The following is an 89,741-nucleotide window of genomic DNA, read 5'->3' as shown; positions in this document are numbered from 1 at the left end:
GAAGGCGACATAGCCAAGGCCAGGAGCGCGGGAATCCCAGCCCTCAAACGCCGGACGGGCTGGAGGGGCGGGCGGCGCTGGAAGGGGTGTCCGTCGCCCGTTTGGGCGGCGTTCGGGTGTGTGGGGGGTGGGGTGTGCATCTGTTCGCCCTCCCTGTGGGGGTGTTCGCGCTGGGAGAGTGGGGCCATGGCGACGGTGATTTCTGTGAAGGTCGAGGGGCCGCTCGGGCTGGATGAGCCTCAGGAGTTGGGGGAGGAGCTGGGGCGGGAGACCGGTGTGGACTGGCGGCCGGAGGTGGGTGGGGCGGATGGGACGCTTGATGTGGGCGTCAGTGTTCTGGTGGCCGTGCTCACCGGGGTGCTCACGCCTGTGGTGCAGGCCGGTGTGGAGAAGGTGATCGAGAACTGGCGGGGGCGGAGGCTGGATCCGCCGGTTGTCACCATCGTTGTCGTTCAGCCGCCGGGCGTCGTTCCGGAGGAGTCCGGGGGCGCGTCGCTTTCCGAGGGGAGCTGAGTCTCGTGGTGTCCCGGGCGTTGGTGATCGGGGTCGGGGTCTATGACGACGGCTCCCACATTCCTGGGTATCCGACGATCGAGGCGAGTGCCCGCGCGTACGGGGCCGCTCTGGCCCTGGATCCCCGGTGGGGTGCCTCGGCCCGGTCCACTGTGCTGGAGCGGGACGAGGTGCGTACCGCGGACAGTGTGATGCGCGCGCTCCATGAAGCGGCTGCGGCGGCCGAGAGTGCGGAGGACACCCTGCTCGTGGTGTACGTCGGGCACGGGAACTACTGGCCCGACGTGCCGGGCGGTCAGGTCCACTTCGCGTTGGGCTCCTCGCGGAGCAACGAGCCGTGGACCTGGCTGTCCGCCTGGTACGTGTACCGGGCGATCAGGAAGAGCAGGGCCGGACTCAAGATCCTTATCGCGGACTGCTGTTACTCGAACATACTGCCGTATCTGGGTCCTGAGTCTGCTCTCCCGGGAGCCCTCGGCACCCGGAGCCAGGGCACGTGCGTACTCACCGCCGTCAGCGGCCAGGTGCACAGCGCGTGGGCCCTCGCCTGCCCGAACCTGCCCTCGCCGCTCGACACCTGCACGCCGTTCAGCGGGCATCTGCTGAACGTGCTGGATCAGGGCATGCCCACCCACTCCGACGACCTCACGCTCGGCGCGCTCCGTGCGGGCATCGGTGCCCGGATGGGGGACTGCGGCGACCACCCCAGGCCCCGGATGCTGCTGAACGACGCCCCGGAGTCGGCCTCGCTGTTCACCAACCGGGCCAGGGGCCGGGAGCCGCAGCGGCCCGCGCCGACCACGGTGGCCGCCTGGGTGAGCGAACTCCTCCTCAACGGCACGCACAGGCTGAGCGAACTGATGGACCGTCCCGCCCTCGCGGGCGGTGCCGCCGCGCAGTTGAGGCTGGGGGACGACCAGAGCCGCGAGCTGGCCCGGAGCATCGGCAGGAAGGCGGGCGAGTCGCTGTCCGACCCGCATGACTTCGTTGCGTACTGGGACGAGTTCGAGCGCACGACGCTGGGCCGCGTATGACCGGCGGTGGCGGGGGTGGCGGCGACCGTGGCGGTGGTGGCCGTGACTCCGGGGGCACTGGGGATATCGGGGGCGTCTTTCAGGTGGGGGCCTCCGGCTCGCTCGACGACGAGGACTACGACTGGGTGGCGCGGGGGTCCGTCCCGGTGTTCGTGGGGCGGCTGCGCCACATGCGGGAGTCGCGGCGGGAGGCGATGGCCATGCGTGCCCTGCGCGCCTTCGCCATGCACCGTCCGGTCGACGAACTCGTCCAGCTCGCCCACCACTTCGATCAACGGGACGCCTTCATGCTGATGGCGACCGTGGCCCTCTCCCGGCCGGTCCGGGAGGCCGCCCAGCTGGCGCTGCTGCAGTGCAGGAAAGAGGCGGGCGGCAAGCGCGCCCCGATCACGCCGAGCATCGTGCACGACGTGGTCTGTCAGCGCACGGCGTTCGACGTGGCGGTGTTCGTGCGGGTGCTCAAGGCGGAGCGGGTGGATCTCGCGGAGGACGCCGTGCGGTTGTTCGCGAGTCCCGGCTCCGGTCGCACCAACCTCGACAAGGCGCTGCTGCACATCGCGCTGGTCGACGAGGGCTGCCGGAGCGAGGCCGACCAGTTGCTCAAGCTGACCTTGCGGGCCATCACCGACAGATCGCCGGACGCCGTCGCGCGGGGCGAGCAGAGCGAGGAGATCGCCGATCTCGCGGGCGCGTTCCAGCATCTCAGCCCCGGCGGGAAGGCTCTGGAGAATTGGGTGAAGGAGAGACTGCGGGCTTCCGCGCCGGCCAAGGTGGAGCAGACCCGGCAGCTTGTGGCGACCCTGATCGCACAGAGCGGTGCCGACCACGACGCCCTCGCCGCGTACATCGGCGGCACCGCGCACCCTTTGCACACGGCGAAGATCTGCGCCCTGCTCGCCCGGGGGAAGGACGAGTCCCCCACCAAGCTCGACCGGGTGCGGCGCCACGCGCTGGGGCGCGAGAACATGAAGGAGCTGGCCAAGTTCGTGTCGTACTGGCACAAGGAACCGGCTCTGACCCGTACGACACGACAGTTGCTGGCCGACATCGTGGCGGGCGTCCGCGCGGGTGACACGGTCCCACGCTCCCTGGGCGACCTGAACCTGCTGGCCGGCTGGCTCGGCGGTGACTACGCGTCCCCGGCCTGCTCCCGGGCACTGCGCAATCTCGCCGTCGAACGGGTCGAGGGGTGCGCCGCCGCTGATCTGACCAATCTGCTGGACGGCGTCGAAGGCAGTCGGGAGCGAGGCAGGGCCGCGCACAAGGCGGGGCGGCGGCTGGCCGTGGCCGTCATGGGCGCGGGTGCGGACCGGGGCTGGTTCGTGAGCTGTCTGCTGGCGCTGCACGACGCGAAGCACCCGATCGCCGTACGCGCCGCGTGTCGTGAACTCGCCGATCCGTCCCGGGAGCGGCGGGTCGACGCGGGGCTGGTCGCCGATGTCGCGGGGCGGCTGCACGGGGTCGGGCTGGGCAAGGTGGCCTGGGATCTGCTCGAACGGTTCCTGGAGAACGAGCAGTTGGTGACTCCGGCCGATGTCGTCGAGGTCGTGCGCCGGGTGCCGTGTCTGCCCACGGAGGACGCGAGGCTGCTGCTGCGGGCCACGGTCGGCCGCTGGTCGGACATGGGCCACCGCGACAACGCGGTGGCCCGGCTGCGGGCGGACGGGCAGGACGAGGCGGCGGGCTGGGTCGTCAACTCCCTTCGGTGACAGACGACTTGACCGGCAGTTCGTGGCGGGGGGAGGGCAGGAGGGGCGGTACCTGCGCCATGTGGTCGCGCGCGCTCAGTACGAGGAGGGGGAAGACGAGGGTCGCGGAGAGGACGGTGGCCCACATCGTCCAGTCCGCCTTCCCGGGGTCCCCCAGCCCGGTGCAGACCAGCAGCACCTCCAGGTGCGCGAGGAACAGCAGCAGTGGTGGTAGGGCACCGTCGTCGAGGTTGGTGCGGAAGAGGTGGTCCCGGGCGTCGTAGCGGCGCAACAGGTGTCCTACGAACGGCAGGTGGCTTCTTGCCAGGGCCGGCAGTACGAGCAGCAGTACCGAGCCCGTGCCCAGGGCGGCCATACCGGGCCACACCTTGTCCCAGCCCGCCTGATGGATCACCACGGTCGTTGCGATGAACGCCGCGTAGGAGAGCAGCAGTTGTGCCTTTCGACGCGTTCCCGGCGGCGTTGTCGACGGGAGTGCCGCCAGGACGACGCCCGCCATGGCGTACACCGTAAGTGTCAGCCCGCTGTTGAGGGCGGCCAGCGTCTTCCAGTTGCCCTTCACCACGGCGAGCAACGTCAGGCTGACGGCGAAGTTGACCAGCAGGATCATCCAGTACGTGTCGATCTCGGCGCCCCGGATCCGGATCGAGGCCCGGCGGGCCCGTTGCAGTCCCCGGTGGGTGAGGTGGGCGCGGCTCAGGGCGGCGACCTCGCGGGTCAGGGCGTAGGTGAAGACGATGCCGGAGCCCAGCGGTGCCAGTACCGCGTTGAACTGGACGAGCCGGGCCAGCCAGCCCAGATGTGCCTGGCCGGCGAACTTGGCGTATGGGTCGGGGTCCCACGCGCCGGGCACGTGGGAGTGCTTGATGTACACGTACTGCAGGGCCGTGTACAGCAGGAACGCGCCGACGATGCTGCCGTACACCGCCCAGCGCAGCCGTGCGGCCTCGCTCATGCCGCGCCGCTTGACGTTGCCGGCGCAGTCGAGCGGCGCCTGGAATCCGATGTACGCGTAGATGACGGCGCCTCCCAGCACCGTCGGCAGCAGTTGTGCCGGATCCGTCTTCGGGTCCTTGAGGCACACGGCGTTCCCCGGGTGCGGGACGAACCGGTCCAACCAGTCGACCGACAGGAAGGCGACGATCAGTACCAGGATCAGGATCTTCACCGCGGTGATCACGAGGTTCAGCCTGAGCAGTTGACGCGTTGGCAGCAGGTTGACTCCCACGATCAGCGCCAGGAGTACGACGGCGTACAGCTGGCCGATGGCCGAGAGGTGGTCCCCGAGGACCTCCTCGCCGGGCAGCAGGTCCTTCAGTCCGTGCACCACCGCCGCTGCCGCCTGGCTCGCCGGGTTGGCCGCGTACGCGATCCACAGGGCCGCGGCCACGACCGTGGCCAGGAGCGGTCCGGCGGCCTGCAGGGGCAGGAAGATCAGGCCGCCCGTCTTGGGGGCGGCGATGCCCAGCTCGACCATGACGACGGCGATCAGCAGCATCAGGGCACCGCCGATCACCCATGCCCAGTACGCGTTGTCGCCGGCTGTCTCGTACGTCTTGCTGGCGGACATCAACCACCCGGACCCCACCACACCCCCGGCCGCGAGGCCAACGAGGTCGAGCGTGGACAGTCGCCGTCGCTCGTCCGCGTCCTCCGCCGAGCCCTTGTGCGCGTTCTGCATCGTCACAGGTTACGCACGCAAAGGCACGCTGAGTGAGGGGAATTGGTGAGGTTGACGGGCCTGGAGAGGCCTTCAGGGGTACGTTCGTCGCCGACGGGCCGTCGTTAAAAGGGGTGCCGGGACGGGCGTAGCGTTGGGGTATGTCGAAGTACGGATCCTTTCCCGGTACGCGGCCCCGGCGGCTGCGTACCTCGCCCGTCATGCGCCGCATGGTCGCCGAGACCCGACTGCACCCCGCCGACTTCATCCTCCCCGCGTTCGTGCGGGAAGGTGTGAGCGAGCCCGTGCCGATCTCCGCGATGCCCGGTGTCGTCCAGCACACCCGGGACAGTCTGAAGAAGGCCGCCGCGGAGGCCGTCGAGGCCGGGGTCTCCGGGATCATGCTTTTCGGGGTGCCGGAGGAGGGGAAGAAGGACGCCCTCGGGACTCCCGGTACCGATCCGGACGGGATTCTGCAGGTCGCCATCCGTGATGTGCGCGCCGAGGTCGGCGACGAGCTGCTCGTCATGTCCGACCTCTGTCTCGACGAGACCACCGATCACGGGCACTGCGGGGTGCTGGACGCGGAGGGGCGCGTCGACAACGACGCCACCCTTGAGCGGTACGCCGAGATGGCCCAGGTGCAGGCCGATGCCGGTGCTCATGTCGTGGGCCCCAGCGGGATGATGGACGGGCAGATCGGGGTCGTCCGGGATGCCCTCGACCAGATCGGGCGCGAGGACGTCGCCATCCTCGCCTACACCGCCAAGTACTCGTCCGCCTTCTACGGGCCCTTCCGGGAAGCCGTCGGCTCCTCGCTGAAGGGGGACCGCAAGACGTACCAGCAGGACCCCGCCAATGTCAGGGAGTCGCTGCGGGAGCTGGCGCTCGACCTGGAGGAGGGCGCCGACATCGTGATGGTCAAGCCGGCGGGTCCCTACCTCGACATCCTCGCCCGGGTCGCCGACGCCGTGGACGTGCCCGTTGCCGCCTACCAGATCTCCGGCGAGTACTCGATGATCGAGGCCGCCGCCGAGAAGGGCTGGGTCGACCGGGAGCGGGCCATCCTGGAGACCCTGACCGGCATCAAGCGGGCCGGCGCGCAGAACATCCTCACCTACTGGGCCACCGAGGCCGCCCGTATGTTGTGAGTCCCAGTCCTACCGGGTTCGGGTTCGTGGTGCGCTGACGTCGTCGACGGGCCCTCGTCCCGTACGCCCTGGCCGTCCTCGCACGCCGTGAGGGTGGTGAGCGCGACGAGCGCGATCGCCGTGGCGGCGAACAGGCGCGTACGGGAGGTGCGTACGGACATGGGAGCGCCCTTTCCGGGGGGAGGGGGAGGGGAGGGTGGCCGGTGCGGTGCCGCCCGGTCCGTCGGTCGGCAACAGCTTGTGCCGTGATCCCGTCCCAGCGCCATGTCTCGCGGGGAATCTGGGACGCCTCTCGGTCCATCAGTGCGCTGACCTGTGCGAACGGCGTCCCGTTCAGGGGCGGTCCGGGACGGTCCGCGTTCGGTTTTCGATTCTCGAACATCAACTCCGGTCGGCGGCTAGGTTGTTGTTCGTTGAAGTTACTGCTCTCCAGAAGAGGCCTCATGAGCGGCGATGCTCTCAGTCAGGACCCCGCCGAGCTGAGAAGGCGGATCGACACCACCAAGGCCCACCCGGCCCGGGTGTACGACGTCTTCCTCGGCGGCAAGGACAACTACCCGGCCGACCGCAACGCGGCGGCTGCGGCGCTCGCCGCCAACCCGCGCGGTTACCTGGACGTACGGCACAACCGCGACTTCATGCGCCGCGCGGTGACCACGCTGGCGGCGGACGAGGGCATCCGGCAGTTCCTGGACATCGGCACCGGTCTGCCGACGCAGGACAACGTCCACCAGATCGCGCAGCGCATCTCCCCGGACTCCCGGGTCGTGTACGTCGACAACGACCCGATCGTCCTCGCGCATGCGCGCGCCCTGCTCACCAGCGGGCCCGAGGGGCGTACTGACTACATCGACGCCGACTTCAACGACCCGGCGCAGATCCTCGAACAGGCCCGCAAGACCCTCGACTTCGATCAGCCGATCGCGCTCGTGCTCGCGGCGATCCTGCACTTCGTGGCGGAGCCGGAGGCGTACGACATCGTGCGCGAGCTGGTCGACGCGTTGCCGTCGGGCAGCCGGCTCGTCCTCAGTCACCTCACCGAGGATCTGAACCCCGAGAACATCCGCGCGGTGCAGCGGACGTACACCGAGCGCGGGTTCACCTTCGTGCTCCGGTCCAGGGCGGAGGTGGAGCGCTTCTTCGAGGAGAACGGGCTCGCCCTTGACGAGCCGGGTGTCGTCCCCGCCCACCGCTGGCGTCCCGACGGTGGCGCGCCGGCTCCGGAGGAGGTCGAGGCCTCGTACTTCGACTCGCTCGACGACATCGAGAAGGTTCGGTATCGCGACATCAATGACGTCACGGATGCGGACATCAATGTGTACGGGGCTAGTGGGCGTAAGGCCTGATTCGGTCCGGGGGTGCGTAGTTCGTTGGCTGCGGGCCGGTGGGGGCTTGTCGCGCAGTTCCCCGCGCCCCTAAAGGGGCGCTGCTAGCTCGGTCAGTCCCACCAGAAGGTCCAGGTTCTGGTGTTCAGGAGTTCGTGTTCGGCGTATGCGTGCAGGGTGTTGTGGGGGCCCTGGGTGATGTTGTCCGGGCAGAACGCGAAGTGTTCGGCGGCCACCGCCTCCGCCTCGGTGAGGGTGGTCGGCGGGGCCGCCACGGACAGCGTCAGCTGGTTGAAGGTGAGTGCGAGGACGCGTATGCCGAAGCGGTCCTCCCAGGAGCGCAGTACCGCGCAGAGGCGGGCCGTGTCGCTCTCGTAGTTCGCGGGGCCGGACCAGCCGATGGCGGCGGGGACGTCGGCGGAGCGGCGGGCGGGGACCAGGGCGAGGCGTGGTTCCTTGAGGGAGGAGCCGGGGGCCAGGAGTGAGTCGGCGAGCTGGGCTGCCAGTTCGTCGGCGTCGGTCTGCCCGGCTTCGGTGTTGGTGGTCGCGGGGGACAGGCCCGGCCATACGTCCTCCTCCGCCGCGTACTCCTCCCAGAACTCGGTGAGGACCTCTTCGGCGTCGTGGTCCCCGGGGTACGAGGTGTCGCCGGGCATCAACTCCCAGTCCTGCGGCCCGCCCTGGCCGCCGCCCACCTCTATGACCACCGGGACGAGCCCGGCAGCCCGGTACGCGTCGTGGTGTGCGGCCCAGTCGCCGGGGGCGGAGGGCGCGTCGGCGTGCCAGAGGAGGGGCTCGTGCCACGGGCCCTCGTCCGTCGTGTCGATCAGCCTCCCGGCGGGGAGCGCGAGGCCGAGCGTGCCGCCGGTCGGATCGGTCGTGAGGTGGGGCAGCGGATTGGGAAGTGTCGCCATGCCGGTGACTCTAGGTCCTGCCACTGACAACCCGCCTGAGCAGGCATGTTGGGCGGATGGCGGGCAACGGTTCGAGATCGGTCCGGTGTCGGCGCGGCCTCGAAGTTGCGACGGACTGGCAATGGAACGGCCATGGTTCGGCAGCCAGTTGGTGTCGGTGCTGTGTGCAGTCGGTGATCTTGCGTTGATCTGTCCTGAAATCGATGTACGTCGACTGCTGGCGGGGCTGCTTGGTGGGCACGTCATGCCCAATGACCTGCAACGAGCAACCGGATTGACGAGTTCCCGCCAGGCTCCGTAGCTTCTGCCCCTGGCCTGATCCACTCGGTTGGCCCACTTCGTTCCCTGGGGGGAAGCAATGAACTACTACGTCGAAATGCTCAAGAAGTACGCGGTGTTCAGCGGGCGCGCGCGCCGCAAGGAATACTGGATGGCCGCGCTGTTCTCCGTCATCATCAGCATCGTGCTGGCGATCGTCGACGCCGTCATCGGCGTGCAGATCCTCAGCACCCTGTACACCCTGGCGGTCCTCGTGCCCGGCCTGGCCATCACCGTGCGCCGACTGCACGACACGGGCCGCTCGGGCTGGTGGCTCCTCTTCGCGCTCGTCCCGCTCGTCGGTGGCATCACGCTGCTGGTCTTCGTCTGCCTCGACGGTGAGGCGGGGGAGAACAAGTACGGCCACAACCCGAAGGCCGTCCCCGCCTTCGCCTGATCACTCGCATCGAGGGCACAGTCCCCGTGCCCTGGCCGCCCGGTTCGTTCCGGGCGGCCTTTGCTGTGGTGTGTCAGAGGCGTTCGGGTGTCCTGATGCCCAGCAGGGCCATGCCCTGGTGGAGCGTCTTCGCCGTCATGTCGGACAGGAACAGGCGGTTCTCGGCGATGTTCTGCGGCGGTGCCGGCTTGATCACCGGGCACTTGTCGTAGAACGTCGTGAACAGGGACGCCAACTGGTACAGGTACGCCGCCAGTTTGTGCGGGGCGTACTCCGTCGCCGAGTCCGCCACCGTCTCCGCGAACCCGTCCACGTGCAGGGCCAACGCCCGCTCCGCGTCGGCCAGTTCGAGTTCCGGGTGCGGCTTCGGGCGTACCTCGCCGGCCTTGCGCAGGATCGACTGGATACGGGCGTACGCGTACTGGAGGTACACGCTCGTGTCGCCGTTCAGCGAGACCATCTGGTCCAGGTCGAACTTGTAGTCCCGGTTCGCCGACGTCGACAGGTCCGCGTACTTCACCGCGCCGATGCCCACCTGGGCGCCGCGCTCGGCGACCTCGTCGTCGGAGAGCTGGGCCTGGGTGTCCTTCTCCCGTACGACCGTCGTCGCGCGGTCCACCGCCTCGTCCAGGAGGTCGACCAGCTTGACCGTCTCGCCCTCACGCGTCTTGAACGGCTTGCCGTCCTTGCCGAGGACCGTGCCGAACGCCAGCTGGTACGCCTTCACGTCCTCGTCGTTCAGCCAGCCCGCCCTGCGTGCCGTCTCGAAGACCATCTTGAAGTGCAGGGACTGACGGGCGTCGACCACGTAGATCAGGCTGTTCGCCTTGAGGTTGAAGACGCGGTCGCGGATCGCCGAGAGGTCCGTCGCCGCGTAGCCGTAGCCGCCGTCGGTCTTACGGACGATCAGCGGGACCGGGTTGCCCTCCGGGCCCTTGATGTCGTCGAAGAACACGCACAGCGCGCCCTCCGAGCGGACCGCCACCCCGGACTCCTCCAGGAGGCGGCACGTCTCGTCCAGCATGTCGTTGTAGCCCGACTCGCCGACGATGTCCGCGTCCTGGATGACCATGTCCAGCTTCTCGAAGACCGAGAAGAAGTAGATCTTCGACTCGTCCACGAACCTCTGCCAGATGGCGAGCGTCGCGGGGTCGCCGGCCTGGAGGTCGACCACCCGCAGGCGCGCCCTCGTCTTGAACTCCTCGTCGGAGTCGAAGAGTTTGCGTGCCGCCTTGTAGAGGCGGTCCAGGTTCGACATCGCCTCCTCGCCGGTCGTTTCGGTGGCTTTTGTTTTGTGGTCCAGTTCGTGCGGGTGCTCTTCCAGGTACTGGATGAGCATGCCGAACTGCGTTCCCCAGTCGCCGATGTGGTGCCTGCGGATCACGTTCTCGCCCGTGAACTCCAGGAGGTGGGCCACCGCGTCGCCGATCACCGCCGAGCGGAGGTGGCCTACGTGCATCTCCTTCGCCACGTTCGGCTGGGCGTAGTCGATGACCGTCGTGCCGGGGTGGGCGGCGAGCGGCACACCCAGGCGGGCGTCCGGGTCCGCGGCCCTCGCCGCGAGGTTCTCGACGATCGCCTTGTCGGTGAGGGTGATGTTCAGGAAGCCGGGGCCGGAGACCTCGATGTCCTTGATCACGTCGCCGGACACGACGTTGGCGACGACCTGGGTCGCCAGGTCGCGGGGGTTGGCCTTGGTCTTCTTGGCGAGGGCGAGGATGCCGTTCGCCTGGAAGTCCGCACGGTCGCTGCGTCGCAGCAGCGGGTCCGCGGGGGCCTCCGGCAGGGTTGCCGTGAGGGCGTCCGCGAGGCGCTGGTGGACGGTGGCGGTGAGGGACTTGACCGGGGCCATGGGAGTGGGTGCCGTTCTCCTGGGGGGTACGGGTGGATGGGGCCAGTATCCCATGGGGGGTAAAGGGGTTTTCCTGCGTGCGGGTGCGTGGGCTGTTGTTCTTCGCCCCCGCCGCCCCTACCCGTCCCATCCTTCTGGGGGCTGCGCCCCCAGGCCCCGCTATCGGCCTGAACGGCCTCGTCCTCAAACGCCGGACGGGCTGGAAATGCGGGCCGGGGCTGGAAGGGGTGCCTGGGGTTGGAAGTGGTGGCTGGGGGCTGTAGTGGAGGTGCGGTGGGGGTGGGTGGGCAAAAGGGTGGGCTGAACGGGCTTGTCCTCGGGCGCCGGGCAGGCTGGATGGTGCCGATCGGCGCTTGAGGGGTGCCGGCCGGGCCGCCTCGGTGGCTTCGCGGAAAGGCGTTTTCGTGGTTCTGGGGGTACCTGGGAGAATGGGGCGGTCAGCCGTCCGACCGTACCGGCTGGCCTTGAGGAACTCTCAGAAAAAGAGGACGTGCCGATCGTGGCTCAGAGCACCGAGACCACCGACTGGGTCTCCCGTTTCGCGGATGAGGTCATCGAGGAGTCGGAGCGTCGAGCCCCCGGCAAACCCGTCGTCGTCGCCTCGGGACTCTCCCCCTCGGGACCCATTCACCTGGGGAACCTCCGCGAGGTCATGACCCCGCATCTGGTCGCCGACGAGATCCGGCGGCGGGGGCGCGAAGTCCGGCATCTCATCTCCTGGGACGACTACGACCGCTACCGCAAGGTGCCCAACGGGGTGGAGGGGGTCGATGGTTCTTGGGCTGAGCACATCGGGCGGCCTCTGACCTCCGTGCCCGCTCCCCACGGGTCCGCTTACCCCAACTGGGCCGAGCACTTCAAGGCCGCCATGGTCGATGCGCTCGCCCAGCTCGGTGTCGAGTTCGACGGGATCAGTCAGACCGCCCAGTACACCTCCGGTGTTTATCGCGCGCAGATTCTGCATGCCATGAAGCACCGGGCGGATATCGACGCCATCCTCGATCAGTACCGGACGAAGAAGGCCCCGGCGGGCAAGAAGCCCCAGCAGGGGCAGAAGGCTGTCGACGACGCCGAGATCGAGGCCGCCGAAGGGTCCGGGGCCGCCGCCGAGGACGACGGGAGTTCCGGGTCCGCCGGGTATTTCCCGTACAAGCCCTTCTGTGGTGGGTGCGGCAAGGACCTCACCACCGTCACCGCCTATGACGACGACACCACCGAGCTGACCTACATCTGCACGGCCTGTGGGTTCTCCGAGACCGTTCTGCTGAGCGAGTTCAACCGCGGCAAGCTCGTCTGGAAGGTCGACTGGCCCATGCGGTGGGCTTACGAAGGGGTTGTCTTTGAGCCCTCCGGTGTCGATCACTCGTCCCCGGGATCCAGCTTCCAGGTCGGCGGGCAGATCGTCGGGAGCGTCTTCGGCGGCAAGCAGCCGATCGGGCCCATGTATGCCTTCGTCGGTATTAGTGGCATGGCCAAGATGTCCAGCAGCAAGGGCGGCGTACCCACGCCCGGGGACGCGCTGAAGATCATGGAGCCGCAGATCCTGCGGTGGCTGTACGCCCGGCGGCGGCCCAACCAGTCGTTCAAGATCGCCTTCGACCAGGAGATCCAGCGGCTGTACGACGAGTGGGACAAGCTCGACGCCAAGGTCGCCGACGGCTCCGCGCTGCCGGCCGACGTCGCCGCGCACGCGCGTGCGGTGCGGACCGCCGAGGGTGAACTGCCGCGTACGGAGCGGGCGTTGCCGTACCGGACGCTGGCCTCCGTCGCCGACATCACCGCCGGTGCCGAGGACCAGACGCTGCGGATCCTGAGTGAGCTTGATCCTGCCGATCCGCTCACCTCCCTGGATGAGGTTCGGCCTCGGCTCGACAAGGCCGAAGCCTGGATCAATACGCAGGTTCCGGCTGATCAGCGGACCATCGTGCGGGACGAGCCCGACATCGAGTTGATCAAGTCCCTCGACGAGCAGGGGCGACAGTCGCTGCGGCTCCTCGTGGACGGGCTTGCCGACAACTGGTCGCTCGATGGGCTCACGCACCTTGTCTACGGCGTGCCCAAGGTTCAGGCCGGGTTCCCCGCCGATGCCACGGCCAAGGAACTCCCGGCCGAGATCAAGGTCGCCCAGCGTACGTTCTTCGCGCTGCTGTACCACCTGCTGGTCGGGCGGGACACCGGTCCCCGCCTGCCCACGCTGCTGCTCGCGGTGGGGCAGGAGCGGGTGCGGGTGCTGCTCGGGGAGTAGCCGAGTCTAGGTGTGGAGGAGGGGGCGTCCCGGTTTTGCCGGGGCGTCCCCTTCGTCGTGCCTCCATTCGCATCCGGGGATTTCGGAATGGCTCCGGAAGGTTTTTGGAGAGGGGATGGGAAATAAGGTGTTACCTGTCTGAAATCTTTCCTTTTCCATACCTTCACCAGCCTCCGCACAACCCTTCTTCGAGGTGATGCAGGTCACGGAGTGCGTTTCGGATCTGTACAGTTTGCGAGGTTCTTTCCTGTGGACAAACTTTGCGTGAACGGTTTTGTATGCATGGAGCTGCGGAAATGAGCGGGGGGTGATTCCGTTGGCATGCACTTTTTTTGTCGTGCTGAAATTTTTGGAGAAATTGCGGACCTTGACGCGCCGCAGCTTTCACGCCCGTTTTTTATTCCGTTCCGGGCCAGGTCCGGAACCGACTACGAGGACTGCGATGAAGGCAATCGGCACCACCGCGTCAAGAACCAGACGCCTTGTGACACGCACGCTGGCCGCCTCCGTGGCCGCCGGGGCGCTCGCCTGGCTGTCGATCGCCGGCAGCCAGGGCAGCAGCACCGCCGCCGCCCCCGAAGCCGTCGCCGACGAGGCACCCGGGTACGCGGTCGAGAACTTCAACTACCCCAACGCGGACAAGATCCTGGCCGAGCAGAACATCGTCCTGAAGCGCGGCGACGGCCACATCACGCTGGCCGACTGTGCGAGCGGCACCGGCCTGCTGGAGGTCTGGGCCCGCGAGAAGACCGACAAGATCTGTTTCGCCGTGAAGGGCGCCTCCGGCTGGCTGACTCTGGAGATCCCCTCGGTCTATGCCATCAAGGGCAACGACTACGCGACCGAGGTCGACATGACCGTGGGCACGGAGGAGAAGTCCTTCGACGTGGAGAAGAACACCTGGACCGCGGTCGGCGAGGCCGCGGACGAGGAAGGCCGTGAGCACATGCTCGTGGAGATCCGGACTGCCAAGTAGTCCCCTCCTCGCTGCCTCTCCCCGCTTTCTCGGCTTCCCCGGCTTCTTCGCCTTCTTCGGGTTGTCCGGCTTCTTCGGCTTCTTCGGTATTTCTAAGGACTGACTCCATGCGACACACCAGACCCGTGCGCCTCGCCGCACTGGCCGCCACCCTGACCCTGGGCTCCGCCGCACTCGCCGCCGGTTCCGCCGCCGCCGTCACCGGCCCGGCCGCCCCCGCCGCCGACACCACCTACGCCTACACCGCGCACGTCATCGTCGGCGACAACGACCGCGGCTGCTCCGGCGTCCTCGTCGACCGCGAGTGGCTGCTCACCGCCGCCAGCTGCTTCGTCGACAACCCGGCCGCCGGCCTCACCGTGCCCGCCGGAAAGCCCGCCCTCAAGACCACCGCGACCATCGGCCGCGCCGACCTCACCGGCACCGGCGGCGCCGTCCGCACGATCGTCGAACTGGTCCCCCGTACCGACCGCGACGCGGTGCTGGCCCGGCTGAACCGCCCGGTCACGGGCGTCAACCCGATCGCCCTGGCCACCGCCGCGCCCACCGCGGGCGAGGAGCTGACGCTGGCCGGGTTCGGCCGCAGCACGACCGAGTGGGCGCCGCTCAACCTGCACACCGGCGCCTTCAACGTGGACTCCGCCACCGCCACCAACGCCACCGTCACCGGCAAGAACGGCGCGGCGGCCTGCATGGGCGACACCGGCGGCCCGCTCGTACGCACCGTCAACGGCACGCCCCAACTGGCCGCCCTCAGCAGCCAGTCGTACCAGGGCGGCTGCTTCGGCATCGACCCGACCGTGACCAGCACCGGCGGCATCGCCACCCGCGTCGACGACCTCGCCTCCTGGGTCGGCTCCAAGACCGGCGCCGTACGCATCACCGACTTCAACTGCGACGCCGTCGAGGACATCGCGATCTCCGACCCGCGCGCCACCGTCGGCGCCGACGCGGCAGCGGGCGTCGTACGCATCGTCTACGGCGGCGGCAAGGGCACCGCCGAGATCAACCAGGACCTCGACTGGGTGCCCGGCGGCGCCGAGGCCAGCGACTGGTTCGGCGAGGCCCTCGCCACCGTCGACTACGACGAGGACGGCTGCACCGACCTGGTCGTCGGCACCCCCGCCGACGACCTCGGCACCGTCGCCGACGCAGGCATGATCGACATCCTGCACGGCGCCCCCGGCGGCCTCGGCACCGGCACCAAGAAGAACACCCACTTCGAGGAGGGCTCCGGCACCGGCGCCATCGCCACCGCCGCCGCCCAGGCCGGCGACCGCCTCGGCGACTCCGTCGCCGCCGGCGTCACCGCCAACGGCGAGCCCTTCGTCGTGGCCGGCGCGCCCGGCGAGACCGTCAGCGGCGCCGCCAAGGCCGGCCAGGCCTTCTACATCCATGGCAGCACCAACATCGTCTTCCACCAGGACAGCACCGACGTCCCCGGAGCGGCTGAGGCCAACGACGGCTTCGGCGGCGCGGTCGCGGCCGACACCAACTTCTTCGCCGTCGGCGCGCCCGGCGAGGCCATCGGCGAGGACGCGGGCGCCGGCAACCTGGCCGTCTTCTCCCACACCCTGACCTCGGCGGGCCTGCCCACCCCGAAGTTCGGCCTCGACCAGGACCTCGACACCGTCTCCGGCGGCGCCGAGGCGGCCGACCAGTTCGGCTACTCCCTGGCCCTCGCCCCGTACCGCCCGTCCGGCGCGGCCAGTGCCACCGAGTCGATCCTCGCGGTCGGCGCCCCCGGTGAGGACCTCGACATCGACGGCGTCGCCAAGGCCGACACCGGCACCGTCCTGACCTTCCGGATCGCCGCCGCCGGGACCTACACCCAGCTCCAGGGCATCTCCCAGGGCACCGGTGACGACGACGTCTCCGGCACCTCCGAGGCCGGCGACCGCATGGGCGTCGCCCTGTCCGCCATCAACACCGCCCCGCGTGCCCTCAGCACCACGGCCACGATGAAGCTGGCCGTCGGCACGCCCAACGAGGTCGTCGGTACGGCGACCACCGCGGGCGCGGTCCACACCTTCTCGCTGCTCGGCACCCCCGGCGCCAACGACCGCTGGCTCGAGGCGGGCGACGGCGACGGCATCCCCGGCACCCCCGGGGCCGGCCAGCAGCTCGGCACGAGCATCCACTACACCGGCACCAAGCTGTACGTGGGCATGCCTCTCGGCCCCAACACCTACGGCACGCTGTACGCCCTGCCCCACTCCAACGTGACGGCGGGCGGCGCCGTCGCCGCGGTGACGACGTACCAGCCCGGCACCGGTGGCCTCCCGGCCGCGGGCGACCGCTTCGGGTACGCGGCCCGGTAAGGCTCGCTGGTACCTCGCCGCCTGTCTCGCTGGTACCTCGCTGATACGAGGACAGGGCGCCCGGTGAACTCCGGGCGCCCCGTTCCGTCGTACCCCTGGGGTACTAGGTCCGTCGTAACACTGGGGTATTACGCGATGTGGTCGTCCTGAAGCTCCGCCGTGTGGCGGTTGGTGAAGCGGTTGACCATCCGGTCGGCCTCGCGCTGCGGGAGCATCGTGCCGTACGTCGCTTCCACATCACCCCTGAACTGGCCCGAGGTCGGGTAGCTGCCGTCTATCGACTTCTTGAAGACCTGGTAGTAGTCCTCCTCCGTCGGCTCCGGGGGACCACCGCCCGCACCCATCTCACGGGTACGGCCAGGGCCCGCCGGGATCGGGAAGGTACCGGTGTCCTCCGGGGACGGCTCCGGGGCCTCCAGGGTCTCCTGGGCGACGGCCGGCGGCTCCTCGAACTGCTGCGGGAACGTCCCCTGCTCGAACCGCAGTCGCTCCTCGAACTGCCGCTGCTGTGCCTCGTACTGCTGCTGCGCGTCGAACTGCCGCTGGGCCTCGTACTGCTCGGCCTGCTGCTGTTCCTCCATCCACTGGATGTACGCGGGGTCGTTGGCCGGGTCGTAGGACGGGTCGTAGCCGCCCTGATACGCGATGGCCCGGGGATCCCGCATCTGGAGCCACGGATTCTGCGGCTCGGCGTAGTCCAACTCCCCGGGGAGTTCGCCGCCTTGGGGAGCGGGGCGCTGCTGCTCCTGCGCGGGCGCCGCGCCGTTCTGCGCAGAGTTGTTCTGTACGGCGGGAGGCGCGACCGCCTTCGCGGCGGCGGGCTCCAGTTCCGGCTGCGGCGCCGGGGCCGGTGGCAGCAGCGCCGGTTCGATGCCCGCCGCGGCGAGGCCCGAGGGGGCCGTTTCCGCGAGGGGGACGCCGTAGCGGGCCAGGCGCAGGGGCATCAGGGACTCCACCGGGGCCTTGCGACGCCAGGCCCGGCCGAAGCGGGCGTGCAGACGGGCCTGGTAGACGAGACGTTCCTGCTCCAGCTTGATGACCTGGTCGTAGGAGCGCAGCTCCCACAGCTTCATCCGCCGCCAGAGAAGGAACGTCGGCAGCGGGGAGAGAAGCCAGCGGGTCAGGCGGACGCCCTCCATGTGCTTGTCCGCCGTGATGTCCGCCATGCGGCCGATGGCGTGCCGGGCCGCCTCCACCGCGACCACGAACAGCACCGGGATCACGGCGTGCATACCGACGCCCAGCGGGTCCGGCCAGGCCGCCGCGCCGTTGAACGCGATCGTCGCCATCGTCAGCAGCCACGCCGTCTGGCGCAGCAGCGGGAACGGGATCCTGATCCAGGTGAGGAGAAGGTCGAGGGCGAGCAGGACGCAGATACCCGCGTCGATGCCGATCGGGAAGACGTAGCTGAAGTTCCCGAAGCCCTTCTGGAGGGCCAGTTCACGGACGGCCGCGTACGACCCCGCGAAGCCGATCGCGGCGATGATCACGGCGCCGAACACGACCACTCCGATGAGCACCCGGTGCGTTCGTGTCAGCTGTAGTGGCGCGGCCACCCGTACTCCCCTCCCTGTGCGTGTTGTTGCGCGCAACAGGGTGGCACAAGTGTGCGGCGTACGTATTGCGGAGACAAAGTCAGTTCTTCTTCGTTGCCGAAGGGGAAGGTGACTTGGACGTCGACTTCGACGGGGACGCGCTCGGCTTCGCCGACGAACTCGCCGAGGAGGAAGGCGAGTTGGAGGGGGCCGGGGTCGCAGCGCCACCCTCCCCGTTCGTCGACGACACCTTCGCGACGGCTTCCTTGACCGCCTTCACCGCGGCCTTCGACAGGCTCTCCGCGCTCGGCGTCTTCTCGCCCGCGAGCCCGGCGCCGTTGTAGTCGAGGGTCACGACGACGTTCTCGACCCGGACGACGACCGTCTGCTGCCGGAACGACCCTTCCTTCTTCTTCAGGTCGTAGCGCACCGACGTCGCGTCGTCGCCCGTCCCGGTCACCGGCTCCGAGGCGACGTTCTTCGCCCCCGACACCGACTGGGCGTCCTGCACCTGGGTCTCGTAGTACGCCTGCGCCAGCTCGTCGCCGGAACCGCGCGTCGCGGTCGACTCGAAGCGCAGCAGGGACACGTTCAGCCAGCGGAACTGGGACCCCTTCACACCGTTGTTGGCCAGGCTCGTCCAGGAGCAACTGCCGCGCGTCGACGTGTCGTTGGAGGAACCCTCCTTGCCCGACTTCACACCCTTCGGGACAAGTTCCTTCAGCGTCTTCGTCGTCAGCGCCGCACACGGCTCCGGAATCTTCTGGTACGCCGCCGCCTGTACGGTCGGAGCCGCGCTCACCGTCTCGCCCGCACCGGTGGCGTCCGTGTCCTTCGCCGCGTTGTCGGCCGAGCCGGCCGACCCGGAGTCGGATCCCGAGTCGGAGGAGCAGCCGACGGCTACCAGGAGGAGGACGGGGACAGTGGCCAGAGCGGTGAGGGCGCGGTGCAGCCGCTTCGGCGTCACGGTGGCGGTCCGGCTGAGCTGGTCGTCTCGCTTGTCTCGCTGTGCGGGTCGGTGCATGGTTCCTTCACTCATCGCGCTGTGGTTCCTGCGGCTCTCGGTTCCTGCGGTCGGATCGGGTCCGAGGGGCCACGGTACGCGGTGAGGGGCGCGCGGTGCCTGGCTTCACTCCCTTTGCGGAGGGCGGCGGCGAGGGCACCCGGGGCACCTCTCAGTCGAACGCGCCGGCGAGCTGCGAGGCCAGTTTCCGCGCCCTGTCCTGCATTTCCTTGCTGTCCGGCACGGTGCCGAGCGTCGCCGGCTGCTCGACGTACTCGATGGTCACGATCACGTTGGACGTGCGGAACGCCACAGTCACCGTGCGCTGCTGGGCGGTTGAACCGGCGCTGCTCAGCTCGTCGTCGAGGAACGCCTCGTCGCCGAGGCCGTCGAGGAGACGGGGCTGGAGGGCGGCGGCGGACTCGGCGTCCGCGCTGGCGTCCGGGGAAGCGGAGGTGGAGGTCGAGGTGGAGGCGGAAGCGGAGGCCGCGTCAGTGGAGGTGGCGGAGGGGGAGGCGGAGTCGGACGGGGACTCGGACGCGGACGGGGACTCCGTGGCGGAGGCGACGGGCTCCGGCAGATCGGCGTCCACCACCTTGGTCGCGAAGAGATCCGTCGCCTGGCTGTCGTCGCTCACGGAGTTGTCGTACGACACGACCCGCTCGAAATCGACGAGGAGATGGTCGGTGGCGTCCGTGGACTCCACCTTCCAGCGGCAGCCGACCTTGCGGTCCGTGTTGTACGTGAGAGTCGACTCGCCCTCGTACGCCTGCTCCCGCTGCTCCTCGTCCGTGAGTTGTGTGATGCCGGGCAGCAGCGAGTCGAGGGTGTCGTGACTCACCGCGCCACAGGGCTCGGGGAGCGTGTCGTACCGGCCGGGCTGGGCCGCCGCGGTCGTGGTGCCCGCGTCGCCGGGCTTGGCGTCCTCGGCGGTGTCATCGCTGCCCGAGCCGCCGGTGCAGCCGGCCAGCAGCGCCGCGAGGAGCACGGCGACACCGGGTACGTACGCCTTCCGCTGCACGGTCAGGTTTCCTCTCGACGATGTGAACTGTGGGAACGATGCGGACGATCTTTGCGGGGCGGTGCCGGTACCAGTGTCCCCGCTGGTTAATCGCTTGCCGCACAGGGGCGTCACCGGCAGACAATGTGTATCGCACGCACCACCGTGAACGCCGGTCCGGCATCCCTTTCGTTGACCTTGGCGCCGGTTTTGCGTTTCGAGACTTCTGTTGGGTTTTCTGGGGGATGAGGACGTTATGTCGTACGTAGAAGTGCCGGGTGCGAAGGTTCCCATCCGCATGTGGGCCGACCCGGCGTCGGTCGAGGACGGCGCGATGCAGCAGCTGCGAAACGTGGCGACCCTGCCGTGGATCAAGGGCCTGGCGGTCATGCCGGACGTGCACTACGGGAAGGGCGCGACGGTCGGGTCGGTCATCGCGATGCGGGGGGCTGTGTGCCCGGCGGCGGTGGGGGTCGATATCGGGTGCGGGATGTCCGCGGTCAAGACCTCACTGACGGCGAACGATCTGCCGGGGGATCTGTCCCGGCTGCGGTCGAAGGTCGAGCAGGCTATTCCGGTGGGGCGGGGGATGCATGACAGTCCTGTTGATCCGGGGCGGCTGCATGGGTTCGCTACCGGGGGGTGGGGGGAGTTCTGGGGGCGGTTTGATGGGGTCGCCGAAGCGGTCAAGTTCCGTCAGGAACGTGCCACAAAGCAGATCGGAACGCTCGGAAGTGGCAACCACTTTGTCGAGGTCTGCACGGATACGACCGGTTCTGTCTGGCTGATGCTCCACTCCGGTTCCCGGAACATCGGCAAGGAGCTGGCTGACCATCACATCGGCGTGGCCCAGAAGCTCCCGCACAACCAGGGACTGGTCGACCGCGACCTCGCCGTCTTCATCGCGGACACCCCGCAGATGGCGGCCTACCGCAACGACCTCTTCTGGGCGCAGGAGTACGCGAGGTACAACCGCTCGATCATGATGGCGCTCCTGAAGGACGTGATCCGCAAGGAGTTCCGGAAGGCGAAGCCGACCTTCGAGCCGGAGATCAGTGCTCACCACAACTATGTCTCCGAGGAGCGGTACGACGGCATGGACCTCCTCGTCACCCGAAAGGGCGCGATCCGGGCCGGCTCCGGCGAGTTCGGGATCATCCCGGGCTCGATGGGCACCGGTTCGTACATCGTGAAAGGTCTCGGCAACGAGAAGGCCTTCAACTCGGCGTCCCACGGCGCCGGTCGGCGTATGAGCCGCAACGCGGCGAAGCGGCGCTTCTCGACGAAGGACCTGGAGGAGCAGACGCGTGGCGTGGAGTGCCGTAAGGACTCCGGCGTCGTGGACGAGATCCCGGGTGCGTACAAGCCGATCGAGCAGGTCATCGACCAGCAGCGGGACTTGGTGGAGGTCGTGGCGAAGCTGAAGCAGGTTGTCTGCGTGAAGGGTTGAGCGTCACGGGCGGTTGTCCGGGTGCGGTGGGAGGCGGGGGCGGGCAGGGCCCTGTTCGGCGTGACGTCAGTGTGACCTCGGTCATGTGACGCATGCCGTCAGGTTCCTGTCCGGGAATTGTCAGGAAGGCGCGATTCCATGGCGGCGCACGTCCTTGTCCCCCCACCGCGAGGAGCGTCTGCGTCGTGACGACCCCTTTAACTCCCCTTGCAGGTCCGCCGGTTGAGGAAATCGCCGAGTTCCCCATGCCCCGCGATTCCGCCTGTCCCTTCGATCCGCCCCCGGCGCTGCGGCAGCGTGATGCCGAGGAGCCGGTGTCCAAAGTTCGGCTGTGGGACGGGAGTACGCACTGGCTTGTCACTCGGTACGAGGATCAGCGGGCCCTCTACGGCGATCAGCGGCTCAGTGTTGATACGACCCGGCCCGGGTTTCCGTATCTCAACGAGGCGTTCCGGGAGGTTGCGGCCAAGACGCCGCCGTCGTTCCTGAACATGGACGACCCCGACCATGCCCGCATCCGGCGCATGGTGACCGCCCCGTTCGCCATCAAGCGGATCGAGGCGCTGCGGCCCGCTATTCAGCGGATGACGGACGACCTCATCGACAAGATGCTGGCCGGGCCGAAGCCCGTCGACCTCGTCGAGGCGTTGGCGCTTCCGCTGCCTTCGCTCGTGATCTGTGAGCTGCTCGGTGTGCCGTACGAAGACCATGACTTCTTCCAGAGCAACAGCAAAGTCGGTCTGCGTCGGGACGTGACAGTGGAGGCTGTGCGGGCCGCCAGTGGGGCTCTTTTCCAGTATCTGGACCGGCAGTTGGACCGGAAGATCGCCGAGCCCGCCGACGACATGCTCTCCGAGTTGGGCGCGCGGTTCCAGGCGGGCGATCTCACCCGGCAGGAAGCGGTCATGCTGGGGCAGTTGCTGCTCGGCGCCGGGCATGAGACCAGCGCCAACATGATCGCGCTGGGTGTGCTTGCCTTTCTGGAGCATCCTGATCAGCTTGCGATCGTGCGGGATTCCGACGATCCGAAGGTTCTCGCCGGTGCGGCCGAGGAGATGCTGCGGTATCTGACGGTCGTTCACAGCGGGCAGCGGCGGCTGGCGCTGGAGGATCTGGAGATCGGTGGGCAGGTCGTTCGGGCCGGGGAAGGTGTCATCATCCCTGGTGCTACCGGGAATTGGGACGCCGGTCTCTTTCCCGAACCCGAGAAGCTGGACATCACCCGTGACGCCCGTCGGCACATGGCCTTCGGGTTCGGTATTCATCAGTGCCTGGGGCAGCCGCTCGCCCGGCTCGAACTCCAGGTGGTCTACGGCACGTTGTTCCGCCGGGTTCCCGAACTGCGCCTGGCCACCGAGCTGGAGAAGATTCCGTTCAAGGACGACGGCATCGTGTACGGGGTGTATGAGCTGCCCGTCACCTGGTAACCGGCGGCTCCCGCAGGGGAGTTACTTCGCGTGCTTCACGGCGTAGATCATCACGAACGCCACCAGGTGGATGCCGAAGAGGAAGTACGCGAGGTAGTACCAGACGTAGCGTTCGCGTTTCTTCTCCAGGGCCAGGAGCTGTTGTTCCTGCTCCCGGTCCCGGTCCTGCTCCCGGTCGCGGGCGCTCGTCTCCTCCGCCTTCTCGGTCTCGTCGTCCGTCATCACACGTCCCGGTGGATCTTCGTGTTGGACGCCTGCGCGCGGGGGCGCAGGACCAGCAGGTCGACGTTGACGTGGCTCGGGCGGGTCACCGTCCAGGTGATCGTGTCCGCCACGTCGTCCGCCGTGAGCGGTTCGGCCACGCCCTCGTAGACCTTCGACGCCTTCTCGGAGTCGCCGGAGAAACGGGTCAGGGCGAACTCGTCCGTCTTGACCATGCCCGGTGCGATCTCGATCACCCGGACCGGCGTGCCGACGATCTCCAGCCGCAGCGTCTCCGCGAGGACGTGGGCGCCGTGCTTGGCGGCGACATAGCCCCCGCCGCCCTCGTACGTGCCGTGCCCCGCGGTGGAGGAGACGACCACGATCGTGCCGTCGCCGCTCGCTGTCAGGGCGGGGAGGAGGGCCTGGGTGAGGTTGAGGGTGCCGATGACGTTCGTCTCGTACATCTGGCGCCAGTCGGCCGGGTCGCCGGTGGCCACCGGGTCCGCGCCCAGTGCGCCGCCCGCGTTGTTGATGAGGACGCCGATCGTCTTGAACGCGCTCGCGAACTCGTCCACCGCCGTGCGGTCGGTGACGTCCAGCGGGTACGCCGTCGCCTGGCCGCCGGTCGCGTTGATCTCCTCGGCAAGTGCCTCGATCCGGTCCTTGCGGCGGGCCGTCAGGACGACCCGGTAGCCGGCCGCGGCGAGCCGGCGGGCCGTCGCGGCACCGATTCCGCTGCTCGCGCCGGTGACCACGGCGATGCGGGAGGCGGCGGACGGGGCGGCGGTGGCCATGGACTGCTCCTCGGGGAGTTCTGGGAAGAGGGTGCGCTGTCGGTCGTACGGCTGACGTACGGCTGAACTGCTGCCCAGGATAGGCAGGCGGGCGGAACGGGCGGCGGGGTGTCCGGAGGGTGGGCCGGTGCGGGGTGCCCGGACCGGCCTGCGGTGGGAAAATGGGGTGGGTGATCCGCGGCAGTGGAGGTGGATCATGGGAGAAGCACGTGACGTCATGGACCGGCTCACGGAGGCGCTCACCTCGGCGCCCGATCTCAAGACCGTCGCCGAGCTGTACGCGCCCGACGCGGTCGCCGTCACCCCCGACGGCGGGGAGATCCACGGGCGCGACAACATCGTCGAGTACTGGCGGCAGATGACCGACGCGATGCCCGAGTCGACGTACGAGCCCGTGCACTCGTACGAGATCGGTGACACGGCCGTCGACGAGGGCTACTTCAGCGGGCGGAACACCGGGCCGATCCAGCTGCCCTCCGGCGAGCAGCTGCCCGCGACGCAGAAGGCGGTCCGGGTCCGGGGGATCGACATCGCGACGGTCCGGGACGGTCACATCGTCGACTACCGGCTCTACTTCGACCAGATGGAGTTCCTGGGGCAGCTCGGGCTGCTGCCGCCCGACCCGCTCGGCTGAGCCCCGGCTTCAGTTGCCGCCTCGCGGGGCGTACATGATCACGGCCATGCCCGCGAGGCAGATCAGCGCGCCCGTCACGTCCCAGCGGTCCGGGCGGTAGCCGTCCGCCACCATGCCCCAGGCCAGTGAACCGGCGACGAAGACACCGCCGTACGCGGCCAGGATGCGGCCGAACTCCGCGTCGGGCTGGAGGGTGGCGACGAACCCGTACGCGCCCAGGGCCAGCACGCCCGCGCCGATCCACACCCAGCCGCGGTGCTCCCGTACGCCCTGCCAGACGAGCCAGGCGCCCCCGATCTCGAACAGGGCGGCGACGACGAACAGGGCCACGGAGCGCAGGACGGACATGCGGGCAGCTTTGCATCTCCGCTCACCGTCACCTGTTGGAGGGCGCCTGCGGGGCGCGTCAGGTGGGATACATCGCTTCGACGAGAGTGACGGTCTTCTGGGCGAGGAGTGGGCATGGGTATGCGGGTTTGGGTGTGTGGGCTGGTGGCGGGCTTTACGGCAATCGGTGTGGTCGGGGCGGGGGGATTCGCCGGGGCCGACAGTGGTGGGCCCGAGGCCGATCTCGCCTATCACGGGTCCGTCTCGCTGGACCGTGGGCGGATCGATCTGCGCGTGACCCCGCGCAATCACGGGCCCTCCGCCGTCGCCGACGCGACCGTGCGGCTGACCTGGTCGGCCCCGCTGGCCGCCCGGCAGCAGCTGCCGGACGGGTGCGCGCGGCTCGGGGCGCGGGTGGTGGTGTGCCGTACGGGGGCGCTGGCCGCCGACGGTGTGGGCGAGCAGCTCGGGCTGAGGATGCGGCTCCAGGGCATGCCCGCCGAGGTGACGCTGGAGATCGGTACGGTCTGGAGCGGCGGTGTCGTGGACCGCAACCGGGGCAACGACCAGCAGCGTGTCCTCGTGCTCGACACCGGTGACGCCTATTACTTCTGATGACTTCTGGCGACTTCTGACGGTCATGGTTTCCGGCTCGCGCGCGGTGTCACCGTCACCTCCGGGATGGTGCCGCCGCAGCGCAGTACGGCGTCCAGGGTGCGCAGGAACTCGGACACGTCGAGCAGGTCGCCGGTGAGATAGCCGCGCTGCCGCCAGACCGGGACGACCTCGGCGGCGTACGTCATGTCCCAGCCGTTGTTGAACTCGGTGCGGGAGTCTCCCTCACCGCCGCCGCAGTCCCTGACCACGAACCGGGTGAAGCCGACCTCGGGGTGTTCGACGCGGTACGCCTCCACCAGTTTCTCCAGGGCCGCCTTGCTGACGTGGTAGCCCGCGAACCCCGGCCAGGCGGGGGTGATCGAGGCGCCGACCGTGGAGAGGTAGACGGCGGTGCCGGCGGACGCCGTGAGGTGGGGGAGCGCGGCGTTGGTGATCAGGGCCGCGCCGATGACGTTGGTGTCCATCACGCTGCGCCAGGTGTCGGCGTTCGTCTGCTCTATGGGGGCCAGGGGGCCGACGCCGGTGGTGTAGACGAGGGCGTCGATGCCGCCGAGTCCGTCCGCGGCCTCCTCTATCGCCGCCCGGCAGGACTCCTCGTCGGTCACGTCACAGGCGATGGCGAGTGCGTCCGGGCCCGCCTCCTTCGCCGCGTCGACCAGGCGGTCGTGCCTGCGGGCGAGCAGGGCGACCCGGTTTCCCCGGCCGCCGAGGTCGATCCCCGCGCAACGGCCCAGCCCGCTGGACGCGCCGACCACCACGACTCTCATCCCGGTCAGCTCAGCTGCCATCGCTCTGCCATTGAATCCGTCATCGCGAGAACCTCATTCTCTCGATATGGAAACCTTCCTCCGTCGAGTTCTAGCACGGGGTGGAATGCCTGCGGAATACCTCGGGAAGGGGTGCGGTTGACGCATCCGGACGCTATAGTTGAACAGTAAACAACTTGGAGGATGAGCGACCATGCAGTTCGGGATCTTCAGCGTCGGCGATGTCACACCGGACCCGACCACGGGACGTACGCCGACCGAACGCGAGCGCATCAAGGCCATGGTCGCCATCGCGCTGAAGGCCGAGGAGGTCGGCCTCGACGTCTTCGCCACCGGCGAGCACCACAACCCGCCCTTCGTGCCCTCGTCCCCGACCACGATGCTCGGGTACATCGCGGCGCAGACCGAGAAGCTGATCCTCTCCACCTCCACCACCCTCATCACCACCAACGACCCGGTGAAGATCGCGGAGGACTTCGCGATGCTCCAGCACCTGGCCGACGGGCGCGTCGACCTGATGATGGGGCGCGGCAACACCGGCCCGGTGTACCCGTGGTTCGGGCAGGACATCCGGCAGGGCATCAACCTCGCCGTCGAGAACTACGCCCTGCTGCGCCGGCTGTGGCGCGAGGACGTCGTGAACTGGGAGGGGAAGTTCCGTACGCCGCTGCAGGGGTTCACATCGACACCCCGGCCTCTGGACGACGTACCGCCGTTCGTCTGGCACGGTTCGATCCGCTCGCCCGAGATCGCCGAGCAGGCGGCCTACTACGGCGACGGCTTCTTCCACAACAACATCTTCTGGCCGGCCGACCACACCAAGAAGATGATCGAGCTGTACCGCTCCCGGTACGCCCACTACGGCCACGGGACGGCCGAGCAGGCCATCGTCGGGCTTGGCGGTCAGGTGTTCATGCGGAAGAACTCGCAGGACGCGGTACGGGAGTTCCGGCCGTACTTCAACGAGGCGCCGGTGTACGGGCACGGGCCCTCCCTGGAGGACTTCACCGACCAGACCCCGCTGACCGTCGGGTCCCCGCAGCAGGTCATCGAGAAGACGCTGGCCTTCCGGGAGTACGCCGGTGACTACCAGCGCCAGCTGTTCCTGCTCGACCACGCCGGGCTGCCGCTCAAGACGGTCCTCGAGCAGCTCGACCTGCTCGGCGAGGAGGTCGTGCCGGTGCTGCGCGCGGAGTTCGCGAAGGGGCGGGCGGCGGACGTGCCGGACGCGCCCACGCACGCTTCCCTGCTGGCCGCCGCGCAGAAGGAGCAGCAGGAGAAGAAGGAGGCTGCCGTATGAAGCTCGTCGTCGTTTCGGCGGGGCTGAGTGTGCCGTCGTCCACCCGGCTGCTGGCCGACCGGCTGGCCGCCGCGGTGGACCGGCAGGCGGACGTCGACATCCAGGTCGTGGAGCTGCGCGACCTCGCCGTGGAGATCGCGCACAACTTCACCAGCGGGTTTCCGGGGCGGAAGCTGGCGGACGCGCTGGACGCGGTGACGGGGGCGGACGGGCTGATCGTCGTCACCCCGGTGTTCTCCGCCTCGTACAGCGGGCTGTTCAAGTCGTTCTTCGATGTGCTGGAGAAGGACGCGCTGGTGGGGAAGCCGGTGCTCGTCGCGGCGACGGGTGGGTCGGCCCGGCACTCGCTGGTGCTGGAGCACGCGATGCGGCCGTTGTTCGCGTATCTGCGGGCCGTGGTGGTGCCGACGGGCGTGTACGCCGCCTCCGAGGACTGGGGTGCGGAGGGATTGCCCGAGCGGATCGAGCGGGCTGCGGGGGAGCTGACGGCTCTGATGTCGGGGCTGTCGGCCCAGCGGCGGGTGCCGAAGCCCGCCGCGCCGGGCGGGTTCGAGGTGATCCCGTTCGAGCAGCAGTTGAACGCGCTGCGGCCGTGACGGTGAGGGGGACGGTGAGGGCGAGAGTGAGAGGCGAGTAAGAGCCCCCCTTGGCACACTGGGCGGGTGTCCCAAACTGTGCTGCTCGCCGAGGACGACCGTGCCATCCGCCACGCCCTGGAGCGGGCCCTGACCCTGGAGGGCTACCGGGTCACCGCGGTCGCCGACGGGGTCGAGGCGCTCGCGCAGGCGCATCGCACCCCGCCGGACGTTCTCGTCCTGGACGTGATGATGCCCGGCATCGACGGGCTCCAGGTGTGCCGGGTGCTGCGCGCCGAGGGGGACCGTACGCCGATCCTCATGCTCACGGCGCTCGTGGAGACCGCCGACCGGATCGCGGGCCTTGACGCGGGCGCCGACGACTACGTCGTCAAGCCGTTCGACGTCGAGGAGGTCTTCGCCCGGCTCCGGGCGCTGCTGCGGCGCACGGGTACGGGCACCGGCGAGAGCCTTCCCCGGGGCGTCGCTCCCGTCGGCGTACGCGCCTCGCACGTGTCGCACGTACCGAAGGAACCCGCTCTTCCCGAGCGGCAGCTCGCCGCCGCCGGGCTGCGGATGGATCTCCAGGCGCGGCGGGTGTGGCGCGGGGCGCGGGAGCTGGAGCTGACCCGGACCGAGTTCGAGCTGCTGGAACTGCTCGTGCGCAACGCCGGGATCGTGCTCGACCACTCCACGATCTACGACCGTATCTGGGGCTACGACTTCGGTCCGGGGTCCAAGAACCTCGCCGTGTACGTCGGTTATCTGCGCCGCAAGCTCGACGAGCCGGGTGCGTCGCAGCTGATCCACACGGTGCGAGGCGTGGGTTACGTCCTCCGGGAGGACTGAGTGACCTTGCGGAGGGCGGGACTGGCCTCGCTCCGGACCACCTTCGCCGTGTCGTTCGCCGCGGTCGCGGCCGGGGTGACGGTCCTCGTCGGGTTCCTGTCGTACGACGCCGCCGCGCGACTGGTCAGGGTGGACCAGCAGTCCGCCTTCGCCGAGGTCGTGCAGGACCTCCAGGACGAGGTGCGGCACAACACGATGACTCCGCAGGACTTCTCGTCGTCCGAACCGGGGCACGACATCGTCCGGCCCAGCCGTACCGATGTGCAGGTGCTCGGGGCGGGGGGTGAGGTGGTCGACAGCGGCAGTCCGGTGCTGCCGGTCACCGCCGAGGACCGGCGGATCGCCGCCTCGCCCGTTGCCGGGCTGGCCGTGCAGCACAAGGACGTCGACGTCGGCCAGGACGTCTACCGCATCGCGACCGTCGCGCTCGGTGGCGAGCGGGGCGAGGGGCGGGGCGCGGTGCAGGTCGCGCAGGAGTTCAGCGATACGGAGGATCTGCTGCGGGAGCTTCAGCAGCGGACGATTCTGATGGTCGTCGCGGTCGTCGTCGCGGCCGGGCTGTTCGGGTGGTGGCTGGCCCGGCGGATCACGCACCGGCTGCGCATCCTGGCGTCCGCCGCCGAGGATGTCGCCCGCACGCGTCGGCTCGGCATCCAGGTGCCGGTCACCGGGGCCGACGAGGTGGGGCGGCTGGGCCGGTCCTTCGACCGCATGCTGGGGCGGCTCGCGCAGTCGGAGGAGGATCAGCGCAGGCTGGTCCAGGACGCGGGGCACGAGCTGCGTACCCCGCTCACCTCCCTCCGTACGAATATCTCGCTGCTGCGCCGCATCGACGAACTGCCGCCCGCGACCCGGGCGGAACTGGTCGCCGACCTCGCCCAGGAGGCACGCGAACTCACCGATCTGGTCAACGAGTTGGTGGACCTGGCGGCCGGGCAGTCGGACACCGAGCCCAAGCAGCGGATCGATCTCGCCGACATCGCGGACGAGGTGGCGGTGGTCGCGCGGCGGCGTACCGGGCGGGAGGTTGTTGTGCGCGTGAGCGGCGACACGGTCGCCGACGCGCGGCCGGCGGCGCTTCAGCGGGCGATCTCCAACCTTGTCGAGAACGCGGCCAAGTTCGACCGGGGTGGGGCGGCTCCGATCGAGATCGCGGTCACTGGGCCGGAGCGGGTGCGGCAGGGGGCGATTCGGGTGGAGGTGCTGGATCGGGGGCCGGGGGTTGCGGAGGGGGATCTGTTGCGGGTGTTCGACCGGTTTTATCGGGCCGCTGATGCGCGGAGCCTGCCGGGTTCGGGGCTTGGGCTGTCGATCGTGCGGGAGGTGGCTATCGCGCATGGTGGGGCGCCGTTTGCCAATCGGCGGGAGGGGGGTGGGGCGGTTATTGGGTTCACGGTGGGGGGTGGGGGGTGAGGGGGGTGGTTCTCGGGGTTTGTGGGCGGGTGCGGGTGCGGGTGCGGGTGCGGGTGCGTTGGGGCTGGTCGCGCCCACGCGGCGGAGCCGCATATAGACACAGCCCCGCGCCCCTAGGTGGGTGGGGCTGGCCTCTGTTGAGCGGACCGGGCGGCCGGGTGGTGCGGCCGACCGGTCCTACGGTTACCCCGTCAGTTCTTGTCGAGGAGCTTGTTCATCTCGGTGATCTCGGCGTTCTGGGTGCGGATGACGTCGTCGGCCATGGCGGTGGCGGGGCCGTACTCGCCCTTGGCCTTCTCGGTCGTGGCCATCTTCACGGCACCCTTGTGGTGCTCGATCATCATGGCGAGGAACGCCTTGTCGAAGTCCTCGGCTGCCGAACCGTGGTTCATCTCCGGCATCGCCTCCATCGATTCCATGGACTCCATGCCGGGCATCGACTCCGTCGACGTCGGGACGTCCTCGCCCCATGTCTTCAGCCAACCGGACATGGTCCCGATCTCCGCCGTCTGGGCCTTCTCGATGCGCGCGGCGAGGGCCTTGACCTCGGCCGACGAGGCCTTGTCCGTCGCCTCCTCCGCCATCTCCAGGGCGCCCTTGTGGTGGGGGATCATGCCCTGCGCGAAGGTGACGTCCTGGGCGTTGTGGTTCTCGGTCTTGCTTGCGCTGTCGGCGGCGGCACCGCTGCTGCTGCCGTCGTCGCTGCCGCAGGCGGTGAGCGTGATGGCGAGCGCGGCGGTGGCGGCCATGGCGACGAGGGTCTTGCGGGTTTTGCGCATGCTGGAACTCCTGCTGTGGGGAAGGGAATTGAGGTCGAGGGCACGCGTGAGGCGTGCGGTGGCCTCTAGGGCCTGTCGTTTGGATCACGTCGCTTCGAGCGACGGTCCTTGGAAGCGCCGGTGAGCGGGGCGTGCCACACCCCGCGGCCCAGGCGTGATCCAAACGACAGGCCCTAGATCCGCAGGAGTTGGAGTTCGGCCAGGGACGGTGGCGCTCGGGCGCCCTCGGGGGACCGGGGCAGCGAACGGCTGACACCGCCGGCCAGGGCCGGGGCGCCTGCCGGGTCGGGCGTCAGGGCGGGGAACGTGTGCCCCGCCGGGACGGCACCGGACGCGCAGGTCGCGTCGGCGTGGTGGGCGTGGCCACCGGGGGAGCCGGAGCCGTGGCAGACGGTCTCGTCGGCGGGCCCTGCCTGCATGCTCATCGGCTGGGCCTGGTGGTGGCCGCCGTGCTGGGCGCCGCTCGTCATCCCGCCGCCGGGCGCCAGGCCGTGCATCGCGACCACGCCCGCCAGCAGTCCGAGCACGACGAACGCACGCGCCCACCAGGAGGGTGGGTGCGCGCGCCGTAGTCGTCGCGATCGCTGTGCGCGGGCTGTCACGCGGCCATGCTAGCCCCAGTCGCGCATACGGATACCGGGTACCCGTATTTCCGTATGTCCCGCCGTACCTCAGGAAGTACGGCCGAAGCAGCGCTCCAGCTCATCCAGGTCGTAGAACTTGCTGCCCTTCGACACCGGACGGCAGCCCGTCTTGAAGGCGGTCTCCTTCTCGTTGTAGAGCATGCGTACGAGCGTGGTGTCGCCCTTGCGGAACACGTCCCACTGGATGTTCGAGGCCATCGGCGCCACGGCCGCGCCCCGCCACGGGTTGCTGGCGTACGTGTACGGCTTGGCGGCGGTCACCCCCTGCGTACTGCCCGGCAGGCCCATCAGCGCGGCCAGCGGGATGATCTCCTCGGCGTGCGTGAAGCGCAGTTCCGCGCCCAGGGTGTTGGTGGCGCTCTCGGCTCCCTCGGCCTTCTTGAAGAAGTCGTCGAGCAGGACGTCCGCCATCTTGTACGTGATGTCGCTGTCGGCGAAGCCGGGACCCTTCTCGTAGAAGTCCTCGGCGTCGCTCAGGTACCCGAACCAGGCGGCGTCGTGCTGCGAGATGTACCGGTTCATCTGCCAGCCCTTGCCGTCGGGGCTCTCCGCGCTCATGGCGGGGGCGATGCCGTACAGGTTGTACACCGCCTCGGCCGCGTCCACCGCGCTGCCGACGGAGGAGAACTCGCCGTCGACGATCCGCTGCGTGAACGACCTCGTGAAGATCTTCCGCAGTACGTCCGACGCCGCGCGGTGGGTCGTAGGCTGGTCGGTGATCGACTTCAGGGTGGCCGCGAGGCGCGTGTCGTTCGCGATGTAGTCGCGGTAGGCGGCGCCGCCGTCGGCCTTGTGGAAGTAGAGCAGGTCCTTGTCGGTGCGGGCCGCGCCGATGAGCGGCTTGAGCGCCGGGTCGGTGGCCGCGAGGGTGTCCGCGAAGAGCTGCCCGCTGTCGACGGCGCGGCCCTGTCCGGAGCTGACGACGTCGATCTTCTCGCCGCTCCTGGCGATGCCGGCGAAGAGGCCCGGCAGTCGCTGTTCCATCCGGACGGCCGTGCCCGCGATCTCGCTCTTGCCGCGCCCGCTGAGGTTGCCGTAGCCGACCTTGGACATGGCGGCGAGCAGGGCCCGTACCTTCGGGCCGAACTCCTTGCCGCGCGCGGTGAGCTGCCCCTCGCTCGCCGCCTGGTCCCACAGCTTGAGGATCAGATCGCCGTCAGAGCTGTCGGTCGCGGCCCGGGAGCCGTGCCGGGAGACGTTCTCCGTGAACACCGGGACGAAGCCCTTCGGCGGCTTCTGGTAGGTCCGGAGGCTCTGCTGGGGGGCGTACGAGCCCTTGGTGCCGTAGCTGTCGGCGGTGGTGGAGGCGGAACGGTCCGCCGCGTGGGCGGGCAGCGCGGTGGCTGCCAGCAGGGCGCACAGGGGTGCGGCGAGGGCGAGGGTGGCGCGTTTCATGCGCGCATCGTGGGCGGCGCGGGTGAACCCGGGGGGTATGCGGCATGGCGGGCGCGGGGCGTATTGGGCATGCGCGGGGCAAATGAGCACGGAGAGTTTTGGTTGATTGATTCACCTTGTGCTGGAGAATTGGTGACTTCTATCATCTAAGTCCTGTCCGCGAGACCCCAGAGGCACCCGATGCAGCAGCCCGAGCACCGCCTGCCCGTCGACCTCGACGAAGCCGTCCACCGGTGTCTCGTCGCCGGTTTCGACGGCACCGCCGGCGTCCCGCACACCCTCAAGCGGCTCATCGACCGGGGCCTCGGCGGAGTCATCCTCTTCACCCGCAACGTGCGCGACGCGGACCAGCTCCGCGCTCTCACCGACGAGCTGCGTGCCCTGCGCCCCGATCTCCTCGTCGCCATCGACAACGAGGGCGGCGGAATCGGCCACCTCGTCGCCGCGGGCGCCCCCGAGGTCCCCGGCTCGTACGCCCTCGGCGTCGTCGACGACCCGGACCTCACCGCCCGCTGCGCCGACGCCCTCGCCGGTCACCTCGTCTCGCTCGGCATCACCGTCTCGTACGCCCCCGTGGCCGACCTCCAGCACCACCCCGACAACCCGATCGTCCGCACCCGCTCCTTCGGCGCCGAGCCGGAACTCGCCGCCCGTCATCTGCGCGCCTGGATCACGGCCACCGACGCACGCGGTGTCGCCTCCTGCGCCAAGCACTTCCCCGGCCACGGCGGCACGGTGACCGACAGCCACCACGAGATGGCGGTCGACCCGCGGTCGTACGACGAGATCCGCGCCGATGTCGAGCCGTTCCGGGCCGCCGTGGCCGCGGGCGTGCCGATGCTGATGAGCGCGCACGTGGTGTACCCGGCGCTGGATCCGGAGCGGCCCGCGACGCTCAGCCGCCGCATCCTGAACGACCTGCTCCGCCTCGACCTCGGCTTCGACGGCGTCCTGGTCAGCGACGCCCTGGAGATGAAGGCGATAGCCGACCGGTACGGCGAGGCGGCCGGCGCCCGGCTCGCCCTCGCCGCGGGCGCCGACCAGGTGATCGTGGCCGTACCGGACCTGGCGACCACCCTGGCCTGCCGGGACGCCGTGATCGACGCGCTGCGGGACGGGCTGCTCGCGGAGGAGCGGGTACGGGAGGCCGCCGGGCGGGTGCGGAAGCTGGCGGAGCGGTACGCGGGGGCGGTGGCGGAAGGCGCCGGCGAGCCGTGGGACGCGGCGGCCGGGCTCGACGCGGCCCGGCGGGCCGTGCGGGGTGCGGGAGCCGGTGGCTTTCCCGAGTTGCCCGGCGCCTATGTCGTCGACCTGTTTCCGCCGCCGCATCCCGCGCTGAACTGGGGCGGCGAGGATCTGCTCAGCGAGGTGCGCGCGCTCGACCCCGCGGCGGTGGGCGTGGCGCTGAACGAGGCGCCGGTGGATCAGGCTGCCCTGGTCGAGGGCGTGCTGCGGCGGGCGGCCGGATCGCCGCTGGTGGTCGCCACGTCGGACGCCGGGCTGTATCCCTGGCAGGCGGAGCTGCGGGCGGCGCTGGTGGCCGGGCGCGGGGACGCGGTGCGCGTCGACACGGGACTGCCGGAAGGCGGCGCCCTGTGTTCGTACGGGCGCGGGAAGGTCAATCTGCGGGCGCTGGCCGAGGTGCTGGCGGGGAGCGGAGCAGCCTGAAGCTGTTGTCGTTCCTTTCGGTACCGGCGCCGGCACCGAAAGGAACAACAACAGGGAGCCGTCCGGTCGCCGGTGTCTCCCGGGGCAACGCGCCCGACCAGGTGGCGACGAAGCCCGGGAAGTCCAGCTCCGCGAACTCGGCCCGGGCTGGGTCATAGACAGCCGATGGGCCGGGTCAAAGGGTCGGCAGAGCCGTCTCCTTGATGCCCCGAGCCGCCAGGTACCCCTCGTCCTCGGCCCGTTCCGCCAGCACCACCGCCGGGCGCACGCCCTCCGCCCGCAGCCGCATCCACGCCTCGAAGTACGCGCCTCCGGGACCCGAGATCGAACGGTTCCCCGGGGTGCAGTCCAGGACCAGGGCGGTCGTACGGGGTTCAGCCGGGCGGGGTTCGGCGCGCAGCTCGGCGACCGTCTCCGCGAGGGCCTCGGCGATGGGCTTCGGGCGGCCCGAGGAGTCGAACAGGCCGAGCGTGTACTCCAGTTCGGGGAAGTCCGCGAGCGAACGGTCCACGTCGTGGGAGCACCACCAGGTGACCCCGTACAGGTCGGCGCACCCGGCGGCGTTGCGTAGGGTCGCGCGGGCGAAGTCGGGGGCGTCGGCCGCCGGGATGTGCGGTTCGGGGGCGCCGGTCTCCTGGACCCAGACGGGCCGGGCGGGGTCGTCGGCGTACGCCTTGGCCAGCTCCACCCCGTACTCCGCGAGGTGCTGGACCTGCGGGGAGCGGGGGCCGTAGCGGCCGGCGCAGTTGGCCGAGAACACCCAGGGGTGGACGGTCGTCAGGTCGCCCTTGTGGGCCGAGGCCTCCGGGGTGAAGGGGTGGTCGTCGCTGTACCAGGCGGCGTCGTACGCGGAGTGCGTGACCAGGGCCGCAGTGCCTGTTGGACCCGCCGGGCCCAGTCCGGTGCGCGCGGCGGCGAGCAGGGTGTCCAGGTAGTGGTCGATGTCGGCCACGGTCACAGGGTTGTGTTCGACCAGGTTGTTCAGCTCGTTGCCGAGCTGGAGGCCGAGGAGGTTCGGGCGCCCGGTGAGCGCGCGGCCCAGGGTCCGCAGCAGCTCGGCCTGTGCCTCGATGGCGTCCGGGTCCGTGAACACGTTGCGGTGGTGCCAGCTGCGGGTCCACTCCGGGTAGAAGTCGAAGCTGGAGAGGTGGCCCTGCACGCCGTCCACCATCACGTCGAGGCCGGCCTGAGCCGCCACGTCCACGAGCTGCGCCACCTGGTCGACGGCGGACGCGCGGATGAGCGTGCGGTTCGGCTGGAGCAGCGGCCAGAGCGGGAAGATCCGTACGTGGTCCAGGCCCAGCCCGGCGATCTGGTCCAGGTCCTCGCGGGCGCGGGCCGGGTCGAAGTCGTACCAGGAGTGGAACCAGCCCCGGCGCGGCGTGTAGTTGACGCCGAAGCGGGGGGCGGAACTGGGGGCGGGGGGAGTGCTCACGGGTCCTCCTCGGACGTGCGTGACTGCGCCGGGCCGCGAGTCGGGTCTTGTCCTCGGCGAATGTATGAACCACCATAGTGCGCGATGAGCAATGAATTGAACCAGGATTCGGGTCGGGATTCCGGCCGGGCCGAGGACGGTCCCTCCGCCCACGGCGCCCTCGTCGTCGGCCTCGACGCCGGCGGCACCCGTACGCGCGCGGTGCTGGCGTCCGCCGCCGACGGCCGCCCCCTCGGCGAGGGCGTCGCCGGGCCGGGCAACGCCCTCACCGTGCCCGTACCGCAGCTCACCGAGCACCTCGTCGAGGCCCTCGCCCTGGCGGTGCCGGTGGCTGCCCGGCCCCGGGTCACCGCCGTCGCGGGCGGCTTCGCGGGCGCCGCCGGCACGGCCGACGAACCCGGCCGCGTCAACGCGCTCACGGCACTGACGGAGGCCCTGCGGCGGCTCGGCATCCCCGCGCGCGAGATCCGGATCTGCAGCGACATCGAGGCCGCCTTCGCCGCCGCCCCGGACACCCCGGCGGACGGCCTGGCCCTCGTCGCCGGTACGGGCGCCGTCGCGATGCGCATCACCGCCCGCCACTGCGAGAAGACGGTCGGCGGCGACGGCTGGCTCCTCGGCGACGACGGCGGCGGCTTCTGGATCGGCCGGGAAGCGGTCCGCGCCGCCCTCCGCATGGCGGACCACCGCGGCCCCGACACGGCTCTGGCGGCACTGGTGGGACGGGAGCTGGGGGTGCCGGAGGTGGTTCTCTCGTTCGAGGGCGGGGCGTTGGGGTCCGGGGGGCGTGAGGCGTTGCCGTACAGGGACGGGGCCTTGGTGTCCGAGGGCCGCGAGGATTCGCCGTACGGGGACAAGGCACCGGCGTCCCAGAGCAAGGCACCGCCGTCCGAGACCAAGGCATCCGCGTACGAGGGTGAGGGCGGCGCCCGCCAGCCCTGGCCCCGGGGCGCCCGTGAGGCCTACCGGCGGTATGTCCTGCCCGCTGTCATGGGCGAACCGCCGGTGCGGCTGGCCCGGTTGGCTCCGCTGGTCGCCGAGGCGGCCCGGGCGGGGGACGCCCTCGCGCGGGCGATCCTCGACGAGGCGGCCGGTCATCTCGCCGACTGCGTACGGGCGTTGGAGCCGACGCCGGGCGAGTCGCTGGTCGCGACGGGCGGCCTGCTCGGCCCGGGCGGCCCGCTGACCGCCCCCCTGGACCGGCGGCTGACCGCCCTCGGCCTGACAGCCCACTGGGTCCCCGACGGCAGCCGGGGCGCGGTCGCCCTGGCCCGACTCGCACAGGGCCCCACCCCGCACCCGGAGAAGAACCAGTGACCCCTCCCCGCCCCCTCTACCGCGACCCCGCCGCCCCGGTCGACGCCCGCGTCGCCGACCTCCTGGCCCGGATGACCCTGCGCGAGAAGGTCGGCCAGCTCAACCAGCGGATGTACGGCTGGGACGCCTACCGCCGCCGCCCGGACGGCGAGTTCGAGCTGACCCAGGCCCTGTACGACGAGACCGACCGCTTCGAAGGCCTCGGCGCCCTGTACGGACTCCTCCGCGCCGACGCCTGGTCCGGCGTCGACCACGCCACGGGCGCCGGCGCGGAGGCGGGCCCGGTACTGGCCGACCTCGTCCAGCGCCACGTCCTCGAACGCAGCCGCCTGGGCATCCCCGCCCTGTTCGTCGAAGAGGTACCGCACGGCCTCATGGCCCTCGACGGCACGGTCCTCCCCGTCAACCTGGCGGTGGGCGCCACCTGGGACCCGGACCTGTACGAACGGGCGGCCTCCCACGCCGCCGCCGAACTCCGCGCCCGTGGCGGCCACTTGGCCCTGGTCTCGGCGCTGGACATCGCCCGCGACCCACGCTGGGGCCGTACGGAGGAATGCTTCGGGGAGGACCCGTACCTCGCCGCCCGCCTGACCGAGGCGCTGGTGCGGGGCATGCAGGGTGAACTCTCCGGAGCGGCAGGGGAGTTCGCGCCGGACAAGGCCCCTGTCGTCCTCAAGCACTTCGCGGGCCAGGGCGCCACCGTCGGCGGCCGGAACTCCGCCGAGTCGGAGCTGGGCCCCCGGGAACTCCACGAGATCCACCTCCCCGCGGCCCGGGCGGGCGTAGGGGCGGGCGCCGCCGCGGTGATGGCCGCGTACAACGAGGTGGACGGCGTGCCGTGTTCGGCCAACGGCCCCTTGCTGAACGGGTTGCTGCGCGACCGCTGGGGGTTCCAGGGACTGGTCATGGCGGACGGTCTTGCGGTGGACCGCCTGGCCCGTATCACCGGCGACAGGGTCTCGGCGGGCGCGCTGGCCCTCAACTCCGGTATCGACCTGAGTCTTTGGGACGAGGGCTTCACCCACCTGGAGGAGGCGGCGGAGCGCGGCCTGGTGAAGGAGTCGGTGGTCGACGCGGCCGTGTCCCGGATCCTGACCCTGAAATTCCGCCTGGGTCTCTTCGAACACCCGTATGCGGCAAGGGAGTTGGCTTCCCCCTCGCCCGAGGCCGGCCGTTCGTTGAGCACGGCTCTGGCGCGCTCGGCCGTCACCCTCCTCCACAACAAGGCGGGCGCCCTGCCCATCGACCCGGCGCGGGTCTCCCGCCTGGCCGTCGTCGGCCCGCACTCCGCCACCACCGCCCACCAGCTCGGCGACTACACGGCCCCCCAACGCCCCGGCACAGGAACCAGCGTCCTGGCCGCCCTCCGCCAACTGGCCCTTCCGGGCACGGAGATACGCCACGCCCAGGGCTGTTCCCTCACCGGCGACGACCTGTCCCGCATCCCCGAGGCGGTGGCGGCGGCAGCGGCCTCAGACCTGGCCGTACTGGTCCTGGGCGGCAGCAGCGCCCGTACCCCGGACACGGAGTTCGACGCCAACGGCGCGGCGCGCACGGCGGTGTCGGAGATGACCTGCGGCGAGGGCGTCGACCTGGCCGACCTGCGCCTGGGCCGCGCCCAGCACGCCCTGCTGGACGCGGTGACGGCGACGGGCACACCCACGGTCGTCGTCCTGATCCAGGGCCGCCCGCACGCGGTCCCGGAGGCGGCGGAGCACGCGGCTGCCCTCCTGACGGCCTGGTATCCGGGCCCCTGGGGCGGCGAGGCGATCGCCGAGGTCCTCCTCGGCCACACCGCCCCGACCGGCCGCCTCCCCGTCTCCGTCCCGCGCTCGGCGGCCCAACTCCCCGTCTACTACAACCACAAGGACACCGAGTACGGGTCGTACGTGGACGAGGACGCCGAGCCGCTCTACTCCTTCGGCCACGGCCTGACGTACACGACCTTCGAGTACGGCGTCCCGAACATGGCCCGGGACGGCGCCAGTTGCACGGTCGAGGTCACCAACACCGGGGAACGGGCGGGGCGTTCGGTCGTCCAGCTGTACGTCCGACGGCTGCGGACGACCGTATGGCCGCGCACCCTCGAACTCCGCGCCTTCGAGGCCGTGGACCTGGCCCCCGGGGAGTGCCGTACGGTCACGTTCCCCCTCGGCGACGACCAACTCGCGCAGGTCGGGCCCGACTTGGAGACGGCGGTGCTGCCCGGGAGCGTGGAGATCCGGGTGGCGGGGTCGGCGCGGGGCGCGCTGGACGCCGTACCCCTCGTCCGCAACCTGTAACAGGAACCGGCGATTCATCTTGGGTGTGCAACAGGACCGGCGATGAGTGAACCGGCCTGCCCCGTACGGCATTTAACAGGTTGAGATCCACAAGGAACGACGCCGAGAGGGCAACCTGACATGTCTTTCAACCGCACCCGCCGCGCCAGCAACCGCACGCTCGCCGCCGCCGGTCTGTTGGCCGCCACTGCCCTCTTCCTCACCGCGTGCAGCCCCGACAGCCCCGCCAAGAGCCCCAGCGCCGCGTCCGGTTCGAGCACCGCGTCCGAGACCAGCGCCGACTCCGGTACGGGTGCCACCCCGGGTGCCGGCGGCGATGCCACCACCGACTCCAGCGGTGACTCCGATGCGAGCACTCCCGGCTCGTCCGACACGTCCACCGAAACCCCTGCCGCCACTCCCGAGGCCACCACCGACACCAGCGGCACGAACACCGGCACCGGCTCCACGAAGGCCACCGTCGACAACCGTGTGGACGGTACGGTCACCGGCACGCTGACCTTCCTGGCGCCGGGCAAGCTGGAGGTCGGCGGCCGTCCCTTCTACGTCGCCGTGGACACGGACATCCGGGGCGGCGACATCTGCGGCGACCCCGAGAGCCAGTCGGCGGAGAAGTGCACCGCCGACGAGCTGGACGCGGCGGCGAAGGGCGGCAACCTGACGGTCGAGGTGACGATCAAGAAGGGCATAGCCGAGCGAGTCGCCCAGGCCTAGGGGTGGATGCAGGTGTAGGCGTGGCGCGCTTACCCCCCATGCGGGGATGAGTACCCGTACTCATGTCTGAGCGCGCCCCCCGGTCCACCGTGGAGAACACCACCCATGCACCACCCATGCACCACCCACGCACCGACCCGAAGGGCCCCGCGATGCCGAATGCCTCCCGTCCGCGCCGCCTCCCGCGACTGCGACGGCTCCTCGCGCTCGCCACGGACAGCCGGCCTGCCCGGGGCTATCTGGCCGTCTTCGCAGCCTCGGTCGCGGTCATGCTCCTCTTCCCGGACAGCGGCTTCGCCGGGAGCCCCGTGCTGTTCACGGCACCCCTCTCCTTCCTGAGCGTGGTCCTCCCCTTCGGTCCCGGTACCCAGGGCGGTGGAGCGGTCGAGGCGCTGGCCGTCGGCTACTGGGTCGGGTGGCTGTTTCTGTGCGCGCTCGTGAACGCCGCCGTGATCGGCGCCCTCGCCGCGAGGTCCACGACCGCCGCGGCGCCCGGCACGAGTGAGCCCCTCTCGCGCGTCCCGGACCACTCCGCGCAGAAGGGAACGGATACGGCTGATTCCGCACACCCCCGGCTGCAAGGGATTCGGACCCTGTTGGCGCCCGCGGTGGACAACTGGCTCGCGCGCGGGTACCTCGCCGTGGTCGCGGCGGCGGTGGGGTTCTTCCTGTACGCCGCGTACGTGTTGCCGGACCCGGGGTTCGCCGGGATCTGGCCGTTCATGGCCACGGCGCCGGGCAGCATCCTCGCCGTCCTCGTCTCGCTGGTGGTGTCACCCGAGTGGAACCCCGCGCGCGCCTGGCTGAGCCCGTTGGCCTTCTCCGCGGGTGCGGTCCTGTCCGGCCTGGTCAACGCCGTGCTGCTCGGCCGGCTCGCCCACAGGCTGGGGACGCCGGAACCGCGCCCCGCGGCCTGAGGGAGGCGCCGGGTCAGCCGGCCGGATGCGGGGCGTGGTGGTGGTCGCGGACGTGGTCGTGGACGCGGGCGGCGATGGTCCGCGCACACTCCAGGGACTCGGTGCGCGTCGTATCGACCTCCAGGTCGTAGACCACGCCCTCGTGAACCGGGTCCGCCTGCGCCGCGGCCATCCCCTGGGCCCGGTCTCCCCGGGCGACCTCGCGACCTGCGGCGACGGCGCTCTCGCACCGGACGCCGACCCAGAGAACGTCAGGCTCGCCCAGTTGACCCGCTTCGCCGAGGGCCTTCCGCCACCGCTGCTGGGAGGCGGCTCCGCCGAGGAAGACGTCGTCGATGACGACCCGGGCGCCTGCCCGGACCATCGCGACAACACCTTCCCGCCAGGCCGCCTCCAGCGTGAGGAAGTCCGCCCCGACGCTCACCCCGCCGTCCGCCGCGAACACGATCCCGCCGTCCGACTCCCGCATCCTCGCGGGCAGGGCATCGACGAACGAGTCACACCCGAACGCCAGCCACGGCTCCGGCAGCACGGCTTGCAGACACCGTACGATCCCGGACTTCCCCGAGCTGGAACCACCGTTGAGAATGATCATCTGGGTTGTCACCGCGCCACGATAGGGCGCTCGGCGCGGGGCGGGAAACGCATTCTCACCGCAGGCGGACGGGGCACCGCAGGGCGGCCTCGCGGAATTCTCGCCTGTGTACACGTTGGTGCGTACACTGGCTCTCATGGACGAAAGCGCCGTGACCGTACGCGAAGCCCGCGCCCACCTCGCCGACCACATCAACCGTGCCGAGCAGGGCAGCCCGACGATAATCACCCGCAACGGCGCTCCAGTGGCGGCTCTCGTGCCCATCGCCGACTTCAACGCGCTGGAGGACGCGGCCGACGAGCTGCTCGCGCGCGAGGCCGAGGCAGTTCTGGCCGAGGGCGGCCCCACCGTGACCATGGCCGAACTGCTTGCCGACCTGTTCACCGAACGGGACGCGGACCGGGATACGGGTCGGGATGCGGGCGCGGCGTGAAGTACGCGTTCCGATTCACGGCGGCGGCACAGCGGCAGCTCCGCGCGATCGACCGGCTGGCCGCGATGCGCGTCCTCACCGCGCTGACCGCTCTCGGCGACGACCCGTACCGCGAGGACGCCGACATCAAGAAGCTGGCCGGGCCGTCCGGCCTCTACCGGCTCCGGGTCGGCAGCTACCGGGTCGCGTACCAGGTCCTGGACGGCGAACTCGTCGTCCCGGTCGTCAAGGTCGGCGACCGTCGGGGCGTCCATCGCATCAACTGACGAGTGGCTTACGGGCCAGCAACGTGCCGTACGCCCTCTTCGCCTCCACCCCCTCGTCGGGCGCCTGCACCAGCCGCGCGGTGACCACGAATCCCGCCCGCCGCAGCAGCTCGGCGATCCGCTCGACCGGGATCAGATGGGACTCGTAGGACACCGGATGACCGCCGTGCCCCTGTGTCGGACGCAGCAGCAGCGGCTCGTCGACTCCCACGTGACCGGCCAGCATCAGCAGGCCGCCGGGCACGAGCGTGCGGTGGAACTCGGCGTACAGGGTGGGGAGTTGGTCCGGTGGGGTGTGGTGGGTGGAGTAGTAGGCGAGGATGCCGCCGAGTACGTCGTCCCGGATCGGGAGCGCGGTCATCGAGCCCACGGTGAAGTCGAGGTCGGGGTGGGCTTGGTGGGCCAGCTCGATCATCTTCGGGGACAGGTCGATGCCGAACGCGGGCACGCCCAGGGCTGCCAGGTGCGCTGTGACTCTGCCGGGTCCGCATCCCAGGTCCGCGACCGGACCGGGGCCGGCCGCCCGTACGGACTCGGCGAACGCGGCCAGCATCGCGCGGGACAGGGGGTCCAACTCCGCGGGCGTCTTGACGAGTTGGACGTAGTCGTCGGCGACGGCGTCGTACGAGGTGCGGATCGCGGTGAGGTAGGCGGGGGAGGGGGTGTCGGTCATGCGGCGACCTTAGAGGGACCGGGGTAGCTGCGGAGGGGAGTGTTCGCGCCGGTCCGGCTGTGCCACCTTGACCGTATGCCCGTAAAGATCGCGCCGTCGGTGAGCGCCCGAGAACGGACCCAGCGCATGGTCGTTCGCGCGTTGGCGTGGCTGCGGGCCGCGCAGTTCGCCCTCTGGCTCTGGCTGCCCGTGCTCGACGGTCCCGGACGTTATCCGCCGCAGGTCTTCGTCTGTTACGTGCTGGCGGCCCTCTGGTCGGCCCTGTTCTTCGGAGTGGGCATCCGGCAGCACGCCCTGACGCCTCCCTGGCTGACCGCCGATGTGGTGCTCGCGGTCGCGTACGCGGTGGTGGTCAGCCGGTCCTACCCGGCCGTCGAGGCCGCGTCGATCACGAACTGGGTGATCCCTCCGCTGTGCGGGGTGGCCGTCACCGCCGCGATCTACGCGGGGCGGCTCAGGGCGGTGGCCGTAGGAGTGGTCGTCGGCGCCTGGCTGCTGGGGGCCTGGCCCGCGACCAGGACTCCCAGTGTGCAGGAGCTGTTCTCCAACGCCGCGATGATGGCCCTGTTCGCCGGAGTGGCGGGAGTCACCGGCACGCTGCTGCTCCGGGCAGCCCGGGAGGCGGACGAGGCGGCGGACCGCGCGGTCGACGCGGAGCGCAAGGAGGCCGCGGCCACGGCACGTGACGCCGAACGCGACCACCAGTTCACGCAGTTGCACGACACCGTCCTCCATACGCTCGAAGGCATCGCCCGGGGCAGGTTCGACAACGACCCCGAAGGAGCACGCAGCCGTTGCTCGCTGGACGCCGAGTTCCTGCGCGGGCTGATCACCAGCGGCACGGACGGCGTACCGGCCGAACTGGGCGCCGCGCTCTCCCGGATGGTCCGCGACCACCCCGACCGGGAGACGCTGAAGCGGGTGAACACGGTCTTCGACCGGCTGCCCCCGGATCTTCCGCCCGGTGTCGTGGAGGCGCTGACCGGCGCGGCACGTGAGGCGCTCAACAACGTCGCCAAGCACGCACGTACGGACGAGGCATGGCTGACGGCCTCCGCCGAAGGGGCCGGAGAGACCGGAGGGGATCGCGGGGCCGGCGGGGGTGGCGGGGGTGGCGGTGTGCGGGTCACTGTCGTGGACCGGGGTGTGGGCTTCGATCCCGGGGCCAGGCCCATGGGGCTCGGTGTGAACCACTCGATACTCAAGCGCGTGGCCGATGCCGGCGGGAGGGCCACCGTCACCGGCGCACCCGGCGAGGGAACCATCGTGGAGATGACATGGACTCCGTGACCGGCATGGACAGCGGTATCAGTGGCGGTAGCGGTAGCGGTATTGGTATCGGCGCCATCGACGACGACCAGATGTTCATGCAGGGCATGGCCGCCTGGATCGGCGGCACCGGTGACCTGCGGCTGGCCGCCACGGCCGCGACGGTCGAGGAGTATCTGGCGGCGGCACCGGAACCGGGGATCGTCACCCTCGACCTCCATCTGCACAACGGGAGCGACCCGGTGGCCAACGTCGCTGCCCTGGTGGGCGCCGGTCATCAGGTCATCGTCGTCACCGTGGTCCGCGATCAGGCCTACATCAGCGCGACCACCGAGGCCGGCGCCGCCGCCTACCTCACCAAGAACAACAACCTGGACGCTCTCGCCGAGGTCGTCCGCGCTCTCCACCGGGGCGATCTGCCCACCACGCCCGAGCACGCCTTCTGGCTGTCCCGGGACGACCGGCCGACCCGGCCACGTCTCTCGCCACGGGAGTCGGAGATCCTGCGCGCGGTCGGTGAGGGGATGCTGCACGAGACGATCGGGCGCCGGCTGGGCATCGGCACGAGCACCGTACGGTCCCATCTGAAGTCCGTACGCGCCAAGTACGCCGCGGTTGGACGCGACATCAAGCACCCGGCCCACTACCGGGACCGCGTCCGTGAGGACGACCTGAGCCGGGAGCGGCTCGACCCGAACCCGTGACGCGGAACCGAGACCGGCCTGCACGCGTGTTTCTGCCGAAGACCTGTGGGGACAACTGCCCGGACGCTACGGTCCGTTCAGCGGTTCAGCGGTTCATGGCAGAGGGAGACATCCATGGTGGCCGAAGCACTGGCGGCGCTCGCCGCGGCCGGGGGCGGAGCGATCGTGCAGGCGGCGGGCAGCGAGGCCTGGGAGGGACTACGGACCCGGGTGGCCCAACTCCTGGGCCGTGAGCCGCAGTCGCAGCAAGCAGTACTCGAACGCCTCGACCGCACCCGCACGGCCCTGGAACAGGCCGCCGAGAACACCACGGACACCCGGACAGGCGCGCTGGAACAGACGGTCGCGCGACAGGAGACCGTCTGGCAGACACGTCTCGAAGACTTCCTCGACAGCCTCGACGACTCCGAACGCCGGGAAGCGACCGCCCAGTTGCAGGCTCTCCTGGAGTGGGCAGCCGCGCAGCGCGCACAGCACGGGACCACACCCACCGCCGGTACGGTCATCATGAACGCGACCGTCAGGGACCACGGCCGCGCATATCAGGCCGGTGGCGACATGACGGTCCACGAGAAGTGACGACAGCGGCCTCTCCGCCCGACGACGCTCCGAGACCCGACGACAACCGGCCTGACAACCGGCCTGACAACCGGCCTGACAACCGGCCTGACAACCGGCCTGCCGACAGGCCTGCTGACCCGGCGGCTGAAGCAGGTGTCGGGCAGATCATCTTCAACGCCACGGCCTCCGACCACGCCACGGTCTACCAGGCCAACCAGATGACGATCCATCAGGCGCCGGAGCAGGTAAGCCCGTTCCACCTGGAACTACGGGACGCGGCTGCCAAGCTCGCCACGTCGGTGAGGGGCGCGACGAGCGCGGAGAAGGGGCGCCGACGGCTGAGCGACCCGTTCGCGCTCGGGGTGCGCTGGCACACCGCGCCGGAGGGGGCGACCGGCCGAAGACCCGGTCCGTTGGACGGTCGGCTGGACGGCCTCGGCGAGGTGTACGAGCGGGTGCCGTCGGGCCGACTGGTGGTGCTGGGCAGACCCGGCTCGGGCAAGTCCGTACTCGCCGTGCACTTCGTCCTCGACCGGCTGAAGGTCCGCGGCAACACCGGCCCCGTACCGGTCGTCTTCAGGCTGGGGCTGTGGGATCCCAGCAAGCAGGGCCTGCGGAACTGGCTCCTCGCGCAGCTGCTGTTCGAGGTCCCGTCCCTCGACGCCCCCGTCGCGGGCGGGTCGAGCCTCGCAGCGGCCCTCTTCGACGACGGCTGGATCCTGCCCGTACTGGACGGTCTCGACGAGATCGTCCCCGAGCAGCGGCACAGGGCTCTGCGCGAGCTGAACGCCACCGACATACCGTTGCTGCTCACCAGCCAGCCCGGTCAGTACGAGGCCGCGGCGGGCGCGGCCGGCGTGCTCACCGACGCCGCGGTCATCGTCCTGGACGACCTGGCCCTCGACGACCTGGACGGTTATCTGCCCCCGACCGCCCAGGGGCCGGCGTCCGGGAAGTGGGAGCCGGTCCTGGTCAGTCTGCGCGAACAGCCGACGGAACGGTCGAACGCTGTGGTGCGTGCGGCGATGTCCACCCCGCTGATGGCCGGTCTCGCCCGAGCCGTCTACACCGACACTCCGGACCGGGATCCGGCCGAACTCCTCGATCCGGCCCGGTTCGCGACCGCCGACGCCGTCGAAGCCCATCTGCTCAACGAGTTCGTGCCCACCGTGTACGACCGGCCGCCGCCCAACCCGGGCAACGCCGTTCGGCCGCAACCGAGATGGCAGGGCAGACGCGAGGACGCCGAGCGCTGGCTCGGCTATCTCGCACAGCACCAGCACGGAGGGGAGTTCGCCTGGTGGAGACTGGGCAACGCCGTCCCCCGCTACCAACGCGTCCTGGTGATCGGCGTGTTGGGAGCGCTCATGTGCGCGCCGGTCGGTTGGCTGCTCTTCGGGCCGGTGGGCGCGGCCGTCAGCGCGCTGGCGCTCGGCCTGGTCGGCGGCCTGGTCGGCTGGTCCGAGGGACCCAGACCGGAACGCATGGAACTGCGGATCACCGGCCGCGCACAGCAGGCCCTGACACAGATCGCGATCAACCTCATGGGCGGAATGACGGCCGGGTTGCTGGGCTGGCCGGCCGTCAGGCAGTGGGGTTGGTTCGCGTTACCCGTCGCGGGCGCGGTCGCCAACGCGATGGGGAGCGCGCTGTCCAGCCGGGCCAAGGGGTACGGAACCAGCGCCCAGCTGCGTGAGATCAGACTCGGAGTCCTGGGCGGGCTCACGGGCGGGTTCGTGGTAGGTCTCGTGGGCTGGCTGACCGACCTGCCGACCGGCAGTTACCTGGACTGGCTCGTCCTCGGCCTCACGCTCGGCCTCGCCTTCGGCCTGGGCGCCGGGCTGATCACCCCGACCGGGATCGAAACCGTCGTCCGCCCGTCCGACCTGCTGGCCGCGAACCGCAGCTACGCGATCTTCCAGACGCTCACCGTCACGATCGCCTACGGGATCGTGGCCGGGGTCCTGGCCGGCCCGAAATACCTCGCAGCCGGCCCCGTGATCGGCCTGGCCTTCGGATTCGGCGCCCACGCCTGGGGCCGCTGGCTCCTCCTCGCCCGCTTCCTGCTGCCCCTGAGAGGCCACTTGCCCTGGCCCGTCTGGTCCTTCCTCACCGACGCACACGAACGCGAGGTACTACGCCAGTCAGGCGCGGTCTACCGCTTCCGCCACGCCCGCCTCCAGGAATCCCTGGCGGCACGGTACGAGGAACGGGGGCGGGAGCGTACGTGACGACGCTCGACACCAACGAACCCGCCGGTCTCGGGGTCGCCGGCCACCTCCCAGCCGAGTACGTCGGCGATCCTCGTCGCCGGCGCCCGTACGGTCTTCAAGGCAGGCCGAATACTCGCCGTCCGCCATCGGGCAGTTGGCGAAGGTCATGCGAGCGAAGGTCATGCGAGCGAAGGTCACGCGAGCGACGGCCACCGATCGGCGGCCCAGTCCAGCCAACCCGACCACCCAGGAGGCGGACCGCCCACCTCATGCCCGTCGAGTTCCGCGACGTCGGGTTCCTCGAACACCGTCCTCCAGTGTGAGAGGTCCGCCTCGCTCATCGGGAACGTCTGATCCGGGGCGGTCGACTGGCGATGGGCGATCCGAGCACTTTGGGTCTCAGGATCCACCGGCAAGTACGGAGATCGTCGGGGGTCAGCTCAGGAGCGCGATGACGCCCATCACGGCGAGCGTCAGCAGGGTGATCCCGAAGGCGAGTGCCAGGAGGAATTCGACGATTCCCGAGGTCTCGGTGATGCGCACCTCGTCCGCCGGTGATGGTGATTCCGCGCCGGTCTCACTCTCATCTGTCGCCGCCAGGCGACGGCCCTCCTCCAGTGTCGCGATCACCTCCCGGTGGCGGCCGAACGACGGCCAGCGGCTGAACGCCTCGACGCGCACCCGCGAGCCGTTCGCCAGTTCCACAGAGAACTCGCCCGACCGGGGTTCCCAGTCGATGCCCGACACCGTTCGCCAGGGGATCTGGTACCGGTCGTACACATTGTGGATCACCAGGGTGGTGGCGCTCACGGACACGGACGGCACGATCTGGAGGCGTCCCGCCCAGATGATCACGCACCACAGAGCGACGACAACCAAGATCCCCGGCGCACTCACTTCGGACATCGACCGGGTGGTGGCCGCGACGATCCCCGTCACGGGGAGGACCGCGGCCAGGACACCGCCCATGATCCGACGGTCCCACCAGGGAGTGATGCGTTCCAGGTCCTTCGTCATGCTCTGATTCTCGCTCGCGCCCGCACGAAGAACCGCCCCCTCAGATCTTCACCGCCCCCGAGGCCACCCCCCGATAGAACCACCGCTGCGTGATGACGAACAGCACCAGCACCGGCACCACGGAGATCACCGAGCCCGCCATCACCATCCGCTGGTCGTAGCCGAACGATGACGACTGGAGCCGTGAAAGGCCAAGCGTCAGCGTCATGTTGCTCTCGGAGCGCAGTACGATCAGCGGCCACAGGAAGTCGTCCCAGGCGCTGATGAACGTGTTGATGACGACCACCATGATCGCGCCCCACGCGGACGGCAGATACAGGTACTTGAAGCGCTGCCACTCGCTCGCGCCGTCCAGCATCGCCGCGTCCTCGATCTCGCGCGGGACCGCGAGGAACGCGCCGCGCATCAGCATGACGTTGATGGCGCCGACGAAGCCCGGCAGCCACACGCCGGCCAGGCTGTCGACCAGGCCCAGGTCGCGGATGCTGATGAACAGCGAGACCATGATCGACTCGAAGGGGAACATCATCGAGGCGATCAGTACCACCCAGACCGCCTTGAGGCCCTTCCAGGAGGGCTTGGAGAGCATGTAGCCGGCCGTGGTGGAGAAGACCAGCTGGCTGGTGATCGACAGGGTGACCACGATCAGGCTGTTCTTGATGTACGACCACACCGGCACCTGGTCGAAGACCGTCCGGTACGCGCGCAGGGTCGGGTCGTGCGGCAGCAGGGTGGCGTTCGCGCCGAAGACGTCCTCGCTCGTGCCCTTCAGGGAGGCCAGCAGCTGCCACAGCAGCGGGCCCACGGTGAGGCCGAGCACCAGGAGGAGGAGCAGATAGCGGACGACCAGCTCGCGCGGGCGGCCGTAGTCGCGCCAACGCGGTATCAGGCGACGGCCCTTGGGCTCGACGACGGTCGTCGTCATGACTCGTCCTCCTTGGTCAGGCGCTGCGCCAGCAGGGTCAGGCCCAGGGTGAGTGCGAACAGGGCGACGCTGACCGCCGAGCCGTAGCCGGCGTTGCCGGTGATCGGGTCCAGGCCGACGTCCCGGATGTAGAACGGCAGGGTGCGGTCGGCGCCGCCGGGGCCGCCGGTGGAGCTGCCGAGCATGTAGATCTCGGTGAACACCCTGAGCGAGCCGATGCCGGTGAGCGTGCCGACGAGCATCATGGCCGTCCGGACGCCGGGGACCGTGATGTGCCAGAAGCGGCGGACCGCACCGGCGCCGTCCATCTGCGCGGCCTCGTGCAGTTCCTTGGGCACGTTCCCGAGGGCGGCCAGGTAGAAGACCATGTACCAGCCGAGGCCCTTCCACAGGGTCAGGCCCATCGCGGAGAGCAGGATCAGCCACGAGTCGGAGAGGAAGGGGATCGCCGACCTGATCAAGTGGGCTTTCTCCAGCCAGGTGTTGACCAGGCCGTCGTCCGCGAGCAGCCACTGCCAGCTCAGGCCCACGACCACGCTGGAGGCGAGCACCGGCGTGTAGAAGGCGGAGCGGAAGAAGCCGATGCCGGGCAGGTTCTTCTCCACCAGGACGGCGAGCATCAGCGGCAGCAGCACCATCAGCGGCACGACGATCACCGCGTACAGGATGCTGTTGCGGGTCGCGAGCCAGAAGTCGTCGTCCTGGAACATCCGCGTGTAGTTGTCGAGTCCGACGAAACTCGCGGCACCGCCCAGCGGCTTGGCGTTGGTGAACGACAGCAGGACCGTGTTGAGGAACGGGAACACCCCGAAGACCACCGCGCACACGATCGCGGGGGCGGTCCACAGCCACGGCAGCCACCAACGGCGGTACATGGCCGCTCCGTTGGCCCCGGGAGCGGGACCGGGCAGCGCGGCCCTGGCGAGTCGGCGGAGGCGAGAACGAGGAGAGGACGGGGCCGGGGCCGGCGTGGAGGCCAGGGCCTCTACGCCGGACACCGGGTTCGTGATCTGTGCCGTCACTGTCAGCTGCCCTGCTTCAGCAGCTCGTTCGACTTCTCCTGGGCGTCCTTCACGGCGTCCGCCGCGCTCTTCTTGCCCTGCATGGCCAGCTGCACCTGGGCCACGACGGCGTTCTGCACGGCCGGGGAGAGGCTGGTCTGGTTGGTGGAGGCCGTCTTGAGCTGCTCGGCGACGAGCTTGCGGGACTGGGAGAACGGGTCGGTGCCGGTGGCGTCCTGGAAGAACGGGTCGTTCAGCGACTCGGTGGTGGTCGGGAAGATCACCACGGCCGGGTCCTTGCACCAGGCCGTCTGGTTCTCGGCGTTGGTGAGGAACTCCGCGAACGAGAGCGCCACCGGGGCGTGCTTGCTGGTCGCGGCGACCGAGATGAACTGCGGGGCGCCGGCGGAGGCGACGCCGAGGGCGTCGTAGGGCTGCTGGCCGACGGCCGTCTTGGCGTAGATCGACGGGCTGTTCTGCTTGACGAACCGCACGAAGCTCGGGTTCGTCGAACCGTAGGCCACCTTGCCCTGGCTGTAGAGCGTGGACGGGTCGTTGCTGGAGGACAGCGAGTCCTTCGGCATCGCGCCCTCCTTGTACAGCTTCGCCATCCACTCCACCCACTGGGTGGTGCGTGGGTCGTCGCCGAAGACGGCGGACTTGCCGTCGCTGGAGAGGACCTTGATGCCCATCTGGTCGAAGTCGGACGGGAAGCGCCAGACAGGGTTGGCCATCGTCGCGAAGTACTTGCCGTCGGAGGCCTTGGCGATCTTCTCGTAGTCGGCGAAGAGCCCGAAGATGCTCGTCGGAGGCTTGGCCGGGTCGATGCCGGCCTTCGCAAGCAGGTCCTTGTTGTACGTCAGCAGGACGCCGCCGGTGTACCAGGGCAGCGTGGTGTGGATCGACTTGCCCGAGGCGTCCGGGAAGGTGGCGGTCTTCCAGAACGACGGGACGAAGGGCTTGGACGCGGCCGGGTCCTTGGTGCCGATGTCGAGCAGGTAGCCGGCCTTGGTGAGGGCGGTCGCCGTCGGCGCGTTCATGTTGATGACGTCGGCCATCGTGCAGGCCTGGGCGTCGGCGACGGTCCGGCTGGTGAAGGTGTTGTCGCCGGGGTCGTCGATCCACTTGACCTTGGTGCCGGGGTGGGTCTTCTCGAAGTCGGCGATCACCCCGTTGAAGAAGTCGCTGAAGTCTTTCTTCAGGTTGGTGGTCTGGAAGGTGATCGTGCCCTTGACGTCCCCGGTCAGCTTCCCCGACCCGACGTTGCCCTTGTCGACCTTGCAGGCACCGGCGGTGGCGCCGCCGTCGTCGGAGCCTCCGGAGAGGCCGCAGCCTGCGGCCGTCAACGTCAGTACGACGAGACAGGACAGGGATCCGGTCAGTCTTCTTGCGCGCATTGCTGCTGCCCTCCTGGAGCGTCCTGGATGTCCTGGATGCTGGTTCAATTCACCAACTTTGACTCCGATTGATGAAAATGTGGACCAGAATTCATCGGAGGTCAATGGGGTGCCGTGTTGCTTTTAGGTTCCGGAACCGGTGCCGGCCGCCTCAGTGGCGGTGTTCGTGGTCCGGGTGCGAGGGGTCGCCGGGATGCTCGTGCCCGTGCGCGTACACCACGTCCGCGCGCGCCAGATCGAGCCACGAGAAGAAGGCACGCCGGCCCGCCGCCTGCCTCAACTCGCCCTCGATGCCTGCCTTCACGTGCTCGTACGGCAGGAAGTCCGCGTCCGTCGTGGCGCCGAAGGGGTCTACGCCGGACCGCAGGGCGTCCACCGTCAGGAAGCGGTCCCGGTTGTGCTCGTAGTACTCCCGTACGGCGGCCTCGGGGATGGCCTGGCGGGCTTCCAGGTGGGCGAGGAGGGTTCGGGCGGCGGGGGAGTAGGCGAGGGCCACGGCGACGATGCTGCCCAGGCCGGCCACGGCCGCCTCCGGCACGGGGCCCAGGGTTCGTGGAGTGTCGGGTGGGGGCAGCCCCCGTTCCTTGCATGCCCGTTTTGCCAGTACGTCGGCCACGACCACCTGTGTTGCCCAGCGGCGGCGTTGTCGTTCCGTGGAGGGGGTTGTGTTTTGGCTGCGGGCCTGTGGGGGCTGGTCGCGCAGTTCCCCGCGCCCCTTTCGGGGCGCCTCACCTGGGCGCTTGCCATCCCGCGCCGGGACCGCCGCCAGGACCGCCTCTACCTCCTCCCGGGGTATCGGCTCGCCGCGTACGAGGGCGCAGGCGCCCTCTGGTGGGTGTTCGTGCTCCTGCTGGTTCATGGGGTCACCTCCAGGACCACTGCCTCCGTGTACGCCACGCAGCCGTGCCAGCCGGCCTTCGCCATCAGCCAGTACGACCCCGGTGCCAGCGCGGCCCCGTCCACCTCGATCCCGCACTCCACCGACTCCCCGGCCGGTACGGCGAACCCCCGCACCCCGGGCCCGACCCCCGCCCACGTCCCCCACGAGGACACGGCCCACAGCGTGCCGTTGATCTCCCCGAGGGTGGTGTTGCGCAGGCTCACCGGGACTCGTGCACGCTCTCCGCGCCGCACGACCACCCGGTCAACCCCTAGCTCTGTCACCAGAGTTGGGCCGGTATGGCCGCCCGGCACGTCCAGGGCCACGGCGTCCTCGTACACCTGACCGCCGTACGGCAGGCGGGCGGTGAGCCAGTGGCGGCCCGGCGGCGCGTCCGGGGGCGGGGTCACCGTGACCTCGGTGAGGGTGAAGCCGGCGGGGCCGAGGGCGTACGGCAGTTCGGCCGGTTCGGCGGTCCAGCCGGGCGGGACGCCCAGGGACAGCGTGCCGGAGACGGGCGAGTCCGTCAGCTCGGAGCTGACGCGGACCGTCGCCGTGACCGGGCCTGAGGCGGTGAGGGCGGTGGGGGAGAGGAAGACGGCCACGGGCAGGTTGCCGCGTGGCGCCGGGCCGGAGTTGTGCAGCCAGTAGCGGGTGTGGACGGGCTGGGCGGGCTCGTACGCGTCGACACCGGCGCCCGGGTCGACAGCCACCGCCCCGGCGGGAGTCATGAGTACCGTCGCCACCTCGAAGCCGGTCAGGTGGGTCCCGAGGGTGCCGTCCGCGTCCGGGACCAGCGGCTCCCCGGGCCTCTCCAGTACGTCGGCACGGGCGCCGTCCGTCCAGGCCACCGGCCCGCGCACCCGCGCCGCCGTCGACCGGCCGTTGACCTCGTGCATCCGTACGACGACACCGCGCCCCGGATCGGCGGGCGCCACGCTCCCGCGCGCGAGCGGCGAACCGACCGGCTTCAGCGCGTCGAGCAGCACCTCACCGGCGGGTTCGAGGCTCAAGAGGGTTGTGGTGCGCGGCAGACTGCCGGCCCCCGATGACTGCTGCCGCAGCCGCGCCCGCAACGGATGGTTGTACGCGTGTCCCGCCTGCGGCAGGCGCAGCTCGCGCCAGTCGCCCGTGCCGCCGAGGACGGCGTACTCGAAGGTGTGCGACCAGCGTTGGAGCTGGAAGGCGGAGCCGTCGGGGGTCGTGCGGCGGGGCGGGTCGACCCAGATGCCCGACGGCCAGCCGGTGCAGGAGCGCATCAGGGACATGTAGAGGTCGCCGGACGGGGTGACCACGCAGCCGGGTGTGCCCCGGTTGAGGACGGCGAAGCCGGTGCCGTCCCAGGTGTCGCCCGGTGGCAGCGCCTCGCCGCCACCGGCCGCCGTGGCACTGACCACGGCGTCGCCGAGGTCGGCGATCAGCGCGTCCACCGCCTTGGCGTCGTCCTCCGGGCCGTTGCCCGCCACCACGAGCAGCGGCAGCCGTTCCAGATCGCGCAGGTCGGCCCCGGGCACCCACTCCTCGCGCAGCCCCGCACGCGGCGCGACCCACACCGACGCCACGCCCGACTCGGCGAGCTGGCGCCGGAGTTCACGTCCGGCGGCCGGGTCCATCGCGAGGGCCTCGGCGACCACGGAGTTGCGCTCGGGAGCGCCGACGGCGATCCGGATGTCGGGGAGGTTGGAGTCGACTTCGAGGTCGCCGTAGCGCTGACCGCCCGCGATCGTCGAGGTGGCCGTGACGCCCACGCGCACGAGCGCGGCGGCGAGTTCGGCACCGAGTTCGCCCGCCTCGGCCCAGGACGGGTAGATCAACTCGGCGACACCGATGGCCCGTTGGCCGAGGAGCGCGCCGGAGTCGTCGTGCACGGCCACCCGGGCCGTCGTCCCCAGCCCGAACCAGTTGTTGGCCGGGTTGTCGAGCGTCCAGGGGAACTGCTCGCTGTCCACCTCCACGAACCCGAACCCGCGCCCGATGACCGCGTCCGCCACCTCGTGCACGGGCAGCCCGCCCTGGACGTTCGACGGCCAGCGGACCCGGATGAGGCGGTCGGAACCGTCGTACCCGTCGATGGTGGTCGTGAGGTCCAGCCGGTCGACGCCCTTCCAGAGGGTCAACTGCTGCGTGTAGGTGAGGAGTTCGCCGAGGGGTGCGGTGACCGTGATGCGCGATCCCGCCGCCGAGTGTTCCACCTTCACCGAGGCCGTCACGTCTCCGCTGCGAGCGGCCGTCGTGCCCGTCGGCGTGAGATGCCAGGGTCCCTCGCCGAAGCGCGGGTGTCTCGGGTACTCCTCCTGGACGACCAGTTCGTTGCCGATGTCGCCGGTGCGCAGCAACTCACGGCCACCGTCGGCGAGTTGGCGCAGGCTGCTGACGCCGCCGCCGCGCGCCGGGTCGACCGTCACCTCGTAGAACTCGTTGCGGATGGTCGTCGGTCCGTCCACCGGCGTCCACTCGGCGACCGTGCCCTCGGCGAGGGGGAGTGCCTTGAGGCCGAGGCCCGGCACCTCCGGTACGACCACCCGCAGTTGACCGTCCGGCTCCCGAACTGCGGCCAGTGGCAGGCCGGTTGTCTCGTCGACGGGGACGAGTCCGTCGGGGAGGTCGGTGGTGAGGGTGTCACGGCGTTGCCAGGTGGCGGAGTTGAGGACGACGAGGTCGGGGCCGCCGCCCGGCAGCGGGGTGATGCGGTCCGCGAGGGCCTGGGTGGCGTCGGCGTGCACGGACTCGGCGAGGTCGTACAGCTCGCGCCAGCCGGTCAGCAGGTCGATGTAGACCTGGTCGGACTCGGAGCCGGTGATCGCGTCGTGATGGGCGCCGTAGACGAGCTGCCGCCAGGCCTTGTCCAACGCCGCGTCCGGATAGGGGTGTTGGGTGACGAGGGAGGCGAGTGTCGCCCAGGCCTCGGCGTCGGCGAGGAGTGTCTCGCCGTACCGCTGGGCCTGCTTGGTGTCGATGTACGAGACGTCCTTGCCGGTGTAGATCGGGTTCATGTCCCGGGTCTGCGGCGACGCCTTGCGTCCCTCGGCGTCGAGTTCGGCGCGTACGGCGGCGAAGAAGTCGCGGGGGATCGCGGAGACGAAGCGCGGCCAGACGTACCGCTCGTTCCAGTCGCGGTGGATGGCCATGACCCAGCGGCAGGGCGGCGCGTAGTCGCCACCGACGGGGAGGGGGACGTTGCGGGTGAGCGCGACCTTCTTCAGGCCGGTGAAGAGCTTGAGGGCGGCGGCCTCCGCCTCCGGGAGCGTGGGGGCGTTGTCGATGGCCCAGCCGGCGCCGTAGTGATTGACCATGTAGGCGGTCAGCAGTCCGCGTCCGGAGGGGGCGATCCAGTCGAACTCGGCCTGGAACTGCATGCGTTGGGGGTCGCGGGGTGCTTCGCCGAAGACGGAGAGGGTGGGCCCCCACTGGTGAAAGGGGCCGCGTGCCCAGGAGCTGGAGGACAGCCCCGCATCGGCCATCAGGCCCGGGAACTGGGGGTCGTGCCCGAAGGCGTCGAGCTGCCAGGCGGTGTGCGGGTCGGCGCCGAGGATCCCGCGCTGGAAGCCGTCGCCGTAGAGGGCGTTGCGGACGGTCGCCTCGGCGCCGGTGAGGTTGGTGTTGGGCTCGTTGTACGTCCCGCCCATGATCTCGACGCGCCCGGTGCGCAGCAGCTGCCGCAGGAAGGCGCGCTCCTCGGGGAACGCGTCCCAGTAGGGCTTCAGGTAGTCGACCTCGGCGAGCACGAAGGTGTACGCCGGGTCGCGCCGCGCGAGGTCGATGTGCGCGCGGACGAGGCTCATGCCGGACTGGCCGCGGGAGTCGAAGGTACGGGCGGGCAGCCCGGAGGTGGCCGGATCGTCGGCGACGTCCCAGGTCTCGGTGTAGGCGGCCTGGGTGTTCCACCAGACGGGGTCGTAGTGGAAGTGGCTGACCATGAACATCGTCCAGCCGGGCTCGGCGACGAGGAGGCTGCCGGTGAGCGAGGCGTGCTCGGCGGGGTCGTCGGTGTCCTCGGCGGTGACCGTGATGTGGGTGCGCTCGCCGGGGGACAGGTCGCAGAGCACGGGTATCTCGGCGCGGAGGGTGCCGTCGTCACCGACGGTCGCGAGCGTCTCCCCGTCGCTGCGGACACCGGGGCCGTCGACGGTGAGACGGACCGCACGGCCGGCGGTGTGGCCGATCTCGGCGGTCACCACCTGACGCGGGTGCTCGGCGCTGCCGACGAACAGCTCGGTCGACTCGACTGAGGTGACGCGCATGGGTCTCCTACGAGGCCTACGAGGGAAACGAAGGGAACGGACCGGGATCCGGAGGGTGCCATCGTGGCACCGATCGGATGGTTCAAACAACCATCTTCAAGTTTCCTTGGTGGTTCATCCATGCAAAAGCCGCCCCCGGGGATGTCTCCGGGAGCGGCTTCTGTCTGGATACCGGTTGGTCAGCGGGTGCGGCGGGACTTCACCGCGTGCTCCCTGGCGATGTGGTCGGTGAGGGCGAGGGAGGCGCTGGCGCGCTGGTAGGAGAGCTGCGCGACCCGGACGTACAGACAGTCGATGAGGACGAGCACGGAGTGCCGGGCGCCGATGCTCTCGGTGCGGAAACTGGTCTCCGAGGAGGAGGAGATCAGCCGTACGTCGGCGGCGCGGGCCAGCGGGGACTTCGGGTCGGCGGTGATGGCGATGGTGGTGGCGCCGCGCTGCTTGGCCAGTTCGAAGGGCTCGATGGCCTCGCGGGTGGAGCCGGAGTGCGAGATGCCGATGGCGACGTCGGCGGGGGTGAGCAGGGCGGCGGAGGTGAGGGCGGCGTGCACCTCGGTCCAGCCGCGCACCTGGCAGCCGATGCGGAAGAGCCGCGTCTCGGTCTCCTGGGCGACCGCGCCGCTGCCGCCGACGCCGTACACGTCGATGCGCCGGGCGCGGGCGGCTGCCTGCCCGGCACGCTCGATGGAGTCGAGGTCGATCCGGTCGATGGTCTGCTGAATGGCCCGCAGATCAGCGCTGCCGACGACCTGAACGACCCTCTCAAGGCTGTCATCAGGGGAGATGTCGGGCCCGATCTCGGCGGTGCCCCAGTCGGAGACCTCGCCGCGTCCGCGCTCCTGGGCCAGCTCGATGAGCAGATGCTGGTAGGAGTCGAGGCCGATGGCACGGCAGAACCGGGTGACCGTGGCCTGGGAGGTGCCGGTACGGCGGCCCAGCTCGGCGGCCGAGCAGTGGGTGACGGCGGCGGGATCCTCGAGGATCAGCTCACCCACCTTCCGCAGGGAGCCGGCGAGGCGCGGCAGTTCCGTACGGATGAGGGTGGTGACGTCGGTCGGGGGCATCCCGTTGCCGGAGCCGGTCCGTTCCATGGGGTTACCGATCTCCTCGGCGCTGAGCGTGTGTGTATGTACTGGTGGTGACGAATGTATCAGCCACCGTCTATGGGGCAGATTGAATTCCAGGACCAGGGGGCCGCCCTGGCTGGTGGCTGCCGATGGCTGCCGAGGCCTTTGCTCGTGGCCCGTTGCTCACAGCCCGTACACTGTGATTTATTGATTCACCGATAGAGCTAGAGCGGGTGGTTTCATCCACCGGTGGGGAGTACCGAGTGTCCGTCGAGTCCGTCAGTGCCCAGGGCTTCGTGCGTGAGAGCCGGGCCGTGCTCGACCGCATCACCGGGTCGGAACCGGCCCGGGAGTCGGTGGCCCGCGCCGCCGAACTGATCGCGGACTGCATCCGCGCGGACGGCGTGATCCAGGCCTTCGGTACGGGTCACTCCCAGGCCCTCGTCCTGGAACTGGCCGGCAGAGCGGGCGGCCTCGTCCCCACCAACCGCCTGTCCATGGCCGACCTGGTCCTGTACGGCGGTGACGACCCCAGCGCCCTCGACGACCCCCTGCTGGAACGCAAGCCGGGCATCGCCGAGCGCCTGTACGACCTGGCCGCCCCGCAGCCGGCCGACCTGTTCGTGATCATCTCCAACTCGGGCGTCAACAACGTCATCGTCGAGATGGCCCTGCGCGCGAAGGAACGCGGCCACAAGATCCTCGCGATCACGTCCCTCACGCACACGCGCACGGTCCCGGCGGGCCACAGCAGCGGCAAGAAGCTGGCGGACATCGCGGACGTGGTGCTGGACAACGCGGCCCCGACGGGCGACGCGCTGCTGGAGCTGCCGGGCGGCGGCGCGGTGTGCGCACTGTCCACACTGACCGGCGTGATGCTGGTCCAGATGGCGGTCGCGGAGACGGCGGCGGTGCTGATCGGGGCGGGGGTGCGTCCGCCGGTGTACGTGTCGGCGAATGTGCCTGGGGGGTTCGAGGGGAATCTGGGGCTGGAGCGGCATTACGGGGACAGGATTCGGCGGCCGGCCAGCTGAGGAGGCCCGGGGGCGGGCCGGAGGCCGGGGGCCGGGGGCCGGGGGAATCTCGTGGTTCTCCCTTCCACTCAACCTCGGCTACTCAACTCAACCTCGGCTACGGGAAAAGCAGTTGCTGAGCCGGCATCGGTCATGGACGATCCCGGACCGTGACGACACCTGCCGAGGAAGCCCGCCCCGACCGCCCGCTCGCCCTGGTCACTGGGGTGGGCCGCACCGTGGGTATCGGTGCTGGGATCGCCCGTCGGCTGGCGGCGTCGGGCTGGGACGTCGCCTTCACGTACTGGACCCCGTACGACGCACGGATGTCCTGGGGCACCGAGCCGGGCGCGACGCGGGCGATCACCGAGGAGCTGTCCGTGCTCGGCGCCGCGAGCACGGCGATAGAGGCGGACCTGGCCGATCCCGATACTCCGACGCAGATCTTCGACGAGGTCGAGCGCAGAATGGGCGGCGGTGGCGCCGGTGTCACGGCGCTGGTGCTGTGCCACTGCGAGTCGGTCGACTCGGGCCTGCTCGACACGACCCTGGAGAGCTTCGACCGCCACTTCGCGGTCAACGCCCGCGCGACCTGGCTACTGATCCGGGAGTTCGGCCGTCGCTTCACGGCGCCCCCGGGAACGGGCCGGATCATCGCCCTCACCAGCGACCACACGGTGGGCAACCTGCCGTACGGGGCGAGCAAGGGGGCCCTGGACCGCATCACGTTGGCGGCGGCCCACGGACTCTCCCACCTGGGGGTGTCGGCGAACGTCATCAACCCCGGCCCGGTGGACACCGGTTGGATGACGGAGGAGGACAGGGCGAACGTCCTGCGCCACACCCCGCTGAGCCGCCTGGGCACCCCGAAGGACACGGCCCGCCTTGTCGACTTCCTGTGCTCCGAGGAGGGGGAGTGGGTCAACGGGCAGTTGCTGATGAGCAATGGGGGGTTTGGGTGAACCTGGGACGGGGGCGGTGTGCGGTCAGTTCCGGATGATGGCGAGGGCTTCCACCTCCAGCATGAGTTCCGGCCGGTACAGGGCGGCCACCTGTACCGCCGTACTGGCAGGCGGGCGCGCGGTGTCGATGTGCTCGTCGCGGGCGATCCGTACTTCCGGCAGGACGGCCACGTCGGTGACGTAGAAGGTGAACTTGGCGACGTCGGCGAACGTTGCGCCGCCCGCCGCCAGGCAGCGCCGCAGGTTCTCGAAGACCTGACGGGCCTGGGCGGCGGCGTCGCCCTCCCCGACCACGTTTCCCTGCTCGTCCAGTGCGACCTGCCCGGAGATGACGACCAGCCGGCCCTCGCCCACCACCACATGGCTGTAACCGTTCCCTGGGGCGACCCCGTCCGGCGGAACGTGGGTGAGCACGGCCTTTTCCGACTCTTCCGGCTCGTTCGACACAGGCGACCTCCACGAACATCAGGTGACGGGGCAACTGTATTTGTGCTCACTGACCGCTGAATACGGTGGAGGGGCCCGGTCGAGTGAGAGGACGCGAGGACGTGGATGTGTACGAGGCCGTGGACAGTCGCCGGGCTGTGCGGGCGTTCAGCGATGAGCCGGTGTCCAAGGAGATACTCGAACGAGTGCTGACCGCGGCGACGCGGGCTCCGTCGAGTGGGAACCTCCAGCCGTGGCATGTGTTTGTCGTGACCGGCGGGCCCTTGGACAGATTGAAGAGGCGCACTACGGCCAGGGCACTGGCGGGAGACCCGGGTGATGACCGGGAGTATCCGATGTACCCGGCCGAACTGAACTCGCCGTATCTGGACCGTTTTTCCGCCGCGGCCTCCCAGCGGTACGAAGCCCTGGGAATCGAGCGGGACGACCCCGACAGACCCATGAAGATCGCCGCCTTGAACTCGGAGGCGTTCGGGGCACCGGTCGTCCTGTTCTGCTACCTCGACCGGACCATGGGGCCCGGACAGTGGGCTGACGCGGGGATGTACTTGCAGACGGTCATGCTCCTGCTGAGGGCGGAAGGGTTGCACAGCTGCCCCCAGGTCATGTGGACCATGTACCACAGGACCGTCAGCCAGACGGTTGGAGCCGATGACGGGCTCGTACTGCTCTGTGGTGTCTCGGTGGGGTTCGAGAAGGAAGGCGCGCCACGGCTGCGTACCGGCCGGGCGGACATGACGGAAACAGTCAGCTTCATCGGGGTGTGAGCAGCGCTCGGTGAGTCTTCCCGACGAAATGATCTCGTGAGGTGACCGACTGCCTCAGTAGCCTCGGGCCCCATGGGCATTCAGATCGACGTAGTGGCGAGTTACCCGATCGACGACGAGGTGGAGAGGGTCCTGGGGCTGGCCGAGGCGGTTGGCGAGCCTGTCACTGTCACGTTCATGTGGGAGGGGCGTGAAGAGGCGGAGCGCGCGGTGCTGGTGCCCGCGGCCACGCTGGCGCTCTGGGAACACTGGGCCCCCACCGCCTACGCGAGAGGTGGCGTCGCGGACGAGAACCGGGCTGTGGCGGAGGAGCCGGAACTTGCCCACCCGGCGGAGTTCGGCGCGTTCACGCTCTTTCGTCGTCGCGCGGGAGGGCGCACGGCGGTCGCTCGCAAAGGCGTGGTGGTCGCCGAGCTCCTGGACCCCGACGAGGCGCACTGGCTCCAGGAGACGGCCCGCAATGTCCGCCAGGGCTTCATGGATCCCAAGCAGAAGGCTGCCTTCGAGGAGTTCCTTGCCCGGCAGGCATCCCTTGATGAGCAGTGACGCGCCGACTCGTGCTTCGTGGCTGGGTTCGAAGCCTTGCGCGGCTGAACGTTCGCTTCTGCCCGCCTGCTGTGTCCCTCACCGCTGAGATGGCTTCGGGAGTCAGGTGAACGCCGAATCCTTCGAGGCCGGAAGCGCCCGCCCCAGGCGTGCGAGCGGGGACACGGCCATCACCACCGGGGACAGCATCATGGCCGCGGCCGTCATCAGGAGGCTGGTGCGCAGCCCCCGCTCCTCCGCAATCGCGGCCGCACGGCGACCTGGAGATCGCGGTGCCCGCGGCGGGATTCCCGGAGATCCGGCGCCGCTTCCCCGAGTGCGTGTTTGACGCGGTGGGTTCGGGGCGGGTCTGGCCGGAGGCGGGAGCCGAGGCGCCGGCGGCCACGCACCAGACGTGGCTGCGGGATCCGGCGAGCGGGCGGTTCTTGTTCGACGTCTTCCGCGAGCCGCACGACGGCGGAACATGGATCTGTCGGCGGGACGAGTGGCTGCGGCTGCCGTACGACAGGATCATCGAGCGAACGGCGGACGGGATCCCGTATCTGGTACCGGAGTTGGTGCTGCTGTTCAAGGCCAAGGCGCCACGCCCCAAGGATCAGGCGGACTTCGCCGGGGTGCTCCCGCTGCTGGGTCGGCCGCAGCGGGATGCCCTGAGCGAGTGGCTGGAGCTCGTTTACCCCGGGCATCCATGGCTGGCGAGGCTGGCGGGATGAGGATCCGGGGGCCTACAGGGGGATCAGACCGGCGGCTGTCGGCCGGAAACCGCAGGCCTCGAAGTAGAAGGAGCGCAGGTGCTCCTCGAAGTCCACGTGGAGCCACTCGCACTTGGCGGTACGGGCGTACTGCGCGGCGGTGGCGATCAGCGCGGCGCCGATGCCCTGGGAGCGATACCGCCGGGCCACGACCGTATCGAGGACGAAGGCGTGAACTCCCCCGTCCCAGGCGACGTTGACGAACCCGACGAGGGAGTCACCGTCCCAGGCACAGACCCAGCCGAGGCTGTGCCGCTCCAGCCGTGCTCGCCAGTCGACGTCCCCGGGCGAACCGCCGAAGCCTTCGGCGTGCAGGGCGTTGAGGGAGGCGTTGTCGAAGTCGCCGCGCCACTCGTACCTCGTCGTCACGCGGTCTCACCTTCATGATTCTTTGCGGCGGTACGACGACCGACCGTGCTCGTTCACGCACCTGCGGTGGCTTGATCGGAGCAGTACCCTCGAAATCATGGCAGAGCACTTGGGGGACAGGTTGAAGCGGCTTCGCCGCGTGGCCGGTCTGACGCAAGAGGGCCTGGCGGAGAAGTCGAACCTGTCCGTCGACACGGTGAAGAAACTGGAGCAGCGGCAACGGCACTCCGCGTCGTTGCCCACGCTTCACGCCCTGTCGGGGGGCCTCGGGGTCGAGCTGACCAGCCTTCTCGGTGACCCGCCCGGAGTGCCCTCGAACGGGGAGGCCGATCCGCCTCAGCTGGTCGCCCTGCGTCGCGCGATCATGCCCCCGATGTTCGCTCCTCCGCCAGAGCCGTCCGGCGTCGAGAAGCTGACACTTCCCCTTCTCCGCAAGGAGATCGCTGCCGCGTGGACTCTCTACCACGACGCAGAGTTCGCGGCCCTGATGGAGGTTCTGCCGGGCATCGTCAACGATGCCCGGTTCGCTGCGGCTGTGGGCAGCGGTGATCAACGGGCAGAGGGCCAGGCCGCGTTGGGGAAGTCTCTTCAGCTCGCCGGTCATCTCGCCATCCGTCTCGGGAAGACCGATCTCGCGTTGTCCGCCCTCGAACGGGCCATGAACGCGGCCGACGACTCCTCGGATCCCCTCTTGGGAGCCATGGTGACCAACTCCGTGGCGTGGAACTACCAACGGCAGAACCGGCTGGGGGACGCCGAACACGCCGCCGTGTACGCGGCTGATCGCGTGGAGCAGGAGAACAGCTCGACGGCCGAGGGCGTACGCGTGTGGGGCGGGCTGGTCATGTCGGCGGCCACCAGCGCGGCCCGCAGCGGCGACTACGGCAAGGCCTCGGACATGATGCAGACGGCAGAGGACGCGACGAGGCAACTGGCGAAGCTGCCCCCGCCGGTCGACGGGAAGATGGTGAGCGTCTTCAGCCGGTCGTCAGTGCGCATCGAGCGTGTCCGTCTGGCCGTGCAGCACGGTCGTCCCGATGAAGCCCTGAGCCTGGCCAAGGGGATGCGGCTGAGCGCGGACACTCCGCCCTCGTGGCGTACGTGGCTTCTCCTGGACGTCGCTCGGGCACACACCGACCTCGGGGACGCCGAGGGGGCGGTGAAGGCCCTCGAACGGCTTCACCGGATCGCACCCGCATGGATGCGACACCACACGCTGGCCGTGGCCATCGTGACGGATCTATGGGCCGGTCCTTACCGTCCGCCGGGTCTGCGGAAGCTTGCCGAATTTCTGGGTGTGGCCGGCTAGGACCGCAAAAGGGGACACGGCGTCCCTGTCGTCGCACGTGCTCCGGCGGAATCATCGCCCCTGTCAGCGAGTCTGAGGGGCGAACGATGATCAGGCAGAGTCGACACAACGCGGCTGAAGCGCGCGAGGCGGTTGCCCGTGCTGAGTTAGTCGGTTCCGAGCACAAGGGCACCTTCTGGCTCCTTGTGCCTGAGTGCGTCCCACGGGAGTTCGCTCCTCCAACTCGCCCCCTCATACACCGAGTCGAAGCCGGACTTCGCCGTATGGCCTGGTCATGAGCGGGCCGGAGACATCGGTCGGTACCCCGGTCCTGTACGCACCCGCACCCCGATTCATGACGGCCCCACCGAAGCCTCGGGCGGGTCGCCGTGGCAACGATCCGGGGAAGCCGAACCTTGTTGAATTCCTGAACCGGCTACCGGGTTACTGTGCCGCGTGTGCAGGGTGGCGCGAGATCTGGTGTCCGCACTGCTGCGGCTTCGATGGGTGTGCGAGTTGCGCGTACACGTTTCGCGTTCGGTGTCCGACCTGCGCGGGCGGAGACGCGGAGCCGATCCGATGGTGAGGTTCGGTTGAGCGTGCGGGCCGTGGCCCCGTAGGGCCCGTAGGGAGTGTTCCGGAAATTGGGGTGCCGGAACCGCGCACCCATCCCTACCCTCGCCCCATGCGCCCCGAATCCGCCCTGCTGAACGTCATCGACGTGGAAGCCACCTGCTGGGACGGGCAGCCGCCGCCCGGTTCCGTGAACGAGATCATCGAGATCGGGCTCACCGTTGTGGACGTGTCCGAACGGTGTCGCGTGTCCCGGCACCGGGTCCTGGTTCGGCCTGTCCGGTCGGTGGTGAGTGACTTCTGTACTCAACTGACCGGACTGACACAGGCCGAGGTGCAACGGGGCGTCAGCTTCGCCGAGGCGTGCCGGGTTCTCGTCGAGGAGTACGGGGCCGGGGAGCGCCCCTGGGCGAGCTGGGGCGAGTACGACCGTCGGCAGTTCGCCCGGCAGAGTCAGGCCGACCGGGTGGCCTACCCGTTCGGGTATCCGACGGAGCGCACCCACACCAACGCCAAGGCCGTGTTCACCGCGGCCTACGGTCTGCGCAGGAAACCCGGCATGAGTCAGGCCCTCCAGATCGCCGGACTGCCACTCGAAGGACGCCATCACCGGGGTGAGGACGACGCGTGGAACATCGCCGCACTCGTCCTCGACCTGGTGGGGCGCGGGGCATGGCCGGTCACGGACGTGGTCGTCTGATGCCGTGACCGGATGGGTCGACCGTGGTGTGATCCCCCTGACATGGCACCGGAGCAGACTTGCGTGACCATGATGTGGGTCGCGTCGGTCCGGGCGCTGTCTGTGTCAGTGGTACCCGCTACATTCCCGGGATGGTCGAACTGGACTCCCTTCCCGCCACCCGTGACGCCTACGATGCCGTCGCGACGCGCTATGCACAGGCCTTCGCCGACGCTCTGCGCGAGCGGCCGTTGGAGCGTGCGCTGCTCGCGGCGTTTGCCGAGTCGGTGCGCGCTGGTGGTGAGGGCGAGGTGGCGGATCTGGGCTGTGGACCCGGGCATATCACTGCTCATCTAGGGCGGTTGGGGCTGCGTGCCTTCGGTGTCGACGCGTCGCCCGCGATGATCGGGCTGGCTCAGGAGGCCAACCCGGAGTTGCGGTTCGAGGTGGGCTCGATGGCGGCGCTCGACATCGCGGACGGCGCGCTGGGCGGGGTGCTTTCGCGATCCTCGATCATCCACATCCCACCGCAGGACCTCCCGACCGTGGTCGTGGAGTTCGCCCGGGTCCTGGCCCCTGGCGGTCACCTGCTGATCAGCTGCTTCGCCACCGACGGCTCCGCGATCCCCACGCAGTCCTTCGACCACACGGTGATGACGGCCTATCGCTGGTCGCCCGACCGCCTGGCGGGGCTGCTGCGTGATGTCGGCGTGAGCGAGATCGCCCGGGTGCTGTGCGAGCCGAAGCCCACCGACAAGCGGCAGTTCCAGGAGCTGCACTTGCTGGCAGCCAAGAACTAGTGCTCCGACCAGTGGCTTCGCCGAGCTGGTGGTACCGCCAGTTGGATGGCCTGTGTGGACCCTCGGTGATCAAGGCCAGGTCCGGTCGAGGCCGCCGAGTCGTACGGCATACGCGGCGGGGCCGCCCTTCTCGACGGCCCGGAGGATCGCGCTGCGATGTGTGTCGAGTCGCTCCACCATTTCCAGGGTGCGGAGTTGCTGGTTGTCGAGGTAGAAGAGCACGGCGGAGCGCTCTAGGACAGGTTGGATCTCCAGGTCCCGTGTCTTGATACGGCCGTCCTTCGACAGCGGAACCCATGACCGGTCGAGCCCGTACGAGATCCACTCCTTGTCGGGAATGTCCTGCGCGTCCGCCGGGAAGACGTCGACGATGCGGTGCACCGCCCAGCCACGCTGCCGCAGTTCCTCCGCGACGCGGCGTCCCAGGTTCCGGTCGAGGAAGAACTCAGGCGGCAAGGCGCACCACTGCGTGGCAGAGCGAATCCACCTGCTCGGGCGTCATGTCGTACTCGTAGGCGATGTCCTCGACGTTTTCACCGGCCTCCCAGAGGTCCGTGACGGCCTTGACCGTGACGCGGTTGGCGGCGATGACCGGCAGCCCGTGGCCGAACCGGGGGTCGATCACGACGGGCACCGACTCCCCGTACTGCTTCAGCCGCAGGCTCGCCGGGTAGTCGTCCTCGCCTTCCCAGGTCAGGTAACGGAGATAGCCGGCCACCACCTCGTGGATGGGGGCCTGGCCGTCGCGGGCGCGCCTCAGATCCCCGAAACCGTGCTCGACGAAGATGTCCACCCCGTCCGTCGCGATGCGCTTCGAGACCAGACCGTAGGGAGTGTCGAATGCCTTCCGTACGGCCGCGGCGGCCTCCCGGATCTCACTCATCCGCAGGCCGAGCGAGCGCAGGGAACGTAGTACGTGGGCCTCCGCCACGGCGATGAAAGGGACCGAGGGCTGCCCGTTGCGGATCGGCTCGACGCGGTGGACGAGCGGTGCGCCCGCCGCCGTGCCCTTGAGCCAACTGGTCAGCGTCGACAGTGGGACCTGCAGATGGGAGGCCGTCTCCGTGGGCGTCAGAAGCCCGTCATTGAATCGGTCAACCATGATCCTCCTCCCGTTGGTCCGAGGTTCCGCATGCTTGCATACCCGGCTCGCCGGGTGTGCGCCATGACGGTTCACCTCCGTCACGCGCCGTGCCCTGGTGCCGGTCCCCCGAGCCATCAAGCCGCCCCCGCCGTCCTGCAGTCCCGGCACGCGGAAGGCTCCGCCGCCCGGAACGCCCGTTCGCAGCCGTCGCAGGTCTGCCAGGGGAGGGTGAGCGGCAGGGGTGTGACGGGTGGCATGGCGCTCGGCGGCGCCGGAAGCGGCGCCTCGCGCAGGCGGAACGCCAGTACGCGTGCCGGACGGGCCCGGAAGTGGGCGGGGAGGCCGGTGGTGAGCGCCCCGGTGATCTCCTCGGGGCGGAGACCCTGCGCCAGCCATTCCGTGACCGCCGGGGCCAACTCGGCGACCTCGCTGCGGGACAGAACCAGCCTGCGGTCGACGATACGGAGCGAGGCGAGGATGACGACGGCCTGCGGGTCGGCTTCGTCGAGGTCAAGTGGGGGAGTGGGCGGGAGACTTGGGGGAGGTGTGGCTTCCGTGGCCGCCTCAGCTCCAGGAGCAGAAGCAGGCACAGCTCCAGGAGCAGGAGCAGGCGATGCTCCTGGCGTGCTCGTCTCGGCGGGCTCGTACTTCCTCGGCCGGGTGGGCCGCGGAGGAGGAGGGAGGGGCGGCTCGTCACCGGCGTCGCGCGGTACGTCGTAGAAGAAAGTCTGCGTACGTACCTTTCCGTTCGGCCCCCTCACCCGGCGCCGTTCCAGATACCCCGCCGCCTCCAACTCCCGCAGCGCACGCGAGATCAGGATCTCGCCCTCGTCGAAGTGGGCGCAGAGGGCGGCGATGCCGATGGGGGCGCCGTCGGGTACGGAGAGGATGTAGGCCGCGACGCCGATGGTGACCGCGCTGCCGCGCCGCTGGGCGAGGGGCGTTGGCGATCACGGTGAAGTCGGCGGTGAGGCGGGTGCGTACGTGGATCACGCCCGACATCGGCATCGGGATCGGCATCGGGACCGGGGAGTTCGATGCTGCCGGTGCACCGGCGTTGGCGCACGAGGGCGCGTTAGACTGCGTGCCAGCCATTGGGAAGGTGTTGTCTTCCTGAGTGGTCAGGCCCTCGTTTCAGGATTGCACTCCTTGGCGAGGGCCGTCGTCTGTGTGGGGTTGTTTCCGGGAACGTAACTCCCCGCGATCGCTCACCGCAACCGAATCACTCCTGCGAGTGAACGGGGTCGCGTGTGCGGGGTCGGTCAGGGGGGAACGGGCGGGCGGAGGAGGGTAGTTGGTTCTTTACCCAGGGTTCTTTGGGAGGGCCGTGGCCACCCGAATCCCGGTCCACAAGGACCCGGTGTGACCGCAGTACCGCGCCCGCCCGGAACCCGGTCGACTCCGTTACGGTGACCAGCCCGCCAGCGATATATCCAGCCCGCCGCCGCCCAGATAACTACGAAGAGCCACCCCGCTCGTCCGCACGAACTCCCCCGGCAGCGCGTCCACTTCGACCCAGCGGACCTCCGCGTGCTTGTCGGGTTCGCGGTTCTCCGGCTCGCCCGTCCAGTCGTGGGTGGCGAAGACGACGGTGAGGTAGCCGTTCGGGGCCTGGACGCCCTGGGCGCCGTGGACGAGGTGGGCGACCGACAGGGACTCCGGCTTCACCCGTAGGCCCGTCTCCTCGTACAGCTCGCGGACCGCCGTGTCGGTGATGGGTTCGCCGGGTTCGCTCTTGCCGAGGGGGAGGTCCCACATGCCCTGGCCGAACTTGGCGTGCGGGCCGCGTTGGAGGAGGACGACTCGGCCCGCCGCCCGGTCGTGGACGATGACTGCCGCGACGAGCACTGTCATCGAACCGAGGGCCGGCTTCAGGGTTTTCGGGGTTCCGGGGTGATTGTTGGTCATGGTGCGGCGGAGTCTAGGGCGGCCCACTGACATCGGGTTCCGTGGGTGAAGCCCAGGGGAATGCTCATCGGCATGGACAGGGGCATGGGCCGGGGCCAGGGAGGGGCGGGGGCATGGGTGTGGGTATGGACAGAGCGGGGATCCTCGGAGGGCAGCTTCGTGCAGCCGAGGTGTTGATCGACCTCATGGAGGCCCGGCTTCCTCCCGTCGCCTGGTCGCTCGGGGAGGAGGCCACGCTGTACGGCATGGCCCCCTTCGCGTTGAGCGACCGGGAACAGTACGGCGTGTTCTCCCACTGGGCCGATGTCCTGGGGACGGAGCTTCGGAGCCGGTCCGGCGTGATGCGCGTGTCGCTGGACGACAGTTCCGATCCGGCCTATTCGTCAGGGCGGACCGAGGAACGCCACTGGGAGGAGCTGGAGGTGGAAGTGGTCCAGCGGGGCGTGCGGGTCAGGTTCTCCAGGAGTGTGGCACCCGGTACGTCCGCGCGGGCCCGTGTGTCCGAGGTCAGACGGGTTCCCTCGTCGGACCCGGTCCACCGTGCCCAGCTCCGGACCATGGCGGCGCTGGTCGAGCTGCTGAACGCCGGTCTGCCGTCGGCGGTCTGGCAGATCGACGAGGACAGCGATGAGCCGAAACTGTCCGGACGCCTCCCGTGGGCACGCCACAGGAAGGCCGCGGACGAACTGACCGAATGGGCGGCCTTCCTGACCACCTCGGTCCACTACGGGCGGCGCAAGCGGGCGCCGGGTCACGGCTACGACCGATGGGGCGAGGTCACCGGCAGCGCCCTCGGCGTCCCCGTCACCGTCCGGGCGTCGACGAGACCTCCTTGGCCCGTCACTTGGCAGAGGCTGCGCAGCCGTGCACTGGGGCTGAGGCCGGGGCCGGGGCTGGGACTGCGCTCGTAGCCGTGGCCGTCGCCGCCTTCGCCGTCGACCCCCGTCGCGCCCGCAGCAGCAGCGGCCGTTCGACAAGGGCGTACGACGCGAGAGCCGCCACGACCGTCGCCGCCAGGCCCGCCGGGAGCAGATGGTCGTCGGTCACGCCGAGGTCGGAGAGGAGCCGGATGACGGGGTAGTGCCACAGGTACATCCCGTAGCTCAGGTTGCGGCCGACCCAGGCCAGGGCCGCGATCGACAGCAGACGGGAGGGCCAGGAGCCCGGGACCAGTTCCAGCGCCGCGATCACCGTCGCCGACAGGACCGCGGCGACCATGAACCCGGCCGTGTACCAGACGGGGTTCCACGCGCTCGCCTCCGCGATCGGGATCTGCCAGGCGATCAGGCCCAGCAGGGCCAACGCCGGCCAGCACAGACGGTTCGCCCAGCGGCGCAGCAGCTCCAGCCGGGGGTCGTCGGCTCGAAGGCGGGCCAGGAGTACGGCGAGCAGCGCGCCGATCAGAAGCTGGTCGGCGCGGGTGTCGGGGCCGTTGTAGATGCGGTGCGCCGCCGTGGGGTCCCAGAGGGCGAGGCGCCACAGCAGCGGCAGTACGCACAGTGCCGCGACCCAGGCCAGTACCTTCCGTGCCGTGGTGCGCCGTAGGAGCAGGAGGAGCAGGAGTGGCCACGCCAGGTAGAACTGCTCCTCCACCCCCAGGGACCAGGTGTGGCTGAGAGCGGAGGTGAGTTCCGAGTACGGGCCGGCCTCTCCCGCTCGTACGAGGTTGACCACCGACACCGCCGCCAGCGCCGCCGCCGTCCACGCCCCGTCGAACAGCGGCAGCGGCAGCGCCAGGGAGAGCAGTGCCGTGACCGCGCACATCAGCAGCAGGGCCGGGCCGAGTCGTAGCCAGCGCCGCCGGTAGAACGAACCCAGGCCGATACGGCCGCTCCGGGCGTACTCGGCGATCAGCAGCCGCGTGATGACGAAGCCGCTGAGCGTGAAGAAGACGTCCACGGCCACCGAGCCGCCGGGCAGCGGACCAGGCTCCACGTGGTACACGATCACCAGGAGGACCGCGACCGTCCGCAGCCCGTCCAGCCCCGCCACCCGCCCACCACCGCGCGACGCCGACGGAAAGCCCCGGCCGCCACCGGATCTGCGCCGCGGCTCGACCGCTCGTACATGCGCGCTCTGCTCGGCGGCCTCGGTCGCCGCATCCGACGCTTCTGCCGCGTCTACCGTGCTCGGGTTGGTGGGAGTGCTCATAACGACCGCGCCTGCCCAGCCCCGGCGACGTCACACAAGTTCTTATGGTCCCCACAGCTTCGGCGCAGCTTTCCGGCCACCGCACCTCCACCTGTCCTTCACTCACGCTTCCCCCCGTCCGCTCAACCCCACGGGTCCCGCGCCGGTCTACTCTGTCGCCGCGGACAGCGGCCATGCGTGTGAGCGGAGACGAACCAGGATGAACAGCCCTACGGGAGCCCCTCGAAGAGTCGGCGGCAGCCGCACCAGGCAGCCGGGGCTGCGGGGTGCGCGGATACATCGCACACGTACGACGGTCCGGGACACCCGCGTGCCCATGCCCGCGCCGGTCCGTTCCGACGGCCGTGGCGGCGGCCCCCTCCTCTCGGAGCCCGGTCGGCGCCTCGCCGCCGGAAGTGCGCTGCTGCTCCTGGTCAGCGGTGTGATCACCGTGGGTGTGTGGTTCTGCATCACGTTCCAGACGGCCGTCACGCCGGTGCTGCTCGCGCTGCTCCTGTCGGCCCTGCTCGGCCCGTTCTACCGGCGGCTGGTCGCGATGAAGTTCAACAAGTCCCTCGCCGCCGGGCTGACCTGCGCCGCCGTGATCCTGGTCATGGGCGGGGCCGCGTACATCGTGGTGAACGCCCTCGTCGACACCGGTGACCAGATCATCGACTCGGTGCGGGACGCGGCGAAGGACCTCAGCGAGCGCTTCGACGTGGTCGGCACGTCTCTGGACGAACTCGCCGCGAACGCCAAGGACCTGCTGTCCAACTTCGGCGGCACCGCGGTCTCCGGGGTGCTGAGCGGCGTCAGCCTGCTCACCGAGATGATCGCCACCGGAACGCTCGCGATCCTGCTCCTCTTCTTCTTCCTCCGCGACTCCGACCGGGCCGTCGCCTCGCTGCACTCGCTGGCCCCGCGCGGCTCCGGCGCGACCGCGGAGGTCATGGCCCGCCGCGCCTTCCAGGCGATCGAGGGCTTCATGCTGGGCACGACGATCGTCGCGTTCATCGACGCCGTCTGCATCACCGTCGGTCTGCTGATCATCGGGGTGCCGGGCGCCGTCGGCCTCGGGGCGCTGGTGTTCATCGGCGCCTACATCCCCTACCTCGGCGCCCTCCTCTCGGGCGCGGTCGCGGTCCTCGTCGCGTTCGCGGACGGCGGGCTCACCACCGCGCTGTGGGTCCTGGGTGTGGTCGCCGTCGTCCAGGTCCTGGAAGGGAACGTGTTCCAGCCGATGATCCAGAGCCGGACGCTCCAGATGCACCCGGCGGTGATCCTGCTCGCTCTCACGGCCGGCGCCTCCCTCGCCGGCATCCTCGGCATGCTCCTCGCGGTACCGCTGACGGCGGCGGCCTTCGGGGTGCTCTCGGAACTGCGGGGGCGGTACGAGTCCGCCGGAGACCAGAGTGGCTCGCCGCTTCGCTCATGACCATGGCGACACCCCTGACGCACGACGCCGGGAAAGGAAACGCGGGCATGGAGACAGCGAGGCTACGGCTCCGGCGGTTCAGCCCGGCGGACGCGTCGGCCCTGGCGGCTTACCGCTCGGATCCCGAGGTGAGCCGGTACCAGTCCTGGGAGTCGCCGGTGCCGTCGGCGGCGGCCGAGCGGCTGGCGGCCACGCTCTCGGCGGGGGATCCGCGTGATCCGGGGTGGTTCCAGTACGCCGTCGAGAGGCGGGACGTACCGGGGCTGATCGGCGACGTAGGGGTGTGCCGGACTGACGACGGGCGGCAGGCGGAGCTGGGCTTCACGTTCGCGCCGGAGTTCCAGGGGCGGGGGTACGCCACCGAGGCGGTCGCGCGGACGGTGGAGTTCCTGCTGGTGGAAGAGGGGCTGCACAGGGTCTCGGCGGGCTGCGACGGACGGAACGTCCGCTCGGCGAAGCTGCTGGAACGCGTGGGTTTCCGCCGCGAGGGCCACCTCGTGCGGAGCACCTGGATCAAGGGGGAGTGGACCGACGACGTCCTCTTCGGCCTCCTCGCCTCGGAGTACCCGGCGCGGGGGCGCTGAGGGACGGTCACGCCGGTCACGGCCGCTAGCGTCGCGAACATGCACTACGTACACGTCGATGTCTTCAGCCCCCGCCCCTACAGCGGCAACAGCCTGGCGGTGTTTCCCGACTCCGCCGGGCTGAGCGAGGGGCAGATGACCCGCATCACCCAGGAGATGCGCCACTTCGAATCGGTCTTCCTGGCCCCCGACGACACTGATGACGACACCGATGAGTACGCCAGTGAGTACGCCAGTGAGCACGCCAGTGAGCACGCCGATGAACACGCTGGTGAACGGGCTTGGAGGGCGCGTGTCTTCGACCTCGCCGGGGAGCTCGGCTTCGCCGGCCACCCTCTCGTCGGAGCGGCCTGCGTTCTGCACGCCCTGCACGGCACCGCCGACACCGAGACCTGGCGCCTGAGACTGGCGGCCCGAACGGTCGGTGTCACCACCGAGCGCCGCGCGGCCGGCCGCTACACCGGCGTCCTCGACCAGGGCCCCGCCTCCTTCCTCGGCCGCCCGAACATTCCCGACCTGGCCTCCTGGTTCTCCCTGACCGCCGACGACCTGGACCCTGGCCTGCCCCCGGAGGTGCTCTCCACCGGCCTGCGCTATCTGGTGGTCCCCGTGCGCGGCGGCGACGCACTGGCACGCGCCCGGATCGCCCACGACCTCGAAGCCCCGCTGGCCGCCCTCGGTGCCCAGTTCGCGTATCTGCTCGACGCCACCGCGCCGGAAGGACGCCACTGGAACAACGACGGCGTCCTGGAGGACGTGGCCACCGGCAGTGGCGCGGGCTGCGCGGCGGCCTACCTGCGCCGCCACGGCCGTATCGCCGACGGCCGGACGACCGTCCTGCGTCAGGGCCGCTTCACCGGCCGCCCCAGCGAACTGACGATCAGCGCGTACGGCGAGGGGGAGGACATCCGCTCCGTCACGGTGGGCGGCGAGGTGGCGTTCGTCGCCGAAGGCCACCTCAGGGAACTGCCGGAATGACCCTGCCGACCGGCCGTCGGGACCGGCGCCGACGGCAGGCAGGGCCGAGTCCGAGTCCGAGTAGCACTACGGGACTACGCTCCGGGTCATACCGAGGATGCACAGGCCGCACAGCCCGCCCAGGATGCCCAGCCACGGGTTCCACGCGGACCGGACGACCCCCGTCCCGGCAGGCAGCCGCCGTACAGTGGCCCTGACCAGCGCCCATGGGGGACATCCATGACTGCCCCGCACGTACTGATCCTCGGCGGCACCACGGAGGCCCGCCGCCTGGCCGAACTGCTCCACACCGCCCCGGGCCCGCCCCTGACCCTGACCAGTTCCCTCGCCGGGCGGGTGGCCGGCCCCCGGCTGCCCCCCGGCGAGGTCCGGATCGGCGGCTTCGGCGGAGCGGAGGGGCTGGCCGCGTGGCTGCGCGAGCACCGGGTGGACGCGCTCGTCGACGCCACCCACCCCTTCGCCGCCACGATCAGTCTCCACGCGGCGCGTGCCGCAGCCACGGCCGACGTCCCCCTGCTCGCGCTGCGGCGCCCCGGCTGGACCCCCGTCGCGGGGGACGACTGGCGCGAGGCCGGCTCCCTGGAGGAGGCCGCGACCCTGCTGCCCACCCTCGGCCGACGGGTGTTCCTCACCACCGGACGACTGGGCCTGTCCGCCTTCGCCGCGCTCGACGACCTGTGGTTCCTCGTACGTTCCGTGGACGCGCCCGAGCCTCCGCACCCGGCCCGGATGGAGGTGCTGCTCGACCGGGGCCCGTTCACGCTCGACGGCGAGCGCGAGTTGCTGCGCGGCCACCGCATCGACGTCGTGGTGACCAAGGACAGCGGGGGAGCGGCGACGGCACCGAAACTGACGGCGGCACGGGAGGCGGGGCTGCCCGTGGTCATGGTCCGCCGGCCACCCGTACCGGAGGGGGTTCCGGTCGCGGCCGACCCGGAGGCAGCGGCGCGATGGATCACGGCCCTCCTCGACCAGCGCCCTTTCCCGGCTGCTGGCTGAACCCTGACGTGGGCTTTGCCGCGCTGTTCTTGTACCTGCAACTGGTGTGCAGGAGCCTGGAAGGCGCGACTGAATGCCCGTACGACCGCCAGCCGATGACCGACGACCGGCGACCGATGACCAGTGAGGCCCCACCTCCGCATGACCACCACCGCTACCGCTCCCGCCCCCGGTCCGTCCGTCCGGCACCGCATCCGTACCTCGATGACCCGCAAGGAGTGGGCGAGCCTCGGCGGGATGGCCGCGTTCATCCTGGCGCTGCACGTCATCGGCTGGTTCACGCTGGTGGTGATCGTCGCCCCGGAGCACTACAGCCTGGGTACGAAGACCTTCGGTATCGGCATCGGCGTCACGGCCTACACGCTCGGCATGCGGCACGCCTTCGACGCCGACCACATCGCCGCGATCGACAACACCACCCGGAAACTGATGAGCGAGGGCCAGCGCCCGCTGTCGGTCGGCTTCTGGTTCTCGCTGGGCCACTCGAGCATCGTGTTCGCGCTCGCGTTCCTGCTCTCCCTCGGCGTGAAGGCCCTGTCGGGCCCGGTCGCCGACGACAACTCCGAACTGCACGACGTCACCGGCTGGATAGGCACGACGGTCTCCGGGACCTTCCTCTACCTCATCGCGATCATCAACATCGTGATCATGGCGGGCATCTGGAAGGTCTTCCGCCAGATGCGCACCGGCCACTTCGACGAGGAGGCCCTGGAGGAGCAGCTCAACAACCGGGGCTTCATGAACCGCCTCCTGGGCCGCCTGATGAAGTCGATCACCAAGCCGTGGCAGATGTACCCGCTGGGCATGCTCTTCGGCCTCGGCTTCGACACGGCGACGGAGATCGCGCTCCTCGTCCTCGCGGGTTCGGGCGCGGCCTCGGGCCTGCCCTGGTACGCGATCCTGTGCCTGCCGATCCTCTTCGCGGCAGGCATGTCACTGCTCGACACGATCGACGGCTCGTTCATGAACTTCGCGTACGGCTGGGCCTTCTCCAAGCCGGTCCGCAAGGTCTACTACAACCTCACGATCACCGGCCTGTCGGTCGCCGTCGCGCTCATCATCGGCACGGTGGAGCTGCTCGGCCTGATCGCCGAACAGGCGGACCTGCACGGCCCGTTCTGGGACTGGGTCTCCGGCCTGGACCTCAACATCATCGGTTACGTGATCGTCGGGCTGTTCTTCGCGACGTGGGCGGTGGCCCTGCTGGTGTGGAAGGTCGGCCGTATCGAGGAGAAGTGGACGGCGGGCCTGGCGCAGCCGACCCCGGCCCCCGAGGAAAGCTGACCGCTCACTCTTCCTCTCACTCCTCCTCGCTCGCGATGGCGTTGATCGCGGCGGCGGCGATGGCACTGCCGCCACGACGACCACGTACGACGATGTGCTCCAGCCCCGACGGATGCGCAGCCAAGGCCTCCTTGGACTCGGCGGCGCCGACGAACCCGACCGGAACACCGATGACGGCGGCGGGCCGGGGCGCACCCTCCTCGATCATCTCCAGCAGCCGGAACAGAGCGGTGGGCGCGTTGCCGACAGCGACGACCGCCCCCTCCAGCCGGTCCCGCCACAGCTCAAGAGCGGCGGCACTGCGCGTGGTCCCGAGCTTCGCGGCCAGCTCGGGGACGGCCGGGTCGGTGAGGGTGCACAGCACGTCGTTGTCGGCGGGCAGCCGCTTGCGGGTCACCCCGCTGGCCACCATTCGTACGTCGGTGAAGATCGGCGCGCCCGCACGGAGAGCCGCACGGGCGCGGGCCACGACACCGGGCGTGTACGACAGGTCCCGTACGAGGTCGACCATCCCGCAGGCGTGGATCATCCGCACGACGACCTGACCGACGTCGGCGGGCAGGCCCGCGAGGTCGGCCTCGGCGCGGATGGTGGCGAAGGACTGGCGGTAGATGGCGGCGCCGTCCTTCTCGTAGTCGTACGGGGGCATGGTGCTCTTCTCGCTGCGCCGGGTCGGCATGTGGCTGTCATGTGGGCTGTGCCATTTTGCCCTTGCTGGATGTCGACCGGGGTCAGGCCTCCGGCTTGGCGTCGATCTCGGCGATCAGAGCCCCGACGCGCTCGCGGATCTCGTCCCGGATGGGACGCACGGCCTCGACGCCCTGCCCTGCCGGGTCCGCCAGGTCCCAGTCGAGGTACTTCTTGCCGGGGAAGACCGGGCAGGCGTCGCCGCAGCCCATGGTGATGACGTAGTCGGACGCCTGGACGGCCTCGGTGGTGAGGATCCTCGGCGTGGCACCGGCGATGTCGACACCGACCTCCCGCATGGCCTCGACGGCGGCCGGATTGACCCGGTCACCGGGGAGGGAACCGGCGGAACGGACCTCGACACGGTCACCCGCGAGATGGGTCAGAAAACCGGCGGCCATCTGGGAACGCCCGGCGTTGTGGACACAGACGAAGAGGACGGAGGCGAGGGGGGTGAGCGGGCTGGAGGACATGGGCCCTTCCTTCATATGTGCGTACTTCAGATGCGCGTATTCGGAGTGATGTGAAAGTATCAGCCCATGCTGAAGTCAGTCGACACTGATCTGATGCGGGTTCTCGCGGATCCGCTCCGCCTCCACATCGTCACCCTGCTCGCCAGGGAAACGCTCTGCAGCACCCACCTGGTGGAGGAGACGGGGGCCAGACAGACGAACCTCTCCAACCATCTGAAGGTGCTGCGCGAGGCGGGGGTCGTGGAGACGGAACCCTGCGGCCGGTTCCTCTACTACCGCCTCAAGCCCGACGTCATCGCCTCCCTCGCGGGCCGGTTCGCCGACCTGGCGGAGACGGCACGCGCCACCGCCGAGAACGACGTCAAGCGGCCCTGCCCTTGAAGACGTCGACGACAGCCCCGACGGCGTCCGCGACGCCCCCGCTGACCTCCAGGGCCGCGGCCGAACTCCTCGGCACCGCGCTCCTCGTCGCGATCGTGATCGGCTCGGGCATCCAGGCCACCGAGCTGACGACGGACGTCGGGGTGCAGCTGCTGGCGAACTCGATCGCCACGGTCTTCGGCCTCGGCATCCTGATCCTGCTGCTCGGCCCGGTCTCGGGCGCGCACTTCAATCCGGTGGTCACCCTGGCCGAGTGGTGGACGGCCCGGCGCGGCGGCGCCGGCGTCACGGCCCGCGAGGTCGCGGTGTACGTCCCCGCACAGATCGTCGGTGCGACAGCGGGCGCGATCCTCGCCGACGCGATGTTCGGCGAGCCGCTGGTGGAGTGGTCCACGCACGACCGCTCGGCCGGTCATCTGCTGCTGGGCGAGGTGGTGGCCACCGCCGGCCTGATCCTCCTGATCTTCGGCCTGGCCCGCACCGACCGCCTCCGGTACGCCCCCGTGGCCGTGGCCTCGTACATCGGCGCCGCCTACTGGTTCACGTCGTCCACGTCGTTCGCCAACCCGGCGGTGACGATCGGCCGCACCTTCAGCGACACGTTCGCGGGGATAGCGCCGGGGTCGGTACCGGGGTTCATCGGTGCCCAACTGGTGGGCGGGGTGGTCGGGTTGGCGCTGGTGGCAGTCGTCTTCCGGCCCAGTCGGCCCAGCCGGACCGCTGGATAGTGGATTAGATAACTATCTATATTGACGGTTGCCGAATCAGGTGCCATGCTGGGCCGTAGGAAATCGATAGATGTCGAAGTAAGCCCACTCGATCATGGAGATTCGTCATGTCGTCCCGCGTACAGCTCGCCCTCCGCGTCCCCGATCTCGACGCGTCCATCGCCTTCTACAGCAAGCTCTTCGGCACCGAACCCGCCAAACTCCGCGACGGCTACGCCAACTTCGCGATCGCGGAGCCGCCGCTCAAGCTCGTCCTCATCGAAGGCACGGCGGGCGAGGAGACACGCATGGACCACCTGGGGGTGGAGGTCGAGACGACCGAGGCGGTCCACGCGGCCACCGCCCGCCTGGGCGAGGCAGGTCTCGCCACCGACGTGGAGGACGACACCACGTGTTGTTACGCCCTCCAGGACAAGGTCTGGGTCCACGGCCCCGGCCAGGAACCCTGGGAGGTGTACGTCGTCAAGGCCGACGCGGACTCCCTCGCCAAGCAGCAGGGCAGCACCTGTTGCGCCGACCAACCTGCTGACATCGGCGTTCACGACGATCGAGTTACTGCCTTGAGCATGGCGAATCCGGAGCAACCGTGATCGGAACCGTGGGCGGCCTGTACCGCTACCCGGTCAAATCCCTGCTGGGCGAGGCGATCACAGCCACGGAGGTCACCGAGCGCGGTCTGGCCCACGACCGTCGGCTCACCCTCGTCGACACGGAGACGGGAAGGATCGCCAGCGCCAAGTACCCACGCCGGTGGCGCCGTCTGCTGTCCCTGACCGCCCAACACGGCGCCGGGGCCGTCCACATCACCGCCCCGGACGGCAAGGCGTGGCACTCCACCGACCCGGACGCGGACCACCACCTGTCCCACTTCATCGGCCGCGACGTCACCCTGACCGACACTCCACCCGCGCAGCCGACCCTCGACCGCGCCCGCCCGGACGACATCCTGCGCGGCGCCACCGCCACCGCCACCGACATCGGCATCGACACCAGCCACATCGGCAGCGCGGCGCCCGCCGGCACCTTCGTCGACTACGCGCCCGTCCACCTGCTCACCACGGCCGCCCTGGCCCGCATCGACGCCCTCGCCCCGGGCGCCGCCGACGCCGTCCGCTACCGTCCCAACATCGTCCTCGACACACCCGGCTCCGGCACCGGCTCCGGCTCCGGCTTCCCCGAGAACGACTGGCCCGGCCGCACCCTGCGCATAGGCGACGACCTCACACTCCACGTCATCGCCCGCACCCCACGCTGCGCCGTCACCACCCTCGCGCACGGCCCCGTACCCGCGGACACGGCCGCCCTACGGGTCCTGTCCGACCACAACCGGATCGTCCCGCTGGACACCATGACCCCGCAGCCCTGCGCCGGAGCCTACGCACAGGTCGTCGCCCCGGGCCGGATCAGGCTCGGCGACACCGTCCGGTGGGCGTGACCGACGCGATGCCGCAGGCTCTCCCGCGCTGAAAAGGGCGAGGTCCGAAGACCCTGTCCGGGCAGGGTCGAGCTGTCTACGGAACTGCCTGCGGAGTTGCCTACGGCGCGGGCGCGGGCGCGGGTTGCTCGCCCGAGCCGCGGACGATCAGCCGGGTGGGCACGGTGATGGTGCGGGCGCGGGTGCGGTCGCCGTCGAGTCGGGTCAGGGCGGTGGCCGCGGCTGCCCTGCCGAGTTCTTCCGCGTCCTGGGCGACGACGGTCAGGGCGGGCTCGAGTGCTTCGGCGAGTGAGACGTCGTCGAAGGCGACGACGGCGACGTCCTTGCGTTTGCTGCGGGCGAGTTCGGCGACGATGCCCAGCGCCATGATGTTGTTGCCGGCGAACAGAGCCGTCGGAGGATCGGCCAGGCCGAGGAGTTGGGCGGTCGCGGCCTCGGCCCCCTGCTGGTCGTGGGCGTTGGTGACGAGCGAGCGGTCGTAGGGGATGTCGGCTTCCCGCAGCGCGGAGCGGTAGCCGGCCAGCCGCTCGCGGCGCGTGTACAGCTTCGGGGGCAGGTCGCCGACGAAGCCGATGCGCCGGTGTCCGTGTGAGACGAGGTGGGCGATGCCGTCGTGGGCGCCGGCGCGGTTGGAGCTGACGATGCTGTCCGTGGCGAGGCCGGCGCCGGGTCGGTCGAGGAAGATCACGGGCAGTCCCGCCGTACGGTGGGACTTGAGGTGGGTGTGGTCGGCGCCGACGGACGGTACGACGATCAGGACGCTGACGCGGCGGGCGAGGAACTTGTCGGTCAGGGCGCGTTCGCGTACGGGATCGTCCGCGGAGGAGCCCATGAGCAGGGTCAGTCCGCGGTCGCGGACCGTGTCCTCGATGCTCCGGGCCACGGCCCCGAAGAAGGGGTTCCCGAGGTCCGGGATGACCAGTCCGACCGTGGTGTCGGGTCCGCCGACGCGGATGTTGCGGGCCATGAGGTTCGGCTGGAAGCCGAGCTTGGCCACCGCGGCGAGTACTTGTTCCCTGGTCTGTGCGGAGGCGGGTCCGTCCGCGTTGAGGACTCGGGAGACCGTCTTGGCGCTGACGCCGACTTCTCGGGCGACATCGGTCAGGGTGGGGCGGCGGTTCGCTGCCATGGAGAAACCGTCCTGTGGGCTCTCGGTTCCGGCCGCGGCCTCGGCCGGAAACTGCGAGAGCTGGGTCGTGCTGTCAGGTGGCCTGGACTCCCGCGGCCTTCGCCGCCTCGGAATCCGCTACGACAGTATCTCCGGCCGCATCGACGGTGAGAGCGCCGGTCATGATGGCGACGACCTCGGCCATGGAGTAGTCGGAGGGCTTGATCACGGCGGTCCGCCGGCCGAGGCGGTGGACGTGGATCCGGTCGGCGATCTCGAAGACGTGGGGCATGTTGTGGCTGATCAGGACGACCGGCATGCCCTTGTCGCGGACCCGGCGGATCAGGTCCAGGACCTGGCCGGACTCCTTGACGCCGAGCGCGGCGGTGGGCTCGTCCATGACGACGACGGAGCTGGCCCAGGCGACGGAACGGGCGACCGCAACGGCCTGCCGCTGACCGCCGGAGAGCGTCTCCACCGACTGGGTCAGCGAGCGCAGACCGATCTTCAGGTCGGCCATGTGCTCGGCGGCCTCCTGGCGCATGCGCTTCTTGTCGAGCATGCGGAAGACACTGCCGAGGACGCCGGGGCGGCGGAGTTCGCGCCCCAGGAACACGTTCGAGGCGATGTCCATGGACGCGGCCACGGCGAGGTCCTGATAGACCGTCTCGATGCCGTGGGCGCGCGCACTTTGCGGGCCCGAGAAGGTGATGGGTTTCCCGTTGAGGCGTATCTCGCCCGCGTCGGGGGTCACCGCGCCGGTGAGGGCCTTGATCAGGCTGGTCTTGCCGGCGCCGTTGTCGCCGATGACGGCGAGGACCTCGCCGGGCAGCAGGTCGAAGTCGGCGCCGTCGATGGCGGTGACCTGGCCGTACCGCTTGACCAGACCACGGGCCTTAAGGACAGGGGTGGGGGTGCCGGTGGCGGTCATCGGGCCTTCTTCCGCGAGAGCTGGTCGACGGTCACCGCGAGGATCACCAGGACTCCGGTGATCAGGGTCTGGTAGATGGAGGCGACGCCCATCAGCTGGAGCCCGTTGCGGAACACGCCCACGATGAGGACACCGATGAAGGTGCCCAGGACCGATCCGCGTCCCCCGAAGAGGCTCGTGCCGCCGAGGACCACGGCGGTGATGCTGTCGAGGTTGTCGGTCTGCCCGGCCTGCGGATCGCCGACTCCGGTGCGGGAGATGAGCAGCAGGGCGGCGATGCCGTACAGCAGGCCCGCCACGGTGTAGATGCCGATGGTGAGGCGCGAGGTGCGGATGCCGTTGAGCCGGGCGGCCTCGGCGCTGTTGCCCAGCGCGTACACGTGCCGGCCCCAGCCGGTGTTGCTCAGCGAGTAGGCGAGGAGCAGGAACAGGGCGATGGTGACGAGGGAGCCGTAGGTGATGTCGGTGTGGCCGAGGGGGAAGGTCTCGCCGAGGGCGGTCAGCGGGCCGGGCAGGTTGCTGACCGTCTGCTCCTCGGAGTAGATGTGGGTCAGCGCGAACGCCACGTTGAGCATGCCGAGCGTGACGATGAACGGCGGCAGCGGGATCTTCTGCACCAGCAGCCCGTTGAGCAGCCCGAACCCGCCGCAGACGCCGATGCCCAGGGCGATCGCGACGAGCGGGGGTACGGATCCCTCGGCAGCCATCTTGGCGATCACGATGCTGCCGAACGCCATCACGGCCCCGCACGACAGGTCGATCCCCGCCGTGAGGATGATCAGGGTCTGTCCGATGGCGAGGGTGCCCACGACCATGACCTGCTGCACGATCAGCGAGAAGTTCCCGCCGGTCAGGAACTGGTCGGTCGAGAAGGAGAAGAAGGCGCAGGCCAGGAGGAGGGCGACCAGAGGTCCGGTGGTCGGCGCCGTGAGCAGTCTGCGGGCCGTGGTCGGTGCTTTGAGCTCCGAGTACGGAGTGGTCGTGGCTGTCATGCGAGGTCCTTGTCGGAAGACAGTTGTCCTTGTCGGCGGACGGGGAACGAGGCGGTTCTGGTGAAGGCCGCCCCGCAGGGGCGCCTTCAGGGGCGCGGGGAACTGCGCGACCAGCCCCCACGGGCCCGCGGCAGACGACGGCGTATCCCGCGAAGCGCTCAGCACCCGCCGCCGGGACAAGGGAGGGCGGCCGTCCCTGGCCGGGGAGGCGGGCCGACCGCCCCCGCCGAGGGGGCGACGGATCAGCCCCAGCAGTTCTCCAGGCCATACGCCGTGTCCTTCGACGCGACCCCGTCCTGCGCCTCGTCGCTGATCAGCGTGACGCCGGTGTCCGTGTACCCGGACGCCTTCGTACCGTCCTTGGCGTAAGCCACAACGGCCTTGACACCCTCCGCGGCCATCTTCAACGGATACTGCTGCGAAGTCGCGGCGATCTTGCCGTCCTTGACGGCCTGGGTGCCGGTGCAGCCGCCGTCGACGGAGACGATCAGTACGTCCTTCTCCCGGCCCTTGGCCTTCAGCGCGGTGTACGCGCCCAGCGCGGCCGGCTCGTTGATGGTGTAGACGACGTTGATGTCGGGTTCCTTCTGGAGACAGTTCTCCATCGCCGTCTGGCCCTTGGCCTGGTCGCCGCCCGTGTCCTGGGCGCACACGACGTCCTTGTCGGTGGCGCCGAAGCCCTTCAGGAAACCGTCGTGGCGCTGAACGCCGACGGAGACGCCCGGCGCGAGGTCGAGCGCGGCTATCTTCGCCGTCTTGCCCGTCATCGCGGCTTTGGCGTACTCGCCGATCAGCTCACCGGCCTTGAGGTTGTCGGTGGCGAAGAGGGCGTCGACCGCGCTCTCCGGGTCGGTCGGGGTGTCCAGGGCGATGACCAGGACACCCTTGGCGCGGGCCTTCTCGATCGCGGGCACGATCGCCTTGGAGTCGCTCGGGGTGATCAGGATGCCCTTCACCCCGGCGGCGACCATGTTCTCCATGGCGGTGACCTGCCCGGCGTTGTCCCCGTCGAACTTGCCCGCAGCGGTGGACAGTTGGGCGCCGTTCTCCTTGGCGGCCTGCTCCGCGCCCTCCTTCATCTTCACGAAGAACGGGTTGGTGTCGGTCTTGGTGATCAGGCCGACCTTGACCTCGCCCGAGCCGGAACCCGACGAGCCCGATCCGGAGCCGGACCCGCAGGCCGTCAGGGTGAGTGCCGCGACGCCCGTGACCGCGGCGGCTCTGAGGAGGGAGGAGGACAGGCGAGTGGTACGAGACATGACGACTCCTGTGGGATAGCGAGCGGCACGGAGTTGGGATCGGAGCACGCCGCCCGGGGTGTCATCGTTGACTCATGTCATCGTTGACACTGCCTGGCGAGGATGATGGACTCCGCCTCCCGGAAACGTCAATGCCCCGTGCTCGTCACAAATCGGCAAACACCCGCGGCCGTACCAATATGACTGCCCGTCAGCACCCGTAGCCGGCGCTCACTGTGACGGCCCGTCAGCCGCCCTCCCGAGTGACCGGGGTGCCCGTACGTCCGTCAGACGTCCGTCAGGGAAGAACAGCCATGAGCCCGCGTCAGATCACCGTCCTGGTGACCGTCGCCGACACGGTCGGAGCGGGCGACTCCTTCACCGCCGGACTGCTGCACCACCTCGGCACGCACGTGCTGCTGGGCGGCCGGCTGACGGAACTCCGCCTGGACGACGTCGAGGAAGCCTGCCGCTTCGGCACCCGTGTCGCGGCCCTGACCTGCTCTGTTGCCGGCCCCAATCCGCCGTGGCAGCACCAACTGGGGCAGCTCGCCGCGGCCGACCGCGCCTGACGGACGATCAGGCCGCTCAACAGGACATCGCGGCCGACCCGTTGACGCACCGGCCGGATTGCCTCCATCATCGGGCCACTCGATGTCAGCGATGACACAAGTCAACGATGACACTTCTTGCCGGTGCTGTGGACGACGGTGTCGGCAAGGCGTCACTTCTTCGGCCGGACCCGTGCCGGGCAGCAGGCTTCGCTGCGCGGTCGGCCGCAGAACAGGAGAGCCGATGAGCGCTGCACATGTATCCCGGCATGCCCGCATGCGGATGATCGCGGCGGTGGCGACGGTCTGCGCCCTGTCCGCAGCCCCGCTCGCCCCCCAGGCCGTGGCCGCGGACACCCCGCCGTACTCCGAGACCTACCGGCCCCAGTTCCACTTCACGCCGGAGAAGAACTGGATGAACGACCCGAACGGTCTCGTGTATTACGAGGGCGAGTATCACCTCTTCTACCAGTACAACCCGAACGGCAACTCCTGGGGCGACATGTCCTGGGGCCACGCGGTCAGCAACGACCTCGTGCACTGGACGGAACTCCCGCTCGCCCTCTCGCACGACGACAACGAGATGGTGTTCTCCGGCAGCGCGGTCGTCGACCGGGACAACACGACCGGCTTCGGCACGACGGAGAACCCGCCCATGGTGGCGATCTACACCAGCCACAACAAAACCACGGGCATCCAGGCCCAGTCGCTCGCCTACAGCACCGACCGCGGCCGTACCTGGACGAAGTACCAGGGCAATCCCGTCATCGACATCGGCTCCAGGGACTTCCGCGACCCGAAGGTCCAGTGGTACGCACCGACGCAGAGCTGGCTGATGACGGTGTCCATGTCCGCCGAGCACAAGGTGCGGTTCTACTCGTCCAAGAACCTCAAGGACTGGAACCTGCAGAGCGAGTTCGGCCCGGCGGGCGCGACGGGCGGGGTGTGGGAGTGCCCGGACCTGTTCCCCCTCGCGGTCGACGGCGACGAGAGCAACATCAAGTGGGTCCTTGTCGTCAACATCAACCCCGGTGGTATCGCGGGCGGTTCGGCCGCCCAGTACTTCGTCGGCGACTTCGACGGCACGAAGTTCACCGCCGAGGACAAGGGCACGTACATCCCGCCCACCGGCACGGTGACGCAGGACTTCGAGGGCACCGACTTCGGCACGTGGACGACCACGGGCACCGCGTTCGGCACGGCTCCGGCAGCCGGGGCGGTGGACGGTCAGACCACCGTCGACGGCTTCGACGGCAAGGGCCTCGCCAACAGCTTCCACTCGGGTGACGCCACCACCGGCACCCTGACCTCACCCTCCTTCACCGTCGACAGCGAGTACCTGAACTTCAAGGTCGGCGGCGGTCGGCACCCGCACGTGGACGGCACGGTCCTGGAGCGGGGAGATCCGCCCGCGGGCACGCTCCTCGCCGACTTCGAGGGCGGCACCTACGGCGACTGGACGACGACCGGGGACGCCTTCGGCACCGCACCGGCCACCGGCACCCTCCCCGACCAGCAGGCGGTCTCCGGCTTCCTGGGCAACGGCCTGGTCAACAGCTACCGCAACGGCGACACCACCACCGGCACCCTCACCTCACCCGAGTTCACCATCGACAAGGACTACGTCAACTTCCTTGTGGGCGGCGGCTACCACCCCGCCGGCTCCGACAACCCGACCGCGATCGAACTGCTCGTCGACGGCAACGTGGTCCGCAGCGCCACCGGAAAGGACGCCGAGGCGCTCAACTGGGCCTCCTGGGACGTCAAGGACCTCGCCGGCAAGCAGGCGCGGATCAGGATCGTCGACGACAACACCGGCGGCTGGGGCCACCTCAACGCCGACCACATCATGCTCTCCGACACCCGGGCCCAGCCCGTCTCCCAGGAGACGTCCGTCAACCTGATCGTCGACGGCAAGGTCGTCCAGAGCGCCACCGGCGCCAACAGCGAGACCCTGGACTGGGACTCCTTCGACCTGCGCTCCTACGCCGGCAAGCAGGCGAAGATCCAGCTGGTCGACATGAACAGAACCGGCTGGGGCCACATCCTGGCCGACCGGTTCACCGAAGCCGACACCGCCGCCAAGTCCGTCGTACAGCGCGCCGACTGGGCCGACTACGGCAAGGACTACTACGCGGCCGTGTCCTGGGAGGACGCGCCGGACGGCAAGCGGTACATGATCGGCTGGATGAACAACTGGGACTACGGCGGCGCCGTCCCCACGTCCCCCTGGCGGGGCGCGCAGAGCATTCCCAGAGAGATGGCGCTGCGTACGGTCGACGGCCGGATCCGGCTGACCAGCGAGCCGGTCGGCAGCGTGGAGTCCCTCCGGCAGGAGGGCCCGGCGACCGCGGCCGGTGTCACGGTCACGAACACCTCAGAGCCCCTGATCGGCCCCGCGGCCCAGGGCAAGGCCCTGGACATCGAGGCGACCTTCTCCCTCAACGACGCCGACCGCTTCGGCCTGAAGGTACGCACCGGCGCCGACGGCGAGGCGACCGTCATCGGCTACGACACCACGACACAGGAGCTGTACGTCGACCGCACCCACTCCGGTGCCGTCGACTTCAACAGCACCTTCCCCGGTGTCCAGACCGCGCCCCTGAAGGCGGAGAACGGCAAGGTCAAGCTGCGGATCCTCGTCGACTGGTCGTCCGTCGAGGTCTTCGGCGGCAGCGGCGAGGCCGTCATCACGGACCAGATCTTCCCCGACCCCGCGAGCGAGGGGGTGCAGATCTTCGCCGAGAACGGCTCGGCGGAGCTGGACGAGGCCGTGGTCTGGCACCTCGACTCCGCCCACAGTTGACGCCCGCAACCGACGCCCGCAACCGACGCCTGCAACGGACAAGGAGAAACGAGACCGTGAAGAAGACCCTGCTCGCCGAGTTCACCGCCCGCGAGGGAGCGGAGGACGAGGTCGCCCGTCTGATCGGCGACTACGCCCTGAAGGTGCGAGAGGAAGAAGGCAACCTCGCCTTCGACGTCTACACCAAGGAGGCCGCCCCGCGCGCCTTCTGGATCTTCGAGGTGTACCGCGACGAGGACGCCTTCCAGGCGCACCTGAAGGCACCGTACGGCGGCCCGTTCAACGCGGTCCTCGCCCCGCTGATCGAGGAGGACGCCTCGGTGCTGACCTTCCTCGATCCGGTGACCTGACCCAACCTCGGGTTCGTGGCCAACCTGGCCGAGGCGAAGGCCATGCTCTACCCGGAGGCCGGCGAGCCCCGTCCCTGACTCAGGGGCCGGTGCCGAAGCCACTCGGCTCCGGCACCGGCAGGCACCGCAGACCTCAGGTGCCATGATCGCGGCGAGTGGCGCCGAGCCTCCTTGCCGGGAGCCGCGCGTTCCTCGGGCGTGGCGTGGGTGAGCCCGATGTCGGCCGTGCGGGTCATCGATGCCGGGTGGGCGCCCGCTCTCAGCCCTGGGCGTCGATCTCGGCATCGGCGACGGCGATGGCGATGCCGAGCGCCTTGGCGATGTTGCCCGCTGCCGTCATGACGCGGGCGGTGCCCACGATGGGCGCGATGGCGACCAGGACGTCCTGCAACTGGTCGGCGGTCAGGCCGGCCTTGAGGGCAGGGTCGATGTGGGCCACGTAGGAGATGGGCGGGGCGTCCGAGGCGGCGAGCGCCGCGATACGCGTGAGTATGAGCAGGTCAGGGGCCAGCCCGCAGCGCTCGATCGAGTCGACCGTCATGGCGGCGAGGGTGTCCAGGACAGGGGTTTCAGATGCAGTGGCCATGGCGTTATGCGCTCCTTGGTGTGTTTCCGATCCGGTACCTGGCCTCGGGACTGTCGGGCGAATGTGCTTCAGTGCTCTGACGGGCTGGGTGCGGTGCACAGGGCCCAGATCACCAGGGCGTTGATCGCGATGAGGACGATGGCCCAGAACGGTGCGTAGGGGATCCAGAGGAA

86 protein-coding genes and 2 pseudogenes are annotated in these 89,741 nt (G+C 69.9%); 49 read left to right on the top strand and 39 right to left on the bottom strand.

Annotation, left to right across the window (positions count from 1 at the left end):
• The first annotated feature begins 186 nt into the window (after nt 1–186).
• The 3 genes from ACWDR4_RS30820 (at nt 187) to ACWDR4_RS30810 (ending at nt 3,256) form a co-directional block, all read left to right on the top strand.
• Nucleotides 187–513, top strand: coding sequence for a hypothetical protein (locus ACWDR4_RS30820; protein WP_450413371.1), 327 nt, complete (start codon nt 187–189; stop codon nt 511–513).
• Between the two features lie 5 nt (nt 514–518).
• The gene (locus tag ACWDR4_RS30815; RefSeq protein ID WP_450413370.1) at nt 519–1,547 is read left to right on the top strand and encodes a hypothetical protein; all 1,029 of its coding nucleotides are present in this window, start codon (nt 519–521) and stop codon (nt 1,545–1,547) included.
• 83 nt (nt 1,548–1,630) lie between these two features.
• Entirely contained in the window at nt 1,631–3,256 is a 1,626-nt protein-coding gene (locus ACWDR4_RS30810; protein ID WP_450413369.1) for a hypothetical protein, read from the top strand.
• On the opposite strand, the gene ACWDR4_RS30805 is transcribed toward ACWDR4_RS30810, so the two are convergent.
• Nucleotides 3,240–4,937, bottom strand: a complete 1,698-nt coding sequence (locus ACWDR4_RS30805) for an APC family permease (RefSeq protein WP_450413368.1) — start codon at nt 4,935–4,937, stop codon at nt 3,240–3,242. The two genes, ACWDR4_RS30810 and ACWDR4_RS30805, sit on opposite strands and share 17 nt — an antisense overlap.
• Nucleotides 4,938–5,077: 140 nt before the next feature.
• On the opposite strand from ACWDR4_RS30805, the gene hemB reads away from it, so the two are divergent.
• Nucleotides 5,078–6,067 (top strand): porphobilinogen synthase, encoded by a 990-nt coding sequence (gene hemB / locus ACWDR4_RS30800; RefSeq protein WP_450413367.1) that lies wholly within the window; start codon nt 5,078–5,080, stop codon nt 6,065–6,067.
• Here the strand turns inward: hemB and ACWDR4_RS30795 are convergent.
• On the bottom strand, nt 6,034–6,228 hold the full coding sequence (locus ACWDR4_RS30795; RefSeq protein ID WP_450413366.1) for a hypothetical protein: 195 nt from the start codon (nt 6,226–6,228) through the stop codon (nt 6,034–6,036). The genes hemB and ACWDR4_RS30795 overlap by 34 nt on opposite strands.
• A gap of 282 nt (nt 6,229–6,510) precedes the next feature.
• Between ACWDR4_RS30795 and ACWDR4_RS30790 the strand changes: the two genes are divergently transcribed.
• Nucleotides 6,511–7,413, top strand: coding sequence for an SAM-dependent methyltransferase (locus ACWDR4_RS30790; protein WP_450413365.1), 903 nt, complete (start codon nt 6,511–6,513; stop codon nt 7,411–7,413).
• A 92-nt stretch (nt 7,414–7,505) separates the two neighbouring features.
• Here ACWDR4_RS30790 and ACWDR4_RS30785 read toward each other — a convergent pair whose 3' ends face one another.
• Nucleotides 7,506–8,306 carry a DUF4253 domain-containing protein gene (locus ACWDR4_RS30785; RefSeq protein ID WP_450413364.1) on the bottom strand — a complete coding sequence of 267 codons (801 nt, stop codon included), beginning with the start codon at nt 8,304–8,306 and terminating at the stop codon, nt 7,506–7,508.
• A 358-nt stretch (nt 8,307–8,664) separates the two neighbouring features.
• Between ACWDR4_RS30785 and ACWDR4_RS30780 the strand changes: the two genes are divergently transcribed.
• Complete coding sequence (locus tag ACWDR4_RS30780; protein WP_450413363.1) at nt 8,665–9,021, top strand: DUF805 domain-containing protein; 357 nt, start codon at nt 8,665–8,667, stop codon at nt 9,019–9,021.
• 73 nt (nt 9,022–9,094) lie between these two features.
• On the opposite strand, the gene argS is transcribed toward ACWDR4_RS30780, so the two are convergent.
• Entirely contained in the window at nt 9,095–10,873 is a 1,779-nt protein-coding gene (gene argS, locus ACWDR4_RS30775) for an arginine--tRNA ligase (RefSeq protein ID WP_450413362.1), read from the bottom strand.
• A gap of 490 nt (nt 10,874–11,363) precedes the next feature.
• On the opposite strand from argS, the gene lysS reads away from it, so the two are divergent.
• The 3 genes from lysS (at nt 11,364) to ACWDR4_RS30760 (ending at nt 16,415) form a co-directional block, all read left to right on the top strand.
• Nucleotides 11,364–13,118 (top strand): lysine--tRNA ligase, encoded by a 1,755-nt coding sequence (gene lysS / locus ACWDR4_RS30770; RefSeq protein WP_450413361.1) that lies wholly within the window; start codon nt 11,364–11,366, stop codon nt 13,116–13,118.
• A 442-nt stretch (nt 13,119–13,560) separates the two neighbouring features.
• Nucleotides 13,561–14,094 (top strand): hypothetical protein, encoded by a 534-nt coding sequence (locus ACWDR4_RS30765; protein WP_450413360.1) that lies wholly within the window; start codon nt 13,561–13,563, stop codon nt 14,092–14,094.
• A gap of 107 nt (nt 14,095–14,201) precedes the next feature.
• Nucleotides 14,202–16,415 (top strand): trypsin-like serine protease, encoded by a 2,214-nt coding sequence (locus ACWDR4_RS30760; RefSeq protein WP_450413359.1) that lies wholly within the window; start codon nt 14,202–14,204, stop codon nt 16,413–16,415.
• A 128-nt stretch (nt 16,416–16,543) separates the two neighbouring features.
• Here the strand turns inward: ACWDR4_RS30760 and ACWDR4_RS30755 are convergent, their stop codons facing one another.
• The 3 genes from ACWDR4_RS30755 to ACWDR4_RS30745 all read right to left on the bottom strand — a co-directional run bounded on the left by ACWDR4_RS30755 (nt 16,544) and on the right by ACWDR4_RS30745 (nt 19,974).
• Complete coding sequence (locus ACWDR4_RS30755) at nt 16,544–17,971, bottom strand: DUF2637 domain-containing protein (RefSeq protein ID WP_450413358.1); 1,428 nt, start codon at nt 17,969–17,971, stop codon at nt 16,544–16,546.
• A 79-nt stretch (nt 17,972–18,050) separates the two neighbouring features.
• Entirely contained in the window at nt 18,051–18,974 is a 924-nt protein-coding gene (locus ACWDR4_RS30750; protein WP_450413357.1) for a DUF3558 domain-containing protein, read from the bottom strand.
• Between the two features lie 151 nt (nt 18,975–19,125).
• Complete coding sequence (locus tag ACWDR4_RS30745) at nt 19,126–19,974, bottom strand: DUF3558 domain-containing protein (protein ID WP_450413356.1); 849 nt, start codon at nt 19,972–19,974, stop codon at nt 19,126–19,128.
• Nucleotides 19,975–20,209: 235 nt separating this feature from the next.
• Here ACWDR4_RS30745 and ACWDR4_RS30740 point away from each other — a divergent pair, with 235 nt between their 5' ends.
• Nucleotides 20,210–21,403 (top strand): RtcB family protein, encoded by a 1,194-nt coding sequence (locus tag ACWDR4_RS30740; RefSeq protein ID WP_450413355.1) that lies wholly within the window; start codon nt 20,210–20,212, stop codon nt 21,401–21,403.
• 245 nt (nt 21,404–21,648) lie between these two features.
• On the top strand, nt 21,649–22,830 hold the full coding sequence (locus tag ACWDR4_RS30735; protein WP_450413382.1) for a cytochrome P450: 1,182 nt from the start codon (nt 21,649–21,651) through the stop codon (nt 22,828–22,830).
• 21 nt (nt 22,831–22,851) lie between these two features.
• Here ACWDR4_RS30735 and ACWDR4_RS30730 read toward each other — a convergent pair whose 3' ends face one another.
• A complete protein-coding gene (locus ACWDR4_RS30730) occupies nt 22,852–23,052 on the bottom strand; it encodes a hypothetical protein (protein ID WP_450413354.1) in 201 nt (66 codons plus the stop codon).
• The gene (locus ACWDR4_RS30725) at nt 23,052–23,828 is read right to left on the bottom strand and encodes an SDR family NAD(P)-dependent oxidoreductase (RefSeq protein ID WP_450413353.1); all 777 of its coding nucleotides are present in this window, start codon (nt 23,826–23,828) and stop codon (nt 23,052–23,054) included. Before ACWDR4_RS30725 ends, ACWDR4_RS30730 begins: the two co-directional genes overlap by 1 nt.
• Before the next feature lie 196 nt (nt 23,829–24,024).
• On the opposite strand from ACWDR4_RS30725, the gene ACWDR4_RS30720 reads away from it, so the two are divergent.
• Nucleotides 24,025–24,462 carry an ester cyclase gene (locus ACWDR4_RS30720; protein WP_450413352.1) on the top strand — a complete coding sequence of 146 codons (438 nt, stop codon included), beginning with the start codon at nt 24,025–24,027 and terminating at the stop codon, nt 24,460–24,462.
• Between the two features lie 9 nt (nt 24,463–24,471).
• Here ACWDR4_RS30720 and ACWDR4_RS30715 read toward each other — a convergent pair whose 3' ends face one another.
• Nucleotides 24,472–24,810 (bottom strand): YnfA family protein, encoded by a 339-nt coding sequence (locus tag ACWDR4_RS30715; protein WP_450413351.1) that lies wholly within the window; start codon nt 24,808–24,810, stop codon nt 24,472–24,474.
• Between the two features lie 120 nt (nt 24,811–24,930).
• Between ACWDR4_RS30715 and ACWDR4_RS30710 the strand changes: the two genes are divergently transcribed.
• A complete protein-coding gene (locus ACWDR4_RS30710) occupies nt 24,931–25,404 on the top strand; it encodes a hypothetical protein (RefSeq protein WP_450413381.1) in 474 nt (157 codons plus the stop codon).
• Nucleotides 25,405–25,427: 23 nt separating this feature from the next.
• On the opposite strand, the gene ACWDR4_RS30705 is transcribed toward ACWDR4_RS30710, so the two are convergent.
• Nucleotides 25,428–26,195: an SDR family oxidoreductase gene (locus ACWDR4_RS30705; protein ID WP_450413350.1), complete on the bottom strand. Its 768-nt coding sequence runs from the start codon at nt 26,193–26,195 to the stop codon at nt 25,428–25,430.
• 172 nt (nt 26,196–26,367) lie between these two features.
• Between ACWDR4_RS30705 and ACWDR4_RS30700 the strand changes: the two genes are divergently transcribed.
• The 4 genes from ACWDR4_RS30700 (at nt 26,368) to ACWDR4_RS30685 (ending at nt 30,311) form a co-directional block, all read left to right on the top strand.
• Entirely contained in the window at nt 26,368–27,474 is a 1,107-nt protein-coding gene (locus tag ACWDR4_RS30700) for an LLM class flavin-dependent oxidoreductase (RefSeq protein WP_450413349.1), read from the top strand.
• Nucleotides 27,471–28,070 carry an FMN reductase gene (locus ACWDR4_RS30695; RefSeq protein WP_450413348.1) on the top strand — a complete coding sequence of 200 codons (600 nt, stop codon included), beginning with the start codon at nt 27,471–27,473 and terminating at the stop codon, nt 28,068–28,070. Before ACWDR4_RS30700 ends, ACWDR4_RS30695 begins: the two co-directional genes overlap by 4 nt.
• Before the next feature lie 78 nt (nt 28,071–28,148).
• Nucleotides 28,149–28,898 (top strand): response regulator transcription factor, encoded by a 750-nt coding sequence (locus ACWDR4_RS30690; protein ID WP_450413380.1) that lies wholly within the window; start codon nt 28,149–28,151, stop codon nt 28,896–28,898.
• Nucleotides 28,899–30,311, top strand: a complete 1,413-nt coding sequence (locus ACWDR4_RS30685; RefSeq protein ID WP_450413347.1) for a HAMP domain-containing sensor histidine kinase — start codon at nt 28,899–28,901, stop codon at nt 30,309–30,311.
• 191 nt (nt 30,312–30,502) lie between these two features.
• On the opposite strand, the gene ACWDR4_RS30680 is transcribed toward ACWDR4_RS30685, so the two are convergent.
• The 3 genes from ACWDR4_RS30680 to ACWDR4_RS30670 all read right to left on the bottom strand — a co-directional run bounded on the left by ACWDR4_RS30680 (nt 30,503) and on the right by ACWDR4_RS30670 (nt 33,129).
• Nucleotides 30,503–31,090 (bottom strand): DUF305 domain-containing protein, encoded by a 588-nt coding sequence (locus tag ACWDR4_RS30680; RefSeq protein ID WP_450413346.1) that lies wholly within the window; start codon nt 31,088–31,090, stop codon nt 30,503–30,505.
• Between the two features lie 173 nt (nt 31,091–31,263).
• Entirely contained in the window at nt 31,264–31,692 is a 429-nt protein-coding gene (locus tag ACWDR4_RS30675) for a DUF6153 family protein (RefSeq protein WP_450413345.1), read from the bottom strand.
• Between the two features lie 69 nt (nt 31,693–31,761).
• Nucleotides 31,762–33,129 carry a histidine-type phosphatase gene (locus tag ACWDR4_RS30670; RefSeq protein ID WP_450413344.1) on the bottom strand — a complete coding sequence of 456 codons (1,368 nt, stop codon included), beginning with the start codon at nt 33,127–33,129 and terminating at the stop codon, nt 31,762–31,764.
• Nucleotides 33,130–33,309: 180 nt separating this feature from the next.
• On the opposite strand from ACWDR4_RS30670, the gene nagZ reads away from it, so the two are divergent.
• The gene (gene nagZ / locus ACWDR4_RS30665; RefSeq protein ID WP_450413343.1) at nt 33,310–34,797 is read left to right on the top strand and encodes a beta-N-acetylhexosaminidase; all 1,488 of its coding nucleotides are present in this window, start codon (nt 33,310–33,312) and stop codon (nt 34,795–34,797) included.
• Between the two features lie 175 nt (nt 34,798–34,972).
• Here the strand turns inward: nagZ and ACWDR4_RS30660 are convergent, their stop codons facing one another.
• Complete coding sequence (locus tag ACWDR4_RS30660) at nt 34,973–36,232, bottom strand: glycoside hydrolase 5 family protein (protein WP_450413342.1); 1,260 nt, start codon at nt 36,230–36,232, stop codon at nt 34,973–34,975.
• 84 nt (nt 36,233–36,316) lie between these two features.
• Between ACWDR4_RS30660 and ACWDR4_RS30655 the strand changes: the two genes are divergently transcribed.
• The 4 genes from ACWDR4_RS30655 (at nt 36,317) to ACWDR4_RS30640 (ending at nt 41,462) form a co-directional block, all read left to right on the top strand.
• The gene (locus ACWDR4_RS30655) at nt 36,317–37,549 is read left to right on the top strand and encodes a BadF/BadG/BcrA/BcrD ATPase family protein (RefSeq protein ID WP_450413341.1); all 1,233 of its coding nucleotides are present in this window, start codon (nt 36,317–36,319) and stop codon (nt 37,547–37,549) included.
• Nucleotides 37,550–37,620: 71 nt separating this feature from the next.
• Nucleotides 37,621–39,831 carry a glycoside hydrolase family 3 N-terminal domain-containing protein gene (locus ACWDR4_RS30650; RefSeq protein WP_450413379.1) on the top strand — a complete coding sequence of 737 codons (2,211 nt, stop codon included), beginning with the start codon at nt 37,621–37,623 and terminating at the stop codon, nt 39,829–39,831.
• Nucleotides 39,832–39,951: 120 nt separating this feature from the next.
• Nucleotides 39,952–40,545, top strand: coding sequence for a hypothetical protein (locus ACWDR4_RS30645; RefSeq protein WP_450413340.1), 594 nt, complete (start codon nt 39,952–39,954; stop codon nt 40,543–40,545).
• A 62-nt stretch (nt 40,546–40,607) separates the two neighbouring features.
• Nucleotides 40,608–41,462, top strand: a complete 855-nt coding sequence (locus ACWDR4_RS30640; protein WP_450413339.1) for an SCO4225 family membrane protein — start codon at nt 40,608–40,610, stop codon at nt 41,460–41,462.
• 13 nt (nt 41,463–41,475) lie between these two features.
• On the opposite strand, the gene cpt is transcribed toward ACWDR4_RS30640, so the two are convergent.
• Nucleotides 41,476–42,057, bottom strand: coding sequence for a chloramphenicol phosphotransferase CPT (cpt, locus tag ACWDR4_RS30635; RefSeq protein WP_450413378.1), 582 nt, complete (start codon nt 42,055–42,057; stop codon nt 41,476–41,478).
• A 136-nt stretch (nt 42,058–42,193) separates the two neighbouring features.
• Here cpt and ACWDR4_RS30630 point away from each other — a divergent pair, with 136 nt between their 5' ends.
• Together ACWDR4_RS30630 and ACWDR4_RS30625 are read left to right on the top strand one after the other, a co-directional pair.
• On the top strand, nt 42,194–42,490 hold the full coding sequence (locus ACWDR4_RS30630; protein WP_450413338.1) for a type II toxin-antitoxin system Phd/YefM family antitoxin: 297 nt from the start codon (nt 42,194–42,196) through the stop codon (nt 42,488–42,490).
• Nucleotides 42,487–42,756, top strand: a complete 270-nt coding sequence (locus ACWDR4_RS30625; RefSeq protein ID WP_450413337.1) for a type II toxin-antitoxin system RelE family toxin — start codon at nt 42,487–42,489, stop codon at nt 42,754–42,756. The genes ACWDR4_RS30630 and ACWDR4_RS30625 overlap by 4 nt, the downstream gene beginning before the upstream one ends.
• On the opposite strand, the gene ACWDR4_RS30620 is transcribed toward ACWDR4_RS30625, so the two are convergent.
• A complete protein-coding gene (locus ACWDR4_RS30620; protein WP_450413336.1) occupies nt 42,749–43,429 on the bottom strand; it encodes a class I SAM-dependent methyltransferase in 681 nt (226 codons plus the stop codon). The two genes, ACWDR4_RS30625 and ACWDR4_RS30620, sit on opposite strands and share 8 nt — an antisense overlap.
• A gap of 75 nt (nt 43,430–43,504) precedes the next feature.
• On the opposite strand from ACWDR4_RS30620, the gene ACWDR4_RS30615 reads away from it, so the two are divergent.
• The 4 genes from ACWDR4_RS30615 to ACWDR4_RS30600 all read left to right on the top strand — a co-directional run bounded on the left by ACWDR4_RS30615 (nt 43,505) and on the right by ACWDR4_RS30600 (nt 48,194).
• The gene (locus ACWDR4_RS30615) at nt 43,505–44,719 is read left to right on the top strand and encodes a sensor histidine kinase (RefSeq protein ID WP_450413335.1); all 1,215 of its coding nucleotides are present in this window, start codon (nt 43,505–43,507) and stop codon (nt 44,717–44,719) included.
• A complete protein-coding gene (locus ACWDR4_RS30610) occupies nt 44,707–45,402 on the top strand; it encodes a LuxR C-terminal-related transcriptional regulator (RefSeq protein ID WP_450413334.1) in 696 nt (231 codons plus the stop codon). Before ACWDR4_RS30615 ends, ACWDR4_RS30610 begins: the two co-directional genes overlap by 13 nt.
• A 114-nt stretch (nt 45,403–45,516) precedes the next feature.
• Complete coding sequence (locus ACWDR4_RS30605) at nt 45,517–45,981, top strand: hypothetical protein (protein ID WP_450413333.1); 465 nt, start codon at nt 45,517–45,519, stop codon at nt 45,979–45,981.
• Nucleotides 45,982–46,181: 200 nt separating this feature from the next.
• The gene (locus ACWDR4_RS30600; protein WP_450413332.1) at nt 46,182–48,194 is read left to right on the top strand and encodes a hypothetical protein; all 2,013 of its coding nucleotides are present in this window, start codon (nt 46,182–46,184) and stop codon (nt 48,192–48,194) included.
• 417 nt (nt 48,195–48,611) lie between these two features.
• Here the strand turns inward: ACWDR4_RS30600 and ACWDR4_RS30595 are convergent, their stop codons facing one another.
• The 7 genes from ACWDR4_RS30595 to ACWDR4_RS30565 form a co-directional block, all read right to left on the bottom strand.
• Nucleotides 48,612–49,193: a hypothetical protein gene (locus ACWDR4_RS30595; protein ID WP_450413331.1), complete on the bottom strand. Its 582-nt coding sequence runs from the start codon at nt 49,191–49,193 to the stop codon at nt 48,612–48,614.
• A gap of 40 nt (nt 49,194–49,233) precedes the next feature.
• Entirely contained in the window at nt 49,234–50,118 is an 885-nt protein-coding gene (locus tag ACWDR4_RS30590) for a carbohydrate ABC transporter permease (protein ID WP_450413330.1), read from the bottom strand.
• Nucleotides 50,115–51,140 (bottom strand): carbohydrate ABC transporter permease, encoded by a 1,026-nt coding sequence (locus ACWDR4_RS30585; RefSeq protein WP_450413329.1) that lies wholly within the window; start codon nt 51,138–51,140, stop codon nt 50,115–50,117. The genes ACWDR4_RS30590 and ACWDR4_RS30585 overlap by 4 nt, the downstream gene beginning before the upstream one ends.
• Before the next feature lie 2 nt (nt 51,141–51,142).
• Nucleotides 51,143–52,516 (bottom strand): extracellular solute-binding protein, encoded by a 1,374-nt coding sequence (locus ACWDR4_RS30580; protein ID WP_450413328.1) that lies wholly within the window; start codon nt 52,514–52,516, stop codon nt 51,143–51,145.
• Between the two features lie 151 nt (nt 52,517–52,667).
• Nucleotides 52,668–53,375: a peptidyl-prolyl cis-trans isomerase gene (locus ACWDR4_RS30575; RefSeq protein ID WP_450413327.1), complete on the bottom strand. Its 708-nt coding sequence runs from the start codon at nt 53,373–53,375 to the stop codon at nt 52,668–52,670.
• Nucleotides 53,372–57,637, bottom strand: a complete 4,266-nt coding sequence (locus ACWDR4_RS30570; RefSeq protein WP_450413326.1) for a glycoside hydrolase family 38 N-terminal domain-containing protein — start codon at nt 57,635–57,637, stop codon at nt 53,372–53,374. The genes ACWDR4_RS30575 and ACWDR4_RS30570 overlap by 4 nt, the downstream gene beginning before the upstream one ends.
• A gap of 179 nt (nt 57,638–57,816) precedes the next feature.
• A complete protein-coding gene (locus ACWDR4_RS30565; protein WP_450413377.1) occupies nt 57,817–58,701 on the bottom strand; it encodes a MurR/RpiR family transcriptional regulator in 885 nt (294 codons plus the stop codon).
• 266 nt (nt 58,702–58,967) lie between these two features.
• Here ACWDR4_RS30565 and ACWDR4_RS30560 point away from each other — a divergent pair, with 266 nt between their 5' ends.
• On the top strand, nt 58,968–59,738 hold the full coding sequence (locus tag ACWDR4_RS30560; RefSeq protein WP_450413325.1) for a sugar isomerase domain-containing protein: 771 nt from the start codon (nt 58,968–58,970) through the stop codon (nt 59,736–59,738).
• A gap of 149 nt (nt 59,739–59,887) precedes the next feature.
• Complete coding sequence (locus ACWDR4_RS30555; protein ID WP_450413324.1) at nt 59,888–60,679, top strand: SDR family oxidoreductase; 792 nt, start codon at nt 59,888–59,890, stop codon at nt 60,677–60,679.
• A 24-nt stretch (nt 60,680–60,703) separates the two neighbouring features.
• Here ACWDR4_RS30555 and ACWDR4_RS30550 read toward each other — a convergent pair whose 3' ends face one another.
• Nucleotides 60,704–61,126 carry a RidA family protein gene (locus ACWDR4_RS30550; protein WP_450413323.1) on the bottom strand — a complete coding sequence of 141 codons (423 nt, stop codon included), beginning with the start codon at nt 61,124–61,126 and terminating at the stop codon, nt 60,704–60,706.
• 101 nt (nt 61,127–61,227) lie between these two features.
• On the opposite strand from ACWDR4_RS30550, the gene ACWDR4_RS30545 reads away from it, so the two are divergent.
• The 3 genes from ACWDR4_RS30545 (at nt 61,228) to ACWDR4_RS30535 (ending at nt 63,152) form a co-directional block, all read left to right on the top strand.
• Nucleotides 61,228–61,893, top strand: a complete 666-nt coding sequence (locus ACWDR4_RS30545; RefSeq protein ID WP_450413376.1) for a nitroreductase — start codon at nt 61,228–61,230, stop codon at nt 61,891–61,893.
• Nucleotides 61,894–61,965: 72 nt separating this feature from the next.
• Nucleotides 61,966–62,439, top strand: coding sequence for a hypothetical protein (locus ACWDR4_RS30540; protein ID WP_450413322.1), 474 nt, complete (start codon nt 61,966–61,968; stop codon nt 62,437–62,439).
• A gap of 149 nt (nt 62,440–62,588) precedes the next feature.
• Entirely contained in the window at nt 62,589–63,152 is a 564-nt protein-coding gene (locus ACWDR4_RS30535) for a hypothetical protein (protein WP_450413321.1), read from the top strand.
• Between the two features lie 12 nt (nt 63,153–63,164).
• On the opposite strand, the gene ACWDR4_RS30530 is transcribed toward ACWDR4_RS30535, so the two are convergent.
• On the bottom strand, nt 63,165–63,560 hold the full coding sequence (locus ACWDR4_RS30530; protein ID WP_450413320.1) for a GNAT family N-acetyltransferase: 396 nt from the start codon (nt 63,558–63,560) through the stop codon (nt 63,165–63,167).
• Nucleotides 63,561–63,654: 94 nt separating this feature from the next.
• On the opposite strand from ACWDR4_RS30530, the gene ACWDR4_RS30525 reads away from it, so the two are divergent.
• The 3 genes from ACWDR4_RS30525 to ACWDR4_RS30515 all read left to right on the top strand — a co-directional run bounded on the left by ACWDR4_RS30525 (nt 63,655) and on the right by ACWDR4_RS30515 (nt 66,900).
• Nucleotides 63,655–64,869, top strand: a complete 1,215-nt coding sequence (locus tag ACWDR4_RS30525) for a helix-turn-helix domain-containing protein (protein WP_450413375.1) — start codon at nt 63,655–63,657, stop codon at nt 64,867–64,869.
• 664 nt (nt 64,870–65,533) lie between these two features.
• Nucleotides 65,534–66,121, top strand: coding sequence for an exonuclease domain-containing protein (locus ACWDR4_RS30520; protein WP_450413319.1), 588 nt, complete (start codon nt 65,534–65,536; stop codon nt 66,119–66,121).
• Between the two features lie 131 nt (nt 66,122–66,252).
• Complete coding sequence (locus ACWDR4_RS30515) at nt 66,253–66,900, top strand: class I SAM-dependent DNA methyltransferase (RefSeq protein WP_450413318.1); 648 nt, start codon at nt 66,253–66,255, stop codon at nt 66,898–66,900.
• Between the two features lie 69 nt (nt 66,901–66,969).
• Here the strand turns inward: ACWDR4_RS30515 and ACWDR4_RS30510 are convergent, their stop codons facing one another.
• The 4 genes and pseudogenes from ACWDR4_RS30510 to ACWDR4_RS30495 form a co-directional block, all read right to left on the bottom strand.
• The gene (locus tag ACWDR4_RS30510) at nt 66,970–67,356 is read right to left on the bottom strand and encodes a PIN-like domain-containing protein (RefSeq protein WP_450413317.1); all 387 of its coding nucleotides are present in this window, start codon (nt 67,354–67,356) and stop codon (nt 66,970–66,972) included.
• Nucleotides 67,346–68,002 (bottom strand): DUF433 domain-containing protein, encoded by a 657-nt coding sequence (locus ACWDR4_RS30505; RefSeq protein ID WP_450413316.1) that lies wholly within the window; start codon nt 68,000–68,002, stop codon nt 67,346–67,348. The genes ACWDR4_RS30510 and ACWDR4_RS30505 overlap by 11 nt, the downstream gene beginning before the upstream one ends.
• Before the next feature lie 116 nt (nt 68,003–68,118).
• Nucleotides 68,119–69,079 (bottom strand): annotated as a pseudogene (locus ACWDR4_RS30500) (hypothetical protein).
• A 309-nt stretch (nt 69,080–69,388) separates the two neighbouring features.
• Nucleotides 69,389–69,892 (bottom strand): NUDIX domain-containing protein, encoded by a 504-nt coding sequence (locus ACWDR4_RS30495; RefSeq protein ID WP_450413315.1) that lies wholly within the window; start codon nt 69,890–69,892, stop codon nt 69,389–69,391.
• A gap of 125 nt (nt 69,893–70,017) precedes the next feature.
• Between ACWDR4_RS30495 and ACWDR4_RS30490 the strand changes: the two genes are divergently transcribed.
• The gene (locus ACWDR4_RS30490; RefSeq protein WP_450413314.1) at nt 70,018–70,803 is read left to right on the top strand and encodes a hypothetical protein; all 786 of its coding nucleotides are present in this window, start codon (nt 70,018–70,020) and stop codon (nt 70,801–70,803) included.
• On the opposite strand, the gene ACWDR4_RS30485 is transcribed toward ACWDR4_RS30490, so the two are convergent.
• On the bottom strand, nt 70,733–72,043 hold the full coding sequence (locus ACWDR4_RS30485) for an acyltransferase family protein (protein WP_450413313.1): 1,311 nt from the start codon (nt 72,041–72,043) through the stop codon (nt 70,733–70,735). The two genes, ACWDR4_RS30490 and ACWDR4_RS30485, sit on opposite strands and share 71 nt — an antisense overlap.
• A gap of 316 nt (nt 72,044–72,359) precedes the next feature.
• On the opposite strand from ACWDR4_RS30485, the gene ACWDR4_RS30480 reads away from it, so the two are divergent.
• The 5 genes from ACWDR4_RS30480 (at nt 72,360) to ACWDR4_RS30460 (ending at nt 77,302) form a co-directional block, all read left to right on the top strand.
• The gene (locus ACWDR4_RS30480; RefSeq protein ID WP_450413312.1) at nt 72,360–73,457 is read left to right on the top strand and encodes an AI-2E family transporter; all 1,098 of its coding nucleotides are present in this window, start codon (nt 72,360–72,362) and stop codon (nt 73,455–73,457) included.
• A 47-nt stretch (nt 73,458–73,504) separates the two neighbouring features.
• The gene (locus tag ACWDR4_RS30475) at nt 73,505–74,041 is read left to right on the top strand and encodes a GNAT family N-acetyltransferase (protein WP_450413311.1); all 537 of its coding nucleotides are present in this window, start codon (nt 73,505–73,507) and stop codon (nt 74,039–74,041) included.
• A gap of 39 nt (nt 74,042–74,080) precedes the next feature.
• A complete protein-coding gene (locus ACWDR4_RS30470) occupies nt 74,081–75,019 on the top strand; it encodes a PhzF family phenazine biosynthesis protein (protein ID WP_450413310.1) in 939 nt (312 codons plus the stop codon).
• 219 nt (nt 75,020–75,238) lie between these two features.
• Nucleotides 75,239–76,018 (top strand): cobalt-precorrin-6A reductase, encoded by a 780-nt coding sequence (locus ACWDR4_RS30465; RefSeq protein WP_450413309.1) that lies wholly within the window; start codon nt 75,239–75,241, stop codon nt 76,016–76,018.
• 204 nt (nt 76,019–76,222) lie between these two features.
• The gene (locus tag ACWDR4_RS30460) at nt 76,223–77,302 is read left to right on the top strand and encodes a HoxN/HupN/NixA family nickel/cobalt transporter (RefSeq protein WP_450413374.1); all 1,080 of its coding nucleotides are present in this window, start codon (nt 76,223–76,225) and stop codon (nt 77,300–77,302) included.
• 16 nt (nt 77,303–77,318) lie between these two features.
• Here the strand turns inward: ACWDR4_RS30460 and ACWDR4_RS30455 are convergent, their stop codons facing one another.
• Together ACWDR4_RS30455 and ACWDR4_RS30450 are read right to left on the bottom strand one after the other, a co-directional pair.
• On the bottom strand, nt 77,319–77,951 hold the full coding sequence (locus ACWDR4_RS30455; protein WP_450413373.1) for a precorrin-8X methylmutase: 633 nt from the start codon (nt 77,949–77,951) through the stop codon (nt 77,319–77,321).
• Nucleotides 77,952–78,033: 82 nt separating this feature from the next.
• Nucleotides 78,034–78,462, bottom strand: coding sequence for an arsenate reductase ArsC (locus ACWDR4_RS30450; protein WP_450413308.1), 429 nt, complete (start codon nt 78,460–78,462; stop codon nt 78,034–78,036).
• Between the two features lie 66 nt (nt 78,463–78,528).
• Between ACWDR4_RS30450 and ACWDR4_RS30445 the strand changes: the two genes are divergently transcribed.
• From ACWDR4_RS30445 to ACWDR4_RS30430, 4 genes are all read left to right on the top strand, one after another.
• Nucleotides 78,529–78,843 carry an ArsR/SmtB family transcription factor gene (locus ACWDR4_RS30445; protein WP_450413307.1) on the top strand — a complete coding sequence of 105 codons (315 nt, stop codon included), beginning with the start codon at nt 78,529–78,531 and terminating at the stop codon, nt 78,841–78,843.
• Nucleotides 78,840–79,571 (top strand): aquaporin, encoded by a 732-nt coding sequence (locus ACWDR4_RS30440; RefSeq protein WP_450413306.1) that lies wholly within the window; start codon nt 78,840–78,842, stop codon nt 79,569–79,571. Before ACWDR4_RS30445 ends, ACWDR4_RS30440 begins: the two co-directional genes overlap by 4 nt.
• 107 nt (nt 79,572–79,678) lie before the next feature.
• A complete protein-coding gene (locus ACWDR4_RS30435) occupies nt 79,679–80,161 on the top strand; it encodes an ArsI/CadI family heavy metal resistance metalloenzyme (protein ID WP_450413305.1) in 483 nt (160 codons plus the stop codon).
• On the top strand, nt 80,158–81,006 hold the full coding sequence (locus ACWDR4_RS30430; protein WP_450413304.1) for an MOSC domain-containing protein: 849 nt from the start codon (nt 80,158–80,160) through the stop codon (nt 81,004–81,006). Before ACWDR4_RS30435 ends, ACWDR4_RS30430 begins: the two co-directional genes overlap by 4 nt.
• Nucleotides 81,007–81,106: 100 nt before the next feature.
• Here the strand turns inward: ACWDR4_RS30430 and ACWDR4_RS30425 are convergent, their stop codons facing one another.
• The 4 genes from ACWDR4_RS30425 to ACWDR4_RS30410 all read right to left on the bottom strand — a co-directional run bounded on the left by ACWDR4_RS30425 (nt 81,107) and on the right by ACWDR4_RS30410 (nt 85,296).
• Nucleotides 81,107–82,135, bottom strand: a complete 1,029-nt coding sequence (locus tag ACWDR4_RS30425; protein ID WP_450413303.1) for a LacI family DNA-binding transcriptional regulator — start codon at nt 82,133–82,135, stop codon at nt 81,107–81,109.
• Between the two features lie 73 nt (nt 82,136–82,208).
• Nucleotides 82,209–83,045: an ATP-binding cassette domain-containing protein gene (locus ACWDR4_RS30420; protein WP_450413302.1), complete on the bottom strand. Its 837-nt coding sequence runs from the start codon at nt 83,043–83,045 to the stop codon at nt 82,209–82,211.
• Nucleotides 83,042–84,037 (bottom strand): ABC transporter permease, encoded by a 996-nt coding sequence (locus tag ACWDR4_RS30415; RefSeq protein WP_450413301.1) that lies wholly within the window; start codon nt 84,035–84,037, stop codon nt 83,042–83,044. The genes ACWDR4_RS30420 and ACWDR4_RS30415 overlap by 4 nt, the downstream gene beginning before the upstream one ends.
• A 242-nt stretch (nt 84,038–84,279) precedes the next feature.
• Nucleotides 84,280–85,296 (bottom strand): substrate-binding domain-containing protein, encoded by a 1,017-nt coding sequence (locus ACWDR4_RS30410; RefSeq protein WP_450413300.1) that lies wholly within the window; start codon nt 85,294–85,296, stop codon nt 84,280–84,282.
• Between the two features lie 314 nt (nt 85,297–85,610).
• Here ACWDR4_RS30410 and ACWDR4_RS30405 point away from each other — a divergent pair.
• The 3 genes and pseudogenes from ACWDR4_RS30405 to ACWDR4_RS30395 form a co-directional block, all read left to right on the top strand.
• A pseudogene (locus ACWDR4_RS30405) lies at nt 85,611–85,847 on the top strand (PfkB family carbohydrate kinase); the annotation flags it as partial.
• Between the two features lie 223 nt (nt 85,848–86,070).
• A complete protein-coding gene (locus tag ACWDR4_RS30400; protein WP_450413299.1) occupies nt 86,071–88,632 on the top strand; it encodes a GH32 C-terminal domain-containing protein in 2,562 nt (853 codons plus the stop codon).
• Nucleotides 88,633–88,688: 56 nt separating this feature from the next.
• On the top strand, nt 88,689–88,982 hold the full coding sequence (locus ACWDR4_RS30395) for a putative quinol monooxygenase (RefSeq protein ID WP_450413298.1): 294 nt from the start codon (nt 88,689–88,691) through the stop codon (nt 88,980–88,982).
• Nucleotides 88,983–89,241: 259 nt separating this feature from the next.
• Here the strand turns inward: ACWDR4_RS30395 and ACWDR4_RS30390 are convergent, their stop codons facing one another.
• Together ACWDR4_RS30390 and ACWDR4_RS30385 are read right to left on the bottom strand one after the other, a co-directional pair.
• Nucleotides 89,242–89,568: a carboxymuconolactone decarboxylase family protein gene (locus tag ACWDR4_RS30390; protein ID WP_450413297.1), complete on the bottom strand. Its 327-nt coding sequence runs from the start codon at nt 89,566–89,568 to the stop codon at nt 89,242–89,244.
• A gap of 68 nt (nt 89,569–89,636) precedes the next feature.
• Nucleotides 89,637–89,732: a DUF7144 family membrane protein gene (locus ACWDR4_RS30385; protein WP_450413372.1), complete on the bottom strand. Its 96-nt coding sequence runs from the start codon at nt 89,730–89,732 to the stop codon at nt 89,637–89,639.
• Nucleotides 89,733–89,741: the final 9 nt, after the last annotated feature.

It is taken from the genome of Streptomyces sp. NPDC000878, from assembly GCF_053599695.1.
The sequence above is the reverse complement of the archived record's forward strand: the minus strand, read 5'-3'. Positions and strand labels throughout refer to the sequence as shown.

Bases quoted from the DNA above. Each gene is read 5' to 3' on its own strand.
- ACWDR4_RS30820 (WP_450413371.1), top strand. From the start codon at position 187: ATGGCGACGGTGATTTCTGTGAAGGTCGAGGGGCCGCTCGGGCTGGAT.
- ACWDR4_RS30805 (WP_450413368.1), bottom strand. From the start codon at position 4,937: ATGCAGAACGCGCACAAGGGCTCGGCGGAGGACGCGGACGAGCGACGG.
- hemB (WP_450413367.1), top strand. From the start codon at position 5,078: ATGTCGAAGTACGGATCCTTTCCCGGTACGCGGCCCCGGCGGCTGCGT.
- ACWDR4_RS30795 (WP_450413366.1), bottom strand. From the start codon at position 6,228: ATGTCCGTACGCACCTCCCGTACGCGCCTGTTCGCCGCCACGGCGATC.
- ACWDR4_RS30790 (WP_450413365.1), top strand. From the start codon at position 6,511: ATGAGCGGCGATGCTCTCAGTCAGGACCCCGCCGAGCTGAGAAGGCGG.
- ACWDR4_RS30785 (WP_450413364.1), bottom strand. From the start codon at position 8,306: ATGGCGACACTTCCCAATCCGCTGCCCCACCTCACGACCGATCCGACC.
- ACWDR4_RS30780 (WP_450413363.1), top strand. From the start codon at position 8,665: ATGAACTACTACGTCGAAATGCTCAAGAAGTACGCGGTGTTCAGCGGG.
- argS (WP_450413362.1), bottom strand. From the start codon at position 10,873: ATGGCCCCGGTCAAGTCCCTCACCGCCACCGTCCACCAGCGCCTCGCG.
- ACWDR4_RS30765 (WP_450413360.1), top strand. From the start codon at position 13,561: ATGAAGGCAATCGGCACCACCGCGTCAAGAACCAGACGCCTTGTGACA.
- ACWDR4_RS30760 (WP_450413359.1), top strand. From the start codon at position 14,202: ATGCGACACACCAGACCCGTGCGCCTCGCCGCACTGGCCGCCACCCTG.
- ACWDR4_RS30750 (WP_450413357.1), bottom strand. From the start codon at position 18,974: ATGCACCGACCCGCACAGCGAGACAAGCGAGACGACCAGCTCAGCCGG.
- ACWDR4_RS30740 (WP_450413355.1), top strand. From the start codon at position 20,210: ATGTCGTACGTAGAAGTGCCGGGTGCGAAGGTTCCCATCCGCATGTGG.
- ACWDR4_RS30735 (WP_450413382.1), top strand. From the start codon at position 21,649: ATGCCCCGCGATTCCGCCTGTCCCTTCGATCCGCCCCCGGCGCTGCGG.
- ACWDR4_RS30730 (WP_450413354.1), bottom strand. From the start codon at position 23,052: ATGACGGACGACGAGACCGAGAAGGCGGAGGAGACGAGCGCCCGCGAC.
- ACWDR4_RS30725 (WP_450413353.1), bottom strand. From the start codon at position 23,828: ATGGCCACCGCCGCCCCGTCCGCCGCCTCCCGCATCGCCGTGGTCACC.
- ACWDR4_RS30720 (WP_450413352.1), top strand. From the start codon at position 24,025: ATGGGAGAAGCACGTGACGTCATGGACCGGCTCACGGAGGCGCTCACC.
- ACWDR4_RS30715 (WP_450413351.1), bottom strand. From the start codon at position 24,810: ATGTCCGTCCTGCGCTCCGTGGCCCTGTTCGTCGTCGCCGCCCTGTTC.
- ACWDR4_RS30710 (WP_450413381.1), top strand. From the start codon at position 24,931: ATGCGGGTTTGGGTGTGTGGGCTGGTGGCGGGCTTTACGGCAATCGGT.
- ACWDR4_RS30705 (WP_450413350.1), bottom strand. From the start codon at position 26,195: ATGGCAGCTGAGCTGACCGGGATGAGAGTCGTGGTGGTCGGCGCGTCC.
- ACWDR4_RS30700 (WP_450413349.1), top strand. From the start codon at position 26,368: ATGCAGTTCGGGATCTTCAGCGTCGGCGATGTCACACCGGACCCGACC.
- ACWDR4_RS30695 (WP_450413348.1), top strand. From the start codon at position 27,471: ATGAAGCTCGTCGTCGTTTCGGCGGGGCTGAGTGTGCCGTCGTCCACC.
- ACWDR4_RS30680 (WP_450413346.1), bottom strand. From the start codon at position 31,090: ATGCGCAAAACCCGCAAGACCCTCGTCGCCATGGCCGCCACCGCCGCG.
- ACWDR4_RS30670 (WP_450413344.1), bottom strand. From the start codon at position 33,129: ATGAAACGCGCCACCCTCGCCCTCGCCGCACCCCTGTGCGCCCTGCTG.
- nagZ (WP_450413343.1), top strand. From the start codon at position 33,310: ATGCAGCAGCCCGAGCACCGCCTGCCCGTCGACCTCGACGAAGCCGTC.
- ACWDR4_RS30655 (WP_450413341.1), top strand. From the start codon at position 36,317: ATGAGCAATGAATTGAACCAGGATTCGGGTCGGGATTCCGGCCGGGCC.
- ACWDR4_RS30650 (WP_450413379.1), top strand. From the start codon at position 37,621: ATGACCCTGCGCGAGAAGGTCGGCCAGCTCAACCAGCGGATGTACGGC.
- ACWDR4_RS30645 (WP_450413340.1), top strand. From the start codon at position 39,952: ATGTCTTTCAACCGCACCCGCCGCGCCAGCAACCGCACGCTCGCCGCC.
- ACWDR4_RS30640 (WP_450413339.1), top strand. From the start codon at position 40,608: ATGTCTGAGCGCGCCCCCCGGTCCACCGTGGAGAACACCACCCATGCA.
- cpt (WP_450413378.1), bottom strand. From the start codon at position 42,057: ATGATCATTCTCAACGGTGGTTCCAGCTCGGGGAAGTCCGGGATCGTA.
- ACWDR4_RS30630 (WP_450413338.1), top strand. From the start codon at position 42,194: ATGGACGAAAGCGCCGTGACCGTACGCGAAGCCCGCGCCCACCTCGCC.
- ACWDR4_RS30620 (WP_450413336.1), bottom strand. From the start codon at position 43,429: ATGACCGACACCCCCTCCCCCGCCTACCTCACCGCGATCCGCACCTCG.
- ACWDR4_RS30615 (WP_450413335.1), top strand. From the start codon at position 43,505: ATGCCCGTAAAGATCGCGCCGTCGGTGAGCGCCCGAGAACGGACCCAG.
- ACWDR4_RS30610 (WP_450413334.1), top strand. From the start codon at position 44,707: ATGGACTCCGTGACCGGCATGGACAGCGGTATCAGTGGCGGTAGCGGT.
- ACWDR4_RS30605 (WP_450413333.1), top strand. From the start codon at position 45,517: ATGGTGGCCGAAGCACTGGCGGCGCTCGCCGCGGCCGGGGGCGGAGCG.
- ACWDR4_RS30600 (WP_450413332.1), top strand. From the start codon at position 46,182: ATGACGATCCATCAGGCGCCGGAGCAGGTAAGCCCGTTCCACCTGGAA.
- ACWDR4_RS30595 (WP_450413331.1), bottom strand. From the start codon at position 49,193: ATGACGAAGGACCTGGAACGCATCACTCCCTGGTGGGACCGTCGGATC.
- ACWDR4_RS30590 (WP_450413330.1), bottom strand. From the start codon at position 50,118: ATGACGACGACCGTCGTCGAGCCCAAGGGCCGTCGCCTGATACCGCGT.
- ACWDR4_RS30580 (WP_450413328.1), bottom strand. From the start codon at position 52,516: ATGCGCGCAAGAAGACTGACCGGATCCCTGTCCTGTCTCGTCGTACTG.
- ACWDR4_RS30575 (WP_450413327.1), bottom strand. From the start codon at position 53,375: ATGAACCAGCAGGAGCACGAACACCCACCAGAGGGCGCCTGCGCCCTC.
- ACWDR4_RS30570 (WP_450413326.1), bottom strand. From the start codon at position 57,637: ATGCGCGTCACCTCAGTCGAGTCGACCGAGCTGTTCGTCGGCAGCGCC.
- ACWDR4_RS30565 (WP_450413377.1), bottom strand. From the start codon at position 58,701: ATGCCCCCGACCGACGTCACCACCCTCATCCGTACGGAACTGCCGCGC.
- ACWDR4_RS30540 (WP_450413322.1), top strand. From the start codon at position 61,966: ATGGGCATTCAGATCGACGTAGTGGCGAGTTACCCGATCGACGACGAG.
- ACWDR4_RS30520 (WP_450413319.1), top strand. From the start codon at position 65,534: ATGCGCCCCGAATCCGCCCTGCTGAACGTCATCGACGTGGAAGCCACC.
- ACWDR4_RS30515 (WP_450413318.1), top strand. From the start codon at position 66,253: ATGGTCGAACTGGACTCCCTTCCCGCCACCCGTGACGCCTACGATGCC.
- ACWDR4_RS30505 (WP_450413316.1), bottom strand. From the start codon at position 68,002: ATGGTTGACCGATTCAATGACGGGCTTCTGACGCCCACGGAGACGGCC.
- ACWDR4_RS30495 (WP_450413315.1), bottom strand. From the start codon at position 69,892: ATGACCAACAATCACCCCGGAACCCCGAAAACCCTGAAGCCGGCCCTC.
- ACWDR4_RS30490 (WP_450413314.1), top strand. From the start codon at position 70,018: ATGGACAGAGCGGGGATCCTCGGAGGGCAGCTTCGTGCAGCCGAGGTG.
- ACWDR4_RS30485 (WP_450413313.1), bottom strand. From the start codon at position 72,043: ATGAGCACTCCCACCAACCCGAGCACGGTAGACGCGGCAGAAGCGTCG.
- ACWDR4_RS30480 (WP_450413312.1), top strand. From the start codon at position 72,360: ATGCCCGCGCCGGTCCGTTCCGACGGCCGTGGCGGCGGCCCCCTCCTC.
- ACWDR4_RS30475 (WP_450413311.1), top strand. From the start codon at position 73,505: ATGGAGACAGCGAGGCTACGGCTCCGGCGGTTCAGCCCGGCGGACGCG.
- ACWDR4_RS30470 (WP_450413310.1), top strand. From the start codon at position 74,081: ATGCACTACGTACACGTCGATGTCTTCAGCCCCCGCCCCTACAGCGGC.
- ACWDR4_RS30465 (WP_450413309.1), top strand. From the start codon at position 75,239: ATGACTGCCCCGCACGTACTGATCCTCGGCGGCACCACGGAGGCCCGC.
- ACWDR4_RS30460 (WP_450413374.1), top strand. From the start codon at position 76,223: ATGACCCGCAAGGAGTGGGCGAGCCTCGGCGGGATGGCCGCGTTCATC.
- ACWDR4_RS30455 (WP_450413373.1), bottom strand. From the start codon at position 77,951: ATGCCCCCGTACGACTACGAGAAGGACGGCGCCGCCATCTACCGCCAG.
- ACWDR4_RS30450 (WP_450413308.1), bottom strand. From the start codon at position 78,462: ATGTCCTCCAGCCCGCTCACCCCCCTCGCCTCCGTCCTCTTCGTCTGT.
- ACWDR4_RS30445 (WP_450413307.1), top strand. From the start codon at position 78,529: ATGCTGAAGTCAGTCGACACTGATCTGATGCGGGTTCTCGCGGATCCG.
- ACWDR4_RS30435 (WP_450413305.1), top strand. From the start codon at position 79,679: ATGTCGTCCCGCGTACAGCTCGCCCTCCGCGTCCCCGATCTCGACGCG.
- ACWDR4_RS30425 (WP_450413303.1), bottom strand. From the start codon at position 82,135: ATGGCAGCGAACCGCCGCCCCACCCTGACCGATGTCGCCCGAGAAGTC.
- ACWDR4_RS30420 (WP_450413302.1), bottom strand. From the start codon at position 83,045: ATGACCGCCACCGGCACCCCCACCCCTGTCCTTAAGGCCCGTGGTCTG.
- ACWDR4_RS30415 (WP_450413301.1), bottom strand. From the start codon at position 84,037: ATGACAGCCACGACCACTCCGTACTCGGAGCTCAAAGCACCGACCACG.
- ACWDR4_RS30410 (WP_450413300.1), bottom strand. From the start codon at position 85,296: ATGTCTCGTACCACTCGCCTGTCCTCCTCCCTCCTCAGAGCCGCCGCG.
- ACWDR4_RS30400 (WP_450413299.1), top strand. From the start codon at position 86,071: ATGAGCGCTGCACATGTATCCCGGCATGCCCGCATGCGGATGATCGCG.
- ACWDR4_RS30390 (WP_450413297.1), bottom strand. From the start codon at position 89,568: ATGGCCACTGCATCTGAAACCCCTGTCCTGGACACCCTCGCCGCCATG.